The organism is Streptomyces sp. NPDC026522, assembly GCF_055567555.1.
Genome location: NZ_JBVHQF010000002.1, coordinates 555,708 through 668,861 on the forward strand (window position 1 = coordinate 555,708; position 113,154 = coordinate 668,861).

The following is a 113,154-nucleotide window of genomic DNA, read 5'->3' on the forward strand; positions in this document are numbered from 1 at the left end:
CCGGATGTGCGGCATGGAGGGCAGGGTGTCGCCGGTGTGGCGGACCTCTACGCCCTGGTTGAAGCGCGGGGCGGACAGCAGCAGCGCCGAGACGAACTGCGAGGAGTTGGAGGCGTCGATCTCGACCGTGCCGCCCTCCAGGGCCCCGCCGCCCTGCACGGTCAGGGGCAGCGCGCCCCGGCCGTCGTCGTCGATCCGGGCGCCGAGGACGCGCAGGGCGTTGATGACCTCGCCCAGCGGGCGCTCGTAGGAACGCGGGTCGCCGTCGAAGCGGATGTCGCCGGAGGCCAGGGTCGCGACGGGCGGCAGGAAGCGCATGACCGTGCCCGCGTTGCCGACGTCGACGGTGGCCGGGCCGTGCAGGGCCGCCGGGATGACCCGCCAGGCCTCCCCGCCCGCGCCCCCGCCGGCCGAGCTGGAGGAGACGGTCTCCTCGATGCCGACGCCCATCGCGCGCAGCGCGTCCGACATCAGCTGGGAGTCGCGAGAACGCAGCGGACGGCGCACCCAGCCCGGCTCGGAGGCCAGCGCGGCGAGGACCAGGGCCCGGTTGGTGACCGACTTGGAGCCCGGCACGGTGACGGTGGCGTGGACGGCGCCGTCCGCGAGCGGGGCGGGCCAGAGGGCGTGGGGCGCGGGGGTCTCGGTCATGGCCTCCACTTTAGTGGCTCCGCCGGTGCCGGGATCGTGCCCGGGGCCCGTTCGGGGCCCTGCCGCGGGGGCGCCACCGGCGCCGTCTCAGCAGGCGGGAAGCAGCCGGGAAGCCGGGCCTTCCCGGAGGCCGGGGAGCCCAGCCGTGTCAGAGGCCGAGAAGCCAGCGCGTCCCGCCGGTCAGCGCGCACAGCGCGACGGCGTGGAAGAACAGCAGCCACACCACCGGGTGGACGTGGGTGAGCCGCCCCAGCTGGTCCGCGTCGGAGTCCGGGGCGCCGCCGTGCCGGCGTTTGGCCTGGAGCTCGAACACCGGCCGGACCCCGCCCAGCAGCAGGAACCACACCACCCCGTACGCGAACACCGCCTGCACCTCGGCCGGCGCCAGCCAGGAGACCAGGACGAAGAGCCCGCCGGTCAGCACCACCGTCAGCAGCCCGTACGCGTTGCGGATCATCACCAGCAGCGCGAGCAGCAGCGCGGTCGCCGCCCACAGCAGCAGCGTGATCCGGTGCGCCGAGAGGAGGGCGGCCCCGCCGAGGCCGAGCAGCGAGGGCGCCGTGTACCCGGCGGCGGCGGTCAGCACCATGCCGAGCCCGCTGGGCTTGCCCCGGCTGACGGTGACGCCGCTGGTGTCGGAGTGCAGCCGGATGCCGTCGAGCCGGCGCCCGGTCAGCAGCGCCAGCAGCCCGTGGCCGCCCTCGTGCGCGATGGTGATCGCGTTCCGGGACAGCCGCCACACGGGCCGGGGCGCCACGGCGGCCAGCGCGGCGAGCCCCGTCGCGACCACCAGCCACCACACGGGCTGGGTCTGTATGCCGCTCAGCCGGTCCCACAGACCGGCCGTCGTCGTGCTGTCCATGGAGTGGCGGACTCCTTGCGGTAGGGGGAGCGGGCCATGGCAGTGTGTCAGCCATGTGCGGAAGGTATGCAGCGGGCCGGGCGCCCGAGGAACTGGCGCGGATCTTCGGCGTCGAGCGGTGGGAGCCCGAGGAGACCCTGGCCCCCGACTTCAACGTGGCGCCGACGAAAGAGGTCCACGTCGTCCTCGACCGTCCTGTGAAGGACGCGCAGAGCCGCCGTCCGGTTCGGCAGCTGCGCGTGCTGCGGTGGGGGCTCGTCCCCTCCTGGGCGAGCGGTCCGGAGGGCGCGGCCCGGATGATCAACGCCAGGGCCGAGACGGTCGCCGAGAAGCCCTCCTTCCGGCGCCCCTTCGCGCAGCGCCGCTGCATCATCCCCGCCGACGGCTACTTCGAGTGGGTCACCGCCCACGACGAGCGGCAGCTGGAGGTCGAAGGGAAGAAGAAGCGGGCGCGCAAGCAGCCGTACTTCGTGCTCCCCGCCGACGGAACCGCCTTCGCCATGGCGGGCATATACGAGTTCTGGCGCGACCGGACGCTGCCCGACGAGCACCCGAACGCCTGGTGGGCGACCTGCTCGGTCATCACCACCGAAGCCGAGACCGGGCCGCTGGCGGTGGCGCCCGAGGAGGGCCCCCGCTCGCTCGCCGACATCCACCCCCGGATGCCGCTGATGCTGACCCCCGACAAGTGGGACCCCTGGCTGGACCCGGCCCGCACGGACGCCGACGAGCTGCGGGGGCTGCTGGCGCCGCCGCCCGGCGGGCTGATGCGGGCCTACCCGGTCTCCGCCGCCGTGAGCAACGTGCGCAACAACGGGCCGGAGCTGCTGACCGAGCTCGCCGCGCCGGAAGAAGCCACGCTCTTCTGAGCCCGGTCCCGGCGACGGCATGATCGGCCCATGACCACGCGTACGGAAAGCGTCGACACCCCGGCGGGCGAGGCCCGTATCACCTGGCACCCCGCCCGCACGGCCCGGCTCGTGCTCGCCGTCGGCCACGGCGCCGGCGGCGGGATCGAGGCCCGCGACCTCCAGGCGCTGGCCGCCGCGCTGCCGGCCGGCGGGGTGAGCGTGGCGCTGGTCGAACAGCCCTGGCGGGTCGCCGGGAAGCGGGTCGCCGCCGCGCCCAAGGTGCTGGACGAGGGCTGGCGCGCCCTGTGGCCCGCCCTGCTGGCGCCCGGGGTGCCGGTCGTCGCGGGCGGCCGCAGCGCCGGAGCCCGGGTGGCCTGCCGGACCGCCGCCGAGCTGGACGCGGCCGGGGTGCTGGCCCTGGCGTTCCCGCTGCACCCGCCGGGCCGCCCCGAGAAGTCCCGCGCCGACGAACTGCTGGGCGCCGGGCGGCCCACCCTGGTGGTCCAAGGCGGCCGCGACCCCTTCGGGCACCCCGGGGAGTTCCCGCCGCCCGGCCCGCACGCCCCGTACGAACTGGTCGCCGTGCCGCACGGCGACCACGGGTTCGCGGTGCCGAAGCGGGCGGACCTGACCCAGGCCGAGGCCCTCACCGTGATCACCGGGGCCGTGGCCGACTGGCTCGGCCGTCTCCCCCTCCGAGACCGGCCGGCTCCCGCTCCGGGACCGATCTGACGGATTCCCGGGTGATCCCGCTCACTCCCCGCCCGGCCGCCCTCACGGACCGTCCGGCGGGCCCGGAAACCCTTGTCCCGCCCGGGAATGCGCCGCCCGGGCCCGTCGTTAACCGGGTGTCGGTACGCACGGAACTTCGTCGGAGGAGAGGGAGCGCATGACCCAGGTCATCAGCCAGAACCGTCGGCAGGCCGCTGACCTGGAGTGGACGGTGCTGCCCGCACCCAAGCGCGGGACGCTTCGGGCGGCGGAGGCCCGGGAGGGTCGACTATTCTCCGATTCGAGCGGGTCCGCTTTCGGAGCCGCCACGCTGTCGGAGGAGGTGGGTCCTGTCGCTGGGACCGACGAAGGCCACGCGGAGGAGACGACCCCGGAGCGCAACGCGCGCTTCGAGCGGGACGCCCTCGGCTACCTCGACCAGATGTACTCCGCCGCGCTGCGCATGACGCGCAACCCGGCCGACGCCGAGGACCTGGTCCAGGAGACGTACGCGAAGGCGTACGCGTCCTTCCACCAGTTCCGCGAGGGCACCAACCTCAAGGCGTGGCTGTACCGCATCCTGACCAACACCTTCATCAACTCCTACCGCAAGAAGCAGCGCGAGCCCCAGCGCAGTGCGGCGGAGGAGATCGAGGACTGGCAGCTGGCGCGCGCCGAGTCGCACATGTCGACCGGGCTGCGCTCCGCCGAATCGCAGGCACTGGACCACCTGCCCGATTCGGACGTGAAGGAGGCGCTCCAGGCCATTCCGGAGGAGTTCCGCATCGCGGTCTATCTTGCCGACGTAGAGGGCTTTGCGTACAAGGAGATCGCGGACATCATGGGTACACCCATCGGTACGGTCATGTCCCGGCTGCACCGTGGCCGCCGTCAACTCCGCGGAATGCTGGAGGACTACGCCCGCGAGCGCGGGCTGGTCCCCGCCGGAGCGGGAGAGTCGAACGACCTGAAAGGCTCGGGCTCATGAGCTGCGGAGAGCCGCACGAGACGGAGTGCGCCGAGGTCCTGGACCACCTTTACGAGTTCCTGGACCACGAGATGCCCGACAGCGACTGCACGAAGTTCGAGACCCACTTCGGCGAGTGCAATCCCTGTCTTGAGAAGTACGGTCTGGAGCAGGCCGTCAAGAAGCTGGTCAAGCGGTGCTGCGGGTCGGACGACGTGCCGAGCGACCTGCGCTCGAAGGTCATGGGACGGATCGAGCTGATCCGTTCGGGACAGGCCGTGCCCGACCACGACGTCACCGCGGATCCCGCCTCAGGCTGAACCGCCGGCAACCGCCCCCGGAATTCCACTTCGTTCACTCGAAGGTGCTAATCCGGGGGCGTCCGTATGCCCCGAAGCCGAAATGCGGCCCGCCGGCCCGCGGGCCCCGCCTATTCTCCCCTTCCGGTACCGGTCGGATTCGCGCCCGGCCCGGACCGGTGCAGGGAGGAGGGTGCCGTGCGGGTACTTCCGCCGAGGGCGCGCGCCTTCATCCTGTGCGCCGTCCTCGCCGCCTGCGGGTGCGTCGCCCCCGCCCTCACAGAATCCGGTACGCCGTGGCCGGCCGTGGCCCTGCTCTGCGTCCTGTGCCTCGGCTGCCAACTCCTGGCGGGCTGCCGGCTGCCGGGGGGCCGGGTGCCCGGGGGCACGGGCGCCTTCTTCCCGGTCGTGCTGGCCGCCGTGTTCCTCCTGCCGCCCGCGGCCGCCGCGCTCGTGGCGCTGCCCGGCGGGCTCGCCGCTCCGGTGGTGCAGCGGCCGGTACGGGTGCGCCGGGCCTGGCACGCCGCCCAGCAGGCGACCGCCGCCTGGGCCGCCGGGCAGGTGTACCGGCTGCTCGGCGGGCCGGCCGCGCTCGGCGGCGCCGGGACCGGCGCCGGGTCCTCCGCCCGGGTGGCGGACTTCCCGTACGCGGTGCTGCCCGCGCTCGTTGCCGCCGTCGCCTTCTGCCTGGTGCTCACCGCCCTCGACGGGGGCATCCTGGCCGCCGCCGAACACCGTCCCGCGGCCACGGCCTGGCGCGGACTGCTGACCGTCTCCCTCGCCCCTTACTGCGTGCACGGGCTGGCCGGGCTGATGATGGCCGTGATGTGGCGCAGCCCCTACGGGGTGCCGGCCGCGCTGCTGGTGCTGCTGCCGATGTACATCTCCTGCTGGGCCTTCGCCCAGTACACCCGCGAGCGCACCGCCCACCAGGCCACGATCCGGGCGCTGGTGCAGGCCGTCGACATCAAGGACCGCTACACGCGGGGGCACAGCGAACGCGTCGGGCAGGCCTCCGCGATGATCGCCCGCGAGCTGGGCATGCCCGATGACCGGATGGAGGTCGTCCGGATCGCCGGGATCCTGCACGACGTCGGCAAGCTCGGCGTCCCCACCCGGCTGCTGCGCAAGGCCGGGCCGCTGACCCCCGAGGAGCGGCGGGTCATCGAACTGCACCCCGAGTACGGGCACGAGATGGTGCGCGGCATCGGTTTCCTGGGCGAGGCCCGGGCCGCGATCCTGCACCACCACGAGCGGGTCGACGGCTCCGGGTACCCGTACGGACTGGCCGGCGAGCAGATCCCGGTGCTGGCCCGGGTGGTGGCGGTGGCCGACTCCTTCGACGCGATGACCTCCACCCGCTCCTACAGCCGGGCCCGGCCGGTCCCCGTCGCCCTGGCGGAGCTGGAGCGCTGCGCGGGGGCGCACTTCGACCCGGTCATGGTGCGGGCCCTGGTCGACGCCATCGGGCGGCACGGCTGGCACCCGGTGGTGACGTCCGACGACGACGTACGGGCTCCGGCCCCGCGCGCCGGGACCCCCGCCCCGGCTCCGGCCGCTCAGCAGCCGGCGCTGCCCGCGCTCCCGGGCCAGGGCCGCCGGGACGGCCCCGCGGGCGGCGCCGGAGCCCGCCCCGGCAGCGGCCGGGGCGCCGGGGGCGGGGCGTGAGGGCCGGCGCCGCCCTGGCCGTACGGGCCGCCGCCGCCCTGCTCACCCTCGTGGCGCTCGGCCACACGCTGTGGAACGGGGTCGTGGAAGGCGGCACCGCCCTCGCCTTCGGCGTCCTCATCGGCATCGGCGAGCTGGCCCGCAGCGACCACCGCGACGCCACCGGGCCCGTCCCGGCGGAGGAGCGCCGCCCCGCGCCGCTGGGCCTGGCCGGGGCCCTCGCCTACGCGCTGCTCGGCGGGGCCGCCGGGCACCCCACGCACCACGGGGTGCTCCAGGTCGTCGCCGTCGTCGTCGCCGCGGCCCTGGCCGGGATCGTCCCGCACATCGCCCGCGGGCGCGGGCCCGCCTTCGACCACGTGGCCCGGCGGGTGCTGACCGTGGCCTTCGCCGCCGTCTGCTTCCAGCCGCTGCACCATGCCGGCCGGCTGGCGGGCCGGGCCGACCAGGGCCCGTACCTCGTGCTGTTCCTCGTACTGCTGCTCGGCCTCACCGCCCTGTGCGACGCCGTGCTGGCCGCCGCGCTGGCCGGGGCCCGCACCGGCCGCTCCTACGGCCGCCTGCTCCGCGACGAGCTGCGCGCGCCGGCCGGGATCGGCTCGGCGATCTGCGCCACCGGCCTGGTGATGGCGCTGGCCACGGCCGTCGCCGGGCTGTGGGCGCTGCCCGTGTTCAGCGTGCCGCTGCTGCTCACGCAGATGTCCTTCCACCGGATCGCCGCCGTCCGCACCACCTACCGCCAGACCATCACCTCCCTCGCCCGGGCCACCGAGATCGCCGGTTGCACCCGCCCCGGGCACTCCCGCCGGGTGGCCGCCCTGAGCTGCGCCGTCGGGCAGGAGCTCGGGCTCTCGGAGCGGGAGCTCACGGTGCTGGAGTACGCGGCCCTGATGCACGACATCGGCCAGCTCTCGCTGGTCGACCCCGTTCCGGCCGGGGCGACGGCCCGGCTGCCCTCCGCCGAGGCCCGCCGGATCGCGGGGCTCGGCGGGGAGGTGGCCCGGCAGACCGGGGTGCCGGCGGAGGTCGCCGTCGTGGTGGAGCGCCAGGCCGACCCGTACCGGGAGCAGCCCGTCGCCGCGCGGATCGTGCGCGCGGTGAACGCGTACGACGACCTGTGCGGCGGCGAAGGTCACCCGGGCGGCTCACTGGCCGCCCTGGAACGGCTGCGCCTGGGTACCGGGCACGACTTCCAGCCCGAGGTCGTGGAGTGCCTGGCGAGGGTTCTGGCCAGGGACGGACGGGCCGGAGTCGGCCCGCTCCCACCTGGGTAACCCATGGGTAATGAGCGGCCGTCCGAGTGGGCATGGTTGGATGCGAGTAAGAGTGTCCGCAAGGCTGCACCGTTGTCCCCCAGCTACCGCTGGGAGGTGCCCCCAGGCAGGCGGGAATTGTGAGGATCTTCGGGAAGGTACGGCATCGGCCCTCCGCCTCGTGGCGGCAGGCCACCGACCGCGCGTTCACGCTGATCGGCGACGGGCGGTACGAGGACGCGGGCGCGCTCCTGACCAGAGCGGCAGACCTGGAACCCTGGCTGTCCGAGTCCTGGTTCAACCTGGCCCTGCTGCACAAGTTCCGCCACGACTGGGAGCAGGCACGGGCCGCCGGGCTGCGCGCCGTGGCCCTGCTGGACCGCGAGACCGGCGCCCCGGACTGGTGGAACGTGGGGATCGCCGCGACCGCGCTCCAGGACTGGCCGCTGGCCCGGCGGGCCTGGCAGGCGTACGGCCTCAAGGTCCCCGGCGACCCGCACGGGGCCGCGGCGGGCGCCGAGCCCGTCGGCATGGAGCTGGGCAGCGCCGCCGTCCGGCTCTCGCCGGAGGGCGAGGCCGAGGTGGTGTGGGGCCGCAGGCTCGATCCGGCCCGGATAGAGGTCCTCTCGATCCCGCTGCCCTCCTCCGGGCGGCGCTGGGGCGAGGTGGTGCTGCACGACGGCGTCCCGCACGGCGAGCGGATCACCGCGGCCGGGCCCTCGTACCCGGTCTTCGACGAGATCGAGCTGTGGGCGCCCTCGCCGGTGCCGACCTGGGTGGTCCTGCTGGAGGCGGCCACCGAGGCCGACCGGGACGCGCTGGAGCAGCTGGCCTCGGACGCGGGCTTCGCCGCCGAGGACTGGTCCTCGTCGGTGCGCCTGCTGTGCCGGACCTGCTCGGAGAGCGCGATGCCGAGCGACGAGGGCGACGGCGAGCACCTGGACCCGCACGACCACAGCGAGCCCGGCCACCCCGGCCCGCTGGGGCACCGCACGGCCGGCTCGGGTTCCTTGTGGGTGCCCGAGCGGGAATGCGGGATCGCGGCGCCGGCCGGTCTGGTGCGCGGACTCCTGGACGGGTGGGTGGCGGACAGCCCCGACAGCCGCGAGTGGCGCGATCTCGAAGAGGTCTGCTGAGCGGGGGCCGTAGGCTGTACCGGTCACATCGGTGACTCGGAGACTTACGGAAGGCGTACGGCGGACATGGCCCAGCAGGAGAACCAGGTTGTCCCGGTCGACGACGAAGGCTACGTCGTGGACACCGAGGACTGTGAGGCACGCGAGCTCGCCCACCGTGAGCGCGGCACCTCCCGCCCGATCACGGTGGTCGGCAACCCGGTCCTGCACCGGGAGTGCAAGGACGTCACGGAGTTCGGCGACGAACTGGCGCAGCTGATCGACGACATGTTCGCCAGCCAGAAGACCGCCGAGGGCGTCGGGCTGGCCGCGAACCAGATCGGCGTCGACGCCAAGGTCTTCGTCTACGACTGCCCGGACGACGAGGGCCGGCGCCACACCGGCGTCGTCGTCAACCCGAAGCTCGTGGAGCTGCCGGCCGAGGCGCGCGTCCTGGACGACTCCAACGAGGGCTGCCTGTCGGTGCCGACCGCCTACGCGGCGCTGGCCCGCCCGGACTACGCCGAGGTCACGGGCCAGGACGCGCAGGGCAACCCGATCAAGGTGCGGGGCACCGGCTACTTCGCCCGCTGCCTCCAGCACGAGACGGACCACCTCTACGGGTACCTGTACATCGACCGGCTCTCGAAGCGGGACCGCAAGGACGCGCTGCGGCAGATGGCCGAGGGCACCCCGCGCTACGAGACCGTCCCGAACGAGTAGCCGCCGCAAGAGATATGGGGAAGGCCCCGCACCGGGCAGGTGCGGGGCCTTCCCGTTGCCGGGCCCGGCTCAGAAGTCCTCGTCGAGGTCGACCGTGCCCTCGACGGCGACCTGGTAGGCCGACGGGCGGCGCTCGAAGAAGTTCGTCAGCTCCTGGACGCCCTGGAGCTCCATGAAGGAGAAGGGGTTCTGCGAGCCGTACACGGGCGGGAAGCCGAGGCGGACCAGGCGCTGGTCCGCGACGCACTCCAGGTACTCGCGCATCGACTCGGTGTTCATGCCCGGTAGGCCGTCACCGCACAGGTCGCGGCCGAACTGCAGCTCCGCCTCCACGGCCTCCTTGAGCATGTCGGTGACCTGCTGCTGGAGGGCGTCGTCGAAGAGCTCCGGCTCCTCCTTGCGGACCGTGTCCACGACCTCGAAGGCGAAGTTCATGTGCATCGTCTCGTCGCGGAAGACCCAGTTCGTACCCGTCGCCAGACCGTGCAGCAGACCCCGCGAGCGGAACCAGTAGACGTACGCGAACGCGCCGTAGAAGAACAGGCCCTCGATGCAGGCGGCGAAGCAGATCAGGTTCAGCAGGAAGCGGCGGCGGTCGGCCTGCGTCTCCAGCCGCTCGATCTTCTCGACCGAATCCATCCACTTGAAGCAGAACTGCGCCTTCTCGCGGATCGACGGGATCTCCTCGACCGCGTCGAACGCCGCCGCCCGGTCGTCCGGGTCGGGCAGGTAGGTGTCGAGCAGCGTCAGGTAGAACTGGACGTGCACGGCCTCCTCGAACAGCTGGCGCGACAGGTACAGGCGCGCCTCCGGGGAGTTGATGTGCTTGTACAGGGTCAGCACGAGGTTGTTCGAGACGATCGAGTCGCCCGTCGCGAAGAACGCGACCAGCCGGCCGATCATGTGCTGCTCGCCCGGCGTCAGCTTCGCGAGGTCGGCGACGTCCGAGTGGAGGTCGACCTCCTCGACCGTCCACGTGTTCTTGATCGCGTCGCGGTAGCGCTCGTAGAAGTCCGGGTAGCGCATCGGGCGCAGGGTCAGCTCGAAGCCCGGGTCGAGCAGGTTCTTGTCGGTGTTGGAGCTCATTACTGGCAGGCCTCGCAGGACTCGGGGTTTTCCAGGGAGCAGGCCAGCGCGTCGGCGTCGACGGCCTGCGGGAGGGTCGTGGCGGCGGCCGGGGCGGCGGCGCCGGACGCGGCGCGGGCGATCTTCGTCGCCGGGCGGGAGCGCAGGTAGTACGTGGTCTTGAGGCCCTGCTTCCAGGCGTACGCGTACATCGAGGACAGCTTCCCGATGGTCGGCGTCTCCAGGAACAGGTTCAGCGACTGCGACTGGTCCAGGAACGGCGTACGGGCCGCCGCCATGTCGATCAGGCCGCGCTGCGGGATCTCCCACGCCGTGCGGTACAGCTCGCGCACCTCGGCCGGGATCCAGCCGAAGCCCTGCACCGAGCCGCTGGCCTCGCGCAGCGCCTCGCGGGTCTGCGCGTCCCACACGCCGAGCTTCTTCAGCTCGGCCACCAGGTACGCGTTGACCTGGAGGAACTCACCGCTCAGCGTCTCGCGCTTGAAGAGGTTCGAGACCTGCGGCTCGATGCACTCGTACACGCCCGCGATCGAGGCGATCGTCGCCGTCGGGGCGATGGCGAGCAGCAGCGAGTTGCGCATGCCGGTCTTCGCGACCCGGGCGCGCAGCGCGTCCCAGCGTTCCGGCCAGTTCAGCTCGACGTCGTAGTGGTCCGGGTGCAGGACACCGCGGGCCGTACGGGTCTGCTCCCAGGCGGGGAGCGGGCCGCTGCGCTCGGCGAGGTCGCAGGAGGCCTCGTACGCGGCCAGCATGATCCGCTCGGAGAGCTTCGTGGACAGGGCCTTCGCCTCGGGGGAGTCGAAGGGCAGCTTCAGCTGGAAGAAGACGTCCTGGAGGCCCATCGCGCCCAGACCCACCGGACGCCAGCGGGCGTTGGAGCGGCCGGCCTGCTCGGTCGGGTAGAAATTGATGTCCACGACGCGGTCGAGGAAGGTGACGGCGGTGCGGACGGTCTCGTCCAGCCGCTCCCAGTCGATCTCCCCGTCCACCACGAAGGCGCCCAGGTTGACCGAGCCGAGGTTGCAGACCGCGGTCTCGCCGTCGTTGGTGACCTCGATGATCTCGGTGCACAGGTTGGAGGAGTGGACGACCGTGCCGGGTTCGGCGGTCTGGTTCGCCGTCCGGTTGGAGGCGTCCTTGAAGGTCATCCAGCCCTGGCCGGTCTGCGCGAGGGTGCGCATCATCCGGCCGTACAGGTCGCGGGCGGGCATGGTCTTGCGGGCCAGGCCGGCCGCTTCGGCCTTGCGGTAGGCGGCGTCGAAGTCGTCGCCCCACAGGTCGACCAGTTCGGGCACGTCGGCGGGGGAGAACAGCGACCACTCGGCGTCGGCGTTCACCCGGCGCATGAACTCGTCCGGCACCCAGTGGGCCAGGTTCAGGTTGTGCGTACGGCGCTGGTCCTCACCGGTGTTGTCGCGCAGTTCGAGGAACTCCTCGATGTCCGCGTGCCAGGTCTCCAGGTAGACCGCGGCGGCACCCTTGCGGCGGCCGCCCTGGTTGACGGCGGCGACGGAGGCGTCGAGGGTCTTGAGGAACGGGACGATGCCGTTGGAGTGGCCGTTGGTGCCGCGGATCAGCGAACCGCGGGCGCGGATGCGGGAGTACGACAGGCCGATGCCGCCGGCGTGCTTGGACAGCCGGGCGACCTGGTGGTAGCGGTCGTAGATCGAGTCGAGCTCGTCCAGCGGGGAGTCCAGCAGGTAGCAGGAGGACATCTGCGGGTGCCGGGTGCCGGAGTTGAAGAGGGTGGGGGAGGACGGCAGGTAGTCCAGGCGGCTCATCAGCCGGTACAGCGAGGCCACTTCCTCGACGGCGCCCACGCTGTCGTCCGCCGCGAGGCCGCAGGCCACGCGGAGCATGAAGTACTGCGGGGTCTCGATCACCTGACGGGTGATGGGGTGGCGCAGCAGGTAGCGGCTGTGCAGGGTGCGCAGGCCGAAGAAGCCGAAGCGGTCGTCCGCGCCCTCGACGAGCGCGTGTTCGACCAGCGCGTCGAGGCGGCTCGCGTGCGCGGCGACGAACTCGGCCGTGCGGTCGGCGATCAGGCCCTCGCGGTGGCCGACCGCGACGGACGCGGCGAAGGAGGTCGCGCCCTGGCCCGCGGCCTCGTCGCGCACGGCCAGCGTCAGCAGGCGCGCGGCCAGCCGGGAGTACGCCGGGTCCTCGGAGATCAGTCCGGCGGCGGCCTCGGTGGCCAGCGAGCGCAGTTCGGCCTCGTCCGCGGCGGCGCTGCGGCCGCGCAGGGCGGCGGCGGCGACCCGGCCGGGGTCGGTGTCGGGGAGGTCCGCCGTCAGCTCGGTGAGGGTGCGCAGCAGCGCGGCCCCATGGCCCCCGCCGGTGGTTGCGCTGTCGGACGGGTCGGACTCGGCGCGCGGTGCGGCGGGCGCGATGGTCACGGGGGAGCTCTCCCTCACTCGGCTCCGGGGCACCTTCGGTGCGGGGCGCGAGCGGGCGCGCGCGGGCGCGTCCCCGGCTCCGGGCACGCTTGCGCCGCGCTGCGTCCACCGGCCCAACCGCGAGGCCCGGACGTGGCTGTACCCGGTTCGGTCGAGCCGGGCTCGCTGTCGGCAGGTCCTCGGACTTGCGCATGCACCAATGGGCACAGTTCATACCGTTGCGGGACAGTTCCGGATTCGCACCGGATTCCCCTGCGGCGACAGCGAGCACGAGCATACATGTGGGGGCCCCCTCCTGGGCGACCCCCTAGATGTTGTGTCGCGCCCCGACTACAGCGCGAGACCGTACGTGAGCAAAGGGAGGTCGGGGACGGGCTCCCAGTCCCGCTCCGGGGTGCGGACGAAGCCCAGGCGCTCGTAGATCCGGTGCGCGCCGAGCATGTCCGGCGTGGTCGACAGCACGAGTCGCCGTACGCCCTCCAGGGCCCGGGCGTGGTCGATGCAGGCCCGGACCAGTGCCTCGCCGGCGCCCCGGCCGCGGCCCTCGCGGGCGACCGCCAGCATCCGGAACTCGGCCTCGTCCGGGCCGGCGATGTCGCAGAACGGACTGCCCGGAGCGGCGAAGGTCACACCGCCCACCACGCGCCCGTCGCCGAGCGCGGCGACGAACACCTCGGCGGCCGCGGCCCGTCCGGCCACGTCCCGGAGCCTGGCGAGGTACGGATCGTCCTCGCCGTAGGTGAGCAGCCCGTCCCCGAGGTAGGCCGCGGCGGTGATGTCACCGAGCGCTTCGTACTCCGAGGGCAGGGCCCGTCTGATGGTGATGTCCATGGACCGAGTGTGCCCCGGGGGCAGCGCAAGGGCCGCCGCGTTTTCCCGGGGGAGACGCGGCGGCCCGTGGCGGTTCAGCAGCAGCGGAAGCCCTCGCGCGGGTCGGCTTCGCGGGCGTCCGTGCGGGCCCGCTCGAAGGCGCGCCGGGTGAGGACCGGGGCGTCCGGGTCGTGGGAGCGGGCGTGGGCCGTGTAGCGGTCGTACGCGGCCTCGCCGGTGAACTCCCGTACGTAGTGCGCGGCCTTGGCCAGCGCCGCCCGGACGCCGCTCACGCCACCGGCTCCTTGACCTTGCCGCCGCCGGAGTCGAGCCCGGCCGCGGCCAGCTCCGCCCGCTCCTCGGGGGTCGCGATCAGACCCGCCGGGGCGACGATCTTCGACTCGGTCCAGGGGACTTCGGTGAGGGAGACGTCCTGCGGCGCGCGGACCGCCTTGACGCAGGTCCGGGCGGCGTCCACCAGGACGATGACGATCAGCAGGGCGAACAGCACCGACAGGACGCCGTCCACCGTGGCGTTGGTGACCACGGTGTGCATCTGCGCGAGGTCCTTCGCCGGCTTGATGACCTTTCCGGCGTCGATGCCGTCCTGGTACAGGTCGCGCTGCGCGAAGAAGCCGATCTTCGGGTTGTCGGAGAAGACCTTCTGGTAGCTGGCGGTGAGGGTCACCGCCACGTCCCAGGCCAGTGGGACGCCGGTCACCCATGCCCACTTGAGCCGGCCGGACTTGACCAGCAGCGTGGTGCAGACCGCCAGGGCGACCGCCGCGAGCAGCTGGTTCGCGATGCCGAACAGCGGGAACAGCTGGTTGATGCCGCCCAGCGGGTCCTCGACGCCCACCCAGAGGAAGTAGCCCCAGCCGCCGACGACCACGGCGCTGGCGATCCACACACCGGGCTTCCAGCTGACGTCCTTGAAGGACTTGTGCAGGTTTCCGAGGGTGTCCTGGAGCATGAAGCGGCCGACGCGGGTGCCGGCGTCGACCGTCGTCAGGATGAACAGGGCCTCGAACATGATGGCGAAGTGGTACCAGAAGGCCTTCATCCCGGCCCCGCCGATGACGGAGGAGAAGATCTGCGACATTCCGAGTGCGAAGGTCGGCGCACCGCCCGTACGGGACAGCAGGGTGGTTTCCTCGACGTCCTTCGCGGCCTGGGCGAGGGCGTCGGGGGAGATGGCGAAGCCGAAGTGGGTCACCGCCTGGGAGGCGGTCTCGACGGTGGCGCCGACCACCCCGGCGGGGGAGTTGACCGCGAAGAACAGGCCCGGCTCGATGATGCAGGCGGCGATCACGGCCATGACGGCGACGAAGGACTCGGTGAGCATCGCGCCGTAGCCGATGACCCGGACCTGGGTCTCCTTCTGGATCATCTTCGGGGTGGTGCCCGAGGAGACCAGCGCGTGGAACCCGGACAGCGCACCGCACGCGATGGTGATGAAGACGAACGGGAACATCGAGCCGGCGAAGACCGGGCCGTCCCCGCGCGAGGCGAAGTCGGTGACGGAGGGCATCTTCAGCACGGGCATCGCGATGACCACGCCGACCGCCAGCAGCGCGATGGTGCCGACCTTCATGAAGGTGGAGAGGTAGTCGCGCGGGGCGAGCAGCATCCACACCGGCAGCACGGAGGCCACGAAACCGTAGGCGACCATCCAGATGACCAGCGTCTGCTTGTCCAGGGTGAAGACGTCGGCGAAGGAGGAGTCGGCGACCCAGCCGCCCGCGACGATGGCGAGGAGCAGCAGGGCGACACCGATCAGCGAGACCTCGGTGATCCGTCCCGGCCGCAGGACGCGCAGGTAGAAGCCCATGAACAGGGCGATCGGGATGGTCATGCCGATGGAGAAGACGCCCCAGGGGGAGTCTGCCAGCGCGTTGACGATGACCAGGGCCAGCACCGCCAGCAGGATGATCATGATGACGAACACGGCGACCAGCGCCGCCGCCCCGCCGACCGGGCCGATCTCGTCACGGGCCATCTGGCCCAGCGAACGGCCGTTGCGGCGGGTGGAGAAGAACAGCGTCACCATGTCCTGGACGGCGCCCGCGAAGATCACGCCCGCCACGATCCAGATGGTCCCCGGCAGGTAGCCCATCTGCGAGGCGAGCACCGGGCCGACCAGCGGGCCCGCGCCGGCGACGGCGGCGAAGTGGTGGCCGAAGAGCACCCGGCGGTCGGTGGGGTGGAAGTCGACACCGTTGTCGAGGCGTTCGGCGGGGGTGGCCCGGGTCTTGTCCACCTTCAGGACGCGGTCCGCGATGAAGCGGGCGTAGAAGCGGTAGCCGATGGCGTACGAGCCCAGCGCTGCGGCGAGCAGCCAGGCGGCCGAGATCTCCTCACCGCGCGAGAGGGCCAGCACGCCCCAGCCGATGGCCCCGATCAGGGCCACGAGCACCCACACGGCGACCGACTTCGGCGAGAGCCCCCCTGACGAGGCTCCCGCCGTCTCCCGTGTCGTGCCCGTTGCTTCCGGTTCCGGCATGATCCTCGTCCCCTCGTTGATCACTGCTGAGCGCAGGGAATCTACGGGGACCCGACCGGTGGACGTAAGCCCCCGTCCGTATAGCGGTACGAGCGTCCACCGAGGGTCGTTCAGGAGTCAATGAGGTATCAGGGGGCGGGCCGCCGAAGGCGGGCAACAAACTTGTAACGGTCGCCGCGATACACCGAACGTACCCATTCGACCGGCTCGCCGTCGGCGTCCAGCGAATGCCGGGAGAGCATCAGCATCGGCAGGCCGACGTCCGTGCCGAGCAGTCCGGCCTCGCGCGGGGTGGCCAGCGAGGTCTCGATCGTCTCCTCGGCCTCGGCCAGGCGCACGTCGTACACCTCGGCGAGGGCCGTGTAGAGGGAGGTGTACTTGGCCAGCGAACGGCGCAGCGCGGGGAAGCGCTTGGCCGAGAGGTGGGTGGTCTCGATGGCCATCGGCTCGCCGCTCGCCAGGCGCAGCCGTTCGATGCGCAGGACGCGCCCGCCGGTGGAGATCTTGAGGAGCCCGGCGAGGGTGTCGTCGGCCGTCACGTAGCCGATGTCCAGGAGCTGGGAGGTCGGTTCCAGGCCCTGGGCGCGCATGTCCTCCGTGTAGGAGGAGAGTTGCAGCGGCTGGGAGACCTTGGGCTTGGCGACGAAGGTGCCCTTGCCCTGGATGCGTTCGAGCCGGCCCTCGACCACGAGCTCCTGCAGGGCCTGGCGGACGGTGGTCCGCGAGGTGTCGAACTCGGCCGCGAGCGTGCGCTCGGGCGGCACGGGGGTGCCGGGCGGCATGGTATCGGTCATGTCGAGCAAGTGCCGCTTGAGTCGGTAGTACTTGGGAACCCGGGCCGTGCGAGTGGCCGCCCCGCCTTCCGGCTCCGTGGTCGCCCCTTCGGTGGCCATCGCCGCCCGCCTTCCCGACTCCAGTTTCGCTGCCGTCACCGGCTCCTCCGATATGTGCGGTCACATCGTGACACGGGTGGGAGGACAGGCCTCCTTCCTCCCCCAGGTGTCGGTCCGGTAACGGACCGATCACCCGCTCATTAGACCCTTGACACCCCTAAAGGTCTAGGCCAAGCTCCGGTTACTGGTCTACACCAATATGGATCGGATCCCGGCCCCACGCTCAGTACTTCGCGTATGTCACCGCGGCGGGCAAGGGACGTGCATGAAGGCATCCCTGAGGAGGGTGGCGTGAAGCGCAAGCTCATCGCGGCGGTTGGAGTCGCGGGCATGGTGATCGGCCTGGCGGCCTGCGGTGGCTCGGACGGCAAGGGCGGGGACACGGCCGACAAGGCGTCCGGGGCCAAGGAGCTGACGGTCTGGCTGACGGTCGATGCCCAGAAGAACTGGCCCGAGCTGGTCAAGGCGGCCGACGACGCGATCGTCGCGAAGCACCCCGGCCTCACCATCAAGCACGAGTACTACGGCTGGCCGGACAAGAACGCCAAGCTGGACGCCGTCCTCGCCACCGACAAGGCCCCCGACGTGGTCGAGATGGGCAACTCCGAGATGATCGGCTACATGTCGACCGGAGCCTTCTCCGAGGTCGACCCGTCGAAGTTCGACAACTCCGCCGCCTGGCTGGACGCGCTGAAGCAGTCGGTCACCTACGACGGCAAGACCTACGGCGTCCCCTACTACGCCGGTGGCCGGGTCGGCACCTGGCGCAAGGACCTGGCCGCCGAGGTCGGCGTCACCGCCGCCCCGAAGAGCTGGGCCGACCTGACCTCCGCCCTGGACAAGATCCAGGCCGCGAAGGGCGACAAGTTCAGCGCCCTCTACCAGCCTTCCCCCGACTGGTACGCCGCGATGTCCTTCGTCTACGACGCGGGCGGCGCCATCGCCAAGAAGGACGGCTCCACCTGGAAGGGCTCCCTGTCCTCCCCCGAGTCGGTCAAGGGGCTCAAGCAGTACAAGGAGCTCCTCGACAAGTACATGCACGCGGACAAGACGAAGGACGAGTCCGACCGCCCGGTCGTCTTCGGCCAGGGCAACGCCGCCGCCATGTTCGCCGCCGCGTGGGAGGGCGCCGACGCGGCCGACCCCAAGAGCGACAAGGTCGGCGGGCTGAAGGACAAGGTCGAGAACTTCGTGATGCCCGGCCCGAACGGCAAGAACCTCCCGGTCTTCCTCGGCGGTTCGGACCTGGCGGTCCCGTCCAAGTCCAAGGCCAAGGACATCGCGTCCGAGTGGATCAACGCCTTCACCGGATCCCAGGGTCAGAAGGGCCTGATCGGCAAGGGCAACCTGCCGAACAACAAGACGGACCTCGGCCCGCTCAAGGCCGACCCCAAGACGGAGGTGCCGGCCACCGCGGCCGAGTCCTCCTGGTTCGTCCCGACCGCCCCCGGCTGGGGCCAGGTCGAGAAGGGCAAGGTCCTCCAGACCATGCTCCAGGACATCGGCACCGGCAAGAAGTCGGTCGAGGACGCGGCCAAGGCCGCCGACGTCGAGATCGACAAGGTCATCAACACCAAGTGACCTGAAGTGAGGGGCCCCGCCGGACCGGCGGGGCCCCGCTGCCCGTCAAGAGAGGGACCCCCGAGGAGCACGCGATGAGTGCCGCACAGACAACCACCGCCGATCTGCCGCCGGCCCGGCGGCAGGATTCCACCGGACCCGGGACGGGCAAGACCTCCGCGCCGCGACAGCGGGGCCGCAAGGGTCCCGGCGCGACCCCCTGGCTGCTGCTGGCCCCCTGCCTGGTGATCATCGTCCTCGTCATGGGGTACCCGCTGTTCCGGCTGGTGTCCCTCTCCTTCCAGAGCTTCGGCAAGTCCGAGCTCTGGGGCTTCAAGGACGCGGAGTTCATCGGGTTCGACAACTTCACCAAGGTCCTCGGCGACGGCGTGTTCTGGTCCGTCGTGCTGCGCACCATCGTCTTCGCGGCCGGCGCGGTCGTCCTGACCATGGTCATCGGCATGCTCGTAGCCCTGCTGCTCCAGAAGGTCTCCAGCTGGGTCAAGGCGCTCATCAGCGTCGCGCTGGTCGCGAGCTGGGGCATGCCCATCATCGTCGCCACCGCCATCTTCAAGTGGATATTCGACGCCGATTACGGCGTCCTCAACTACCTGATGAGCCGGCTCCCCGGCGTCGACATGATCGGCCACAACTGGTTCGCCGGCGGTCCGCAGGGCCTCGCCGTGATCATGCTGCTCGTGGTCTGGGGCGCGGTGCCCTTCGTCGTCATCACCCTCAGCGCGGGCCTGACCCAGGTGCCCAAGGAGCTGGAGGAGGCGGCGCGCCTGGACGGCGCGGGCGCCTGGGGCGTGTTCCGGCACGTCACCCTCCCCATCCTCAAGCCGATCATCGTGATGCTGACGACCCTCTCGGTCATCTGGGACATGGGTGTCTTCCCGCAGGTGTTCGTGATGCGCAACGGCAACCCCGAGGCCGAGTTCCAACTACTGACCACCTACTCGTACAAGCAGGCGTTCGTGGTCAACGACTACTCGGGCGGCTCCGCGATCGCCCTGGTGACCGTCCTGCTCCTGCTCGCGGTGGTCGCCGTCTACATGCGCCAGATGCTCAAGATCGGAGAGGTGGAGTGACCTCGACCACCGCGACCCCCAGCGCCCCCCGCTCCAAGCAGCGCAACAAGTCCCGGCTCGGCTGGAACCTCATCGGCCTGCTGGTCTTCGTCACCGCCGGGTTCCCGGTCTACTGGATGCTGAACACGGCGTTCAAACCCGCCAAGGACGCGATCGATCCGCACCCGCACTTCTTCCCGACCACCTTCACGCTGAGCAACTTCAAGCGGGCGCTGGAGATCTCCGACTTCTGGGGACCGGTCGGGCGCAGCCTGATCGTGTCGCTGACCGTGGTCGTCATCGGCATCGTCGTGGGCATGCTGGCCGCCCTCGCCATCTCCCGGTTCGCCTTCCGCGGCCGCAAGATCGTGATCGTCGGCATCCTCGCCGTCCAGATGATCCCGCTCGTCGCGATGATCATCCCGGTCTTCCTGCTCCTCAACGACCTCGGCCAGTACGACAAGCTCAGCGGCCTGATCATCACCTACCTGACCTTCATCCTGCCCTTCACCGTCTGGACGTTGCGCGGCTTCATCGTCAACATCCCCAAGGAGCTCGAAGAAGCGGCCATGGTCGACGGCTGTACGCCGACCGGCGCCTTCCTCCGCGTCGTCTTCCCGCTGCTCGCCCCGGGCATGGTCGCCACGTCCGTCTACGGCTTCATCCAGGCGTGGAACGAGTACCTGTACGCCCTGATGTTGATGAGCCAGCAGAACCAGACGGCCACCGTCTGGCTCGGCAACTTCACCACCCTGCACGGCACCGAGTTCGCCCCGATGATGGCCGGCTCCACCATGATGGCGCTCCCCATCGTGATCCTCTTCCTGATCGTCCAGCGCAAGATGGCCGCTGGCCTCACCGCCGGCGCCGTGAAGGGATAACGGCCCATGACTGTCCTCGCGCACCAGACGGACACGCTCACCCGCGATGCCCTCGCGGTCCTCCAGCCCGGCTTCGAGGGCACCACCGCCCCCGCCTGGCTGTTGCGCCGGCTCGGCGAAGGCCTGCACTCCGTCGGCCTCTTCGGCCGCAACATCACCTCCCCCGACCAGCTCGGGCGGCTCACCGCGCAGCTGCGCGCCGAGCGGGACGACGTCCTGGTCGCCATCGACGAGGAAGGCGGCGACGTCACCCGCCTGGAGGTCCGCGACGGCTCCTCCTTCCCGGGCAACCTGGCCCTGGGCTCCGTCGACGACACCGGCCTGACCCGGGACGTCGCCCGCGAGCTCGGCCGCCGGCTCGCCGCCTGCGGGGTCAACCTCAACTGGGCGCCGTCCGCCGACGTCAACTCCAACCCCGACAACCCGGTCATCGGCGTACGGTCCTTCGGCGCCGACCCGCACCTCGCCGCCCGGCACACCGCCGCCTGCGTCGAGGGCCTCCAGGCCGCCGGGGTCGCGGCCTGCACGAAGCACTTCCCCGGCCACGGCGACACCAACGTCGACTCGCACCTCGCCCTGCCGCGCATCGACGCCGACCTGGACACCCTGACGGCACGTGAACTCGTCCCGTTCAAGGCCGCCGTCGAAGCCGGCACCAAGGCCGTCATGAGCGCGCACATCGTGGTCCCCGCCCTAGACCCCACCCGCCCGGCCACGCTCAGCCCGCACATCCTGACCGGCCTGCTGCGCAAGGAACTCGGCTACGAGGGCCTCATCGTCACCGACGGCATGGAGATGAACGCCATCGCGGGGACGTACGGCATCGAGCGGGGCTCCGTGCTCGCCATCGCCGCCGGCGCCGACGCGATCTGCGTGGGCGGCGGACTCGCCGACGAGGGAGTCGTCCTGCGGCTCAGGGACGCGCTGGTCGTCGCCGTACGCGAGGGCGCGCTGTCCGAGGAGCGGCTGGCCGACGCCGCCGCCCGGGTCCGCGACCTGGCCGAATGGACCCGCGCGAAGCGGGCCGCCGCGATGCCGGGCGCGCCGGAGGGGAGCGCGCCCGGCATCGGCCTGACGGCGGCCCGCCGGGCCCTGGTGCTGACCGGCCGGGCGAGCGCCGTCGGCGCCCCGTACGTGGCCACGTTCGCCCCGCAGGCCAACATCGCGGTGGGAGACGAGACCCCGTGGGGCGTGGCCGCCGAGCTCGCTGCGCTGGTCCCCGGCACCGCGGCGGGCGTCTACCCCGAGGGGGCCGGCGCGGCGCAGGTGCTGGCCGCCGCGGGGGACCGCACGGTCGTCGCGGTGGTCCGGGACGCGCACCGCCACCCCTGGATGACCGAGGCGCTGGACGCGCTGGTCGCGGCCCGGCCGGACACCGTGGTGGTGGAGATGGGGCTGCCCCGGGCCGAGCCGCGCGGGGCCCTGCACATCGCGACCCACGGTGCCTCACGGGTGTGCGGCCGGGCGGCCGCGGAGGTCATCGCGGGCGCGTAGCACCCCGTACGCACGAAGGCCGGGCCCCGTGGAGGGGGCCCGGCCTTCTTGCCGGTGCTACAGGCCCTGCCAGGCGGGCTTGGCGGCGTAGGTCTGGCGGAAGTAGTCGGCCAGCTTCAGCTTCGAGGCGGCGGCCTCGTCCACGACCACGGTCGCGTGCCGGTGCAGCTGCAGCGCGGAGGCCGGGACGAGGGCCGATACCGGTCCCTCGACGGTCTGGGCGACGGCCTCCGCCTTTCCTTCGCCGGTGGCGAGCAGGACCAGGTGGCGGGCGTCGAGGATGGTGCCGATGCCCTGGGTGATGACGTGGTGCGGGACCTGGTCTATGTCGCCGTCGAAGAAGCGGGCGTTGTCGACGCGGGTCTGCTGGGTCAGCGTCTTGATCCGGGTGCGCGAGGCGAGCGAGGAGCAGGGCTCGTTGAAGCCGATGTGCCCGTCCGTACCGATGCCGAGCAGCTGGAGGTCCACGCCGCCGGCCTCGGCGAGGGCGCGGTCGTAGGCCTCGCAGGCGGCCACGATGTCATCGGCGGAGCCGTCGGGGCCCATGAAGGAGGCCTCGGTCAGCCCGAGGGGTTCGACCACCTCGCGCAGGACGACGGCGCGGTAGGACTCCGGGTGCCCGGCCGGCAGGCCGACGTACTCGTCCAGCTGGCAGATGCGGGCCCCGGAGACGTCGGCCTCGCCGGCCCGGACCTTGGCGGCGAGCGCCTCGTAGACGGGCAGCGGGGTGGAGCCGGTCGCCACCCCGAGCAGGGCGTCGGCCTTGCGGCGGACCAGGGCGGCCATGGCCTCCGCGATGAGCTCGCCGCCTGCCTTGGCGTTGGGGACGATGACAACTTCCACGCGGGGCCTGCCGATCTGGAGAGGGTGGTGTGGTATAGACCAATCTAACAGAACCGGGCCCGGGTCCGGCGGGCCTTTCGCCCTCTCTTCCATGGTGATCCGATTCCTGCCGGGTGGCCTCCCGGCGGCCCTACATCAGCGCGAGCTGGAGGCCGCCCGTCGCGTCGAGGTGCTTGCCCGTCATCCAGCGGGAGTCCGGCGAGGCCAGGAAGGCGACGATGTCCGCGACCTCCTGCGCCGTGCCGGTGCGGCCGAAGACCGAGCGGGCCGAGACGTGCGCCCGGGCCGCCGGATCCGCCAGCCAGCCCGCGTTGAGGTCGGTCTCGATGATGCCCGGGCCCACCGAGTTCACCGTGATGCCGCGGGGTGCGAGCGCGGCGGCCAGTGACACGGTCAGGGCGTTCGCGGCCCCCTTGGCCGTGATCGTCGCCAGGATCGCCGGCAGCGCGATGTCCGGCGTGCCCGTCACGTTCACGATCCGGCCGCCGTCCCGCAGCCGGGCCAGTCCGTGCTTGATCACGAAGAACGGCGCCTTCGCGTTGAGCGCGTGCGCGCGGTCGTAGGCCTCCTCGTCCGTCTCCTCGATGCCCCCGAAGGCGGCCGCCCCCGCGTTGTTGACCAGGATGTCCAGCTCCGGACCGGCCGCCGGGTGGGCGTCGTACGCGGCCCAGAGCGCCCGCGCGTCGCCCGGGACCCCGAGTTCCGCGCCGATCGCGAAGGCCCGGCCGCCCTCCGCCTCGATCGCGTCCACCGTCTCCGCCGCCGCCGCCGCGTCGTGGCCGTAGTGCACCGCGACCAGGGCCCCGTCCCGTGCCAGCCGCTGTGAAACGGCCCGGCCGATGCCCCGGCTGCCGCCCGTGACCAGTGCCGTCTTCGCCTTGAGCACGCCCATGACGCGCCCCCCTTCGCAATCTCTAGTGGTCGATACAGAAAGGACCGTATCAGATTCACTAGCGGCCGCTATAGAATGAGGGCATGGTGACCGGACAGCGCGGCAGGCCCCGATCCTTCGACCGCGACACCGCCCTGGACACGGCCATGCGGGTCTTCTGGGAGCGGGGCTACGAGGCGACCTCGATCGCCGATCTGACGCGGGAACTGGGCATCGGCGCCCCCAGCCTCTACGCGGCCTTCGGCGACAAGCGCACGCTCTTCGACGAGGCGGTCTCCGCGTACGGCGACCGGTACGGCGGCTTCGCGGCCGTCGCCCTCGCCGAGGAGCCCACCGCGGGCGCGGCCGTACGGCGGATCCTGCGCGAGGCCGCCGACATCTACACCGACCCGGCCCACCCCAAGGGCTGCATGGTCATCAGCGCGGCCGTCAACACCACCGCGGACGCGGTGGCCGAGGCCCTGCGGGAGCGGCGCAACGCCAACCTGGTGATGTTCGAGCGCCGGATCGAGGCGGACGTCGCCACCGGTGCACTGCCCGTCGACACGGACGCAGGGGCGCTGGCCCGCTACGTCGGGGCGGTGCTCCAGGGAATGTCCCAGCAAGCGCGTGACGGGGCCGGCCAGGAGGAGCTGGAAGCGATCGCGGAGACGGCGATGCGGGCCTGGCCGCGCTAGGCGACCCGTAGGAGCCCTTGTCTTCATTTCCTCTGGGCCACGGTGCAGGACGGGACCCTCAACCCGTCCGGCACCGTAGCCCGGAGTACTTACGGCCGGCGGGTGTGCGGTTCCCGGCGGCCGGTGGGAGGTGGCCTGCGCGGTCAGGGCAGAGCGCGCGGCAACCTCTATCCGTCCTCCTGTGCGGGGAGGGCGGAAGCTTAAACCATTGTGGACTAGACCAATCTGTCCTGTCCATCCAAGGACAGGGGTTGTAATCCCGTCACTTCCTCCAACAGTACGCGGCGCGGGGGCCTCCTGGATACTCCTGGGTATTCGCCGTGGGGAAAGTCATGGACGTACCCGGGGTACGCTCGGCGCGTGCCCTCCATGAACGACCTCGTACGCCAGCACACCGCTCTCAGTGAAACCGACCTGGAGTGGCTGCACCTGCTGGTCTCGGAGTGGCAGCTGCTCTCCGACCTGTCCTTCGCGGACCTCGTGCTCTGGGTTCCCACCCTGGACGGCACCCGGTACGTCTCGGTCGCGCAGATGCGTCCGAACACCGGCCCCACCTCGTACCAGGACGACATGGTCGGCCACCTGGTCCCGCGCGGCCGCCGTCCGCTCCTCGACGCGGCGCTCGACGAGGGCCGGATCGTCCGCGAGGGCGACCCGGAGTGGCGCGAGGAGGTCCCGGTACGCGTCGAGTCGATCCCCGTCCGGCGCGAGGGCCGGGTACTCGGAGTGATCGCGCGCAACACCAACCTGCTCACCGTGCGTACACCGAGCCGGCTGGAGCTCACCTACCTCCAGTCCGCCTCCGACCTGGCCCAGATGATCGCGGCGGGCTCCTTCCCCTTCCCCGGCCAGCAGGTCGACATGGACGCCTCCCCGCGCGTCGGGGACGGCCTGATCCGGCTCGACGCCGAGGGCGTGGTGACGTACGCGTCCCCGAACGCGCTCTCCGCCTACCACCGCCTCGGGCTCGCCTCCGACCTGGTCGGCCAGCACCTCGGCACCACCACCGCCGAACTGGCCCCCTCGCGGGGCCCGGTGGACGAGGCACTGGTGAAGCTGGCCAGCGGCTGGGCGCCGCGCGAGACGGAGATCGAGGGCAACGGCGGGGTCATCCAGCTGCGCGCCATCCCGCTCAAGCCCAAGGGCACCCGCATCGGTTCGCTGGTGCTCTGCCGGGACGTCACCGAACTGCGCCGTCGCGAGCGGGAACTGATCACCAAGGACGCGACCATCCGGGAGATCCACCACCGGGTGAAGAACAACCTCCAGACGGTGGCCGCGCTGCTGCGCCTCCAGTCCCGCCGGATGGATTCCGCGCAGGGGCGCGAGGCGCTGAACGAGGCCGTGCGGCGCGTCGGTTCGATCGCGATCGTGCACGAGACGCTCTCTCAGAACCTGGACGAGCGCGTGGAGTTCGACGAGATCGCCGACCGGGTCATCGCGATGGTCGCCGAGATCTCGCCCGGCAAGGTCGCGTGCCGGCGCACCGGCCGGTTCGGAATCCTGGACGCGGAGGTCGCCACCCCGCTCTCGATGGTGCTGACCGAGATCCTCCAGAACGCCCTGGAGCACGCCTTCACCCAGGGGGAGGGCGGCACGGTCGAGGTGTCCGCCACCCGCTCCGGCACGGGCCGGGCCGACGCGCGGCTGCTGATCAAGGTGCTGGACGACGGATGCGGTCTGCCCGAGGGCTTCGACCCGCAGCGGGCCGGCAACCTCGGGCTCCAGATCGTCCGCACCCTGGTCGAGGGAGAGCTCGGCGGCACGTTCGACATGGTCCGGGCCGAGCCGCACGGCACCCGGGTCGTCCTCGACATCCCGGCCAGCCCGCAGAAGTAGGGCGACCGGCGGTAACGCAGCGCAGCGACGGGTTTCTCACCCAGCGTGACGAAGGCCCGGCCTTGCGGCGCCGCGCGGGGCCCGCACAGCACTGAGCCCCGGACCGATGGTTCCCGGTCCGGGGCTCAAGAGCACGGTGCTGAGCGCTTCTCAGGGTTCTACGCGCTGCGGCTCGAGGCTCGAAAGTCGATGTCAGGCGCTGGCGTTGCGCGCCCGGTTGCGAGCGGCGCGGCGCTTCATGGCGCGGCGCTCGTCCTCGCTGAGACCGCCCCAGACGCCGGAGTCCTGACCGGACTCGAGCGCCCACTGCAGGCACTGCTCCATGACGGGGCAGCGGCGGCAGACGGCCTTGGCTTCCTCGATCTGCAGCAGCGCAGGACCGGTGTTGCCGATGGGGAAGAAGAGCTCCGGGTCTTCCTCGCGGCAAACGGCGTTGTGACGCCAGTCCATGGCTGCTCCATCTCCTTGTATTGCGGGCAGGTTGCTTGTGAATGTGAACGCTTTCACGAATCCCCCCGTGAGGGAAGGGCTGACCCCCGGAAGACGACCGGGGGAGTCCGAAGATTCGTGGTGGGGTTCTGGCGGTCTGTGTGGGTGCCGGGTTGTGCGGGCTGTCCCGATCGCCATGTAGAGATTCGCAAACCTCGGACGGGGATACAACCCCTTCCGGAAAGTTTTTTTGGATTCGTCGGTGTCGACTAGGTCACAGCCCTAGTTCCTGGGGGTGTACCGGCGTGTAAACGTTCGAGTGAAAGGACTTTGGCCCCTTCTACTCACACAATCACACGCAGTGCACGGCGAACGCCTGTGAACCGAACGCTGGTGCGCAGTCCCAGGTGGTCCCCGTCCATCTGGAACGGGAGCGGAACCTTCGAATGCAAGGTGAAGTCGGTCAGATCGTGCAGAGTCACCGCGTGCTTGCCCTGCGGACCGCGCTCAGGAGTCGAGGTCAGGAGCTGTGTGGCGTACTTGGCGACCGCCGGAGTTGACAAACGGTTCAGGGCCAGTACGTCAAGTGCGGTGTCGAAGGACGCGTCCGGGGACGCGTACAGCGGACGGTTGCCCAGGTACGTCCAGGGCGAGGTGTTGCAGACTATCGACAGCACCAGGTCCTTCACGGGATCCGCGCCGGGCCGCTCCAGGGTGACCGTCCCGTGCCGCCGGTTGGGTTCGTCGAGGAACTGGCGCACCAGCTGCCGTACGTAGAGGGCGTGCGTCGAACGCTTGCCGCGCTCGCGCTGCTGCTCGACCCGGCCCACCACCCCCGCGTCGAAACCGAAGCCCGCGCAGAACGTGAACCAGCGCGCCGGAACCGACTCGTCCTCCGTGCCGGGAGTCCCGGCCGCCAGCCCCAGGCCCACCGTGCGCTCGCGCTGCTCCCGCAGTGCGTCCAGCAGGGCGCCGGTCGCCTCGACCGCGTCGTTGGGCAGGCCGAGCGCGCGGGCGAACACGTTCGTCGACCCGCCCGGAACCACCGCCAGTCTCGGCAGCCGGTCCGGGTCGGGGCCGTCGTGCAGCAGCCCGTTGACCACTTCGTTGACCGTGCCGTCGCCGCCCAGGGCCACCACGAGGTCCAGCCCCTCGTGGGCCGCCCGGCGTCCCAGGTCGCGGGCGTGGCCCCGGTACTCGGTGGTCACCGCCTCCAGCTTCATCTCGCTGGCCAGCGCGTGGGTGAGGACGTCACGCGTACGCGCGCTCGTGGTCGTCGCTGCTGGGTTGGCCACGAGGAGTGCACGCATGAACGCCAGCCTACCCACCGGCTCGCAGGTGGCCCGTAACTGCCTGCCCCCTCCCGCCTCGGGTGCCGTCCGCCGCGGCCCCGGGCGGGGCGCGGCTACCCTGCTGGAGTGAGTGAGAAGCCGACCCCCCATGCCCCTGCCGCCGCCGCGGCCCCCGGCGGCGCGCCCGCCGCGCTGCCCGGCCGGCTGACCGTCGCCGCCGTACTCTGCGCGCTCCAGGGCCTGGCCCTGGCCGGCCTCGGCGGTTACCTGCTGTACCTCGGAGCCGCCGGACACGTCGACTCCGCGCAGCAGGCCGAGACCGGCGGTCTGACCCTGCTCGCGCTCGCCGCGCTCCCGCTGATCGCGGCGCGCGGGCTGCGCCTGGGCCGCCGGTGGAGCCGGGGTCCGGCGCTGATCACCCAACTGATGGCGCTGCCGGTGGCGTGGACGCTGTGGAGCGCCGGCGGGGCGCTGACCGCCGCCGCGGTGGCCCTGGCGGCGGCCGCGCTGGCGGTCGTGGTCCTGCTGGTGAACCCGACGGCGACCGCGGCCCTGGGCATCGGGCCTGCGGCTTAGGCGCTCACTCCTCGACGAGGAGCTTCTCTCGCAGCTGGGCCAGGGTGCGGGCCAGCAGCCGGGAGACGTGCATCTGGGAGATGCCGACCTCCTGCGCGATCTGCGACTGCGTCATGTTGCCGAAGAAACGGAGCAGCAGGATCCGCTTCTCCCGTGGCGGCAGTCCCTCCAGCAGCGGCTTGAGGGACTCGCGGTACTCGACCCCCTCCAGCGCCTCGTCCTCCGAGCCCAGGGTGTCCGCGACCGCCGGCGACTCGTCGTCCGTGTCGGGGACGTCCAGCGAGAGCGTGCTGTAAGCATTGGCCGATTCCAGCCCCTCCAACACCTCTTCCTCGGAGATCCCGAGCCGCTCGGCCAGTTCGTGGACCGTGGGGGACCGGCCGTGCTGCTGGGAGAGTTCCGCCGTGGCCGTGGTCAGCGAGAGCCGCAGCTCCTGCAGGCGCCGGGGCACCCGTACCGCCCAGCCCTTGTCGCGGAAGTGCCGCTTGATCTCACCGACGACCGTGGGCGTGGCGTACGTCGAGAACTCCACGCCCCGGTCCGGGTCGAACCGGTCCACCGACTTGATCAGGCCGATCGTCGCGACCTGCGTCAGGTCGTCGAGCGGCTCGCCGCGGTTGCGGAACCGCCGGGCCAGGTGCTCGACCAGCGGCAGGTGCATCCGGACCAGGCGGTTGCGCAGCTCGGCCCGCTCCGGCGAACCGTCGGGCAGCTCCCGCAATTCGAAGAACAGGGCCCGCGCGCCGCTGCGGTCGCGCGGATCCGGCAGTGCCGGAGCCGCCTGCGCCACGGCCGCGGGTGGCTGTGAGGATTGTGGTTCGTCGTGCTGGTTCTCGCTCATAGGGCCCGCCCGTCGCTCCGCCGAGTCCAAAAAGCCGTCTTCCGCATCCGCGTCAGCCGGGTGCGGCCGGGCGTGCTGCTGCTCCGGGATGCCGCCGTCGACCTCATGCCGTACCCGGGGCCGATCCCCGCCCCGCACCGGGATCTCCCCGCCGCTCACGCCGGGCCTGGCCCCGCGCCGCGCTGTTTGTAAAGGCTGATGCACACGGTGCGGTTCTCCTCGACCGTCGCCTCGACCTTGCCGGCCAGGGCCGACAGGACCGTCCACGCGAACGTGTCGCGCTCGGGCGCGCGGCCGTCCGTGGTCGGCGCGGAGACGGTGACCTCCAGCGAATCGTCGATCAGCCGGAACACGCAGCTGAGGACGGAGCCGGGCACGGCCTGCTGGAGCAGGATCGCGCAGGCCTCGTCGACCGCGATGCGGAGGTCCTCGATCTCGTCGAGGGTGAAGTCCAACCGTGCCGCGAGACCGGCCGTGGCCGTGCGCAGCACCGACAGGTAGGCACCCGCAGCCGGCAGCCGGACTTCGACGAAGTCCTGGGTCGCGGGCTCGCCTGCGATCTGGGACACCCTCACCTCCAAGGTGGTACGAGCTCTGTTCGCCGGTGACGCTACCGCGATCCGGGCGATCGTGTCGCGGCACCCCTCGTGGCACCCGCCGTGAGCGCCCGGGCCACCCGCCGCTGCTGCGGACGGTGACCGATGGTAAACCCATGGGTACGCACAGTGGCTAGGGGTCTGCGGGCCCAATTCGGGGGAACCGGCGGAGGGTTGACCTACCCCGCCTCAGACGATCGAACCGTCGACAAAACACCACCGCCACGTCTCGCCCGGTTCGAAGCTGCGCATCACCGGATGGCCGGTGTCGCGGTGGTGCGCCGTGGCGTGCCGGTAGGGCGAGGAGTCGCAGCAGGCCACGTATCCGCACCCCAGGCACATCCGCAGTTGCACCGGATGGCTGCCGAGTGCCAGACATTCCGGGCAGGTCAGGGCAAGCGGGACGGGCTCGGGGCGCGGCAGTTCGGCAACGTGGGTGCACTCGCTCATGATGGCCAGCGTACTGACGTGCGGGCGCACTGGACGGTTGATACCGAGGAGGATCGATCTTCGATGGAGGTATTGCAGCTGGTGGCCCTGGTGGCGGGCAGCGCGGTGGTCGCCGGGGTGGCCCGCCGCACACCGGTTCCCGCGCCGCTGCTGCTCGTCGCCGTCGGTCTGATCGCCGCGTACGTCCCGGGCGTGCCGTCGTACGCCCTCGACCCCCACATCGTGCTGCCCCTGCTGCTGCCGCCGCTGCTGTACACGGCCTCGATGGAGAGCTCGTACCTCGACCTGCGCGCCAACGTACGCCCGGTCGCGCTGCTGTCCGTGGGGTACGTTCTCTTCGCGACCGTGGCCGTGGGGTACGCGGCCTACCTGCTGGTGCCGGGCCTATCGCTGCCCGTGGCGCTGGTGCTGGGCGCGGTGATCGCGCCGCCGGACGCGGTGGCGGCGACCGCGATCGCCCGCAAGCTCGGGCTGCCGAACCGGATCACGACCATCCTCCAGGGCGAGTCGCTGGTCAACGACGCCACCGCGATCACCGCCTACAAGGTGGCGCTGGCCGCGGCCGTCGGCGTCGGCGCGGGCTGGGCGGGCGGCATCGCGGAGTTCCTGCTCGCGTCGGTGGGCGGCGTCGGGGTCGGGCTGGTGCTGATGGTGCCGATCCACCTGCTGCGCAGGCGGCTGCGGGAGCCGCTGCTGCAGAACACCCTGTCGCTGCTGATCCCCTTCGTGGCGTACGCGGCCGCCGAACGGGTGCACGCCTCGGGCGTGCTGGCCGTCGTCGTGGTCGCCCTGTACCTCGGGCACCACAACTGGCAGGTCGACTTCGCGACCCGGCTCCAGGAGGCCGCGGTGTGGAAGGTGATCTCCTTCGTGCTGGAGTCGGTGGTCTTCGCACTGATCGGGCTCCAGCTGCCCGTGGTGCTCAAGGGGCTGGCGGAGTACGAGGGCCCGCAGGCGGCCTGGTACGCGCTGGCGGTGTTCCTGGCCGTGGTGGTCGCCCGCTTCGTGTGGGTGTTCCCGGCGACGTTCGTGCCCAGGATCCTGTCCGAGCGGATCCGCAGGCGGGAACCCGAGACGAACTGGAAGGCGCCGGTCGTCGTGGGCTGGGCCGGGATGCGCGGGGTCGTCTCGCTGGCCGTCGCGTTCTCCGTGCCGATCAGCGTGCCGCACCGCAACCTGATCCTGTTCCTCACCTTCACGACGGTCATCGCGACGCTGGTGGTGCAGGGGCTGACCCTGCCGCCGCTGATCCGGCTGCTGCGGCTGCCGCCGCGCGACCTCCAGGCGGAGACGCTGGCGGAGGCCCAGGCGCAGAGCGAGGCCTCGCGGGCGGCGGAGGACCGGCTGAACGAACTGCTGGCGGAACCGCGCAACGCCCTGCCGGGGCCGCTCGCGGACCGGCTGCGGACGGTGCTGGAGCGGAGGCGCAACGCCGTGTGGGAGCGGCTCGGCGAGGTCAATCCGGTGACGGGGGAGTCGGCGGACGACATCTACCGGAGGCTGGCCGGAGAGATGATCGAGGCCGAGCGGGAGGTGTTCGTGACGCTGCGTGACCGTCGGCGGATCGACGACGAGATGCTGCGGGCCCTGCTGCGCCGGCTGGACCTGGAGGAGGCCGCGGCCTACCGGGAGGAGCCGGCCTGAGCCCCGCAGGCCGGTTCGGGGGCGCCGGTCACGACGGCGGCGAGGGTGGTGCCGTGCGGGAAGGCGCCCGACGCCGTCAGCTCCGTCAGGGCCCAGAGCAGTTTCGCCACGTAGACCCGCTCGACCGGGACGCGGTGGCGGGCCTCGAACCCGGCGGCGAAGGCCTCCAGCTCGGCGGGGACCCGGGCGTAGCCGCCGTGGTGGAACCCCTCGGCCAGCGTCCAGTGGCCCGCCGGGTCGCCGAAGGCCGCCCGCTGGAGGGAACGTATCTCCGCGTCCAGGAACCCGCCCGCCAGCACCGGGACGCCCACCGCCCGCTGACCGGGACCGAGCCCGGCCGCCAGGCCGGCCAGGGTGCCCCCGGTACCGCAGGCGACGGCCACGACGTCGGCCGCCCCGCGCAGCTCACGGCCCAGCTCGGCGCAGCCGTGCAGGGCGAGGGCGTTGCTGCCGCCCTCCGGGATCACGTACGCGTCGGCGGCGCCGGCCGCGGCGAGCAGCCCGGCCAGCACGTCCGGCTCGGCCTTGCGGCGGTACTCGGAGCGGGAGACGAAGTGCAGCCGCATCCCGTCGGCGGCGCAGCGGGCCAGCGAGGCGTTCAGCGGCCGCCCGGCCAGCTCGTCCCCGCGCACCACCCCGACGGTCCCCATCCCGAGCAGCCGCCCGGCCGCGGCGGTGGCCCGCAGGTGGTTGGAGTACGCCCCGCCGAAGGTCACCAGCCCGGCGTACCCACCGGCCACGGCGGCCCGCAGATTGGGCGCGAGCTTGCGCCACTTGTTCCCGGGCAGCGCGGGGTGCACGAGGTCGTCCCGCTTGAGCAGCAACCGCACCCCGCACCGCTCGAACGCGTCGTCACGCACCTCCTGCACCGGCGACGCCGGCCGCCCCCGCAGCACCCCGTCAAGGTCACCTGAACGATCCACCCGTCCATTGTCAGCCCGCCACCGCCCACCGGGGCATCGGCCCGCTCGTCCCGGGGGCGCGCGCGTCAGGTCAGACGGAGGTCGATGTACGGGACGGTGGCGCCCGGGAGGAGGTAGCGGTCGGTTTCGGTGAAGCCGTGGGAGAGGGCGAAGCGCAGGCCGCCGGGGTTGGCTGCCAGGACCACCGTCTCGATGGCGGCCGGGGTGAGGGCGCGGGCCTGGGCGAGGCCGTGGGCGTAGAGGGCGGTGCCCAGGCCCCGGCGGCGGTGGGCGGGGAGGATGCGGGCTATCACGGTGGCGGCCGACCCGTTGTCGGGCCTCGGCGGGCGGACGGTCATGCAGCCGACCAGGGTGTCGCCGACGTACGCGACGTCCAGCAGGTGCCGTCCGGACCGCTCGCGTACTTGTTCCGGCGTCAGCGCGTCGGGCGGAACGATGACGTTGTGGACGTGGCGCCAGTCCCGGAGGGCGGCCTCGCCGGCCGCCCGTTCGATGCGGAGTTCGGACATCGGGCCAGCCTAAGTCGGCGGCTACTTCAGGCGGTCGGCCACGCGGTCGCGGAACCAGTCCATCGTGAAGCCCTTCGGATCGATCTTGCCGGGCTGCCATTCCAGGTGGCCGATCACCGAGCGCTCGCACCAGCCGTGGACCCGGCACACCGCGGCCGCCGCCTTGGCCATCGCGTCCAGCTGGACCTGGGGCCACGGGTCGTCGCCGCTGCCGAGGTTCTCGCACTCGAAGCCGTAGAAGCAGCGGTTGCCGTCGGTGTCCGCGTGGTGGTCGGGCGGGAGGCGCTTCTCCGCGATCACCGCGGCCAGGACGTCCGAGTCGCCCGCGCCCGCGTGGTTGGCGCGGCCGTAACCGACCAGGTGGACGCGGCCGTCCTTGGTGATCACGCCGTGGCACAGGGGGCCCGGCAGCTCCTCGTCGCCGTCGCGGCAGAGCGAGACGGTGTACGCGGTACCGTGCGTGACGGTGTGGTGGATCATCACCCCGTGCACCGGGCCCCAGGGTCCCTTGTGGTTGCGGTTGTGGGTGCGCCAGGATCCGACCTCCACCACGGTCAGGCCCTCGTCCCGCAGCGCCTCGATGAACCGGTCCGCGGACATGGGTGCGGACATGGCCGCCTCCTTAAACGGTGCGCGGCGTCACCTTGCGTGCTCGCCTCGTCACTTACTGGTGTAATGGAGGCGATTCTTCCGGGCTAGTGCGTTCGTACGGCGAGCGAGCGGATCCGGCCATCCGGCTCCCGAGCCGCACCGCCACGGGCGGCCCATGAGAGTGCCCATCCCACGCACGGAGTAGTCCCACCCTTTTGTGTAATGGTCTCACTACGGACCGTCCTGAAAGCTGTACCCGCAGATCCATGGAGTGATCGAAAGGGAAATACATGTCGGTCCAGGCAGGTTCCGAGTCCGAAGCCCAGGCGCAGACTCCCCAGCGGAGTCTCGGCACCTCGGCCGCGCGGAACTTGGCAACCACGACCAAGTCCGCGCCGCAGATGCAGGAGATCACCTCGCGGTGGCTGCTGAAGATGCTCCCGTGGGTGTCGGTGCAGGGCGGCACGTACCGCGTCAACCGCCGGCTGAGCTACTCCGTCGGCAACGGCATCGTGGAATTCATCAAGACCGGGACCCAGGTCCAGGTCATCCCCGCCGAGCTCGGTGAGCTCCCGCTCCTGCGCGACTACGAGGACATCGACGTCCTCACCGAACTCGCCGCCCGCTGCCAGCAGATCGACTTCGAACCCGGCCAGGAGCTGACCTCCTTCGGCAGCTCCTCCGACAAGGTCTTCCTCCTCGCCCACGGCCGCATCGAGCAGGTCGGCCCCGGCCCCTACGGCGAGGACGCGGTGCTGCGCACCGTCGCCGACGGCGCCTTCTTCGGCGAGGACGCCCTCGTCGACGAGGAGGCGATCTGGGAGTACACCGCCCGCGCGGTCACCTCCGGAACCGCCCTCGTCCTCACCCGCCAGGACTTCCAGCTCCTCGCCGACCGGGTCGACTCCCTGCGCGCGCACGTCGACACGCAGCGCGCGCTGCCGGCCCAGCGCACCAACAAGTACGGCGAAGCCGCGATCGAGCTGTCCTCCGGCCACCAGGGCGAAGCCGTACTGCCCGGCACCTTCGTGGACTACGAGGCGCGCCCGCGCGAGTACGAACTCTCCATCGCACAAACGGTTCTCCGGGTCCACACGCGCGTCGCCGACCTGTACAACCAGCCGATGAACCAGACCGAGCAGCAGTTGCGGCTCACGGTCGAGGCGCTGCGCGAGCGCCAAGAGCACGAGATGGTCAACAACCCCGACTTCGGCCTGCTCCACAACGCCGACTACGACCAGCGCATCCAGCCGCACGACGGCGCACCCAGCCCCGACGACATGGACCAGCTGCTCAGCATGCGGCGCGGCTCGAAGCTCTTCCTGGCCCACCCCAAGGCCATCGCGGCCTTCGGGCGCGAGTGCAACAAGCGGGGCCTCTACCCCGAGTCGATCGACGTCGGCGGCCACCGCGTGCCGTCCTGGCGGGGCGTGCCGATCTTCCCGTGCAGCAAGATCCCGATCAGTGACGCCCGTACGACCTCGATCCTGTGCATGCGTACCGGCGAGGACGAGTCCGGCGTGATCGGCCTGCACCAGCCGGGCATCCCGGACGAGATCGAGCCGAGCATGTCGGTGCGCTTCATGGGCATCAGCGAGCAGGCGATCATCTCCTACCTCGTTACCGCCTACTTCTCCGCCGCGGTCCTGGTGCCGGACGCGCTCGGCATCCTGGAGAACGTCGAGATCGGCCGCTGGCGCTGAGCCGGCCGGCTCGGAGCGGCGGGGCACACGATGGCGACGGCTGAGGCGATCACCACGGGCGAGGGCCAGGAAGCGGCGGCCCTGCTCGAACGGACAAGAGAAACGGTCAACCCGCGACTGCGCCGGACGGTCGAGAGCCTGCCCGGTGCCATGCGGCGCGTGGCGATGTACCACTTCGGCTGGCAGCACGCGGACGGCACGCCCGCCGAGGGCAACGCGGGCAAGGCCATCCGCCCCGCCCTGGTCCTCGCGGCGACCCGGGCCCTGCGCGGACAGGGCGGCGGCGGGGGTGAGGCGGGCGGCGAGAAGGAGGACGGCGCCGTGCGCGCGGCGGTGGCCGTCGAGCTGGCGCACAACTTCACCCTCCTGCACGACGACGTCATCGACAAGGACGTCAGGCGGCGCGGCCGCGCCACGGCCTGGACCGTCTTCGGCATACCGGACGCGATCATCACGGGTGACGCCATGATGGCGCTCGCGCTGAAACAGTTCGCGGAGGATCCGCACCCCGCCTCGGCGGCGGCCGCCGCCCGGCTCGCGGCCTGCGTCATCGAGCTGTGCGCCGGGCAACAGGCGGACTGCGCCTTCGAGCAGCGGCCGGACGTCTCCCTCGACGAGTGCCTGACGATGGCCACGGCCAAGACCGGCGCCCTGCTGGGCTGCGCCTGCGCCCTGGGCGCCCTGTACGCGGGGGCCGGTCCGGACGAGGCCGACGCGATGGACGCCTTCGGCAGGGAGGCGGGACTGGCCTTCCAGCTGATCGACGACCTGATCGGCATCTGGGGGGACCCGGGCCACACCGGGAAGCCCGCCGGGGCCGACCTGATCGCCCGCAAGAAGTCCCTCCCGGTCGTGGCCGCCCTCACCTCGGGCACCGCGGCCGGGGCGGAGCTCGCCGAGCTGTACGCCGGCCCCATGACCGGGGACGACGTGCGCAGGGCGGCCGACGCGGTGGACCGGGCCGGCGGCCGTGACTGGGCCCAGGCGCACGCGGCGGACCGGATGGGCCGGGCGGTGCAGCAGCTGTCGCGGGCCGTACCGGACCTCGGGGCGGCGGGAGGTCTGCTGGCCCTGGCGGAATTCGTCACGCGCCGCACGAGGTGATCCAGCGAGACGTGGGGGACGGGCCTGTTCCGGCACCGCATGGTGCCGGAACAGGCCTGTCCGGGTACGGAGCCCAACCCTAGGATCACTCACGGTTGTTGGAACGTGAGCGAGGGACGGTTGCCGTGGTGCTGGAGATACGTAGGGCGGATCAGTCGGACCGGGACGCTGTCGCCCGGCTGCTGGACGAGGCGTTCCGCGACGACCCGGTGAGCAGCTGGGTCTTCCCCGACCCGGAGCACCGGGCGGCGGTGCACGGGAAGTTCCTCGGCGTGTTCGTGGACGTGGCGCTCGCGGAGGGCCGGATCGACTACGCGGCCGACGGTTCGGCGGCCGCCCTGTGGCTGCGGATCCCGGCCGGGGAGCCGGAGGGGGAGGACGAGGTCCCGGCGAAGATGCGCGCGGTGGCCGACCCGGACAACGAACGCTGCGAACTGGTCGGCCGGCTGACGGGCGAGGTGCACCCCACCGCCGAGGAGCACGAGTACCTGCTGATGATCGCGGTGGCGCCGGGGCGGCAGGGCGAGGGGCTGGGTACGGAGCTGATGCGGCCGGTGCTGGACCGGTGCGACCGCGAGGGCGTACCGGCGTACCTGGAGGCGAGCAGCGAGCGCAGCAAGGCGCTGTACGAGCGGCTCGGATGGGAATTCACGGGCTCGGCGGTGCGGCTGCCGGACGGGCCGCTGATGTGGCCGATGTGGCGCAAGCCGCAGCCGTGAGGGCTCCCGGCCCGCCGGATGCGCCGAACCGGCCTACCGTGGAGGTATGGCCGGTAGCGAGCAGCAGCGCGCGGGTGCGGCGGACGCCCCGCCGGCCGGGCACGACCTGGAGCCGTGCCCGGTCTGCGGGCGCCCCGTCGAGCGGGTGATCGTCGGGCGGCGCAAGTCCCTGGGGATCTTCGTACCGGAGTGGGGCCCGGGGCCGTGCCGCTACCCGGACTGCCCCCGGTACACCCCTTAGGCCGCCGACCGGCGCGTCAGCTCTTGGTGCCCAGGCCCGAGGCGGCCAGGCCGTTCGCCCAGAGCTGGTTCACCCGGGAGCGCTCGGTGGAGTTCGGGTAGGGATTGGTGCACGAGGTGCCCGGACCGCCGCCGGACATCAGCTCGCTGCACGGGCCGGAGTAGTGGTCCGGCAGGCCCAGCACGTGGCCGGTCTCGTGCGCGGTCACCCGGGTGGAGTCGTACTGCTGGTTCTGCGCGTAGTCGAGGAAGATGTAGCCGCGGCCGTGCCCGTCGGTGCTCGCGTACGAACCCCGCGAGTCGTTGCCCTCGTAGTACGAGAAGTTCCCGCCCGAGGACACCTCCTGGAGCTTGACGTTGGACACCGAACCGTTCCAGATCTGGGTGGAACGGGATATCACGGTGCGGAAGCTCGGCGCGTTGCGGGTGTTGTAGGTGACGGTCACGGTCTGGATGCCCGGGTTCGCGGCGCGCTGCTCCGCCACCGAGCGCTGGACGGCCTCGAAGAAGGCCCGGTTGGCGGCCTGGTTCTCCTGCGAGCGCTCGTACGCGGCGTAGCTCGCGGTGTTGCCGGCCGGGGCGGGGGCGGCGCTGGCGGAGGGCGCGACGCCGGCCAGGGCGGCGGCCAGTACGAGACCGAGGGTGGCGGCCGGAACGGCCGTGCGGGAGTGGCGCATGTGGGGGAGCTCCTACTCATCCGGTGTGGGGGGTGGGTCGTTCGAACCGGAGTCTGCGGGAGCGCCGGGGGCCGGCGGATGATGTCAGCCACCGATAACACCGGGCTATCGGTGGGTTTTCGGCAGGCCAACTTCCGTGAAATTGGCGGGATTCGGGGGGATACCGGTGGCTGGTGCGGCTGACCGGGGCCGACCTACCCTCTGGGTCATGGAGCTTGAGGTGAGGCACCTGCGCGCACTGTGCGCCATCGCCGACGCCGGCAGCCTGCACAAGGCCGCGCGGCAGCTCGGCGTGAGCCAGCCCTCCCTGACCACGCAGCTCCGCCGGATCGAACGGGCCCTGGAGGGCGAGCTGTTCCTGCGCGAACGCACCGGCTGCCGGCCCACGCCGTTCGGGCACACCGTACTGGGCCGGGCCCGTCCGCTGCTGGCCGAGATGGCCGCCCTGGTCGCCGACGCCCGCGCGGTGGCCCGCGGGCCGCGCCTGCGGATCGGCTCCACGGCCAGCCGGGCGCTGCCCGGCTGGCTGCGCAGGCTGCACCGGCGTTCGCCGGAGACGGAGACCTCGCTGCTGGTCGACGTGTCGGCCAACGCCCTGCTGCGGATGCTGGACGCGGGACGGCTGGACGTGGCGTTCGTGCACGAGGTCGAGGGGTGCCCGCTGAGGGTGCCGCCCGGGCTGGAGGTACGCGTACTGATGGAGCGGGAGCCCCAGTTCGTGTCCATGTCCCGGGACCATCCCGCCGCGCGGCGGCCGGTGGTGGAGTTACGGGAACTGGCCACCGACCGCTGGACGGTCGACCCGTCGGTGGACGGCGAGTGGGACGGCCTGCGGCGGGCCTTCGCCGACGCCGGGGTGGACCCGCCGGTGCTGCACGCCGACTACCACACCGCCGCCTCGCTGATCGTCTCCGGTGAGGCCGTCGCCCCCTGCCAGCCCACCTCCGGCCCCCGCGAGGACATGGCGATCCGGCCGCTCTCGGGCGACCCGCTCGCCGTACGGCTGCTGCTGGCGAGCCGGCCGGGCGCGCACGCCGAGGTGTACGAGGACCTGCGCGCCGCCTATCGCGAAGCCGCCCTGCGCACCCCGCCCTACCGGGCGTGGCTGCACCACCACGCGAGCCCGCTGCTGGCCGCGTAGGGCCTGTCCGGCCCCCGCTCCCCCCCCCCAACCCACCGGACTCCGTCCGGTCCTCGGGCTGCCCGCTCGAACCCCCTGGCCCGCCGCACCGGCGTGTCCGTCGCTTGACTTCACCGATCCGCGATATATCGTGTTCTCAGAAGACGCGATATGTTGCGAGCGTCGAGCCCCGTGCGCCCACGAGGAGGATCAGACCCATGACCGAGCAGATGACGTGGTCCGTCGCCGAACCGCAGAAGCTCACCTTCGAGCAGCCGGTGACGGAACTCCGCGTCCGCCTCGTCGGCGGCACCGTGAACGTCGTCGCCGCCGCCGACGCGGGCCCCGCCCGCCTGGAAGTGGCCGAGGTCAACGGGCCGCCGCTGCACGTCGTACAGGACGGCGGGACCCTCACCCTCTCCTACGAAGACCTCCCCTGGAACGGTTCCCAGGGCTTCAAGAAGTGGTTCGAGGGCAAGCCCTGGAAGGCCTGGTCCGGCTCCGCCGACGGCCGCAAGGCGTGGGAGCGCAGCGCCACCGTCACCCTCACGGTCCCCGCCGCCACCCTCGTCCAGCTGGCCACCGTCAGCGCGGCCGTCTTCGTCTCCGGCATCAGCGGCGCCACCGACGTCAACGGCGTCAGCGGCGACGCGACCCTGGTCGGGCTCTCCGGCAAGGTGAAGGCCCACACCGTGTCCGGCAGCGTCGAGGCCCAGTCCGTGAACGGCGAGCTCTCCTTCCACTCCGTCTCCGGCGGCCTGACCGTCGTCGACGGCGCGGGCGGCAGCGTACGGGCCGACTCGGTCAGCGGCGACATGCTCATCGACCTCGTGCTCGACCCGGCCGACGTGCGGCCCGTCGACATCTCCCTGAACTCCGTCTCCGGACAGGTCGCGATCCGCCTGCCGCACCCCGCCGACGCCCGCGTGGAGGCCAACACCGCCACCGGAGGCGTCTCCAACGCCTTCGAGGACCTGCGGGTCACCGGCCAGTGGGCCGCCAAGCGGATCACCGGCACCCTCGGCGCCGGCACCGGGACGCTGCGCGCCACCACCGTCTCCGGCGCCATCGCCCTGCTGCGCCGCCCGGCGGCCGACAGCCCCGACGCCGCCGCCCCGCTCGCGCTCGACAAGAAGGTGCTCTGACATGCCGCCCGTCTTCGCCCACGGACGCCTCCGCCTCTACCTCCTCAAGCTGCTGGACGAGGCCCCGCGCCACGGCTACGAGGTGATCCGCCTGCTGGAGGAGCGGTTCCAGGGGCTGTACGCCCCCTCCGCGGGCACGGTGTACCCGCGGCTGGCCAAGCTGGAGGCGGAGGGGCTCGTCACCCACGCCACCGAGGGCGGGCGCAAGGTGTACTCGATCACCGAGGCGGGCCGCGCCGAACTGGCCGACCGGGGCGGTGAGCTCGCCGACCTGGAGCTGGAGATCCGCGACTCGGTGTCCGAACTGGCCGCCGAGATCCGTGACGACGTCCGGGGCGCCGCGGGGGACCTGCGGCGCGAGATGCGGGCCGCGGCCGCCTCGGCGTCGGCCACCCAGGTCGAGGACGAGGGCTGGAAGGCGGCGAAGGAGGAGCTCCGCAAGGCCAAGGCGGAGTGGAAGGAGCAGGCGCGGCGGGCGAAGGACGAGAGCCGCCGGGCGCGCGAGGAGGCGCAGCAGGCCCGGCGCCAGGCCAAGGAGGCGCAGGAGCGGGCGCGCGAGGAGGTCCAGCGCATCGCGAGCCAGCTGCAGGAGCAGTTCGCGAAGTCGGGCGGGGTGCTGGGCAGCCTGGCCGGGGCGTGGCTGGGCCACGGGGGTGGCGGCGGTGACGGTACGAGTACGGGTACGCAGGCGGGTGCGCCGGCGGCGGGGGCGGGGGCGGCCTGGGCCGAGGACCTGACGCCGTCGGCCGATCCGGTGCGGGACCTGGACCGGCTGCTGGACCGCTTCCGCGATGACGTCCGGGACGCGGCGCGGGACCACGGGGTGTCGCCGGCGCAGCTGGCCGAGGCGCGGGCGCACCTGGCCGCGGCGGCCACCCGCCTGACGGCGGCGCTCCGCCCGGAGCGGGCGTGACCCCGGCGGGGTCGCCGTCCGGCCGGGGCCGCCAGCCTGCGAGGGCGGGCGTCGGCCCGGTGGGTGTGCCCCCTCGCTGCGCTCGGGGCTTCCTGGGGCTCCGCCCCAGACCCCGCGCCTCAAACGCCGGCGGGGCTGAAAGGCGGGGCTGCGCCCTGGCCTCCGCTTCACGGTCGGCGGGGCTGAGAGGCGGGGCTCCGCCCCAGGCTCCCGCTTCACGGTCGGCGGGGCTGAGAGGCGGGGCCCCGCCCCAGGCTCCCGCCTCAAGGCCGGCGGGGCTGAAAGGCGGGGCTGCGCCCCAGGCCCGGGGCTGAGAGGCGGGGCTCCGCCCCAGGCCTGGCGCCTCGAACGCCGGCTGGCCTGAACGGCGGGCTGCGCCCTGGCCTCCGCTTCACGGTCGGCGGGGCTGAGAGGCGGGGCTGCGCCCCAGGCTCCCGCCTCAAGGCCGGCGGGGGGCTGGGGGAGCGGGGCGAAGCCCCGGGCTGGGTTCTAGACCGTGAGGACGATCTTGCCGAAGAGGTCGCCCGAGGCGAGTTTTTCGAAGCCTTCGCGGGCGCGGTCCAGCGGGAGGACCTCGTCGATCACCGGGCGGACGCCGGTGGCCGCGCAGAACGCCAGCAGGTCCTCCAGCTCGTCCTTCGAGCCCATCGTGGAGCCGACCACCTTCAGCTCCAGGAAGAAGATCCGCGTCAGCTCCGCGTGCGCCGGCCGGTCGCCGCTCGTCGCGCCCGAGATGACCAGCGTGCCGCCCGGGCGCAGGGACTTCACCGAGTGCGACCACGTGGCCGCGCCCACCGTCTCGATGACGGCGTCCACCCGCTGCGGCAGCCGCGCCCCCGGCTCGTACGCCTCGGCCGCGCCCAGCTCCACCGCTCGCTTGCGCTTGGCCTCGTCCCGGCTGGTGGCGAAGACCCGCAGGCCGGCCGCCTTGCCGAGGACGATCGCGGCGGTGGCGACGCCGCCGCCCGCGCCCTGGACGAGGACCGAGTCCCCCGGCCGCACCCCGGCGTTGGTGAACAGCATCCGGTAGGCCGTCAGCCACGCCGTCGGCAGGCAGGCGGCCTCCTCGAAGGACAGCTCGGCGGGCTTGCGCAGCACGTTCCACGCGGGGACGGTCACCTGCTCGGCGAAGGTCCCCTGGTAGCGCTCGGTCAGGATCGACCGCGGCTCGTCCGGGCCGACCCCGTGGCCGCTCTGGCCGATCACGGAGTGCAGGACGACCTCGTTGCCGTCCTGGTCGACGCCGGCGGCGTCACAGCCGAGGATCATCGGGAGTTTGTCCTCGCCCAGGCCCACCCCGCGCAGCGACCACAGGTCGTGGTGGTTCAGGGAGGCGGCCTTGACGTTGACGGTCACCCAGCCGGGGCGGCCCCCGGGAGCCGGGCGCTCGCCCAGTTCAAGGCCGTTCAGCGGCTGGTCGCGGTCGATTCGGGCGGCATAGGCAGCGAACATGCCGCGACGCTACCGCCCGGTAGCGCGCGAGGCCACCCCTGGCCGGAGCCGGCGGGTGAGGTCTTCGTCGCAGTGGCCGCAGGACGTCACCGCCAGATCCGGGAACCGGACGGGGGAGTTTCGGCGTCTGGAACGGGCCACCCGTCGCAGCAGTGCGGAAGGAGTGGTTCGCTCCTCAACTGCCACCCGTACCAGTCGGTTTGACTGTCCATGAGGGGAAAGCGGAATGTCAGGAGTGGTCGCGATCGGGGGTAACATTCTCGCCATGCGGCGCGCTCGCCATGAGCCTGTCATCTGCGCCGCGGCTTCTCTTCGTGTGGCCGGTGCGTCGCTTTCCCGTGCGCCCGGACCCCACGACAGGCGCGGCGACCCCTCCCGGTTCGGGGGCCAGGAGGGTGCGTCCGCGGCCCGCCGTCCCTCCTGCGCGCGGCAAACGGAAGGGCCCGGCCGGATGGATCATCCGGCCGGGCCCCTGCCCGTACGTCACACGTGTGGCCGAAGCGGCGGTCAGGCCAGGCGGGCCACGCCGTCCGTCTTCGCCGCGGCGGCGACCGCGGCCGCGACGGCCTCGGCGACGCGCTCGTCGAACGGCGACGGGATCACGTAGTCGGCGGCGAGCTCGTCACCCACGACGCCCGCGATGGCGTCGGCGGCGGCGATCTTCATGCCTTCGGTGATCCGGGTCGCACGCACCTTGAGGGCGCCCGCGAAGATGCCCGGGAACGCCAGGACGTTGTTGATCTGGTTCGGGAAGTCCGACCGGCCGGTGGCCACGACCGCCGCGTACTTGTGCGCGACGTCCGGGTGGACCTCCGGGTTCGGGTTGGCCATGGCGAACACGAAGCAGTCCTTCGCCATGGTCGCCACCGCCTCCTCGGGGACCGTGCCGCCGGAGACGCCGATGAAGACGTCCGCACCGGCCAGGGCCGCTTCCAGGGGGCCGGTCTGGCCGGTCTTGTTCGTCAGGCCCGCGATCTCGGCCTTGACGTCCGTCAGGTCGGTGCGGTCCGCCGAGACGACGCCCTTGCGGTCGGTGACGCACACGTCGCCGATGCCCGCGTCCACCAGGATCTTGGCGATGGCGATGCCCGCGGCGCCCGCGCCCGAGATCACGGCGCGCAGGTCGCCGAGGGTGCGGCCGGTGAGCTTCGCCGCGTTGCGCAGGGCGGCCAGCGTCACGATGGCCGTGCCGTGCTGGTCGTCGTGGAAGATCGGGATGTCCAGGGCTTCCTGGAGCCGGCGCTCGATCTCGAAGCAGCGGGGGGCGGAGATGTCCTCCAGGTTCACCCCGCCGAAGGACGGCGCGAGACGGATGACCGTATCGATGATCTCGTCCGTGTCTTTGGTGGCGAGCGCGATCGGGACCGCGTCCACTCCACCGAACTGCTTGAACAGGATGGCCTTGCCCTCCATCACCGGGAGGGAGGCCTCGGGACCGATGTCCCCGAGGCCGAGCACGGCCGTGCCGTCGGTGACGACGGCGACCACGTTGGACTTCCACGTGTACTCGTTGACGAGTTCCGGATTCTCCGCGATGGCGCTGCAGACCTTCGCCACGCCAGGCGTGTACGCGAGGGACAGGTCGTCCTTGTCGCGGACCGGCACGGTGGCCTGCACGGCCATCTTGCCGCCCCGGTGCAGTGCGAACACCGCGTCGGGGTTGTTGTCCGTCACGCTGTCGCTGCGAGGATTGACGATCTCCGCTGCCACTTGTTTGACCCCTTAAGTCTTTGATCGTTGAGGGTGGCCACTCCTGGTTAAGGGGTGGGCGGGCACCGCGTCCGTCTCCGCATCGACGGGTTCGGCCCGCCTCCGCGGAGGGGAGGTTTCGTACGCGCGGGCGCGCCGCACACGCGCCCTGAGCCCCGGATGAGGGGTGTAAGGATCTGTTCTACCTGAAAAACGGCCGCCCGGACGAGTCGATTGCCTCACGTTCGCAGGCTTCTTGCCCCGGTTTTGCCGAAAAGTCCGGACGTTGCTGTCCGATAGGCGAGACCAACAGTAAAAACTGCGGCGAAAGTGCCTGGTGGCAGTGCATAGTGCGGCCGCGTCGCCCCTTGGCCGCAGTCCTGTTGGGAACCCCGGGTGGCCCGTTATCCGATTTTGACCTGACGACCACCCTGAATGTCGCAGTCCGAATGGCAAGATGCCGTAATCACACAGGTCGCTGCACTCGATGGTGCGTGCCCGACCGTTCTCGGATGCTTTTTTCCCCACTGCCGGAGGAACCAGCTCATGACCGCAAGCACCACCCGTCGTACGACCGCCGCACGGTCCCGGATCGCCGCGGTCGGCGCGATCGCGGTCGCCGGCGCCCTGATCCTCACCGGCTGTGGCGACCAGACCAAGAGCGGCTCCGGTGACAGCGCCTCCACGGGGACCAAGTCCAGCAGCGCCCCGCTCTTCTCGGCCCTGCCGAAGAAGATCCAGGACGCCGGTGTCATCAAGATCGGCACCGACTCGGCGTACGCCCCGATGGAATTCGTCGAGAACGGCAAGATCGTCGGCGTCGACCCCGACATCGCGGACGCGCTCGCCAAGCAGCTCGGGGTGAAGGTCCAGTTCACCGCGGGCACCTTCGACGGCCTGATCACCTCGATCTACACCGGCCGCGAGGACGCGATCATGTCCTCCATCACGGACAACAAGCAGCGCCAGGAGGGCCTGGACGACAAGGGTCAGAAGATCGGAAAGGGCATCGACTTCGTCGACTACTTCTCCTCCGGTCTCTCGCTCCTGGTCAAGAAGGGCAACCCCGAGGGCGTCAAGAGCCTGGACGACCTGTGCGGCAAGACCGTCGCCGTCCAGCGCGGAACGACGTACGAGGACGAGTTCAAGAAGCAGGCCGAGAAGTGCGGTGACAAGAAGCTCACCATCCAGGCCTTCGACACCGACGCCGAGGCGCAGACCCGCGTCAAGGCCGGCGGCGCCGTCGCCGACCTGAACGACTACCCGGTCGCCGCGTACACCGTGAAGACCTCCGGCGGCGGCAACGACTTCGAGATCGCCGGCCAGCAGACGGGCGTCGGCCTCTTCGGCATCGGCGTCAGCAAGGACAACACGCAGCTGCGCGACGCCCTCAAGCAGGCGCTGGACGCCGCCATCAAGGACGGCTCCTACGCCAAGGCCCTGGAGAAGTGGAACGTGCAGGACAGTGCCGTCAAGTCCGCCACGGTCAACGCCGGTCAGTAATTCCGCGCTCCACGCTCCACTGAAGGGCAGTCATTGTGACTGACAAGATCGACAAGGGTCCGGCCGCAACCCCGCCGGCCGGACCCGGCGCCTCGGGAACCCCGTACGAGGCGATCAAGGCAATCCCGGTACGCCACTACGGCCGCTGGATCAGCGGCGTCATCGTCGTCGCGCTCCTGGCCTGGCTCGTCTACGCCTTCTCCCAGGGCAACGTCATCTGGGCGACGGTCGGCGACAAGCTGTTCGACCCGGCCGTCCTGAGCGGCCTGTGGAACACGGTGCTCATCAGCGTCGCCGCCATGGCGCTGGGCCTCGTGCTCGGCATCGTCTTCGCGGTGATGCGCCTCTCGAACAACCCGGTGACCAGCGCCGTCTCCTGGCTCTACATCTGGTTCTTCCGCGGTACCCCGGTGTACGTCCAGCTGCTGGTGTGGTTCAACCTGTCGCTGATCTTCGAGTACATCAACCTCGGGCCGATCTACAAGAACTACACCGTCGCCGTCATGACCCCGTTCATGGTCGCCCTGCTGGGGCTGGGCCTGAACGAGGGCGCCTACATGGCGGAGATCGTCCGGGCCGGCATCCAGTCCGTCGACGAGGGACAGACCGAGGCCGCGCACGCGCTCGGCATGCCCCAGACGAAGACCATGCGCCGGATCGTGCTGCCGCAGGCGATGCGGGTGATCATCCCGCCGACCGGCAACGAGTTCATCAACATGCTGAAAACCTCCTCACTGGTTTCGGCCGTGCAGTACACGGAACTCCTACGGGCCTCGTCGAACATCGGCAACACCGCCGGTGCCATCATGGAGATGCTGTTCGTGGCATCCATCTGGTACCTGGCCCTGACCAGTGTGTTCAGCGTCGGCCAGTACTACCTGGAGCGCCGCTTCGCCCGAGGTTCCACGCGGAGCCTGCCGCCGACGCCGTTCCAGCGCCTGCGTGCCAACCTCAACATGTTCCGCCGTACGGAGGTCGCGCGATGACCGCCCAGCCGATGGTCAAGGCAGAAGGCGTCCACAAGTCGTACGGCGCCGCCCACATCCTCCGGGGCATCGACCTCGAAGTCGCCCCGCGCGAGGTCTTCTGCCTGGTCGGTCCGTCCGGCTCCGGCAAGTCGACCTTCCTGCGGTGCATCAACCACCTGGAGCGCATCAACTCCGGGCGGCTCTCGGTGGACGGGCAGCTGGTGGGCTACCGCCAGAAGGGCGACAAGCTCTACGAGCTGAAGGACAGCGAGGTCGCGGCGCAGCGCCGCGAGATCGGCATGGTCTTCCAGCGCTTCAACCTGTTCCCGCACATGACGGCCATCGAGAACGTCATGGAGGCCCCCGTCCAGGTCAAGGGCGAGAGCAAGGCGGTGGCGCGCGAGCGCGCCGTCAAGCTGCTCGACCGCGTCGGCCTCGGCGACAAGGGCGGGAACTACCCCTCGCAGCTCTCCGGCGGCCAGCAGCAGCGCGTGGCGATCGCCCGCGCGCTGGCCATGGAGCCCAAGCTGATGCTCTTCGACGAGCCCACCTCGGCGCTCGACCCGGAGCTCGTCGGCGACGTCCTGGACGTCATGCGGGACCTGGCCGAGTCGGGCATGACCATGATCGTGGTGACCCACGAGATGGGCTTCGCCCGCGAGGTCGGCGACAACCTCGTCTTCATGGACGGCGGTGTGGTGGTCGAGTCCGGCCACCCGCGCGAGGTCCTGGGCAACCCGCAGCACGACCGGACGAAGGCGTTCCTGTCCAAGGTGCTGTAGTGCTGTAGTGCCGTAGCCGCCTCCGGGCGCGCTGCGAAAGGGGCGGTACGGATTCCCGTACCGCCCCTTTCGCGTTGCCGGGCGGCAGAGCGGGAACCCTCGGCGGTCGCGGTCCGTAATACTTCCCGTACCGCACGCGAGACCGAGCCGGCCGGTGTTCCTCGCCGCGCTCACCAGCCCCTGTCGTCGTAATACCCTTGTAGCTGTCTCAGGCGTTACAGGGATCTCCATCCGCAGCCGTTAGGACTACAAGTGGAACTGGCCCATTACTCGGACTACGCCGTGCGCCTGGTCAACACCGAGGAGCCGGCCCGCAACAAGGACTCCCTCACCTCCGTGGACGCCGTACGCGCGCTCTTCGGCCCCGGGGTACAGGCCGCACGCCGGGTCACCGACGCCGACGTCACCCGCTTCCGCAACGTCCGCGGCCGGCTGCGCGCCGTCTTCGAGGCCGCCGACGGCGGCGACCACGTACTGGCCGTCGACCTGCTGAACTCGCTGCTCATGGAGTTCCCGGTCAGCCCCCAGGTGACCGGCCACGACTCGCTCGGCGAGGACGGCCGCCCGCACTGGCACATCCACCTCGCCGACCACCCCTCGAACGCCTCCGCCGGGTACGCCGCCCTCGCCTCGTTCGGGCTGGCCTTCCACCTCACCGAGCACGGCCCCGACCGCCTCGGCCTGTGCCAGGCGCCGCCGTGCCGCAACGCCTACCTCGACACGTCCACCAACCGGTCCCGGCGCTACTGCTCCGACCGCTGCGCCACCCGGGCGAACGTGGCGGCCTACCGGGCCCGCAAGCGGCTGGAGGCGGAGGAGTCCGCGCGCAGCGGGCGCAGCGCCGAAACCGCCCAGGCCAGCCGCGCCCTCAGCGAGCGCTGACCGGCGGGCAGCGGCCGCAGCCGCAGCACGGCCGTCGCCAGGACCAGCTCCTCGGGCACCGCCCCGTAGTCGGTGCTGTCGCCGGTCGTGTTGTACGGGTTGTCGCCGAGCACCCACCAGCCGCCCGGCCGCCGCTCCACGGCCCGCTTCACCACCAGCAGGTCCTGCTGGAAGGGATGGCGCAGCACCACCACGGCCCCCGGCCGCACGGCCGCCCCGTAGCGGACCAGCAACCGGTCCCCGTGCTGCAGGGTCGGGACCATCGAGGGCCCCGACACCTCGGCCAGCCCGAACTGCGTGCCCGGGCGCGTCTTCTCCACCATGTACGACCTCCTCGTCCCTCCCGCATGCTGCCGCACGCCCCCGTACGTTCGCTCACCGCCGCCGCCGCGAGGCTGGACTTTTGTCCGAAGCCCACGGGGCCGCCCGCGAATTCCGCTGTCCAAGCGAGTAATCTCGCCCTTGAGAAGACGATCACGAGGAGGACAAACTCCATGCTTTCCCGCCTCTTCGCCCCCAAGGCGAAGGTCTCCGCCCACTGTGACCTGCCGTGCGGCGTGTACGACCCGGCCCAGGCCCGCATCGAGGCCGAGTCCGTCAAGGCCGTTCAGGAGAAGTACCAGGCCAACGACGACGCCGACTTCCGCGCGCGCGCCATCACCATCAAGGAGCAGCGCGCCGAGCTGGCCAAGCACCACGTCTCGGTGCTGTGGAGCGACTACTTCAAGCCGCCGCACTTCGAGAAGTACCCGCAGCTGCACACGCTGGTCAACGACACCCTGAAGGCCCTCTCGGCCGCCAAGGCGTCGAACGACCCGGCGACCGGCCAGAAGGCCCTCGAACTCATCGCCGAGATCGACCGCATCTTCTGGGAGACCAAGGCCGCCTGATCCTGGGCGCCCGGGGGATCTCCCTGCGCTGCCGGCCAGAGCGCAGCTGCCAACGGCCCGACCGCTCCGAGCGGCCGGGCCGTTGGGCTCTGCCGGGACCGTTCGGATCCGTCGGGCACGGGCCCGGACCGTGAGCCTGCTGCCGCGTGGGGAAACGATTTCGGGCATTTTGGATCACACGCAACCGGCCCCGCCCCTACCCTGTCGGTGACGAGCTGCACGGAGAGGGGCAAGGCTGCTATGTCTACGGACGCTACCCCGGACCCGCTGGTGTTCGGTCAGAGACTCCAGATCCTCCGTGCCAGGCGCGGCCTCACCCAAGACCAGCTCGGCGGCCTCGTGGGGCGTTCCGGCTCATGGGTCAGGGCCCTTGAATCCGGCCGCTTGAAGACGCCGAAGCTGGAGGTGATCCTCCGCTTCGCCGAGGTGCTCCGCATCCGGGAGCTGGCCGACCTCACGGGGGACCAGTCCACGCGCGCCAACCTGTTCGCCGGCCCGGGCCACCCCCGGTTCGCCGCTGTCCGTGAAGCCCTCAACGCACTCCAGCTCGGCACCAGCCGCGAAGCGCCGAGTCCTGCGCACCTCACCGCCCGCCTGGCCCGAGCGTGGTCGGCCCGGCACTCCGCGCCTCGCCACCGAGACGTGATCGGCGCGCTCCTTCCCGACCTGATCTACGACGCGCAGGCAGCCGTACGGCAGTCCGTGACGGTCGCGGACCGCAAGGCTGCCCAGGCCCGCCTGGCGGAGGTCTACTTCCTCGCGCAGTTCTTCTGCGCCTATCAGCCCGACGCGCCGCTCGTCTGGCGGGTCGCCGAGCGCGGCATGATGGCCGCGCAGGACTCCGAGGACCCGCACGCGATCGGCCTCGCCGCCTGGTTGACCACCCAGGCCCACCGCGAAAGCACCCACCTGGACGCCGCGGACGCCGTCACCCTGGAGACCCTCCGGTACCTGGAGCCGCTCCTGCCGGACGCCGACGTCGACGTGCGTGCCGTGGCCGGCGCGCTTACGGTCGAAGCCGGGCTCACGGCAGCCCGACGCGGCGAGACCGGCACGGCGTGGCGGTACTGGGACGAAGCGCGCCACCTGGCCGAGACGCTGCCCGGCTCGTACTTCCACCCGGTCACCTCGTTCTCCCGCGCGGTCATGGGCGCGCACGCGGTCACCGTCGCGGTGGAGCTGCACGCGGGCCGGGAGTCGACACGGCAGGCGGCTCGTGCGGAGGCCGAGGCCATTCCCTCGCGGCCCCGCCGGGCCCGGCACCGGATCGAGCAGGCCCGCGCCTATCACCTGGACGGCCAGCCCGACGTCGCCCTGGCGACGCTGGCACAGGCCAACGAGGCGGCCCCCGAAACCGTCCAGTACAACGGCCACGCGCGCCGCATCCTCCTTGAGGAGCTGGAGGCCAAGGGCGCCCAGCGGCGGCGGCGGGCCTCCGAACTCGCGGCGCGGCTCGGGTTGCTGACGGCCTGAAAGGCGACCGCACGATCTGTGCGGTTCCCGGTCGCCGACGCCCCTACCGTCGTCTCACCATCCGGTGACGAGGCAGGGAGGGCGCCTTGAGCGTGCGCACGATGGCGGAGTGGCTGGCCGGGAGCGGTGGGCGGCCCGGAGAGGTGTACGGCGCGTGGCGGGAGCGGGGGGTGGCCGTACTGGCCGTCGGGAGCCGCTTCGACGTCGTCCGGCTCCCCGAACCGCTCGTCAGAGCCGCCGTCGAAACCGTCGGCCTCGGCCACAGCCACACCGACTTCGCGATCGGGGAACGCCTCGACGGGCCCGTCATCCACGACGGCCACGGCCGGAACCACTACGCGCTCGTCCCGCCCGGCACGGTCCACGAGTGGCGCTCCTGCGCCCCGGGCGTCGAGTGGCTCGGCCGGGGGACACACGTCGGCATCCCGGCCCCCGACCTGTTCGCGTTCGACCCGGCGCACCCGGTCTACTGGGCGGCCGTCGGGCCGATGCCGGGCTACTGCGATCCGTCGTCCGTGGCGCTCCTCGTACGCGTCGGCGCGGCGCGGCTCGCAGAGGCCGAAGCGGCGGTCGTCAGCGCCCAGGAGGCGCGGTGACGCCCGCCGCCGAGGACCCGTTGACGCCGGCGGCCGCGCAGTCCGACGCACATCCCGACGGCGCGTGCACCCGGGCACACATGCGCTGCGCCGGCTGCGGACAGCCCGCCCCCGTCGCCGTCAGGTACGGCGGCCCCGTGGCCGACTGCCGCCGTTGCTGCTACGCCTGGGCCGTCCACCACGACCCCGAGCTGTGCTGGCTCCGCAGCAACTTCTTCGACGGCCGGCCGGACGCGGAGGCGCTCGTCGCCGTCCGGGTACGTGAGGCGGCGCCCCTGCTCATCGCTGCGCGCGCCGCCCTCGGCGACATCGTCGGCATCCGCTGACCGCATGTCGGCCCGGGGCGCGCCGGGCCGTCTCCTACTCGTCGTCGTCCTCGGCGTCGTCCAGGCGCGCCAGCCAGGTCGCCAGGCGTTCCACCGGGACCTCGAAGTCCGGGTTCAGGTCGACGAAGGTGCGCAGCTGCTCGGCGAGCCACTCGAAGGTGACCTCCTCCTCGCCGCGCCGCTTCTCCAGCTCCTCGATGCCGCGATCGGTGAAGTACAAGTCCGGCTCCGTGTGACGTGGTGGTGTGATGGGGATGTTTCCCGCCAGGATAATCCGCGTATCACAGACACCTCCCGTCCTCCCCGTCCCTGGCACTAGCCTGGACCGTCCAGAGCTGAGGGGGCCAGGGCATGCCGGACGGGCGCACGGGCGGCTCCGCGCGCGCCTTCGAGCTTCTGGAACCCCTCGTCAAGGCGGCCACCGTGCGCGTCCACGCGCCCGCGGACGGGTATGGAACCCCCGGGACCGGTCCGACGTGGGGGAGCGGTTTCTTCATCGCCCCCGGCTGGGTCCTCACGTGCGCGCACGTGGTCGGTGAAGGGGGTGCTGCGGTGCGTCTGGTGGGCCGGGAGGTCGGCATCACCTTCTCCGTCGCCGGCTCCCCCGCCGAGGCGGGCGCCACCGGGACGGTCGCCGGGCGCGTGGAGTGCGTCCTGCCCGAGCGGCTGGAAGAGCGCCGGCCCGCCCCGCGCGCCCTGTGGGACCTGCCCGACCTCGCGCTGGTCCGGGTCCTCGCCCCCATCTCGCACGCCTGCGTCTGGCTGACCGACCGGGCCCGGCCCCGGCTCGACGAGGCCGCGTACTTCGGCGTCAGCGAGGACCTCGGCGTACGGGAGATCACCGGCCGGACCACCCGGCTGCGCGGCACCGCCGCGAACGGCGCGGCGATCCGCCTCGGCGACGACGACGAGATCGAACCCGGCATGTCCGGCGGCCCGCTCGTGGACCTGGCCCGCGGCGAGGTCATCGGGATCGTCAAGGCCCGCCGGCAGTCGGGCGGCGGCGGCATCGCCGTCTCCGTGGCGCAGCTGCGGACCCTGCCCACGGGCCCGACCGGGCAGGTCGGCCTGTACCGGCGGGTGATGCAGGGCCACGACCTGTACCACTACGACCAGCACGTCAGCGATCTCGACAGCCGCCGGACCTGGACGGACGTGCACGACGAGCTGCCCTCGGAGGACGACGACGCCGCCGGCGGACCCGAGCGCCCCACCCGGCTCAGCCGGCTGACCCGGCTCACCCCCGGCGAACGCACCACCCTGTGCGGGCTGCTCGCCGAACTGCCGCCGCCCGGCTCCTCCGAAGCCGTCCGGGCCCTCGCCGAAGCGGCCCGGGGGGAAGAGCCCGACACCGGCTTACCGGCCCCGCTGACCTGGCGCGACGGGCTGGGCCTGCTGCACGATCCGCCGTCCGCGGGCGGCGAGGCCGCCGCGATGCTCCGCTACGCCACCGACGTCAGCGTCGCCGACCACCGCGAGCCGCCCTCGCCCGGCGCGGACGAGGAACTGTGGGACTGGGTGCGGGTGACCGCGGCCCGGCTCTGGCGGCCGCTGCGGCGCGATCTGGGCGAGCGCTACGAGCGGGGCCTCGCCGAACGCGAACGGCGCCGGCGCGCCCTCGCCGGGCAGCTGGCGCACGGCCCCTTCCGGCCCGTCGCCGGGGCGGCCCCCGGACCGTCGGTGCTGCTGGAGACCTGGGCCCACGTATGGGAGGACGTCTACGACTGGCGGGTCTCCGTCCTGGCCGGCCCGGCCCGCCCGGGGGACGCCACGCCCGTGGCCTCCGGCAACCGGGTCACCCTGGCGGCCCTGCCCGAGGCGGTCCGGGCGCCGCTCGCCGAAGGGTTCCGGCGGTGCGACACCCACGAGGCGGCCGCCCTGCTGGAAGTGGTCGTGGCCGAGGAGCTGTTCGGGCTGCCGGTGGACGAGTGGACGGTGTCGGGCGGGGTCCCGGTGGGCGTCCAGCGCCCCGTCGTCCTGCGCTACCCGGGCGGCGACCCGCCCGCGGAGGCCGCCGAGCGGTGGGCGCGGGTACAAGCGGGCCCGCTGCTGGACCGGCGCGCCGACTGCTCGCGGGGGCGCAAGTGGCGCCCCGCGCCCGACTGGCTGGCCGGTCAGGTCGACCACACGGTGCCGGTGCTGTGCCGGGACCCGGGCGCGGACCCGACGCGCGGCGTCCTGCACGAGGCCCGGGACGCCGGGTACGGGGTGGTGGTGTGCCGGCGGCCCCCGGCCGACCCCAGGGCCTCCTGCGAGCCCTTCCACCGCGGCCTGCGCGAGGAACTGGCCGAGGCCGGGAGGGGAGCGGTACTGCCGGCCCGGCTCCAGACGCTGCGCGGGCGGGCGTACGGGGCCGACCCGGACGCGTACTGGGCGGTGGGGACGGCGCTGGTGTGGCAGGACGCGCAGCGGCCGCTCCCGGAGGACGAACCGCTGCAGGGGGACCTGTGAGGGGCCGGCGGCCGGACACCGCCGGATCGACGGGAGGGGCGCGCACATGACCGAGGAGTGGCTCATCTACCGGGGCGTCGGCGAGCCCCACGACGGGATCGACGCCCTGCCGGACCCGCCGCCCTGGCGGGACTTCGACGGCGGCCCCGCCGAGGACGGCCCGGCGGCCGCGGGCCCGGCCGACGGGAACGTGGCCCGCCGCCTCGGGGCGCACCGGCAGGCCGCCGAGCTGCACCGCCCCGAGCCCGAGGAACTGGAGGCCATCAATGCCGCGCTGTACCTGCGGCGGCCGCTGCTGGTGACCGGCTACCCCGGGACCGGCAAGTCCACCCTCGCGCACGCCGTCGCCCACGAACTGAAGCTCGGCCGCGTCCTGCGCTGGCCCGTCGTATCGCGCACCGTGCTCCAGGAGGGGCTCTACCGCTACGACGCCATCGCCCGGCTCCAGGACGTACAGATCGCCGCGAGCGGCGGGACCGCCGCCGCCGGGGTGCCCGGGATCGGCAAGTACATCCGGCTGGGACCGCTGGGAACGGCGCTGCTGCCCACCACCCGCCCCCGGGTGCTGCTCATCGACGAACTCGACAAGAGCGACATAGACCTGCCCAACGACCTCCTCAACGTACTGGAGGAGGGCGAGTTCACCCTCCCCGAGCTGGAACGGGTCGCGGACTCCGAACCCGAGGTGCGGGTCCTCACCGACGACGGCACCAAAGTGACCGTCCGCGACGGGCGGATCCGCTGCCGGGCCTTCCCCTTCATCATCCTGACCAGCAACGGCGAGCGGGACTTCCCGGCCGCGCTGCTCAGGCGGTGCATCCAGCTCAAGCTCGGCCAGCCCGGCGAGAAACGGCTCGCCACCATGGTCCGGGCGCACCTGGGGGAGGAGGCCGCCCAGCTGGGCGCCGAGCTGATCCGCGAGTTCCTCACCCGCTCGCAGTCCGAACTGGTCGCCGCCGACCAGCTGCTCAACGCCATCTACCTGACCCACTACGCCGCCCCGCCCACCCGGGAGGACCTCGCCGACCTGCTCATCCAGCGCCTCGACCGGCCCAGGTGAGCCCGGTGCCCGCCGCCGAGCCGATCCGGGACCTCGCCGCGCTGCTGCGGGGCGCGGGGCTCGACCCGTCCGCCGAGGAGCTCGCCGACGCGCTGTGGCTCGCCGGGCGGACCGGCGCGCCGGCCGGGGCGCCGGGCGCCGGGGACGGACCGGTCCGGGAGCCGGAGCCGGGGCCCGGGCGGCCGGCGGGCGGCGGCGCGCAGCCCCCGCGCGCGGACGGGCCCGTACGGGAGGAACCCGAACCGGATGAGCCGGTACGGCTGTACGCCGCCAGGACGGGCGGGCCGGCCGACGCCGACGCGGACCTCCCGCCCGGCGACGGGGTCCCGGTCCGGGTGCCCGGCGCGGCGGCGCTGCCCCGGATCCTGGAGATCCAGCGGGCCCTGCGCGCCCTCCAGCGGCACCGGCCGCCCGGACCGCCCACCCGGACCGTGCTCGACGAGGGCGCCACCGCCGAGGCCAGCGCCCGCGCGCTCGGCCTGGTCATCCCGGTGTTCCGGCCCGAGAGCCGGCGCGAGGCGACCGTCCGGCTCGTCATGGACGCGTCCCCGTCGATGGCGGTGTGGCACGACATGTTCGAGGAACTGCGGTCCGTGTGCGAGCGGCTCGGGGCCTTCCGCGACGTCCAGGTCTACTACCTGCACCGGCTGGCGGACGGCACCGCCGCCGTCGGCCGGGGGCCGCGCCCCACCGCCGCGCTCCGCTCCGGTGACCAGCTGCGCGACCCCACGGGCCGGGCGCTGACCATGGTGGTCTCCGACTGCGCCGGGCCCGTGTGGCGCGAGGGCCGGGCGCAGCGGCTGCTGTACCGGTGGGCCGAGTGCACCCCCTGCGCGGTGGTGCAGCCGCTGCCGCAGCGGCTGTGGAGCCGCAGCTGGCTGCCGACCGAGCGGGGGCTGCTGTCCCGCACCGAAGGCGGCGCACGCAAGCTGGAGTTCCGCGCGGACCGGCCGGCCCGCAGCGGGCGGCCCACCGGGGGGCTGACCGTGCCCGTGCTCCCGCCGAACGCCGGCGCGCTCGGCGCCTGGGCCCGCCTCGTCGCCGGACTGGGAACCGGCCCGGTACCGGCCGAGGTCGGGCGGGTCCTGGCCCGCCACCCCGCCGGGCCCGAACCGCCGCCCCGGGCCGCCCGGCCGCCGCGCGAGCTGGTGCGCCGGTTCCGCTCCTCGGCCGCGCCCGGCGCGGTGCGGCTCGCCCTGTACCTCGCGGCGGCCCCCCTCACGCTGCCCGTGATGCGGCTCGTCCAGCGCACGATGCTGCCCGACTCGGAGCCCTCGGACCTCGCCGAGGTGCTGCTCAGCGGGCTGCTGCGGCGCGCGCCGGACGCCGGGTGGTACGAGTTCGCCCCCGGGGTGCAGGACGTGCTGCTCGGCCCGCTCGGCCGGGACGAGGCGGCGCTGGTGCTCAAGCACTGCTCCGAGTACGTCCGTGCCCACTTCGGGCGGGGCGTACGGAACTTCCCCGCGCTCGCCGTCTCCCAGCTGACCGGCGCACCCCAGGAGCCCGACGGCGAACGGGTGCCCGCCGGGCGGCTCCCGCAGGCCTTCGCCCAGGTCTCGGCGAAGGTCGTACGCCGCTACCTGCCCGGGCCGCCGCCCGACGGGCCGGAGACCGAGCCGCCGCCCGCCGCGCCCGCCCGCGAGTGGGCCGTGCGCACGGCCCGGGCGCGGATCGCCGAGGGCGGCCGGCGCGGCCTGTACGAGGCCGTGGCCCTGCTGCGCCGGGCGGTGACGGCGCCGCCCGGCCCCGCCGACCCGGCGGAGCAGGCCGAGACCGAACTCGCGGGCGCGCTGCTGCGGTTGTGGGCGCTCCAGCGGGACCCGGAGCTGCTCACGGAGGCGGAGCGGGCGGTGGCGGGCCTGGGGACCCCGCCGGCCCGGGCCGCCCGGGGCCGGGTGCTGTACGAGCGGGCCCTGGCCGGGGAGGTACCGGACGCGGAGCTGCTGGCGGCGGCCGAGCGGGAGTTCGCGGCGGTCGGCGCCGCGCCCGGCCTCGACCGGGAGCTGCGGCTCGACTGCGTCGTACGGCGGACCCGGGCCCTGGTCCGGCTGGGCGAGCTGCGCGGCGACCCCGGGCCGCTGCTGGAGGCGCGGGCCGCGCTGGAGGCCGCCGGGGAGGGCGAGCCCGCCGTCGTCGGCCCGGTCCTCGGGCGGGTCCTGCTCGCCCTGCTGCCCCACACCGCGGACCCGGCGGAACGCGCCGCCCTGGCCGCCCTGGCCGCCGACCGGCTCGGCGCGGACCCGGATGCGGGCGCGGAGGAGCGGGCCCGGGCCCGGGTGGAGCGGGCCGCGGCGCTGCGGTACCTGCCCGCCCGGCTGGAGGAGGCGGCCGCAGAGCTGGCCCTAGCCCTGGAGGAGGCCGAGGGGGCCGCCGGGGAGCCGCAGCTGCGGCCGGCGGCGCTGGTCTGCCTGGCCCGGGTGCACCGGGCGCGGTACGCGCGGGACGCCGACCCGGCGGCCCTGGACGACGCGGCCGCCGCGTACGAGCGGGCCCGCAGGCTGGTCTCCCGGGACGGCGACGCCTACGGGGAGCTGCTGCCCGAGTGGGGCGACGTCCTCCTGGACCGGGCGGCGGCCGCCGGCGCCGACGGGCGGCGGTACGCGTCCACCGCCGTACGGGTGCTGCGCGAGAGCCGGGCGGCGGTCCCGCAGGCGGACCCCCGCTCGGCCCGGCGGCTGCTGCGGCTGGCGGCGGGGCTGCGGCTGCGGCACTCCTACGAGGGGGACCTGGTGGACCTGCGGGAGGCCGAACACCTGCTGGAGCTGGCCGCCCGGCAGAGCCGCAGCCCGCTGGAGCAGGCGCGGGCCTGGCGGGAGCACGGGGACGTGCAGCAGGAGATCCACGCCCACACGCGGGGCGCGGACCGGCTCGACCGGGCCGCCGACTCCTACCGCCGGGCCTGGCGCGCGGCCCTGGCCGCGGGGGGCGAGGACCTGGAGCGGGTGGCGGTGGAACTGGCCGCGCGGGTGCAGGAGCTGCGCGGCGAGGTACTGGAGCGGCTGGACCGGCCGAGGGGCGCGCTGGAGGCATACCGGGCGGCGCTGGAACTGTGGCTGCGGGCGGGCGGCGCGCAGGCTCGCGCGGCCGCGGTGGGGGAGCGGATCCGGGCACTGGAGGCGGGCCCGTGACCGGCAGCCGCAACCGCCCCCGCCCGTACCGGCCGTTTCCGGCGGGCACGGGAAGGGAAAGGGCAGTTGACCATTCGGGCAAGAGGGGGACGGGCAACACATGGTGACTCGGGATCAGCAAGTGCCGAAGGCCGGGCGGGAGTGCGGCGGGCGGTTGCCGGACCTGTCCGGACTGGATCTGGCCGAGCTGCGCGGAATCGGGCACCCGGTACTCGCCGAGGTGATCGAAGGCCTGGTCGAGCGGGTCACGCACCCCGCGGAGATCCTCAACGCCTTCGACTCAGGGGTGATGTGAACGACCGGAGTTGACCATTTTCCGCCGTTAGTCCGGCTCGTCCGCCGGGCAGGGATGGACCGTCCGCCGGGCTACCTCCCGGGGAGGCGGCGGGGGAGGGAGGCACAGGCCGATGACCCGAGCGATCACGAGCGACGCCGTGCTGCCCGCGCACCGGCCGCCTCCGGCCGGAGCGGACACCGCCGATCCGCACCCGAGCCACGCGCCCGCGCACCGGGCCCCGGCCGGAGCGGACACCGCCGATCCGCACCCGGGCCACGCGCCCGCGCACCGGGCCCCGGCCGGAACGGACACCGCCGATCCGCACCTGCGGCACGCACCCTGGCCCTACGCCCGGCTCGACGTGGCCGCGCTGCGCGCCGCCGGCCACCGCGCCTCCCCCGTCCGGCAGTTCGTACTGAAGACGCACAGCCGGTGCAACCTGGCCTGCACCTACTGCTACGTCTACGAAATGGCCGACCAGTCCTGGCGCGAGCGCCCCGCCGTGATGTCCGCCGCCACCGTCCGCCGGGCCGCCGGCCGGATCGCCGAACACGCCGCCGCCCACCGGCTGACCCGGGTCGACCTCGTCCTGCACGGCGGCGAGCCGCTGCTGACCGGCCCCGCCGCGCTCGCCGCGCCCGTCGAGGCGGTACGGGCCGCCGTCGCCCCCGGCACCCGGGTCACCGCGACCGTCCAGACCAACGCCACCCTGCTCACCCCGGGCCGGCTCGGCGCGCTGGCCGCCGCCGGGATCCGGGTCGGCGTCAGCCTCGACGGCGGGCTGCCCGCGCACAACACCCGCCGAGCCGACCACGCGGGGCGCCCCGGCTTCGGGGCCGCGGCGCGCGGGTTGCGGCTGCTCGCCCGCAACCCCGAGAGCTACGCGGGCGTGCTCTGCGTCGTCGACCTCGCCCAGGACCCCGTCGAGGTGTACGAGTCGCTGCTCGGGTTCGCCCCGCCCGCCATCGGCCTGCTGCTGCCCCTGGCCAACTGGAGCGCCCCGCCGCCCGGCCACGGCGGCGCGCACCCGACCCCGTACGCCGACTGGCTGCTCGCCGTCTTCGAACGCTGGTGGCACGACGGCGCGCGGCGCACCCGGATACGGATCTTCGAGGAGGTCATCGCCCTGCTGCTCGGGCTGCCCACCGCCACCGAAACCCTGGGACTGGCTCCCGCCACCACCGCCGTCGTCGAGACCGACGGCAGCATCGAACAGGCCGATTCGCTGAAATCCGCCTACGAGGGCGCCGCCGCCACCGGCCTCCACATCGACACCGACGGCTTCGACCGGCTGCTGGACCACCCCGGCTTCGCCGCCCGCCAGCTCGGGCGGGACGCACTCGCCCCCGCCTGCCGCGCCTGCGAACTCGTCGCGGTCTGCGGCGGCGGCCACTACCCGCACCGCTACCGCGCCGGCGAAGGGTTCCGCCGGCCCTCCGTGTACTGCGCCGACCTCCAGGCCCTCATCCGGCACATCGCGCGGGCCCTGCACGCGGCCGCGAGCACCGGGACGGCCGCCTCATGAGCGAAGCCCCGCCGGTCCCCGCCCCGTTCGCCGTCAGCTCCCCGACCCTGCGCGCCCTCGCCTCCACCGAACCCTCCCCGGAAGGCACCAGGCTCGTACGCGACGTACGCCGCTCCAAACGGCTGCTCCTGCTGCGCGCCCTGCTCGACCGGGCCCCCGGCGCCGAGACCGCCGAGCACTGGGCGCTGCTGGAGGAAGCCGAACGCCGCGACCCCGGCGCGGTGCGGGACGTCCTGCACTACCCCGCCACCGGGGTGTGGGCCGAGGAGACCCTGCGCCGGCTGCACGCGCCGGACGGGCCCCCCGCCGACCTCGGGCACCTCGGGGCGCTCGCCGCCGCCGCCGCGCTGCGCGCCGGGATCACCTTCAAGGTCACCCTGCGCCCCGCGGGCGGCCGGCTGGTCCTGCCCACCCTCGGACTGCTGCGGCCCGACCGGCCCGGCCTCCTCACCGTCACCGAGCGGACCTGGGCCACCGCCCCCGACCGGCTGCCGCTGCACGCCCTGCCCGGCGGCCGTACCGCCCTCGACGACCTCGACCCCTACCGGGCCCCCGCCGCCGACGAGCCCGCCCAGGTGCGCCCCGCCCGGCGGCTCACCCCCAAGGGGCACAAGCGCTGGGACACCCAGTGGTCCGGCGCCCTGACCCTGCTGCGGCGCTACGACTCCGCCCGCGCGGACGAGATCGGCCGCCTGCTGCGCACGGTCGTCCCGCTGGCCGGCGGCTCCCGCTCCAGCGGCGCGACCCTGCCCGCGGCTGCCGGCTCCGTCCTCGCCCGGGCACAGGCCCCGCCCGCCCTGGCCGCCACCCTCGTCCACGAGGTCCAGCACGGCAAGCTCACCGCCCTCGCCGACGTACTGACCCTGCACACCGCCGACCGCACGCCCCGCCACTGGGCCCCCTGGCGCAGCGACCCCCGGCCGCTCGACGGGCTGCTGCACGGCGCGTACGCCCACCTGGCCCTCGCCGGCTACTGGCAGCGCGCCGCCCTCTACGGGGCGCGCGGCGCGTGGGCCCGGCACGCCCGGCTGCGCGCCCAGGTGGCGGCCGTCCTGCCCGCCATCCGCGCCCACCCGCAACTCACCTCCGCCGGAGCGGAGTTCGCCGAGGCGATGGCCGCCGCCGAGCGGGCCATGGACGAACTCCCGCCGCCCGGCGACCAGCACGCCACCGCCCGCCGGGCCCTGGAACGCGACCGCCGCGCCTGGTGCGAGAAGCACCCCGAACTCGCCGGGTCCGCCGGTTGCTGAGGGGTCCTGACGGACCGTCCGTTGCGGTACCTTTCAATCCCGTCCACCGCCCGGTTCCAGGGAGACGGCCGCATGACCACCGGTATTCGGCAGGACCGTGACGGAGCGGCGCAGCCGCCGCAGCGCTTCGTCATCAGCTTCGCGGGGTTCAACCGGCCCTGGGCCGTGTGGATCGCGCACCGCCTGGAGGAGCACGGCCACCGGGTCGCCCTCCAGCGCTGGGACCCGCAGACCAGCCCCGGCATCACCGAAGCCCTCGACGACCTGGCCCGGGCCGGCGGGAAGGTCCTCGTCGTCCTCAGCGAGCGCTACTTCTCCGCCGGCACCCACACCGAGGAGGAGTGGAACGCGGCCCTGCGCACCGTCACCGAACACCACCCCGACCGGTTCGCCGCCGTCTGCCTCACCGACGCCCCGCTGCCGAGCGCCGTCGCCGCCCTGGAGAAGACCGACCTGTGGGGGCTGGACGCCTACGAGGCCGAGTACCGGGTGCTGCGCCGGCTGGAGCTGCCCACCGACCGCATCGGCATCGAGAGCGGCCGCCGCGGGCCCCGCTTCCCCAACGACCCGCCCGAGATCTGGGGCCGGGTACCGCGCCGCAACCCGCGCTTCACCGGCCGCAACGACGTCATCGGCCGGCTGCGCGCCGCCCTCACCGAGGCACCGCCCGGCGCGTCCACCGTGACGCTGCTCGGCCTGTCCGGGGTGGGCAAGACGCAGGTCGCCACCGAGTACGCCTACCGTTTCGCCTCCGAGTACGACGTGGTGTGGTGGGTCCCGGCCGAGGACCGGCCCACCCTGCGCGAGCGGCTCGCTGACCTGGCCCCCGCGCTCGGCCTGCCGCGCGGCGCAGGGAGCTACGGCGAGCAGATCCGGGCCGTGCTCGAAGCGCTGCGGCGCGGGAACCCGTACTACCGCTGGCTGCTGGTGTTCGACGGCTGCGACAACCCCGACGACCTCACCGACCTGCTGCCCGCCGGCGCCGGCGACGTGATCATCACCTCCCGCAACCGGGAGTGGGCCGCCCGCCACACCAGCCTCGTCGAAGTCCCGCTGTACGCGCGCCCCGAGTCCGTGACCTTCATCCGCCGCCGCGCCCAGCGGCTGACCGGGGCCGAGGCCGACCAGCTCGCCGAGGCACTGGAGGACTACCCGCTCGCCCTCGACCAGACCGCCGGCTGGCTCGCCGACTCCCCGATCGGCGTCGGCGAGTACCTGCACCTGCTGCAGAGCCGGCTCGACTCGCACGAGGCCGTCACCCTCTCCGACGACTATCCGCTGCCTTTCCCCACCGCGCTCGCGATACTCCTCAACAACGTACGGGAGAACTTCCCCGACGCCCTCGCGCTGCTGCGGCTGTTCGTCTTCTTCGCCCCCGGCCGGGTCCCGCTGCGGCTGCTGAGCGAGTTCCCCGCGGACGACGTGCCCGAGCAGCTGGCCGGGCTGATCAACGACCAGATCCGCTGGAACGCCGCCCTCAACAAACTCGTCCAGTTCTCCGTCGTCCGGCTGGAGTACTCCGACCTGGCGGTCGAGGAGGGCGGCGGCCTGGAGACCGTGCAGCTGCACCGCATGGTCCACAACATCGTCCGCGGCAACCTCGGCGACGACGAGTCCGAGGAGCTGTCCCGCGTCGTCCGCCAGGTCCTCGCCGCCGCCGACCCCGGCCGGCCCTCCGACTCCCGGCTCTGGCCCCGCTACGCCGAACTCATCCCGCACCTGGAACCCGCCGGGGTGCTGCGCAGCTCCAACCCGCGCATCCAGAACTTCCTGCTGCACTGCCTGCGCTACCTGATGCTGGCCGGGGAGTACCGCACCTGCCTGCGGCTGGCCGAGGAGACCGACGGCATCTGGCGGGCCATGCTCGGCGAGGACCACGACCAGGTCCGCGAGCTCAGCTACCACCACGGCGGCGCCCTGCGGATGCTCGGGCACTTCCGCCAGGCGGAGACCCTCGCCAGGGCGCGGGCGGAGCGGCTGGTGGCCGAACGCGGTCCGCGCGACCTCGAATCCCTGCGCGCCACCAGCTCGTACGCGGGAGTACTGCTCAGCACCGCCAAGTTCGAGCAGGCCCGCGAACTGCTCGAACACGCCTTCACCAGCTACCGCGAGCTGCTCGGGGAGGACGACTCCACCACCCTCAACGCGCAGAACAACGTGGCCGTCGCGCTGCGCCTGCTCGGGCGCTACCAGGAGGCCTACGACACCGACCTCGACACCCTGCGGCGCCGCGAACGGGTGCTGCGGGTACGGCACATCGCCACGCTGTCCTCCGGGATCGGCTGCGCGATGGGCCTGCGTCTGATGGGCCGCTACCGGGAGGCGCTGGCCCGCCAGGAACAAGGCCTCAAGATCAACGCCCAGGTCCTCGGCGCCAACCACCCGCAGACCCTGCGCGCCGAACACAACCTGGGCCTGTGCCTGCGCCGCTCCGGGGACATCCCCGGTGCGGGGGCCCGGCTGCGCAGCGTACTGGAGCGCTCGACGCGGGTGTTCGGGGCGGAATTCCCCTGGACGCTGATGGTCGCCTCCGACTACGCGACCTACCTGCGCGAGTACGGCGACGTGGACGAGGCCCGACGCATCTCGGAGGACGTCGTACGCGGCTACCAGTCGCAGCTGGGCCTGGCCCACCCGTACAGCATCGGCACGGTGGGCAACCTCGGGCTGGTGCTGCGGGCGCAGGGCGAGCGGGTGGAGGCGCTGAGCCTGGCGGAGCAGGCGCTGGTGGGGATGCGGGGGGCGCTGGGCGACCGGCACCCGTGGACGCTGGGCTGCGCGCTGAACGCCACCGGACACCGGAACATCACCGGACGGCTGGAGGACGCGGTGGAACTGAGCCGGGAGACGCTGCGGGGGGCGGAGCAGGTGCTGGGGCCGGACCACCCGATGACGCTGAGCGCGCAGATCGCGCTGGCCGCGGACCTGAGGGCGGTGCGGGAGGACGCGGAGGCGGCGAAGCACGAAGACGCGGGCCTCAAGGCGCTGACGCGCACCCTGGGCCCGCAACACGTCCACACGGTCTCGGCCCGCCAACAGACCCGCCCGTACTGGGACTTCGAACCCCAACCGTAGCCCGGTGCCCGGCGGAGCCGGGTTTCCTGGGGCTCCGCCCCAGACCCCGCGCCTCGGACGCCGGCGAGGTTGGATTTGGCCGCGCCTCGGACGCCGGCGAGGTTGGATTTGGCCGGCGTCGCCGGAAGTAGCCCGAGGTGGCCGGAAGGCCCGGCCCCCGATCGGGGGCCGGGCCTTCCGGGTGGTGCGGGTCGGCGGGGCGGTTAGGCCTCGAAGACCTCGTTCAGGAGGAGCTGCTGCTCCGCCTGGTGGCGCTTCGCCGAGCCCACCGCCGGCGACGACCCGTGCGGCCGCGAGATGCGCCGCAGGCGCTCGCCCGCCGGGATGTCCGCGCCGACCGCCAGGTCGAGGTGGTCGATCAGGTTCAGCGCGATGAACGGCCACGCACCCTGGTTCGCCGGCTCCTCCTGCGCCCAGATGTACTTCGCCGCGTTCGGGAACTTCGCGATCTCCGCCTGGAGCTCCGCACCCGGCAGCGGGTACAGCCGCTCGATGCGGATGATCGCCGTGTCCGTGATGCCGCGCTTCTCCCGCTCGGCCTCCAGGTCGTAGTAGACCTTGCCCGCGCAGAAGACGACCTTGCGGACCGCGTTCGGGTCCACCGTGCTGTCGCCGATGACCGGACGGAACGAACCCGTCGTGAACTCCTCCGCCTTCGACGCCGCCGCCTTCAGACGCAGCATCGACTTCGGCGTGAAGACGATCAGCGGCTTGTGGTGCGGGTTGTGGACCTGCCAGCGCAGCAGGTGGAAGTAGTTCGACGGCAGGGTCGGCATCGCAACCGTCATGTTGTCCTGCGCGCACATCTGCAGGAAGCGCTCGGGACGTGCGGACGAGTGGTCCGGGCCCTGGCCCTCGTAGCCGTGCGGCAGGAGCAGCGTGACGCCGGAGGTCTGGCCCCACTTCTGCTCGGCCGAGGAGATGAACTCGTCCACGACGGTCTGCGCGCCGTTGACGAAGTCACCGAACTGGGCCTCCCAGAGGACGAGCGCGTCCGGACGGGCCAGCGAGTAGCCGTACTCGAAGCCCATGGCCGCGTACTCGGAGAGCAGCGAGTCGTAGACGTTGTAGCGGGCCTGGTCGTCGGACAGGTACTGCAGCGGGGTGTAGTCCTCGCCCGTCTCCCGGTCGATGAGGACCGCGTGCCGCTGGCCGAACGTGCCGCGGCGGGAGTCCTGGCCCGACAGCCGGACCGGGGTGCCCTCCATCAGCAGGGAACCGAAGGCGAGGGTCTCGCCCATGCCCCAGTCGATGGTGCCCTCGTCGATCATCGCAGCGCGGCGCTGGAGCTGCGGCAGCAGACGCGGGTGGACGGTGACGTTCTCCGGGATGTTGACCTGAGCCTCGGCGATCCGCTTGACGACCTCCTGGGAGACCGCGGTGTTCACGGGCACCGGGAACTGCGCCTGCTCGGCCGGGGCCGGGGTGCCGATCGCGGGCTGCGTGGCGGCCTCGCGGACCTCCGCGAAGACCTTCTCCAGCTGGCCCTGGAAGTCCTGGAGCGCCTGCTCGGCCTCTTCCAGCGTGATGTCGCCGCGACCGATGAGGGACTCGGTGTACAGCTTGCGCACCGAGCGCTTCTTGTCGATCAGGTCGTACATCAGCGGCTGCGTGAACGCCGGGTTGTCGGACTCGTTGTGGCCGCGGCGCCGGTAGCAGATGAGGTCGATGACCACGTCCTTGTTGAACGCCTGGCGGAACTCGAAGGCGAGCCGCGCGACGCGGACCACGGCCTCCGGGTCGTCGCCGTTCACGTGGAAGATCGGCGCCTCGATCATGCGGGCCACGTCGGTCGCGTACATGGACGAACGCGAGGACTCCGGGGCGGCGGTGAAGCCGACCTGGTTGTTGATGACCACGTGGACGGTACCGCCGGTGCGGTAGCCGCGCAGCTGCGACATGTTCAGCGTCTCGGCGACGACGCCCTGGCCGGCGAAGGCCGCGTCGCCGTGCAGCGCCAGGGGCAGGACCGTGAAGTCCGTGCCGCCCTTGTTGATGACGTCCTGCTTGGCGCGGGCGACGCCCTCCAGGACCGGGTCGACCGCCTCCAGGTGCGAGGGGTTCGCGACGAGCGAGACCTTGATCTGCTCCCCGTCCAGGCCCGTGAAGGTGCCCTCGGCGCCCAGGTGGTACTTGACGTCGCCGGAGCCGTGCATCGACTTCGGGTCGAGGTTGCCCTCGAACTCGCGGAAGATCTGCGCGTAGGACTTGCCGACGATGTTCGCGAGGACGTTCAGGCGGCCGCGGTGGGCCATGCCGATGACGACCTCTTCGAGGCGGGCCTCGGCGGCCGAGTCGATGACGGCGTCCAGCAGCGGGATGACGGACTCGCCGCCCTCCAGGGAGAACCGCTTCTGGCCGACGTACTTCGTCTGCAGGAACGTCTCGAAGGCCTCCGCCGCGTTCAGCCGGCGCAGGATGCGCAGCTGCTCCTCGCGCTCCGGCTTGGAGTGCGGGCGCTCGATGCGGTCCTGGATCCACTTGCGCTGCTTGGGGTCCTGGATGTGCATGAACTCGACGCCGGTGGTGCGGCAGTACGAGTCGCGCAGCACACCGAGGATGTCGCGCAGCTTCATCATCGACTTGCCGGAGAAGCCGCCGACCGCGAACTCGCGCTCCAGGTCCCACAGGGTGAGGCCGTGCTCGGTGATGTCGAGGTCGGGGTGCTTGCGCTGCTTGTACTCCAGCGGGTCGGTGTCGGCCATGACGTGGCCGCGGACCCGGTAGGAGTGGATCAGCTCGAAGACGCGCGCGGCCTTGGTGACGTCGTCGTCGTGGGAGGCGTCGATGTCCCGGAGCCAGCGGACCGGCTCGTACGGGATGCGCAGCGCCTCGAAGACGTCGTCGTAGAAGCCGTTCTCGCCGAGCAGCAGGTTCGCGACGATGCGCAGGAACTCGCCGGAGGCCGCGCCCTGGATGACCCGGTGGTCGTAGGTCGAGGTCAGGGTCATGACCTTGGAGATGCCCAGCTTGTTCAGGGTGTCCTGCGAGGTGCCCTGGAACTCGGCGGGGTAGTCCATCGAGCCGACGCCCATGATGACCGACTGACCGGGCATCAGACGCGGCACGGAGTGGACGGTGCCCAGGCCGCCGGGGTTGGTCAGCGAGACGGTGACGCCCGTGAAGTCGTCCATCGTCAGCTTGCCGACGCGGGCGCGGCGGACGATGTCCTCGTACGCCTGCCAGAACTCGAAGAAGTTGAGGGTCTCGGCCTTCTTGATGCCCGCGACGACGAGCTGCCGGTCACCGTTGGCCTTCACCAGGTCGATCGCCAGGCCGAAGTTCACGTGCTCCGGCTTGACCAGGGTCGGCTTGCCGTCCTTCTCCGCGAAGGAGTAGTTCATCGACGGCATGGCCTTGATGGCCTGCACCATCGCGTAGCCGATCAGGTGCGTGAAGGAGATCTTCCCGCCCCGGGCGCGCTTGAGGTGGTTGTTGATGACGATGCGGTTGTCGAACAGCAGCTTCACCGGGACGGCGCGGACGGACGTGGCCGTCGGGACGTCCAGCGAGGCGTTCATGTTCTTGGCTACGGCGGCGGCCGGACCGCGGAGCGTCACCAGCTCGGGCCCGGCGGGGGCCTCGGCGGTGGGCGCGGACTTCTGCGGGGCAACCGGAGCGGCCTGAGGGGCGGGCGCGGCCGGTGCGGCGGCCGGGGCCTGGGAGGTGACAGTCACAGCAGGGGCACCAGAGGGGGTGGCAGGAGCAGGGGCAGGAGCTGACACGGGCGCGGCGGCGGCAGAGGCTCCGTTGGAGCCGGTGTCCGCCACGGGAGGTGCGGCGCTCGCCGCCCCCGTGGCGGCTGCGACGCTGGCCCGCGGAACCTCGGCGGTGACGGTGGCGGCGGCCTGTGCGGAGGCGCCGTCCGTCGTCGTGGACTTCTCGGGACCATCCGCCTTCACGGGAGCGGCAGCGCCCCCCGGCTTGTAGTCGGCGAAGAAGTCCCACCAGGCCCGGTCGACCGAATTGGGGTCCTGGAGGTACTGCTGGTAGATCTCGTCGACGAGCCACTCGTTGGCACCGAAGCCTGAGGCAGGGGTCTTCCCGCCCTCTGCTGCTTCGGTCGTGGTGCTCGGGTTACTGGGGGACTGTGGCGACACGGCGGCAACCGCCCTCTTCCGCTTCACAAGGTATGGACAGCGGGAATAAAGGCTACGCCTCCCGGAGGGGGTGATGCAGGCCGGGCGGGACTTACGTCGCGCAGGTCACATCGAACGGCGGGTTTCACCGCCGGGAATGGCGGGAAACAAGCGTGGTTCGGGTAGGGGGCACCCAGGTTGCGGCCCCCTTGGCTACGCACCCCTTACGACCCCTGCCGGGTGTGGCCGAGATCATTTCCTTTCCCACTCGAACCCTACGTCAACGCGGCGCCCGCGAGCTTCCCGGAAGCGTGACGAGGATGCGGCAGCCCCGTGACGATTCGGCCACGCGGATGTCCCCTCCGTGCAGGCCCACGGCCCAGCGGGCGATCGCCAGGCCCAGCCCGGTACCGCCGTCACCACCGCCCGCGCTGCCCCGGTTGAAGCGCTCGAAGACCCTGTGGCGTTCCTCTTCCGGGATTCCAGGGCCTTCGTCCCGGACCTCGACCACCAGGCTGCCGGGGGTGTCACCGGCCCGGGCGCGGACCGTGACCCGGCCGTGCGGCGGGCTGTGCTTGACCGCGTTGTCGATCAGGTTCGCCACCACCTGGTGCAGCCGCTCCGCGTCCGCGTACGCCGTCAGGCCGGACGGGTGCACGTCCAGGTGGAGGTGGACGTCGTTGCGGGTGTGGCCGCCCGACCCGGTGGCCAGCCCCGGCCGCCCCGCCGCCGCCAGCCCCGACTCCTTGAGCACCCCCGACAGGTACGGCCACACCTCGAAGCGGCGTGCCCGCAGCGGCACCACACCGTTGTCCAGCCGGGACAGGTCCAGCAGGGTCTCCACGAGCCGGCCCAGCCGCTCGGTCTGCTTGAGCGCGGTCCGCATGGTTTCCGGATCGGCCTGCGAGACCCCGTCCACCACGTTCTCCAGCACCGCGCGCAGCGCCGCGATCGGCGTGCGCAGCTCGTGCGAGACGTTGGCGACGAGCTCCTTGCGGTGCCGGTCCACCGCCTCCAGGTCGTCCGCCATCACATTGATCGTCGAGGCCAGGTCGCCCAGCTCGTCGCGGCGCCCCGCCCCGCGCACCCGGCGCGTGTAGTCGCCGCGGGAGATCGCCCCGGCCACTCTCGTCATGTCGTCCAGCGGCGCCGTCAGGCTGTGCGCCACGAACTGCGTGATCAGCATCGAGGCGATCACCGAGAACACGGTGATGAACCGCAGCTCCGTATCCGTGCGCAGGGCCACCATCAGCAGCCCCGTCGTGATGAACACGGACACCACGACGAGCGAGCCCAGCTTCGTCTTGATCGAGAACGGCGAGAACGGGCGCAGCCCCCCGGCCCGCTCACCGGCGCCACCGGTACGGCCCGCGCCGCGCCCCCGGCCGGGACGGGCGCCGCTCACGGCTGGGCCGGGGTCTCCAGGGCGTACCCGACGCCGTGGACCGTACGGATCCGCTCGGCGCCGATCTTCCGGCGCAGCGCCTTGATGTGGCTGTCGACCGTACGGGTCCCCGACGCGTCCGCCCAGTCCCACACCTCGGCCAGCAGCTGCTCCCGCGAGAGCACCGCGCGCGGCGTCCCGGCCAGGCACACCAACAGGTCGAACTCGGTCGGCGTCAGGTGCACGTCCTCCGCCTGCACCCGCACCCGGCGCTGCGCGTGGTCGATCTCCAGGTCCCCCAGCCGCAGCGTGGCCCCGCGCGGGGCGGTCGCCGCCTGAGTGGCCCGCTCCACCCGGCGCAGCAGGACGTGCACCCGCGCGGCCAGCTCCCGCATCGAGAACGGCTTCGTCATGTAGTCGTCGGCGCCGACCCCGAGCCCGACCAGCATGTCCGTCTCGTCGTCGCGGGCGGTCAGCATCAGCACCGGCACCGGCCGCTGCGCCTGGACGCGGCGGCAGACCTCCAGCCCGTCGAAGCCGGGCAGCATGACGTCCAGCACCAGCAGCTCGGGCAGCCAGCTCTCGGCCGCGGCGACCGCGGCCGGACCGTCGTACGCCGTCTGCACCTGGAACCCCTCGGCGCGCAGCCGGGCCGAAATGGCGTCGGCGATGGTGCGGTCGTCCTCGACCACGAGCACGCGCCGCTGGGCACCTGGAGTGGCCGCGGCGCCGCCGTGGGTGGTGTGTGTCTGTTCCATGTCCCGCCCCTGAAGATCCCGCGTGATGGGGTGCAGCGTAGAGGAGGCACCGGCCCGCGGCCATGTGGGGTTCGGACGGACCGCCGCGGGCGTCCGGAACCCGCTCAGGAGGAGTCGGGCGGATCACGGCCGGGCCCGGCCGTGATCCGCTAGCCCTCGAACGGCGGCAGCGCGTCCAGCAGCTTCGTCAACTCCGCTGGCACCGAACCGTCGTTGGTGACCACCTTGAGCGGGCCCCGCACGAAGGTGTACGTGAACCCGTCGAAGACCGTTCCGCCGGTCTTGGCGGGCCGGGGCAGGTGCGCGAAGTCCGCCGCCTCGACCGCCGAGCGAAGCCTGCCGAGCTGGGCCGGCGAGAGCCGGCCCGCGCCCTCCGGTTCGGCGCGCGCGCCCCGGCGGGTCCACGCGCCGTCGGACGCGACGGCCAGGGTGTGCGTCCGGCCGGCGAAGCCGCCGCTGCGGGTGACCGTGACCAGGCTCCCGGCGGCGGCGGGCGGTGGGGAGGGCGCCCCCGGCTCGGGCGCGGGGGACGGGGGGTCCTGCGGCGCGGGCGGACTCCCGCCGGGCGTCGCCTCCGCGGTGAAGGTGACCAGAGCGTGGTCAGGCCGGGCCAGGCCGCATCCGCTCAGGACCACCGCGCCCAGCAGCGCCGCCGCCATCGCCCGGAACGCTCGCACAACCCACCTCCGCTGGAACGGGGGCCGACCCGAACCCCGAGTATGGAGTCCGCACCACTCGCACGGAAGCACCCGGAGGCCGACATCAGCCGCACAGCCCTGTGGCGCGGGCTGCCGCCGCTCCTCGCCGTCGTCCTCGGCCTCTGGGGCCTGGAACGCGGTCCCGGCGGCGGCAGCATGTGGCGCGACGAATCCGTCACCGTCCAGGTGGCGCACCGCCCGCTCGCCGCCCTCGCGGAGCTCCTCGGGCGGGTCGACGCCGTCCACGGCCTGTACTACCTGCTGCTGCACGGGGTCTACGCCCTCTGGGACGGCGGCCTGTGGGCGCTGCGCCTGCCCTCCGTCGCCGCCACCGCGCTGGCCGCCGCCGGAGTGGCCGCGGTGGCGCACCGGCTCGCGGGGACCCGGGCCGCGGTGCTCGCCGGAAGCGCCTACGCCCTGCTGCCGCCGGTGCAGATGTACGCCCAGGAGGGGCGCTCGTACGCCCTCGTCGCCTGCGCCGTGGTCTGGGCCACGTACCTGATGCTGGCCGAGCGGTGGGCGGCGTACGCCGCGGTGCTGCTGGCCGGCTGCTGCCTGCACGAGTTCGCGGTACTGGCCCTGCTCGCGCACGGCTGCGCCGCCTGGCGCTCGCGCGGCTGGCGGTGGAGCGCCGCGGCCGTCGTCGCCGCACTGGCCCCGCTGGCCTTCGTCAGCGCCCGGCAGGCGCAGCAGCAGCTCGGCTGGCTCGGCCGGCCGGGCTGGCAGGACTGGACGGCCTACGGGGTGCTCGCGCTCGCGGTGCTGCTGCTCGCCCGCGGCCTGCGCGACGCGCCGCACGCCCTGCGGGTCGCCGTACCGCTCGCGCTGCTGCCGCCCGGGCTGCTGCTGGCCGTATCCCTGGTCCACCCCTGGTACGTCGACCGCTACGTGCTCTACGCGCTGGCCGGGCTCGCGCTGCTGATCGGACTGCGGCTCGCGCGGGCCGAGGGGGTGCGGGCGCGCGCGGTGGGGCCGTGGGTACTGGCCGGGGCGCTGCTGGCGCCGTGGGCGTGGTGGTCGGGGTGGCTGCGGACCCCCGACAGCCGCAAGGACGACGTCCTGGCGGTGGCCGCCGCCGTCCGCGAGCGGGCCCGGCCCGGGGACGCCGTGCTGTTCATGCCGGCGCGGCGGCGCGAGTGGCTGCTGTCCTCACCGGGGACGTACGCACCCCTGTACGACCTCGCCCTGGCCCGGACCCCGGTGGCCTCGCACAGCCTGTGGGGGACCGAGCTGCCCGCCGGGGAGATACGGGCGCGGCTGGCCGGGACACCGCGGGTGCTGGCGCTGCTCGACCCGCCGGGGCAGCCGCTGGACCCGTACCCGGCCGAGGCCGCGAAGCGGGAGGCGCTCGCAGCCGGCTTCCGGCTGTGCTCGGTGACGGACGTACGCGGCGCGCGGATCGCGGTGTACGGCCGGGCGGCGGCCGACTGCGGCTGAAGGTGCCGCCCGGGCGCGGTGGTTGGATGGGCCGGTCGACCCTGCCGGAGGACCCGTATGAACGACCACGAACGCCCCTTCGGCCCCCTGATCGGGGCCGAGCAGCTCGCCGCCCGCCTCGCCGAGCCCGGCGTGGTGGTCTTCGACGCCTCCGTCGGCGCACTGCGCGGCGCGGGCAGGCGGATCCCGGGGGCCCGCCCCTTCGACCTCGACGGGGCGCTGTCGGACCACGGCGCACCCCTCCCGCACACCATGCCCGCCGCCGCGCCGTTCCAGGAGGCGGTGCGCGCCCTCGGGCTCGACGACCGGGACACCGTGGTCGTCTACGACGGCGCCGGGATCTACTCCAGCGCCCGGGCCTGGTGGATGCTGCGCGCGATGGGCTTCGACCGGGCCGCCGTGCTGGACGGCGGGCTGCCCGCCTGGAGCGCCGCCGGACTGCCGCTGGAGGACACCGCCCCGGCGTACGGGAGCCCGCGCGGCTCCTTCACCGCCCGGCCGCGCCCCGGGCTGTTCGTGGACGCCGACACGGTGGCCGCGGCCCTGGCGGATCCGGCCGCCGCGGTGCTCGACGCCCGCACCCGGGAGCGGTTCGCGGGCACCGCCCCGGAGCCGCGGCCGGGGCTGCGCGGCGGCCACATGCCGGGCGCGGCCGGCCTCCCCTTCACGGAACTCCAGACCCCGGACGGCCTGATGCGGCTGCCGGGAGAGCTGCGGGAGGCGTTCCGGGCGGTGGCCGGGGACCGCGAGCGGCTCTACTTCAGCTGCGGCTCCGGGGTGACGGCCTGCGTCCTCGCACTGGGCGCCGAGCTGGCCGGCTACCGGCAGACCGCCGTCTACGACGGCTCGTGGAGCGAATGGGGCCTGCCCGGCTCCTCCCCGGACCGCCCGGTGGTGACGGGCGACTGACGGCTCCCGCAGCTTCTTGGCCCCCACCTGCGCCGACTCCGGCCGGTCGGCCGGGTCCTGCGCCAGCAGGGCGCGCAGCTGCCAGGCGTCGGCGTTCCGGCGCTCGTACGACACGGAGGTCGCCCACCACCCGGCCGGCAGACCCCTGCCGGACCCGCCGGAACCCTCACCCGCAGGGTGGCCCTGCGACCGCGGCGCAGGCTCCGACCGCGGCTGCGGCACCGAGGCCGGCGCCGCACCGCCCGCGCCTGAGCGCGATGAGCCCGCCTACCGCCCGCTGCAACCCGAAGAGGGAGAGGCCGTCGCACACCGGCCGGGCCGGCCGCCGCTCCGCCGGTGTTCGCCCCGGGCGAACTCAGGTTGGGGAACATCGGCGGGCTCCGGGACATTGAGTCGGCATAGCTCAACTTCACTGCCGGAGGGAAGATCATGGCTTCGACGTCCGTAACGCTCACCCTGCCCGTGCTGCCGCTCGATGACGAGGTCGTGCTGCCCGGAATGGTGGTACCGCTGGACCTGTCCGACGCCGAGGTGCGCGGAGCCGTGGAGGCCGCCCAGGCCGCCGCGGGCAGCGGGAAGCCGCGGGTGCTGCTCGTACCGCGGGTCGACGGGAAGTACGCCGGGACCGGGGTGCTCGGGACCGTCGAGCAGGTGGGACGGCTCTCCGACGGCGACCCCGGGGCGCTGATCCGCGGCCGCGGCCGCGTCCGCATCGGCGCCGGGACCACCGGCCCCGGGGCCGCGCTGTGGGTGGAGGGGGAAACCGTCGACGAGCAGGTGCCCGACCCGCTGCCCGGGGCCGTCGCCGAACTCGTCAAGGAGTACAAGGCCCTCGCCACCAGCTGGCTCAAGAAGCGCGGGGCCTGGCAGGTCGTGGACCGGGTCCAGCAGATCGAAGGGGTCTCGGCGCTCGCCGACAACTCCGGGTACTCGCCGTTCCTGACCGTGGCCCAGAAGGTCGAGCTGCTGGAGACGGCCGACCCCGTCGCCCGGCTCAAGCTCGCCATCAAGGCGCTCAGCGACCACCTCGCCGAACAGGACGTCGCCGAATCCATCGCCAAGGACGTCCAGGACGGCGTCGACAAGCAGCAGCGCGAGTTCCTGCTCCGCCGCCAGCTGGAGGCCGTCCGCAAGGAACTGCGCGAACTGAACGGCGAGAAGGAGGGCGAGGAGTCCGACGACTACCGGGCCCGCGTCGAGGCCGCCGACCTGCCCGAGAAGGTACGGGAGGCGGCGCTCAAGGAAGTCGAGAAGCTGGAGCGCTCCAGCGACCAGTCGCCCGAGGGCTCCTGGATCCGCACCTGGCTCGACACCGTGCTGGAACTGCCCTGGAACGAGCGCACCGAGGACGAGTACGACATCCGCGGCGCCCGCGCGGTGCTCGACGCCGAACACGCCGGGCTCAGCGACGTCAAGGACCGGATCACCGAGTACCTCGCCGTGCGCAAGCGGCGCTCCGAGCGCGGCATGGGCGTCATCGGCGGCCGCCGCGGCGGCGCCGTACTGGCCCTGGTCGGACCGCCCGGCGTCGGAAAGACCTCCCTCGGGGAATCGGTCGCGCACGCCATGGGCCGCAAGTTCGTCCGGGTCGCGCTGGGCGGCGTACGGGACGAGGCCGAGATCCGCGGCCACCGGCGGACGTACGTCGGCGCGCTGCCCGGCCGGATCGTGCGCGCCATCAAGGAGGCCGGGTCCATGAACCCGGTCGTGCTGCTGGACGAGATCGACAAGGTCGGCTCCGACTTCCGCGGGGACCCGGCCGCCGCCCTGCTGGAGGTGCTGGACCCGGCGCAGAACCACACCTTCCGGGACCACTACCTGGAGGTGGAGCTGGACCTGAGCGACGTGGTGTTCCTGGCCACGGCGAACGTGCTCGAAGCGATCCCCGAGGCGCTCGCCGACCGGATGGAGCTCGTCCGGCTCGACGGCTACACCGAGGACGAGAAGATCGTCATCGCCCGCGACCACCTGCTGCCGCGCCAGCTGGAGCGGGCCGGCCTCGCGGCCGACGAGGTGGTCCTGGAAGAGGGGGCGCTGCGCAAGCTGGCGGGGGAGTACACCCGGGAAGCGGGCGTGCGCACCCTGGAGCGGTCCCTGGCGCGGCTGCTGCGCAAGGTCGCCTCGCAGCACGAGCTGGACGAGCGGGACCTGCCCTTCACCATCGGCGCCGACGACCTGCGGGCGCTCATCGGGCGGCCGCACCACGTCCCGGAGTCCGCGCAGGACCCGGCCGAGCGGCGCACCGCCGTACCGGGCGTGGCCACCGGCCTCGCCGTGACGGGAGCGGGCGGCGACGTGCTGTTCGTGGAGGCGTCGCTGGCCGATCCGGAGACCGGGGCGGCCGGGCTGACGCTGACCGGGCAGCTGGGTGACGTGATGAAGGAGTCGGCGCAGATCGCGCTCAGCTTCCTGCGCTCGCACGGCGCGGAGCTGGAGCTGCCGGTCGCCGACCTCAAGGACCGGGGCGTGCACATCCACTTCCCGGCGGGAGCGGTGCCGAAGGACGGCCCGAGTGCGGGCATCACGATGACGACCGCGCTGGCCTCGCTGCTGTCGGGGCGGCAGGTGCGGACGGACGTGGCCATGACCGGTGAAGTCTCGCTGACCGGGCGGGTCCTGCCGATCGGCGGGGTCAAGCAGAAGCTGCTCGCCGCGCACCGGGCGGGGCTGACCACGGTGATCATCCCGAAGCGGAACGAAGCGGACCTGGACGATGTGCCGGCGGAGGTGCTGGAGGGGCTGGAGGTGCACCCGGTGACGGATGTGCGGCAGGTCCTGGAGCTGGCCCTCGCGGAGGCGGAGGTGGCCGCCGTGACGGCTGCCGCCTGAGGTTCGGGGCGACGGGGGCGTCCTGCCCGGCGGGGCCGAGGAACCCGGCTGCGCCGGGCACCGGGCTCCGCCCGGACCTGCGCCTCAAGCGCCGGCGGGGCCGGAGGCGGCGGGGTTGAGGTGGCGGGGCTGCGCCGCAAGCGCCGGCGGGCCTGACGACACCCCCGCGGGGCTGGAAGTGTGGGGGCGCTGCGAAATAATGGGTGTACGCAGCGTGAGAACACCACCGACGGGAGCCGGACGTGCACGGGAGAGAAGACCAGGAGTTCCTTGCCCTGGAGCGGGAGCTGTCCGTCTTCCTCCGGCGCGCCCGCGCCTCCTCCGGGGAGATGGCCCGGGCTCTCCACCCCGAGCTGGAGCCGGCCGCGTACGGGCTGCTCGTCCGGCTGGAGGCCGCCGGGCGGCAGCGGGCCACCGAGCTCGCCGGCTACTTCGGCGTCGGCAAGGCCACCATGAGCCGCCAGCTGCGCGCCCTGGAACTGCTCGGCCTGGTCGCCCGGGAGCCGGACCCCGCCGACGGCCGGGCCTTCCTCGTCGGGCTCACCGAAGAGGGCCGGGCCCGGTTCCTGCGGGTCCGGGGCGCCCGGCGCGAGCAGTACATGCGGAAGCTGGCCGACTGGGACCGGGGCGAGGTCGCCGAACTGGCCCGGCTGCTGCACCAGCTCAACCAGGGCGCCGAATAGCGGGCCCCGCCGCCCGTTCAGCCGCTCAGAGTTCCGCGTACACCGCCGACGCGTCGTCGTGGCGCTTGTAGCGGGCCGACGGGCGGGCCGGGTCGGACTCGACCGCCCGGACCCGGCCGATCAGGCCCTCGGCGCCCTCCTTCCGCAGCACCGCCATGCAGGCCGCCCAGTCGCCTTCCCGGAACGTGTCGGTCCACCGGCTGGCCCCGTCCGTGAGCGCGGCCACCGCCCGCACCTGCGTCCTCGGCGTCCGCCCGGTCACCGCCCGGGCCGCCACCGCCGGGTCAGCGGCCGCCGTGAAGAAGCCGCCCTCCGCGTTGCGCAGCGCGTCCGCCGTGGCCGCCGAGCGCAGCGCCGCCCGCGGGACCCGGTCCAGCCGGTCGTCCAGGACGGCCGTGACCTCGCCCCCGGGCGCCTGGAGGAGCAGGACGGAGTCCGACAGCACCAGGTGCTCCACGTGGGTCTCGTCCCAGCGGGCCATCACCACCGTCGCCTGCGGGGTGCGCACGTGAGAAAGGTCACAGTCGCCGCCGTGCGCTCCGGCCGTCGCCTCGATGGCCTCCGCGAGGATCCGCTCCAGCGGCATGTCCTGCCGCGAGCCCGACAGTTCGGTCAACCGGCCGCCGAGCCGGGCCGCGAACCACGGCACCCCGTGCACGCACCCGTCGTCGCCGCGCGGCGGCGTGACTCCGTCCAGAACCACCACAACTCCGCCGCCCACCGCGGGTATCGCAGCTGACACCCAGTCCTCGTTGGGGCGTTCCGGGCTGCCGGCCACCGAGGCCAAGTCGATGCGCATGCGGACATTCTGCCCCGCGCCGCTGCCGCGGTCCCAACCCCGCGCCAGAGCAGGTCCGTACCAAACCGGGAGGGGTGGGACGGCCCCGCAGGCGGCACCGGGGTCACGAGGGCGGGGCATCTTGCCAAAGCGCGCCGCGAACTTTCAACCGCCGGTCCACGGAGGGCACCTGGCGCGCGCCGCCCGAGTTGGTCGGCCACTCCTCCGTGATGTTCACTCCTTCGAGTGGCGGGGTGGGCGATGTGCGGCTCTGTTCCCATCGCACTGCGAAGGTCTGAGGCGGTACGAGGGGGCAGGAGGCGTTTACTTGTTGACCGGCCGTTACCTCGGCCACACGAGTAGACGAGCACGAGCACACGTACAGGATTGCGAGCACCGGTGCAGAAGAAGCGGTCTCGGAAGAACGGCACCGCCAGCGCAGACGGACCCGCCATCGCAGGACGTCGCGTCCGCGTGCGCAGCAGGCTGGTGGTCGGCGTGGCCGTCGCGGGCCTCACCGTCCTCGCGGCAGGCGCTCCCGCCGTCGTCTCCGCAACCAGAGAACTGAGCGACTCCCAGCGACTGGTCACCCTCGCCGAACAGGCGCAGGCGAGCCTCACCCTGGCGCACCTGCTCGGCGACGAGCGGGACGCCGTGGTCGAGTACGCCGCCAAGGGCCGTCCCAGCGGCGCCAAGACCCCCGTGCAGGAACGTGTCGCGGGTACCGACCGGCAGCTGTCCGAGGTCCAGGCCGACGCGGACGAGCAACTCGCGGGCGTCCTCGGGCGGATCCGGCCCGTACGCACCGAGGCCGTCGACGGCAAGGGCAGCCCCCTCGCCGCGTACCAGGCCTACACCGCCGTCATCGCGGAACTCCTCGCGCCGGGCGACCGGCTCGCCGAACTGACCCCGCCGCGCGCCGAGGCCGCCCTGGCCACCACCCGCCCGCTGGCCCCCCTCGGCCAGGCCGTCGAACAGGCCTCGGCGACCCGCGGGCTGCTGCTCGCCGCGCTGGCCGTCCCCCGCGCCGAGCAGTCCGCCGGCTCGGCCGCCGCCGACGAACTCACCGCTGCCGCCCAGCGCTCCCGGGTACGGGAACAGGCCGCCCTGGACGACTTCGCCCGGGCCGCGCGGCCCGACGTACGGCAGACGCTGACCGCCACCGTCACCGGTCCCGAGGTCAAGACGGCCGACGACTACCTCAAGCGCCTCACCGAGCGGCCGACGCTGTCCGCGAACGACCGCAAGGCCGACGCCGGTTCCGTCGGCTCCGCCCTCACCGCCCGGATCGACCGGATGCGCTCGGTGGAGTCCACCCTGGCGAGCCGGCGCTCCACCGCGCTCGCCACCCTGCGCGACGACGACGTCCAGCGGCTGGAACTGCTCGTCGCCTTCCTCGGCGTGCTGTTCCTGTTCGTCGTGGGCGTCTCCACGGCCGTCGCCCGCTCCCTGACCCGGCCGCTGTCGGTGCTGCGCCGGGGCGCGGAACGGCTGGCGACGCCGGAGGGCTCGGTGGAGCCGGTCCGGTTCACCGGCCGCAACGACGAGTTCGCCCAGGTCGTGGGCCACCTGAACGCGGTGCGGGACCAGACCGTCGCCCTGCACACCAAGATCGCCGGACTCGATGCCGACCGGCGCCGCCTCATCGGCCGCAACGAGGCGCTGTCCTCGGGCCGGGGCGCGCTGGAGACGGAGCTCAAGGAGGTCCGCGCCCGGCTGGAGGCGGAACTCGCGCAGCTCCGGGCCGGGCTGGAGGAGCACCGGCGCATCATGTCGACGACCTCCGTCTCCCTGTCGCTGCGGACCCTCGGCCTGGTGGAGCGGCAGCTGGCGGTCATCGAGGAACTGGAGTCCAAGGAGCAGGACCCCGAGCGGCTCGCGACCCTGTTCAAGCTGGACCACCTGGCGACGGTGATGCGCCGCCACAACGAGAACCTGCTCGTGCTGGCCGGGCAGGAGCACGGCCACGGGCAGGCGCTGCCGGTGCCGCTGGTCGACGTCATGCGGGCGGCGGTCAGCGAGATCGAGCGCTACGAGCGGGTCGACCTGGCGGCGCTGCCGTCGTACACGCAGGTCGCCGGGCACGCCGCCGACGACATCTCGCACCTCCTCGCCGAACTCCTGGAGAACGCGACGACGTTCTCGCCGCCGGACGCCAAGGTGAAGGTCTCGGGCCGGCTGCTGGACTCCGGCGAAGTGGTGCTGTCCGTGCTGGACCAGGGCATCGGCGTCACCGCCGACCGGCTGGAGTCGCTGAACGCCCGGCTGGCCGCGCCGGAGGCCTACGACGAGGAGCCCGAGGCGGAACACGGGCTCGGGCTCGGCCTGTACGTGGCCGGCCGCCTGGCCGCCCGGCACGGGGTCACCGCGGAGCTGCGGGCCGGCCGGCACGGCGGGACGGAGGCCCTGGTGGTCGTCCCGGCCGCGCTGCTGCCGACCGCGCCGCCCAGCTCGCCCGTGCACGCGCTGGCCACGCCGGGGCTGCCGGAGTTCCGGCTGCCCGGGGTGATCGCCGAGGCGAACGAGAACACGCTGCCCCCGCGCATGCCTGCGGCCGCCGAACCGGCCGAGGGCGCCGCCGTCACCGGCCGGGACGCCGCACCCGAGGTGCCCGCGGGCGCCGGCGCGGAACCGGCCCCGGGCCGCGGAGCGCAGGAGTTCCCGGCCGCGGAGTCCGACGGCCCGGCCGACGGGTCCCTCCCGGACACCGGCCAGGAGGTGCGGGCCGCCGCCCAGCAGGGGCCGGCGGCCGGGGGCGCGGCCGACGCGGGCCGGGCCGAGCCCGCCGAGGAGCTGCTGGCCCGGGTCGTGCCCGAGGCCGTCGAAGGGGCCTTCGGTGCTCCCGCCGGGCAGCTGCCCCCCGCCGAGCAGGTGTTCACGGCGGCGGCCCCCGCCGCCGGGGCGCCGGGCGGGGCGGGTCCCGAGGAGGACCTCCTCGCGCGGGTCGTGCCCGCGCCGGACCCGGCGGCCTTCGGGGTGCCGGAGCCCGCCCGGGAAGGCGCCGAGCCGCTGTCCGAGACCGCGCCCGGGGCCGTCGTACAACAGGAAACGGCGTCCGGGCCCGCGCGGCCCGACGCCGCACCGGCGGAGCCCGATCCGCACGGCCGGGCCACCGCCGAGGACAACTGGCTCCCGCGCCAGGGCAACCACGGCCACCCCGAGGAAGCCGTCACCGGCAAGGGCCTGCCCAAGCGGACCCGGCGCCCCGCGGCCCCGGGCGCGCCGGCCGGCCGGACCGCCGACGCGCGGCCCGAACCGCGCCGGGTGGACGCCGACGAGCTGCGCCGCCGGCTCGGCGGCTTCTACCAGGGCTCCCAGGACGGGCGGCGCGTCGCGGCCGCCGAACTCGCCCGGAACCAGGGGCCGGACCGGGACCACGACCAGGACCCGGACCACGACCAGGGCCCGGACCGGGGCCAGGGCCGGGACCAAGGGCAGACCGACCGGGGGGACACCGCACAGGAGGCACGCACATGACCGCGCCCAGTACGTACGGACTGAGCACCCAGGCCCGCAACCTGCAATGGCTGCTGACCGACCTGGTCGAGGAGGTGCCGGGCGTCAACTCCGTCGCCGTCGTCTCCTCGGACGGGCTGCTGCTGCTCTCCTCGGAGCCGGTGGGCCCGGCGGATACGGACCGGCCCAAGGGCCCCCGGGGGGCCTCGGCCGACCTCGCCACCATCGTCTCCGGGCTCGGCAGCCTCACCAGCGGCGCAGCCGAGCTCATGGAGTTCGGCACCGTGAAGCAGACCATGGTGGCGATGGAGCACGGCTCCGTGTTCGTCATGGTCATCAGTGACGGCTCGCTGCTGGGCGTGCACGCCACCCCCGACTGCGACATGAGCGTCGTCGCCTACCACATGGCCCTGTTCGTGGGCCGGGCCGGGCACGTCCTGACCCCCGAAGTCCGCAGCGAGCTGCGCCAGTCGATGGAGAACACCCCGTGAGGAGTCCGGCCTCCGACCGGCTGCCCATACGCGGCGCCGACCGCCGCCCCGCCCGGGTCCGGCCCTACTCCCTCACCGGTGGCCGGACCCGCTTCGCGCAGGTCCTGCTGGTGGAGACCTTCGTCGCCGCCCTCGACACCGGACCGGCCGAGAAGGCCGACCGGATGCCGGAGATGCCGGCCATCGTCGAGGTGTGCCGCCGCATGCGCACGATCGCCGAGATAGCCGCGCTGCTGAAACTGCCGCTCGGCGTGGTCCGCGTCCTGGTCAGCGACCTCGCCGACCAGGGACGGGTCCGCGTCTACGGCACGGGACACGGCACCGGCCGTCCCGACCGCGCGCTGCTGGAAAGGGTGCTCAGTGGCCTTCGCCGTCTCTGATCCGGACCTGGCCGCGGCCGAGCCCGTCCAGCCGTGGCAGTACGACCGTTCGCGCGCCCCCGTCGCCGTGAAGGTGCTGGTCGCGGGCGGCTTCGGCGTCGGCAAGACCACCTTCGTGTCGTCCGTCTCCGAGATCACCCCGCTGCGCACCGAGGCGGTGATGACCCAGGCCGGTGCGGCCACCGACGACCTGTCCGCGACCCCGGACAAGGGCACCACCACCGTCGCCATGGACTTCGGCCGGGTCACGCTCGCGGACGACCTCGTCCTGTACGTGTACGGGACCCCGGGCCAGGAGCGGTTCTGGTTCATGTGGGACGACCTGGTGCGGGGCGCGATCGGCGGGCTGGTGCTCGCCGACACGCGCCGGCTGCGCGACTGCTTCCCGGCCCTGGACTACTTCGAGAGCTGTGGGCTGCCGTACGCGGTCGCGGTCAACCACTTCGAGGGCTCGCCGGAGTACGAGGAGGCGGACGTGCGCGAGGCGCTCGGCATCCCGGCGCGGGTCCCCGTCGTGACCATGGACGCACGGCGCCGGGATTCGGTCGTCGAGTCCCTGCTCACCCTGGTCTCGCACGCCCTGGACGTCACCCCCGAATAGCGCGAAGCGCAGCACCCCGCAGCACCGTCGACCCCGAATCGAGAACGTGAGATGCGCAAGATACTCGTCGTGGGGGCCGGCCAGTCCGGTCTCCAGCTCGCCCTCGGACTCCAGTCGAAGGGGTACGAGGTCACCCTCATGTCCAACCGGACGGCGGATGAGATCCGCACCGGGCGGGTCATGTCCACGCAGTGCATGTTCGACACGGCGCTCCAGCACGAGCGTGACCTCCAGCTGGCCTTCTGGGAGCGGCAGGCCCCGAAGATCGAGGGCGTCGGCGTCTCGGTCGCCGGCCCCGACGGCGGGCGCGCCGTCGACTGGCTCGGCCGGCTGAAGGGCTTCGCCCAGTCCGTCGACCAGCGCGTGAAGATGGCGGGCTGGACCGACACGTTCGTGCAGCGGGGCGGCCAGCTGGTCGTCCACGGCGCGTCCGTCGCCGACCTGGACTTCTTCTCCCGCACCTACGACCTGGTGCTCGTCGCCGCCGGCAAGGGCGAACTGGTGTCGATGTTCGGCCGGGACGCGGCGCGCTCCCCGTTCGACGCGCCGCAGCGCGCGCTGGCGGTCTCGTACGTGCACGGGCTCGGGCCGCGCCCCGAGCACCCGGACACCGAGGCGGTGCGCTGCAACCTGGTGCCGGGCGTCGGCGAGCTGTTCGTCATGCCGACCCTGACCACCTCGGGGCGGGCGGACATCCTGTTCTGGGAGGGCCTGCCGGGCGGTCCGGTGGACGCCTTCAAGGGGATCAAGGACCCCTCGGAGCACCTGGCGCTGACCCTGGAACTGATGGAGAAGTTCACGCCCTGGGAGTACGCGCGGGCCACCAAGGTGGACCTGACGGACGCGGGCGCCACCCTCGCCGGCCGGTACGCGCCCGTCGTCCGCAACCCGATCGGACGGCTGCCGAGCGGTGGCCTGGTGCTGGGCGTCGCCGACGTGGTCGTGGCGAACGACCCGATCACCGGGCAGGGTTCGAACTCCGCCGCGAAGTGCGCGGCCTCGTACCTCTCGTCGATCCTCATGCACGGCGACAAGCCGTTCGACGAGGCGTGGATGAAGGCGACCTTCGACAAGTACTGGTTCACGACGGGCAAGCCGGTGACCCAGTGGACGAACGCGATGCTGGGCGTGCCGCCGGAGCACGTGCTGAACCTGATCGGGGCGGCCGGGGAGCTGGCGCCGGTGGCGGATCGATTCGCCAACGGCTTCGACAACCCGGCCGACTTCGACGCGTACTTCTACGACCCCGAGGACGCGGCGGACTACCTGGCGGAGGTCGCGGCTCCGGTGTCGGCGTCGGGCCCGGCCCCGGAGTAGCCCGTGTCGTCCCCCGCCGTGGCCGAATCGGGCAGCGGCGGGAGGGTGAACGAGGCGAGCGGGATCCCGGCGGGGTCGGGGCGGACGGCGCCCAGCACCGGGTTCGCGGCGATCGGCGACACCTTGACGGTGCTTCCCGGGCGGGGCGCCTGGATGACCTTGCCGTCGCCGATGTACAGGGCGACGTGGGTGGCGGTGGGGAAGTACACCACCAGGTCCCCGGGGCGCAGCCGGTCCAGCGGCACCTTCGGCAGCTGCGCCCACTGCTCCTGGCTGGTACGGGGGATGGCGCGCCCGGCGTGCTCCCAGGCCCGGGAGGTGAGCCCGGAGCAGTCGAAGGAGGCCGGACCCTCGGCGCCCCAGACGTACGGCTTGCCGATCTGGGCCGCCGCGTAGGCGAGGGCCGCGCCGCCCGCGGCGGTGGGGGTGGCGGTGGGTACGGAGACTGCGGGGGCGGCGGCCCGGCCGGCGGGGGCTGAGGGGACGCCGGGGGCGGAGGGGGCGCCGGGGGCGCCCGCCCGGCCGAGGCGGCCCGAATCGAGCAGCTCCCGTTGCGCTTCGGCGGTGACCGCCGTCTCGCGGGCGTCCAGCCGGGCGAGCTGGTCGGCGGTCAGGGAGGCCAGGAGCCGCTCGACCTCCTTGAGCCGGCCGGTGACCTCCTCCTTGTGCCGCTTCCGCTCGGCGGTCAGGTTCCGCTGGGCGTCCGCGGCCTTGCGGGCGGCGCCGGCGAGGGTCCCGGCCCGCTGCTCGCCGTGTTCGAGGCGGGCGAGGAGGCCGGCGGTGCGGGCGCCCTGGAGGGTGGTGAGCCGGCGCTGGTCGGAGGCGTGCCGGAGGTCGCCGGACAGCAGCATCCGCAGGTAGGGGGAGAGCCCGCCGCGCGAGCCCTGGTACTGCTCCCGGGCCAGCCGCCCGGCGCGGGCCCGCGCGGTGCTGAGGGCGGTGCGGGCCGTGCCGAGCTCGGTGGTGAGCCGGCGCTCCTCGGCCTGGCGGGCCTTGAGGGCGACTTCGGTGGCGTTGTAGGCCTCGGAGGCCTGCTCCGCCTTCTGGTACAGGTCCTGGAGGCGGGTCAGCAGCACCCCGACGGACTCGGTGGCGGCCGGCCGGCCGGCGGGGGGCGGCGCGGCGGCCGGCCCGGCGGCCCCGGGCCGGGGGGCCGCGGCGGGTTCCGTCGCGGGGAGGGGTTCGGCGCGGGCGGTGGCGGGCGGACCGGCGGCCGCGAGCAGGACGGCGGCGGCGATGCAGACGGTGTGGACAAGGCGTGGTCGGTTTGTCATGTAATCACCTCCGGGGTGGCCGATGCTGCCACGTCCGGTATGACGAATGGCCCAGCGAAGACGGCGGGGTGAGGCGGCGTCACCTGTTCGGCGGGTTCGCGGCGGTGGGATCCGGCCGCCACCGCGGCTCGCGATCGCCGCGTATTCCGACCGTTTGTGGCGACTCTTCGGCGCACTGTGACATAAGCGGACATAGTGTTCCGGGGCTTGCTACGTTCGCCCCATGACCGCTCTGACGGCGAAGGTGACGGAGCCCGCCCCGCCCCCGCCTCCCGACGCCCGGACCCCCAAGGGCCGGGGCATCGAGCTGACCCTGCTGACCGGGGCGGTCCTGATCTCCGTACTCGGCCACCTCTACGTCGGCCTCGCCGCCACCGGCCACCTCCCCGACGCCGTCACCCGCCGCACCGCGGGGCTCGCCGCCGCCGCCCTGATCGCGCACCTCGCCGTGCGGCTGCGCGCCCCGTACGCCGACCCGCTCGTACTGCCGATCGCCGTCCTGCTCAACGGACTCGGCCTCGTCCTGATCGAGCGGCTCGACCTCGCCACCCCCGGCCACCCCACCGCCGACGAGCAACTGCGCTGGTCGGGCCTCGGGCTGGGGCTGTTCGTGCTGGTCGTCGCCGTGCTGCGGGACCACCGCGTGCTCCAGCGGTACGCGTACCTCTCCGTCGCCGCAGCGCTCGCGCTGATGCTCGTCCCCGTCTTCTTCCCGGCCGTCAACGGCGCCCACATCTGGATCCGGTTCGCCGGGTACTCCTTCCAGCCGGGGGAGTTCGCCAAGATCCTGCTCGCCGTCTTCTTCGCCGCCTACCTCGCCGCGAACCGCACCGCCCTGGCCCTCACCGGGCGCCGGCTGCTGTGGAAACTGCGCCTGCTGCCCGGCCGGGTCCTCGGCCCGATCCTCACGATCTGGCTGCTCAGCGTCGGCGTACTGGTCCTGGAACGGGACCTCGGCACGTCCCTGCTCTTCTTCGGCCTGTTCGTGATCATGCTGTTCACCGCCACCGGGCGGATCGGCTGGATCGCGATCGGACTGCTGCTCGCGGCCCTCGGCGCGTACGCCGTGGGGACGTTCGAACCGCACGTGCACAGCCGGGTCGAGGACTGGCTGAATCCTTTCGCCTCCATCGCACGGGGCGACGGCCCCGGCCAGCTCGCCCAGTCCCTCTTCGCCTTCGGCGCCGGCGGCCTGCTCGGCGCCGGCCTCGGCCACGGCCAGTCCTTCCTGATCGGCTTCGCCGCCAAGTCCGACTTCGTCCTGGCCACCGCCGGAGAGGAACTCGGGCTCGTCGGCCTGACCGCGATCCTGCTGCTCTACGGGCTCCTCGTGGACCGGGGCTTCCGCGCCGCACTCGCGCTGCGCGACCCCTTCGGGCGCCTCCTCGCCACCGGGCTCGCCTCGATCCTCGCCCTCCAGGTGTTCGTCATCGCCGGCGGCGTCACCGGACTGATCCCGCTCACCGGCATGGCCATGCCGTTCCTGGCGCAGGGCGGCTCGTCCGTCGTCACCAACTGGATCATCGTCGCCCTGCTGATCCGGCTCGGGGACAGCGCCCGCAGGCCGGTGCCGGCCGGAGAGGCGGGTCCCGGGTGATCCGCTACATCCGCTGGTGCGCGTACTTCTGCGCGCTCCTGCTCGCCGCCCTGCTGGTCAACACGGGCCGGGTGCAGGTCTGGGAGGCCGCCGCCTACGGCGCGAACCCGGCCAACAAACGCGCCGCCGTCGAGCGGTACGCGAAGCCCCGCGGGGACATCCTGGTCGACGGCAGGCCCGTCACCGGATCCCGCGACAGCGGCCAACTTCTGCGCTACGAGCGCACCTACGCCAACGGCCCGCTCTACGCGCCCGTCACCGGGTTCTCCTCCCAGACGTACGGGACCAGCTTCGTGGAACGGGCCGAGGACGCCGTCCTCGCGGGCACCGACCCGGGCCTGTCCGCCTTCCCGCTCTGGTACGACCTCGCGCGCGGCCACCCGCCCGGCGGGAACGCGGTGACGACGATCCGGGCCGCGGTGCAGCGCGCCGCGTACACGGGGCTGGCCGGCAAGCGGGGCGCGGTCGCGGCCCTGGAGCCGGCCACCGGGCGGATCCTCGCCCTGGTCAGCAGTCCCTCTTACGATCCGGCGGAGCTCTCGGGGACCGGCGCGCGGGTCAAGGACGCGTGGACGCGGCTCAACGCGGACCCCGCCAAGCCGATGCTCAACCGGGCGCTGCGCGAGACGTACCCGCCCGGCTCCACCTTCAAGATCGTGACGGCGGCGGCCGCGCTCGACGCCGGGGTGGTCAAGGACGTGGACGCCCCGACCCGGACCCCCGACCCGTACCCGCTCCCGGGAACCAGCACCCTGCTGCCGAACGAGGCCACCGGCTGCGAGGACGCCTCGATGGCCGAGGCGGTGCAGTGGTCCTGCAACACGGTGATGGCCAAGATCGGCGTACAGGTGGGCCTGGCCCGCATGGTCGACGCGGCGCGGCGCTTCGGATTCAACGACGACGGGCTGCGCGTGCCGTCCTGGGTGTCGCCGTCGGCCTTCGACACCGACATGAGCCCCGACCAGCTGGCGCTTTCCTCGATCGGGCAGTTCAACACCAAGGCCACCCCGCTCCAGATGGCGATGGTGGCGGCGGCGGTCGCCAATGGCGGGGAGCTGAAACGCCCGTACCTGGTGGAGCGGACGACCCAGGACGACGGGAGTCAGGTGCGCCGCGGCGAACAGCGGACGCTGGGACGGGCGATGAGCCTCGCGACGGCGCTGCGCGTGCAGGACCTCATGGTCAAGGTGGTGGAGAACGGTACGGGACGCAACGCGGCCGTCCCGGGCGCGGTGGTCGGCGGCAAGACCGGCACCGCGCAGCACGGCGTCGGCAACGCGGGTACGCCGTACGCCTGGTTCATCGCCTGGGCCCGGGGGCGGGACGCGCCGCTGCCGGCGGTCGCCGTCGCGGTGGTCGTCGAGGACGGGGCGGCGGAGCGCGGCGACATCAGCGGCAACAGCGCGGCGGCCCCGATCGCGCGCGCGGTGATGGCGGCGGCGCTGGCGGCGAAGCCGCCGGCACCGTGAGCCGGGTGCCGGGGCACTCGGGCACTCGGGCACTCGGGCGCTCAGATGCTCAGGCGCTCAGGCGCTCAGGCGCTGGGGCCGGCGCTCCGCGCGCCTTCCTCGATCGCGGCCCGGACCTCCGCCACCCGGTCGCGTTCCTCGGCTGCGAACCGCTCCCGGTCCAGCGCCTCGGCGATCTCCTCGTCCTCGCTCATCAGCAGGTCCAGGTTGGAGTTGCCCATCTCGAAGACGCCCATCTCCAGGTACGCCCGCTGAAGCCGGTCGCCCCACAGTCCGATGTCCTTCACGCAGGGCACGATCCGGCTGAACAGCAGCCTGCGGAACAGGTGCAGGAACTCCGACTGCTCGCTGAACTCCTCGGCCTCCTTCCTCGGGATGCCGAAGTTCTCCAGCACCTCCACCCCGCGCAGCCGGTCCCGCATCAGGTAGCAGCCCTCGATCACGAACTCCTCGCGCTCGCGCAGCTCGGCGTCCGTCAGCTGCTTGTAGTAGTCCCGCAGCGCCATCCGGCCGAACGCCACGTGCCGGGCTTCGTCGTGCATCACGTACGCCAGGATCTGCTTGGGCAGCGGCTTGTCGGTCGTGTCGCGGATCATCCCGAAGGCCGCCAGTGCCAGCCCCTCGATCAGCACCTGCATGCCCAGGTACGGCATGTCCCAGCGGGAGTCGCGCAAGGTGTCGCCGAGGAGCCCCTGGAGGCTGTCGTTGATCGGATAGAGCATCCCGACCTTCTCGTGCAGGAAGCGCCCGAAGACCTCCGCGTGCCGGGCCTCGTCCATGGTCTGGGTGGCCGAGTAGAACTTCGCGTCCAGGTCCGGCACCGATTCCACGATGCGCGCCGCGCACACCATGGCGCCCTGCTCCCCGTGCAGGAACTGGCTGAAGTTCCATGCCGCGTAATGGCGGCGCAGCTCGCCCTTGTCCTTGTCGGTGAGCTTGGCCCAGTAGCGGGTGCCGTAGAGCGTCAGCACCTCGTCGGGGGTGCCGAGCGGATCGTACGGGTCCACCTCCAGGTCCCACGCGATGCGCTTGGCGCCGTCCCACTGCTTGTCCTTGCCCTTCTGGTACAGGGCGAGCAGCCGCTCCCGGCCCCCGTCGTACTCCCAGCTGAAGCGGGCGGCGCCGGAAGCCGGAACCTGCCAGACGCCCTCGCCCGGGTCCTTGGTGTAGAGCTCGTGCGTCGACACTGACGCCCCCTTGCCTCGGGTACTCGCCTACAGGAGTGGACAGTTGGCCACCGCTCGCAGCGTCACACGTTGGTAGACGCGGGGTCAACAACTCGCGCCAGGGGGATTGACGGTCTTGCTGACAGGCAGTCTCATAAGCGGTGACCGCCGGTAACTCGACGAGCGAGGTGTCCGAAGCCATGACGACCGTGACCGATCGAGCAGCGCCGAGGGACGCCCTCGGCCTCCTCAAGGACCGCGAGGAGACGGCCGAGCGGCTGCTCGAATCTTCGGCCAAGCACTCCTTCGACCCCGACCGGGAACTCGACTGGGACGCCCCGCCGATCGACGGCAAGTACTACTGGCCGCCCGAACTGCTCTCGCTCTACGACACGCCGTTGTGGAAGAAGATGGGCGAGGAGCAGCGCATCGACCTCTCCCGCCACGAGGCGGCCGCGCTCGGCTCCCTCGGCATCTGGTTCGAGATCATCCTGATGCAGCTGCTCGTCCGGCACATCTACGACAAGTCGCTGGTCAGCAACCACGTCCGCTACGCGCTCACCGAAATCGCCGACGAATGCCGGCACTCCATGATGTTCGCCCGCATGATCCGCAAGGCGGACACCCCCGCCTACCCGGTCTCGCGCACCCACCACAACCTCGCCCGCGTCCTCAAGACGGTCTCCACCACCCCCGGCTCCTTCGCCTGCACCCTCCTCGGCGAGGAGATCCTCGACTGGATGCAGCGCCTGACCTTCCCGGACGAGCGCATCCAGCCGCTGGTGCGCGGGGTCACCCGCATCCACGTCATCGAAGAGGCCCGGCACGTCCGTTACGCCCGCGAGGAACTGCGCCGCCAGATGCTGACCGCCCCGCGCTGGGAGCAGGAACTCACCCGGATCAGCTGCGGCGAGGCCGCCCGCGTCTTCTCGCTGGCCTTCGTCAACCCGCAGGTCTACGAGAACATCGGCCTGGACCGGCGCGAAGCCGTCGCGCAGGTCAAGGCCAGCGGCCACCGGCGGGAGGTCATGCAGACCGGCGCCAAGCGGCTGACGGACTTCCTCGACGACATCGGCGTGCTGCGCGGCGTCGGCCGCAGGCTGTGGCGGAGCTCGGGACTCCTCGCCTGAGCGGCCGCCCGCGGGGTTACCCTGCGGGCATGACGACCGTACGGGCGTACCGCAGGCTGAGCGTCGAGGAGCGGCGGGCCCAACTCCTCGACGCGGCCCTGTCGCTGTTCGCGCACCGGGCACCGGAGGAGGTCTCCCTCGACGACGTCGCCGAGGCCGCCGGGGTCTCGCGCCCGCTGGTCTACCGCTACTTCCCGGGCGGCAAGCAGCAGCTGTACGAGGCGGCCCTGCGCTCGGCGGCGGAGCTGCTGGAGCAGTGCTTCGCGCAGCCCCAGGCCGGTCCGCTGACCCAGCGGCTGTCCCGGGCCCTGGACCGCTACCTGACCTTCGTGGACGAGCACGACACCGGCTTCGCGGCGCTGCTCCAGGGCGGCAGCGTCGTGGAGACCTCCCGTACGACGGCGACGGTGGACGGCATCCGCCGCGCCGCGGCCGAACAGATCCTCCTCCACCTGGCCGTCCCGGACCCGGGTCCGCGGCTGCGGATGATGGTGCGGACCTGGATCACGGCGGTGGAAGGGGCCTCGCTGATCTGGATCGACGAGGGGAAGCAGCCGGAGGTCGGCTCGCTGCGGGACTGGCTGGTGGACCAGTTCATCGCCCTCCTGACCGCGACGGCCGCCACCGACCCGGAAACGGCCGCGGCGGCGCGGGCGGCGCTGGCCCTGGAATCGGCGGAGGGCCCGGTCGGGGTGCTGGCCCGGCGGGTGATCCCGGTGGTCTCCGAGGCGGCGCACCTGCTGTGACACTGGAGGGGTGAGAAGCGAAGTCACCCCCTTCGAGGGCGGCCCGATGGACGGCCGGTCCCTGCCGGTCCTGGTGGGCCCGACCGGCCACCCGCCGAAGTGGTACGAGATCCCGGTCCCGGACCCGGGGGGCGCGGCCCCGACGGTCCTGCTGTACGAACGGGTCCCGGCGGGCCAGACGAAACGCCTGGGGCTCCAGAAGGGCTGGAAGTACGCGTTCCGCCCGGAGGGCACCCGCCCGCGGGTGCGCTGGCCGTGGCCCTGGCCGGGTCGTTAGGCGGGCCGGTCCGGGTCGCCCGTGCCGCCGGGCGGGTCGGTTTCGCCTCAAGCGCCGGAGGGGCCGGTGCCCTGGCCGGGTCGTTGGGCGTCTCCCGCTGGGGTTGCCCGTGCCGCCGGGCGGGTCGGTTTCGCCTCAAGCGCCGGCGGGACTGGGGGGTGGGGCCCCGGCCCGGTGGATGGGAACGTGAACCGTGTCGCCCCCGGGCCACATAGTGATGCCCGTCGGTGCCCGTTCACCGACCCGCCCGGGCGAGGCCTGACGGCCTGCCCAGCCCTACCAGACCTACGGAGCGGCCCTGCCCCGGCGGCCCTGGCCACCATGCCGGGCCGGGGAGGCGGTCTTACCCCCGGCGGCGCCGGGCAACTTGCCGGGCCGCGAGGCGGACTTGGCCTCCGGAGGGCCGGAGAGCGTGCCGGGCCGGGGGATAGAGGTGGCCTCCCCCGCCCAGGCGCAGCCAACCCAGCCCGCCGGCGTTTGAGGCGCCCGGCGAAGCCGGGACCGCTTCGCGCAACGGCGCGCCAGCCGAACCCGGCCCCCGCACCGCCCGGTCAGGGCTAGGGCAACCGCAGTACCGCCTCCGCCCCGCCACCCTCCGCCTGGCGGAACTCCAGCCGCGCCCCGATCACCCCCGCCTGGCCGGCCGCGATGGTCAGCCCCAGGCCGTGCCCCTTCCCGGCCCGGGACCCCGCCCCCGCGCTGCGGAACCGCTGCGGCCCCTGCTCCAGCAGGTACTCCGGGAACCCGTCCCCGTGATCGCGTACCGTCACCACCGGCCCGTCCACCGTCAGGACGACCGGCTCCCGCCCGTGCCCGTGGGCGTTCGCCACCAGGTTCCCGAGCACCCGCTCCAGCCGCCGCCGGTCCGTCTCCACCAGCGCGTCCCGCACCACGACCACCTCCGTCGGCGTCCCCGTCGCCCGCACCACCCGCCGGGCCAGCCGCGCCAGCTGGTGCAGGTCCGTCTCCACCACCTCCCGGCCCGAGTCCAGCCGGGAGATCTCCAGCAGGTCCTCCGTCAGCTCCCGCATCGTCCGCACCCGCTCCCGTACCAGCTCCGTCGCCCGCCCCTCCGGCAGCAGCTCCGAAGCGGCCTGCAACCCGGTCAGCGGTGTCCGCAGCTCATGCGCGACGTCCGCCGTGAACCGCTGTTCGCGCTCCAGCTTCCCCTGGAGGGTGGCCGCCATCGTGTCCAGCGCGCCCGCCACCGTCGCGACCTCGTCCTGGTGCCGCGAGGGGTCCTTCGTCCGCGGGTCGCCCACCCGCGCGTCGAGGTCCCCCTGGGAGATCCGCCGGGCGACCGTCGCCGTCTGGTGCAGCCGCCGCGTCACCCGCGTCACCGCGAACGCGCCCACCAGCAGCGTGCCGCCGATCGCCAGCAGCGAGGAGCCGATGATCGCGTGGTCCAGCCCGCTGATCGTGCGGGCCGCCTGGCTGTAGTCCACCGCCGTGGCCAGGGCCCGGCCGTCCGCCGGGCCGGCCGCCCACATGACCTGCCGCCCGCGGAAGTCGGCCACGACCGTACCCCGCCGTCCGCCCAGCGCCAGCTTCCGCAGCGGCCCCGGCAGGCCCGCCGGATCGAGCGCCGAGCGCGGCGGCAGCGCCTCGCCCGCCTCGTACGACCGCGTCGCGTCGGCCAGCTTCTCCAGGGCCCGGTCGCGCGCGTTGTCCACCGTCTGCCGGGTGACCTCCACGTGCACGAGCGCGCCCAGCGCCGCCGCCAGCGAACAGCACATGACCACGATGAAGCACGCCGCCTTCCAGGTGAGCGTGGCGGTCCACGCGGGCAGCCGGGCCCTCATGGCGTCCGCGGGCGCGCCGGCGCCCGTACGATCTGCTCGCGCGTCGCCAGCATGCTCCGCTGCTTCTCGTCCCACGACCAGGTGCTGATCAGTTCGTACCCGGCATGCCCGCTCGGCACGTGCACGACCACGTTCTCCCCGGCCAGCTCGACGCCGATGACGGTCTCGGTGGTCGCCATGATCCGGTTGAGCCGCCCGTCGGGGTCGGCCGTGTAGGCGCGTACGGACATCACGCTGCCGGGCAGTTCGATCCCGACGACGACCTCGTCCTTCCCGTTCCCCGTGAGGTCCCGGTAGTACGGGGCGAGCACCGGGCACTTCTCCGAGGTCTCCGTCCCGCAGGCCCGGATCGCGTCGGCGGTCTCCTTCGGCATGCCGTCCGCACCGGTCACGGCGCCGAGGTGGGCGCGCAGCTCCGCCTGGACCAGGGCCACCGCGTCCACCTCGTGCACGTTCTGGTCGTGCACCAGCGGCAGACCCTGTACGTACACCGGCGGCACGCCCCCGGGCGGTGCGGGCGGTACGTCGGCCCCCTTGCGCCACGGCCACAGGCGTACGGGTCCGCGCGCCGTCGGGGTCGGCCCGGCGGCGGCCAGCCCGCCCGGGTCGCCGCACGCCGACAGCAGCGGCATCAGGCAGGCCGACACGAGCAGCCCGGTACCCGCGCGGAAGAGGAGCGTGCGCACAGCGGTGGGCCTCCTCTAAGCGGTGCCGGGGTGACGGGCGGTTTCCCGCCAACCTTAGGCCGACCCGGTCCGGTTCCGCCCGCACACCTGGGCGACGCCCCGGCGACGGGGGAGCGACGCGCGGGTGCCGTGGAGGTGGCCGGGCGCGCGGCGTCAGGCGCCCGTACGGCCGCGCCGCAGCATCGCGAAGCCCAGCCCGGCGGCGCCGACGGCCGCGATCCCGCCGCCCGCGCCGAGCAGCAACGCCCCGTGGCCGGCCGGAGCCTGCCCGTCCGGCCCGGGGGCGGTGGCCCCGGCCCAGGACGAGAGCCGGCCGTCGGCCGTGGTCCGCGTACCGGCGGCCGGGGCGGCCGGCATCCCTTCGGCGAGCGCGGCGGCGACGGGCACGGCGAGCAGAGCGCCGGCGCACGCGGTCACGGCGGCGGCACGAACGAGGGTGCGGCGACTGACGGTGGTCACGGAAGTCCTCTGCGGTGGGGCTCGGCCTGGGACGTCCCACCGTAGGGGCGCGCCGTTGCGGTAGGGCGATGGCCTTGTAACGGTGAGCCGACGGCGTTCCCTCGGAGTCGTCACACCTCGCGCCGTCCGGGGGATTGCCGGGCGGCGCACCGCCTGCTCCCATGGACGCCGGGGGTGAGGGTGATGAGCGGACTGATGGTGCTGCCGAGCGGTCGGCCCGGCCGCGGCCGGCTGTTCGTCAACCTGCCGGACGGCCGGGCGGTGGCCTGGTACGACCGGCGGACCAACCGGGTCAGCCTGCTGGAGGAGGCCCGCCGGGAGGCGGTGCTGGCGGTCCTGCGCCCGTACCTGAGCGGTGAGGTGGCCGTCGGCCCGCCGCCGGTGCCCACGCCCGTCGAGCGGCTCCGGCTGGCCCTTCCCCCGGACCGGGACCTGGCGCCGAACCGCCCGGGTGAACCGCTGCTGGGGGAGTTGGTCCACGGCGCGCCGGGCACCCGGGCCCGGCACCGGCTGCGCCGCGAGATCGGGGCCCTGGAGGCGGTGGGGGCGGAGCTGGAGGCCCTCGAAGCGCTGGACTGGCGGGTCCTGCACGCCGTGCCGCTGCCGGGCGGCGGGCTGATCGACCACCTGCTGATCGGGCCGGCCGGGGTGTTCTGCGTGGCCACGGTGGCGGGGCGGCGCCAACGGGTCCAGGCGGGGGACCTGCTGCTCACGGTGGGCCGCGCCGGCCCGCGCCCCGACGTGCGCCGCATCCGCCGCGCGGCGGCCCACGCCGCCCGCGCCCTGCGGGCTCCGGCGACCCCGGTGCTGACGGTGGCCGACGCCTCGACCGTCGAGGTGGCCCCGACCCTGCGCGACGTCCGCGTCCTCCAACCGGCCACGGCGGCCCCCTTCTTCACGACGGCCACCCCCACCCTCAAACCCCCGGACACCGAAGCCCTCTTCGCCCTGGCCCGCGACACCCACACCTGGCTGACCTCCCCACCCACCGGACCCCGGCCCCCCAGCCCTGCCGGCGCTTGAGGCAACCGGCCCCGCCCGACGGCACGGGCAGCCGCGCGGCCCCCGCTCCCCGCCCGGCCCGGGCAGCAGGCGGCACGGGCATCCGGTACGGGACCTCCTCACCGCCCGGCCGGGGCACCGTCACGCCGAGCGCCGCTTGCGCCCCGCCGCGGCCTTCTTCCCCGACGCCGACGCCGTCTTCTTCGCGGCCGCCGAAGTGGACTTGGTCCCGCTCGACTTCCCCCCGCCCGACCCCGTCTTCTTCGCGGATGCCGACCCCGCGCCCGACCCCGCCGCCGACCTCGACCCCGCCGCCGACGTGGACTTCCGCCCGGCCGCCGCCGTCTTCTTCGCCGCCCCCGTCCCGGAGGCCGCCGTGGACTTCTTCCCGCCCACCGCCTTCGGTGCGGCCGCCGTCTTCCGCCGGATCGGCGTCACCTCCCCCTCCGCCGCCACCCCCTCGGCCCCGCCGCCGCCCTCGCCCCGCGAGGCCTTCGCCGCCTGCACGCTCCGCTCCAGCGCCGCCATCAGGTCGATCACCTGACCCCCGGCCGGTTCCGTCACGGCCTCCGCGGGCTCGTACGCCCCACCCGCCTTCGCCGCGATCATCTCCTCCACGGCCTCGCGGTAGTCGTCGTGCAGCGAGTCGATGTCCACTTCCCCCAGCGTCGCCATCAGCGCGTCCGCCAGGTCCAGTTCGGCATCCCGCACCGTCACCGACGTCTCCGGCGCGACCCCCTCGGGCCGCCGGATCTCGTCCGGCCAGAGCAGTCCGTGCATCGCGATGACGTCGTCCACGACCCGCAGCATCCCCAGCCGCTCCCGCCCCCGCAGCGCGAACTTGGCGATCGCCACCTTCCGGCTCCGCTTGAGCGCCTCCCGCAGCAGCGTGTACGGCTTGGCCGCCGTCGCCCCGTTCGCCGCGAGGTAGTACGCCGCGTCCATCTGGAGCGGATCGATCTCCTCGGCCGGTACGAAGGACACGATCTCGATCGTCTTCGCCGTGGCGATCGGCAGCTGCGCCAAGTCCTCGTCCGTGATCGGGATGATCGAGCCGTCCGCCTCCTCGTACCCCTTGCCGATCTCGGCCGCCGGCACCTCCTCGCCGTCCAGCTCGCACACCTTGCGGTACCGGACCCGTCCGCCGTCGGTCACGTGGATCTGGCGGAAGGAGATCGAATGGCTCTCGGTGGCGTTCACGAGCTTGATCGGGATGCTGACCAAGCCGAAGGAAATCGCCCCGTTCCAGATGGATCGCACAGTTCCTCCCGTTTCATGGCAATCTCATCGTATGACGCCGATCACCGTGGTGGAGGGGCGGCGCATCGCGCTCAGCAACCTGGACAAGGTCATCTATCCGGAGACCGGCTTCACCAAGGGCGAGGTGCTGCACTACTACGCCACCGTCGCGCAGCCCCTGCTGGCCCACGTCCACAACCGGCCGGTGTCGTTCCTGCGCTACCCCGACGGCCCCGATGGGCAGCTCTTCTTCACCAAGAACCCGCCGCCCGGTACCCCCGACTGGGTGAGGACCAGCCCCGTCCCGCGCTCGGAGGACCCGTCCGCCGAACAGGTGGTCATCGCCGACATGCCCACCCTCATGTGGGCCGCCAACCTCGTCGTGGAGTTCCACGTCCACCAGTGGACGGCGGGCAGCCCCGCCGTCGCCGACCGGCTGATCCTCGACCTCGACCCCGGGCCGCCCGCCACCGTCGTGGAGTGCTGCGCCGCCGCCCTGTGGCTGCGCGACCGGCTGGCCGCCGACGGCCTGCACGCCTACCCCAAGACCTCCGGCGCCAAGGGCCTCCACCTGTCCGCGCCGCTGGAGCCCACCGCGTCGGCGCGGGTGTCCGCGTACGCGAAGAAGCTCGCCCAGGAGGCCGAACGGGAACTCCCCGAGCTCGTCGTGCACCGGATGGCCAAGGCGCTGCGGCCCGGCAAGGTCTTCGTCGACCACAGTCAGAACGCCGCCGCCAAGACCACCGCCGCCCCCTACACGCTGCGCGCCCGGGCCCGCCAGACCGTCTCCGCGCCCGTCTCGTGGGCAGAGGTGGCCGCCTGCGCGAACCCCGCCGACCTGGTGTTCCTCGCCGACGACATCGCGCCCCGGCTGGCCCGCTCCGGCGACCTCTTCGCCCCGCTCACCGACCCGGGGCGGGCGGGGGCGCTGCCATGAGCAGGGTCCAGGTCGCGCTCGCCGCCACCGTACGGACCCTCCCGCGGGCGGCGGGCCTGGCGTACGAGCCGAAGTTCGACGGTCACCGGCTCGTCATCCTGCGCACCGCGGACGGAGTGGTGCTCCAGGCCCGCTCCGGCCGGATCGTGACCGGCGCGTTCCCCGATCTGGCCCTGGCCGCGCAGCTGCTCCCCGCCGGGACCGTGCTCGACGGCGAGGTCGTGGTCTGGCACGACGGCCGGACCGACTTCGCCCTCGTACAGCGGCGGGCGGCGGCCACGGCGGCCCGCGCACCGGTGCTCGCGCAGAGCCTGCCGGCCTCGTACGCGGCGTTCGACGTCCTGGAGCTGGCCGGGGTCGACGTGCGCGGCCGCCCGTACGAACGGCGCCGGGCGCTCCTGGTGGACCTGCTGCTCCCGCTCGGGCCGCCCCTCCAGCCGGTGCCGATGACGACCGACCCGGAGCTCGCCGAGACCTGGTACGAGACGCTGCCCGCCAGCGGCATCGAGGGCCTGGTCGTCAAGCGGCTGGACCAGCCCTACCCGGCGGGCCGGCGCGCCTGGCAGAAGCTGCGGCACACCGACGTACGGGACGCGGCGGTGATCGGCTACACCGGCACGCCGCGCCGGCCGGCGGCGCTGGTGCTGGTCGTGCCGGGTGACGACGAGGCCCCGCTGGTGTCGAGCCCGCTCTCGGCGCCGCTGCGCAGGGAGCTGTCCCAGACGCTGGCCGCCCGTCCGGGCGGGGCCCCGGCCGGGGCGGGCGCGGTGGCGACCGTCACGGCCATCGGGCTCGGGGAAGTGGCCTACCGGCCGCTCGACCCGCCCCTTGCGGCGGAGGTCAGGCACACCTCGCTGCGCCATCCGCCGCCGGAGGTGCTGCGCCTGCGAACGGACCTCTGACGAGTGGCGTCGGAGGCCCGTTCGGCGGTCCCGGTGGCGTCAGCTGTGGTCCGTCCCCCCGTGCGGCGGGGCGACCGGCGGCTCCGGCGGGGTCGGCGGGGCGGCCGGCGGGGGCTCGGTGACCTCGGAGGACGGGCGCTCGCCGGCGTGCGGGTGCGAGTGCTGGTACCCGGATTCGCGGGCCGCACGGACGTCGTCCGGGTGGGTGGAGGTGGTGGACCCGAAGTTGCCGAAGCCCTGCATCTCGTGCGGGCGCAGGCCGCTCTCGGGGAACTCCACGGCGTCCCGCTCCTCGCGCACCTCGTACACCGCGCCGCCGTCGGGCAGGTGCGGCTGGCTCTCCGGAGCGGGCGGCGGCGGCTCCTTGGCGCGCACCCGCTGGCCCAGCTTGAAGGCGGCGAGGAGGAACGCGACGATGACCAGGCCGACGAAGATGAACCAAACGGCATTGTGCGCGTCTTCCAACGCGATCGTGTTCATACGTACTATTTTCCCGCATTCGGTACGTATTCACCCGATCTGTTCGCCCAACGCGGGGACGCAGCCGGGCACGGTCCGGAAGCCGCCCACGAGCCCACGAGGGCTCCTGCGCCCGCCCGCCGGAGCCCTCCCGCGAAGCCACTACCCCCGCACCGGCCCCTCGGAGTCCCGCAGCCCCCCGCCGTCCCGGCCGCCCAGCACCCCGAGGATCTCCGCGCAGATGGCCAGGGCCGTCTCCGGCGGGGTCCGCGCCCCGAGATCGAGGCCGATCGGCCCGTGCACCCGGGCCAGCTCGGCCTCCGTCACCCCGGCCGCCAGCAGCCCCTCGCGGCGCCGGGTGGTGGTCCGCCGGGAGCCGAGCGCACCGACGTACGGGATGCCCAGCGCGAGCGCGGTGCGCAGGGCCGGCACGTCGAACTCCGGGTCATGGCTGAGGAGCACCAGGCAGGCGGCGTCCCGGTGGGCGGCCAGCACCTTCTCCGCCTCGGCCGCCGACCCGACCGTCACCGCGTCCCACTCCAGCAGCTCGGCCTGCCGCGCGATGAGCTCCGCGAGCTCACCGGCCCCGCCGATCACCACCTGCGGCGCGGACGGGTACGCCTCCACCAGCACCAGCCCCGAGCCCCCGTACAGGGCGTCCCGCCCCGGCCGCCGCGTGCGCAGCAGCTCACCCGCCCGCCGCGCGGCGTCGTCGGCCGGGGCGTCGGCGGCCCGTACGACCTCGCTCACCGCCCGGTCCGCGGCCTCGTTCAGCCGGGTCACCAGCGCCACCCCGTGCCCCGCGCCGAGCAGCTCCCACCACTCCGCCGGGACCGTCGCCAACGGCTGGAGCAGCACCTCCGCCTGGCCGCCACAGGTCAGCTTCGCCTGCGTCGCCTCCCCGGCGCCGACGGAGACCTCGCACACCCGCGCGGTGTCCGCGGGCCCCATCGCGCGCGCCTCCGCGACGAGTTCGGCGTCGAACACCCCCCGGTACAGCGCCCCCACGCATTCCCCCCGGGCGTCCACGAGCACCGAGCCCGCCGGGTCCCGCGGCCCGAACCCCTGCTCGGTGACGGGCCGGGCCAGGTACCCGTCCCGCCCCTCGGCCACCCACTGCCGCGCCGTCTGCACCAGCTCACGCATCGCGTCCGCCCCATCCTCGTCGTCAGAGCCCACCGCAAAGCACCTGGTCAGCGGCGCCGCGGCGGTTTCCCGTCAACCTACGCACACCGCCTACGCCTACCCATCCCCCAAAACCCACAGACCCGGCGCCTCCGCCTTCGTACTTCGTACGAGTTGCGCGACGGCGCCGCGGGGCGTTGGTTCGAAGGGTGCTGTTCACCGACCGCGACGACGCCGGCCGCCGCCTGGCCGAGGCCCTGCGCCCCTACGGACCCCGCCACCCGGTGGTGCTCGGCCTGCCCCGGGGCGGGGTCCCGGTGGCGTTCCACGTGGCCCGGGCGCTCGACGCCCCGCTCGACGTGATCGTCGTACGCAAGCTGGGCGTGCCGGGCCACCGCGAGCTGGCGTTCGGCGCCCTCGGTGAAGGCGGCGTACGGGTGATCAACGAGGATGTCGTCCGCCGCGCCCGGCTCCGCCCCGAGGACATGGCGGCGGTCGAAGACGCGGAGCGGGCCGCGCTCACCGCCCAGGCCCACCGCTTCCGCGCGGGCCGCCCCCGGCTGCCCGTCGCGGGCCGCACGGCGATCCTGGTCGACGACGGCATCGCCACCGGCGCCACGGCGGCCGCCGCCTGCGAGGTCGTCCGCGCCCAGGGCGCGACCCACGTCGTCATGGCCGCCCCGGTGGCCCCACCGGACGCCGCCGCCCGCCTCTCCACCTCGGCGGACGCCCTGGTCTGCCTCTCCACCCCACCGGCCTTCTCCTCGGTGGGCCAGTGGTACGCGGACTTCTCCCAAACCCCGGACACCCAGGTCATCACCCTCCTGACCCCACCCCCGCCGTAGCCAACGCCCTTTCCCAGGACCGACACTGGCCGACGCGGCAAACCCCCTGACCCACAAGTGGACCGGGCAACAGGTCACATGGGGCCCTGACCGCACATACGCGAAGACCCCGTCCTCAGCGCTGGCGCTGATGGCGGGGTCTTTGGGCACTCCTTGCGAAGTGCCCCCGGCAGGATTCGAACCTGCGCACACGGCTCCGGAGGCCGTTGCTCTATCCCCTGAGCTACGGGGGCGTGTCGTTCGCGTTGCGGCGACGGGTTGAACCCTACCAGCTCGCGGGCGGTGATCAGAAACGGTTTGGCGGGGGCGGGAGGGGCGGGTCGCCCGGAGGGGGTGGAAGTGGGGAAAACCCGGACGCGGAGGCTTAGGCGGACCTACTCTCGAGTTGTGCCAGGCGCCTCGGGCCGGGTGCTTGTTGTCGACGACAACAAGGTCATCCGGCAGCTGATCAAGGTCAATCTCGAGCTGGAGGGCTTCGAGGTCGTGACCGCGAACGATGGTGCCGAGTGCCTGGACATCGTCCACCGCGTGTGTCCCGACGTGATCACCCTCGATGTGGTCATGCCCCGGCTGGACGGGTTCGGGACCGCCGCGCGGCTGCGGGCCGATCCGCGGACGCGGGACGTGCCGCTCGCCATGGTCAGCGCCTGTACGCAGCACGAGATGGAGGCCGGGGTCACCGCCGGGGTCGACGCCTTCCTCGCGAAGCCGTTCGAGCCCGCCGAGCTGGTCCGGGTCGTACGGCGGCTGGTCGAGCGCCGCGACCGGCGCGAGCGGGAAGGGGCCCCCGCCGGGACCGGGCGGGGGTAGAGGGGTGTCCGCCGGCAGCGCTGTTCACATGGCGAAACCCTTCACATGACGCGGGAGGTTCTCCCCTAGGCTGGTCCCGTGACCCCCGCCGACCTCTCCCGTACCGTCGCGCGCGCCGTGCGCGGCGCCGTCGAGGACGGGGAGCTGCCCGCCGGGGCGGAGCCGCCGCAGCGGGTGGTCGTCGACCGGACCCGGCCCGGCGGGGTGGGGGAGTACGCCACCGCCGTCGCCTTCCCCCTCGCCAAGAGCGCCGGACGGGCCCCCGCGGACGTCGCCCGCGTGCTCGCCCGCCGGCTGGCGCAGGCGCCCGGGATCGAGAAGGTCGAGGTCACCGGCGCCGGGTTCCTGAACTTCGTCATGGGACGGCCGTCCGCCGAAGCCCTCGTACGGGACGTGCGCACCCGCGGCCCCCGGTACGGGTGCCCCCCGCAGGCCGTCACGGTCACGGCCGCCGGGACCCGGGCCGATGTCGTGCGGGAGGCCGTCCGGCGGCTCGGCGGGGACCCCGACCAGGGCGTACCGCGGATCGCCCCCGTGCCCGAGAAGGAAGGGGACGTCTTCGCCGGCTACGGCGCCGACGCCGCCCGCTGGGCCATGCTCGCCGTCCCGGCGCACGAGACCCCCTCCTTCTCCGGTCGGCTCCTCGTCCAGGACGAGTCGAGCGAGTTCTTCCGGGTGCGCTACGGATACGCCCGCACCCGGGCCCTGCTGCGCAACGCCGCCCGCCTCGGCTTCCAGCCGGAGCCGGGGGCCGTCGACGGCGCAGGCGCCGACGCGCTGCTGCGCGCCCTCGCCGACCACCCCCTCGCCCTCGAAGCCGCCGCCCACCACCGCGCGCCCGAGCGGCTCGTGCGCCAGCTCGTCCGGATGGCCGACGCCCTGCTCGACTTCCAGTACGACGTGCTCCCCAAGGGAGACGAGAAACCCTCGGCCGCCCACCGCGCCCGGCTGGCCCTCGCCGAAGCCGCCGGGACGGTGCTGGCCGGCGGCCTGTCCCTGCTCGGCATAGCTGCCCCCGAACGCCTGTGACCTGCGAAGAGAGATTCCGATGAGCCGTTCCGCGCACCCCGCCGGGCCCCGCCACGCCGACGTCCTGCCCGAGGGCCACTACGCGCCGCCGCCCGCCGACCTCAACGTCCTCGACGAGAAGGTCTGGTCGCGCACCGTCACCCGCAACGCCGACGGCGTCGTGACCGTGGGCGGGATCGAAGTCACCGAGCTGGCCGCGGAGTTCGGCACCCCCGCCTACTTCCTCGACGAAGAGGACTTCCGCGAGCGCTGCCGCGCCTGGGCGCACGCCTTCGGCGCCGACGCCGACGTGTTCTACGCGGGCAAGGCGTTCCTCTCCAAGGCCGTCGTGAAGTGGCTGCGGGAAGAAGGGCTCAACCTCGACGTGTGCTCCGGGGGCGAGCTCACCACCGCGCTCGCCGCCGGGATGCCCGCCGAGCGGATCGCGTTCCACGGCAACAACAAGTCCGTCGCGGAGATCACCCGCGCCGTCGAGGCCCGGGTCGGACGCATCGTGCTCGACTCCTTCCAGGAGATCGCCCGCGTCGCGCACATCGCCGCCGGCCTGGGCGTGCGCCAGCCGGTGCAGATCCGCGTCACCGTCGGCGTCGAAGCGCACACGCACGAGTTCATCGCCACGGCGCACGAGGACCAGAAGTTCGGCATCGCGGTGGCCGACGGGTCCGCCGCCGAGGCCGTCCGCCGGGCGCTCGGGCACGACTCGCTGGAGCTCCTCGGCGTCCACTCCCACATCGGTTCGCAGATCTTCGACATGGCCGGTTTCGAGGTGTCCGCGAAGCGGGTCGTGCGGCTGCTCGCCGCCGTCCGCGACGAGCACGGCGTCGAGCTGCCCGAGATCGACCTCGGCGGCGGCCTCGGCATCGCCTACACCTCCGCCGACGACCCCCGCGAGCCGCACGAGATCGCCAAGGCCCTGCACGAGATCGTGGCGCGGGAGTGCGAGGCGGCGGGGCTGCGCGCCCCCAGGATCTCCGTCGAGCCCGGCCGCGCGATCGTCGGCCCGACCGCCTTCACCCTGTACGAGGTCGGCACCATCAAGCCGCTGGAGGGGCTGCGGACGTACGTCAGCGTCGACGGCGGGATGTCGGACAACATCCGCACCGCCCTCTACGACGCCGAGTACGCGGTGACGCTCGTCTCCCGCGTCTCGGACGCCGAGCCGATGCTGGTGCGCGTCGTCGGCAAGCACTGCGAGAGCGGCGACATCGTGGTCAAGGACGCCTTCCTCCCGGCGGACCTCGCCCCCGGCGACCTGATCGCGGTCCCGGCCACCGGCGCGTACTGCCGCTCGATGGCCAGCAACTACAACCACGCGCTGCGCCCGCCCGTGGTCGCCGTGCGCGACGGACAGGCCCGGGTGATCGTCCGGCGCGAGACGGAGGAAGATCTCCTGCGTCTCGACCTCGGATGACGGCGCTATTTCTGGCGCGGGCCCCCGGGCCCCCAAAATGGACGTCTCACTCAATGGACCGAGGATGGAAACTACTGTCCATTGCGTGAGACTGGTCAGACCTGGCACGCAAACCGCGTGCCGGGTGGCGATGAAAGATCGAAAGGCGTAGGTCGAATGATGCGTACGCGTCCGCTGAAGGTGGCGCTGCTGGGCTGTGGTGTGGTCGGCTCAGAGGTGGCGCGCATCATGACGACGCACGCCGCAGACCTGACGGCCAGGATCGGCGCGCCCGTCGAACTGGCCGGCGTCGCCGTGCGCCGCCCCTCCAAGGTCCGCGAGGGCATCGACCCCGCCCTGATCACCACCGATGCGACCGCCCTGCTCAAACGCGGCGACATCGACATCGCCATCGAGGTCATCGGCGGCATCGAGCCGGCCCGCGGCCTGATCACCACCGCTTTCGAGCACGGCATCTCCGTCGTCTCCGCGAACAAGGCGCTGCTCGCCCAGGACGGCGCCGCGCTGCACGCCGCGGCGGACGAGGCCGGGCTGGACCTGTACTACGAGGCCGCCGTGGCCGGCGCGATCCCGCTGGTCCGCCCGATGCGCGAGTCCCTCGCGGGCGACAAGATCAACCGGGTCATGGGCATCGTCAACGGCACGACCAACTTCATCCTGGACAAGATGGACTCGACGGGCGCCGGCTACCAGGAGGCGCTGGACGAGGCCACCGCCCTCGGTTACGCCGAGGCCGACCCCACCGCCGACGTCGAGGGCTACGACGCCGCAGCCAAGGCCGCGATCCTGGCCGGTATCGCCTTCCACACCCGGGTCCGGCTGGACGACGTCTACCGCGAGGGCATGACCGAGGTCAGCGCCGCCGACTTCGCCTCCGCCAAGCGCATGGGCTGCACCATCAAGCTCCTCGCCATCCTGGAGCGGGCCGCCGACGGCCAGTCGGTGACCGCGCGCGTGCACCCGGCGATGATCCCGCTCAGCCACCCGCTGGCGTCGGTCCGCGAGGCGTACAACGCGGTCTTCGTGGAGGCCGAGGCCGCCGGGCGGCTGATGTTCTACGGCCCCGGCGCGGGCGGCTCGCCGACCGCCTCCGCGGTCCTCGGCGACCTCGTCGCCGTCTGCCGCAACAAGCTCGCCGAGGCAACGGGGCCCGGCGAGTCGGCGTACACCCAGCTGCCGGTCAGCCCCATGGGGGACGTCGTCACGCGCTACCACATCAGCCTCGATGTGGCCGACAAGCCGGGCGTCCTCGCCCAGGTCGCGACGACCTTCGCGGAGCACGGAGTGTCCATCGACACGGTCCGCCAGCAGGGAAAGGACGGCGAGGCCTCCCTCGTCGTCGTCACTCACCGGGCTCCCGACGCCGCCCTCTCCGGGACCGTCGAGGCGCTGCGGAAGCTGGACACCGTGCGCGGTGTCGCCAGCATCATGCGTGTTGAAGGGGAGTAAGGACCCATGAGCAGCAATCGCACCCACCAGTGGCGCGGCATCATCGAGGAGTACCGGGACCGCCTGCCGGTGACGGACGCGACGCCCGTGGTCACGCTCCGCGAGGGCGGCACTCCCCTCGTACCGGCCCAGGTGCTCTCCGAGCGCACGGGCTGTGAGGTCCACCTGAAGGTCGAGGGCGCGAACCCCACCGGGTCCTTCAAGGACCGCGGCATGACGATGGCGATCACCAAGGCCAAGGAGGAGGGCGCCAAGGCGGTCATCTGCGCCTCCACGGGCAACACCTCCGCCTCCGCCGCCGCGTACGCGGTGCGCGCCGGGATGGTCTCGGCCGTCCTCGTGCCCCGCGGCAAGATCGCGCTCGGCAAGATGGGCCAGGCCCTGGTGCACGGCGCCAAGATCCTCCAGGTGGACGGCAACTTCGACGACTGCCTGGACCTGGCCCGCGCGCTCTCCGACAACTACCCGGTGGCCCTGGTCAATTCCGTCAACCCGGTCCGGATCGAGGGCCAGAAGACGGCCGCGTTCGAGATCGTCGACGCGCTGGGCGACGCCCCGGACATCCACGTGCTGCCGGTCGGCAACGCGGGCAACATCACCGCGTACTGGAAGGGCTTCAAGGAGTACAAGGCCGACGGCCTGGCCTCCCGTACGCCCCGCGTGTGGGGCTTCCAGGCGTCCGGTTCCGCGCCCATCGTGCGCGGCGAGGTCGTCAAGGAGCCGCACACCATCGCGACGGCGATCCGCATCGGCAACCCGGCCTCCTGGGAGTTCGCCCTCGCGGCGCGCGAGGAGTCCGGCGGCTTCATCGACGAGGTGACGGACCGACAGATCCTGGCCGCGTACCGGCTGTTGGCCGCGCAGGAGGGCGTGTTCGTGGAGCCCGCCTCCGCCGCGTCGGTGGCCGGACTGCTCAAGGCCGCCGAGGCCGGCCTGGTCGACCCCGGCCAGACGATCGTGTGCACGGTCACCGGCAACGGCCTCAAGGACCCCGACTGGGCGGTCGCCGGCGCCCCGCAGCCGGTCACCGTCCCGGTGGACGCCGAGGCCGCGGCCGTCCGGCTCGGCCTGATCTGACCCGGAGCCCGCCCCGCGCGGGCTCCACGCCGTGTCGCCGGATTCCGGGAACCCCGGAATCCGGCAACTCGGTCCGTACGGCACGAAAAGTCCGGCAGGAACCGACAGGAACCGACTGGAACCGACGGAAGTCCGCGACACGCATCGTGCGCCTCCTGTGCGCCCTATGTCGCGAGGGAACCTTCCTTCGATAGGCTGTACTTACATCCGCCACCGCGCATATGACCGCGGTGCTGCCCCGAGGGCCTTCGGGTGTCGTACGTTCTCCAGTACATTCGCAGCGAAGATCCCGCCAAGCACCAGATCTCGCACAGTCACAAGGAGTGTCATCGACCGATGGCAGGTCCAGCGTTCCGCGCCGCCGCAGTACGAGTGCGCGTCCCCGCCAGCAGTGCCAACCTCGGCCCCGGCTTCGATGCCCTCGGCCTGGCCCTGGGGCTCTACGACGACGTGGTCGTCCGGGTCGCCGACTCCGGCCTGAACATCGACATCGCCGGTGAGGGCGCCGAAAACCTCCCGCGCGACGAGAGCCACCTCCTCGTACGCTCCATGCGCACCGCCTTCGACCTGCTGGGCGGGCAGCCGCGCGGCCTGGAGGTCGTCTGCGCCAACCGCATCCCGCACGGTCGCGGGCTCGGCTCCTCCTCCGCCGCGATCTGCGCCGGCATCGTCGCCGCCCGCGCGGTGACCATAGGCGCGGAGGCCAGGCTCGACGACGCGGCGTTGCTGGAACTCGCCACCGAGATCGAGGGGCACCCCGACAACGTCGCCGCGTGCCTGCTCGGCGGTTTCACCCTCGCCTGGATGGACGGCGGCAGCGCCAAGGCGATCCGGATGGACCCCGCCGATTCCATCGTTCCGGTGGTCTTCGTGCCTTCCAAGCCGGTCCTCACGGAGACGGCGCGCGGCCTGCTGCCGCGCACCGTCCCGCATGTGGACGCGGCCGTCAACGCGGGTCGCGCGGCCCTGCTCGTCGAAGCCCTGACCAGGCGTCCCGAGTTGCTGCTGCCCGCCACCGAGGACCGGCTCCACCAGGAGTACAGGTCTCCGGCGATGCCCGAGAGCGTGGCTCTCGTGGCCCGGCTGCGGGCGGACGGGATCCCCGCGGTCATCTCCGGCGCGGGCCCCACGGTCCTCGCGCTGGTCGACAACGGTGCGGCCGACAAGGTCGCGCAGCTCGCGGGCGAGGGGTGGGCGGCCAACCGGCTGGCCCTCGACGTCCCGGGCGCGAGCGTTCTTCCGCTGGGCACCCAGGGCGGCTAGGCCCACGGGCCCGGCCGGCCAGGGTGCCGGTGCGGCGGCTGGGCAGGCCGACCGCGCGGAAGGCGTGATTGCCGGTGATTGAGAGGGGGAATGTCTGTTGGATCCGGTAGTGTTAATCTCAAGTGCGCATCCGAAGCCGCCATGGCTCGGTGCTCAGTGTCCCCATTCGGGACCACCTTTCTTCCGGGAGCCTCCCCGACTGCTCTGATCGCTTCCAGCAGTTTCGAGCACGCTCCGGAATCGGCGTGACATTCCCACGCTTCCAGCTCGGGGGCTTCTCGCCGGAACCAGCACGCACGTTTCTCTCCGCCGTATTTCTACCGGCGGACCACCGCCCCGGCTGCAGTCCACGCCCCATCAGGTCACGGACTGTCGTCGGACAGCACAACCGGTCGCCGAGCCAGACAGGCCGACGTCCGCTCCAGGGAAGGACCCTTCGTGAGCGACACCACCGATCTGATGGGCGCTGCCGACACCAACGTCGACACCAGTGCCCCCGCCGCGGGTGCCGCGGCTGCCACTGCCGGACGGCGGCGCCGCTCCGGCACCGGCCTTGACGGCATGGTCCTGGCCGAGCTCCAGCAGGTCGCGTCGGGCCTCGGTATCAGGGGCACCGCGCGGATGCGCAAGAGCCAGCTGATCGAGGTCATCAAGGAGGCGCAGGCGGGCGGAAGCGCCCCCAAGGCCGCCGCCTCCGCCGCGGACACCGCCGAGGCCAAGCCGAAGCGCCGCGCCACCAGCAAGGCCCGCACGGGTGAGGCCGCCGCCGAGGCGCCCGCCGAGAAGCCTGCCGCGCAGGCTCAGATCGAGATCCCCGGCCAGCCGGCCAGCGACGACGCCCCGGTCGGCGAGCGCCGCCGCCGTCGGGCCACCGCCCCCTCCGGCAGCCCGGAGTCCACGGCGCCCGTCGCCGTCCAGGTCGAGCAGAAGACCGACACCGCCCCCGCCGCCCAGACCGAGGTCAAGGTGGAGGCCGCGACCGCCGTCTCCGCGCAGGGCCAGGGGCAGACGCAGCTCCAGGAGGCCGGCGAGGGCCGCGGCCGCCGGGACCGCCGCGACCGTGACCGGGGCGAGCGCGGCGAGCGCCAGCGCGACCGCCGCGAGCGCGGTGCCAAGACCGACGAGCAGGGCCAGGGCGGCCAGGCCCAGGGCGGCCAGGCCCAGGGCCAGGGTGGTCAGGGCGGCCGTCAGGACCGGCAGGACCGCGGCGACCGTCAGCAGCAGGGCGGCCGCGGCCAGGGTCAGCAGGGCCAGCAGGGCCGTCAGGACAACGGTCCGCAGGACGACTTCGACTCCGAGGACGGCCGGCGCGGCCGGCGCGGCCGCTACCGCGACCGCCGTGGCCGTCGCGGGCGCGACGAGTTCGCCCCGAGCGAGCCGCAGGTCGCCGACGACGACGTCCTGATCCCCGTCGCGGGCATCCTCGACATCCTCGACAACTACGCGTTCATCCGGACCTCCGGCTACCTGCCCGGCCCGAACGACGTGTACGTCTCGCTCGCCCAGGTCCGCAAGGCGGGGCTGCGCAAGGGCGACCACACCACCGGCGCGGTGCGCCAGCCCAAGGACGGCGAGCGCCGCGAGAAGTTCAACGCCCTCGTGCGCCTGGACTCGGTGAACGGCATGGCGCCCGAATCGGGCCGCGGCCGCCCGGAGTTCCAGAAGCTGACCCCCCTGTACCCGCAGGACCGGCTCCGTCTGGAGACCGACCCGGGCGTGCTGACCACCCGGATCATCGACCTCGTGTCGCCGATCGGCAAGGGCCAGCGCGGTCTGATCGTGGCCCCGCCGAAGACCGGCAAGACCATGATCATGCAGGCGATCGCGAACGCGATCACCACGAACAACCCCGAGTGCCACCTGATGGTCGTCCTGGTCGACGAGCGTCCGGAAGAGGTCACCGATATGCAGCGGTCGGTCAAGGGCGAGGTCATCTCCTCGACCTTCGACCGTCCGGCCGAGGACCACACCACCGTCGCCGAGCTGGCCATCGAGCGCGCCAAGCGGCTCGTCGAGCTGGGTCACGACGTGGTCGTCCTGCTGGACTCCATCACCCGCCTGGGCCGCGCGTACAACCTCGCCGCCCCCGCCTCCGGCCGCATCCTGTCCGGTGGTGTCGACTCGACCGCGCTGTACCCGCCGAAGCGCTTCTTCGGTGCCGCGCGCAACATCGAGGACGGCGGCTCGCTGACCATCCTGGCCACCGCGCTGGTCGACACCGGCTCGCGCATGGACGAGGTGATCTTCGAGGAGTTCAAGGGCACCGGCAACATGGAGCTCAAGCTCGACCGCAAGCTCGCCGACAAGCGCATCTTCCCGGCCGTCGACGTCGACCCGTCGGGCACGCGCAAGGAGGAGATCCTCCTCAACGCGGAGGAGCTCGCCATCGTCTGGAAGCTGCGCCGGGTGCTGCACGCGCTCGACTCGCAGCAGGCGATCGAGCTGCTCCTCGACAAGATGAAGCAGACGAAGTCGAACGCCGAGTTCCTGATGCAGATCGCCAAGACGACCCCGGCGGGCAAGAACGACGACTGACCGTCGCCGTAGCCGGACCGTCTTACGGGACCGCCCCCGTCGCAGCCGCGACGGGGGCGGTCCCGTTGCGTGCGCGTGCTGCGACCTTCGCCACACCGCCGCCCGGCCGGCGGGCGCCCCCGCCATCCCTTTCGTCCGCGTTCGGCGTACGGGCGGTAAGCGCGGCGTCACACCCCGTCGCCCCCGCGCCGGGCCGTCCGCGCACCGCGTTCGGCGCCCGGCCGGGCCCGTGGAACCCTGGTAGGCGTTCCTCCGTCTGTGTCAGAGAACAGCGGGGGTCGCAGACAGGCCGGACGGGTCGCGGAAGCGGGCCGGGGACCGAGGAGAGCATGAGCGAGGACACGAGGGGCCGCGGCCGCCGCGCCGCGGGCAGCCGGCGCCGAAGGAAAGCGCCGAAGCGCCGCAAGGGCCTCACCGTCGTCGCGTGGACGGCCGCCGGCGTGGTGGTGCTGGGCGGCGCGGGCGTGGGCTACTTCTACTTCAAGTTCAACGGGAACCTGAAGACGGTCGACATCGACGCGGCGCTCGGCAAGGACCGCCCCCAGAACGTGGACAACGGCTCGATGGACATCCTCGTCCTCGGCTCGGACTCCCGCGGCGGGGCGAACGCCGAGTACGGCCGGGACGACGGCGGGTCCGCCCGCTCCGACACGGCGATGATCGTCCACCTCTACGAGGGCCACCACAAGGCCAGCGTCATCTCGATCCCGCGCGACACCATGGTCAACCGCCCCGCCTGCCAGACGGCGAACGGGAAGACCGACCGGGGCAGCTCGCGCTCCCAGTTCAACGAGTCGTTCACCATCGGCGGGGCCGCCTGCGCGGTCAAGACCGTCGAGAAGATGTCGGGGATCCGCATGGACCACTACATCGAGGTCGACTTCACGGGCTTCAAGAAGATCATCGACAACCTCGGCGGTGTCGAGGTGACCACCACCAAGCCGATCAAGGACGGTTCCAGCCACCTCGATCTGCCCGCGGGCCCCAACAAGCTGAACGGCGAACAGGCCCTCGGTCTCGTCCGTACCCGCAAGAGCGTCGGCGACGGCAGCGACCTCGGCCGAATACAGCTCCAGCAGGCCTTCATGAAGGCGCTGATCAAGCAGGTCAAGGGGATCGGCGTGTTCGACAACCCCAAGCGGCTGCTCGACCTCGCCGACACCGGAACCAAGGCGCTCACCACCGACAAGCAGCTCGGCGACGTGAAGTCGCTCCTGGGCTTCGCCCAGAGCCTGCGCGGCATCGACTCCCAGGGCCTCCAGATGATCACCATGCCGGTGACCGAGGACGCCCTCGACCACGACCGGGTCGCCCCGCTCGCCAAGGAATCCAAGATGGTCTGGGACGCCCTGCTCGCGGACCAGCCGATCCCCGCCGACGCGACGGCCGCCTCCATGGGTGACAAGGGCTCCGCCGGCGGCATCGTCCAGTCGCAGTAGGACCGGAAAAGCCTGGTCGCGGGGGTTTCCCTGCCGGGTGGAATAGATGCCCACCCCCTCCCGTTGAGGAGGGTGTCCTCAGAATTTTGACAGGCGGCCCGGTCCTGGCAGACTGGTCTGTCGGCCCCGGTTCACGCAGCGCGCAATTCGGCCCCTGCGACCCGGCGCCCTCCCGAATCTAGGAGACACCTTGAAGCGCGATGTTCACCCCGAGTACGTCGAGACCCAGGTCAGCTGCACCTGTGGCGCGTCGTTCACCACCCGTAGCACCCTGACCGACGGCACCATCCGTGCCGAGGTCTGCTCCGAGTGCCACCCGTTCTACACGGGCAAGCAGAAGATCCTCGACACCGGTGGCCGTGTGGCCCGCTTCGAGGCCCGCT

100 protein-coding genes, 1 tRNA gene, 1 pseudogene and 1 riboswitch (2 of these 103 running past the window's edge) are annotated in these 113,154 nt (G+C 73.0%); of the genes and pseudogenes, 65 read left to right on the forward strand and 37 right to left on the reverse strand.

The features are described 5' to 3' along the window. Together aroA and ACZ4M3_RS07160 are read right to left on the reverse strand one after the other, a co-directional pair. A protein-coding gene (gene aroA, locus ACZ4M3_RS07155) for a 3-phosphoshikimate 1-carboxyvinyltransferase (protein WP_467730601.1) crosses the window boundary here: on the reverse strand, positions 1-651 show its start. Its footprint begins 702 nt before the window's first position; only the first 651 of its 1,353 coding nucleotides appear in the window; it begins with the start codon at positions 649-651; its stop codon lies beyond the left edge, outside the window. 148 nt (positions 652-799) lie between these two features. Next, positions 800-1,513, reverse strand: coding sequence for a M50 family metallopeptidase (locus ACZ4M3_RS07160; protein WP_467730602.1), 714 nt, complete (start codon positions 1,511-1,513; stop codon positions 800-802). Between the two features lie 53 nt (positions 1,514-1,566). On the opposite strand from ACZ4M3_RS07160, the gene ACZ4M3_RS07165 reads away from it, so the two are divergent. The 8 genes from ACZ4M3_RS07165 to def all read left to right on the forward strand — a co-directional run bounded on the left by ACZ4M3_RS07165 (position 1,567) and on the right by def (position 9,100). Further along, positions 1,567-2,382: an SOS response-associated peptidase gene (locus ACZ4M3_RS07165; protein WP_467730603.1), complete on the forward strand. Its 816-nt coding sequence runs from the start codon at positions 1,567-1,569 to the stop codon at positions 2,380-2,382. Between the two features lie 30 nt (positions 2,383-2,412). Further along, on the forward strand, positions 2,413-3,096 hold the full coding sequence (locus ACZ4M3_RS07170; protein WP_467730604.1) for an alpha/beta hydrolase family protein: 684 nt from the start codon (positions 2,413-2,415) through the stop codon (positions 3,094-3,096). Between the two features lie 322 nt (positions 3,097-3,418). After that, entirely contained in the window at positions 3,419-4,063 is a 645-nt protein-coding gene (locus ACZ4M3_RS07175; protein ID WP_008741505.1) for a sigma-70 family RNA polymerase sigma factor, read from the forward strand. Next, positions 4,060-4,362 carry a mycothiol system anti-sigma-R factor gene (rsrA, locus tag ACZ4M3_RS07180; protein WP_453353283.1) on the forward strand — a complete coding sequence of 101 codons (303 nt, stop codon included), beginning with the start codon at positions 4,060-4,062 and terminating at the stop codon, positions 4,360-4,362. Before ACZ4M3_RS07175 ends, rsrA begins: the two co-directional genes overlap by 4 nt. A gap of 177 nt (positions 4,363-4,539) precedes the next feature. Beyond that, positions 4,540-6,009, forward strand: coding sequence for an HD-GYP domain-containing protein (locus ACZ4M3_RS07185; protein WP_467730605.1), 1,470 nt, complete (start codon positions 4,540-4,542; stop codon positions 6,007-6,009). Next, the gene (locus ACZ4M3_RS07190) at positions 6,006-7,283 is read left to right on the forward strand and encodes an HD-GYP domain-containing protein (RefSeq protein WP_467730606.1); all 1,278 of its coding nucleotides are present in this window, start codon (positions 6,006-6,008) and stop codon (positions 7,281-7,283) included. Before ACZ4M3_RS07185 ends, ACZ4M3_RS07190 begins: the two co-directional genes overlap by 4 nt. Positions 7,284-7,402: 119 nt before the next feature. Continuing rightward, positions 7,403-8,398: a tetratricopeptide repeat protein gene (locus ACZ4M3_RS07195; protein ID WP_453357033.1), complete on the forward strand. Its 996-nt coding sequence runs from the start codon at positions 7,403-7,405 to the stop codon at positions 8,396-8,398. A 66-nt stretch (positions 8,399-8,464) separates the two neighbouring features. Further along, positions 8,465-9,100 (forward strand): peptide deformylase, encoded by a 636-nt coding sequence (gene def, locus ACZ4M3_RS07200; RefSeq protein ID WP_467730607.1) that lies wholly within the window; start codon positions 8,465-8,467, stop codon positions 9,098-9,100. A 69-nt stretch (positions 9,101-9,169) separates the two neighbouring features. On the opposite strand, the gene ACZ4M3_RS07205 is transcribed toward def, so the two are convergent. The 6 genes from ACZ4M3_RS07205 to ACZ4M3_RS07230 form a co-directional block, all read right to left on the reverse strand. Next, positions 9,170-10,186 (reverse strand): ribonucleotide-diphosphate reductase subunit beta, encoded by a 1,017-nt coding sequence (locus tag ACZ4M3_RS07205; protein ID WP_467730608.1) that lies wholly within the window; start codon positions 10,184-10,186, stop codon positions 9,170-9,172. Then, entirely contained in the window at positions 10,186-12,582 is a 2,397-nt protein-coding gene (locus ACZ4M3_RS07210; RefSeq protein WP_467730609.1) for a ribonucleoside-diphosphate reductase subunit alpha, read from the reverse strand. The genes ACZ4M3_RS07205 and ACZ4M3_RS07210 overlap by 1 nt, the downstream gene beginning before the upstream one ends. Positions 12,583-12,735: 153 nt before the next feature. After that, a riboswitch (cobalamin riboswitch) is annotated at positions 12,736-12,859 on the reverse strand. A gap of 53 nt (positions 12,860-12,912) precedes the next feature. Next, on the reverse strand, positions 12,913-13,413 hold the full coding sequence (locus tag ACZ4M3_RS07215; protein WP_467730610.1) for a GNAT family N-acetyltransferase: 501 nt from the start codon (positions 13,411-13,413) through the stop codon (positions 12,913-12,915). 74 nt (positions 13,414-13,487) lie between these two features. Further along, positions 13,488-13,685, reverse strand: a complete 198-nt coding sequence (locus ACZ4M3_RS07220) for a CstA-like transporter-associated (seleno)protein (protein ID WP_467730611.1) — start codon at positions 13,683-13,685, stop codon at positions 13,488-13,490. After that, on the reverse strand, positions 13,682-15,895 hold the full coding sequence (locus ACZ4M3_RS07225; protein WP_467730612.1) for a carbon starvation CstA family protein: 2,214 nt from the start codon (positions 15,893-15,895) through the stop codon (positions 13,682-13,684). Before ACZ4M3_RS07225 ends, ACZ4M3_RS07220 begins: the two co-directional genes overlap by 4 nt. Before the next feature lie 128 nt (positions 15,896-16,023). Then, a complete protein-coding gene (locus ACZ4M3_RS07230) occupies positions 16,024-16,788 on the reverse strand; it encodes a GntR family transcriptional regulator (RefSeq protein ID WP_467730829.1) in 765 nt (254 codons plus the stop codon). A 291-nt stretch (positions 16,789-17,079) separates the two neighbouring features. Between ACZ4M3_RS07230 and ACZ4M3_RS07235 the strand changes: the two genes are divergently transcribed. From ACZ4M3_RS07235 to ACZ4M3_RS07250, 4 genes are all read left to right on the forward strand, one after another. Further along, positions 17,080-18,369 carry an extracellular solute-binding protein gene (locus tag ACZ4M3_RS07235; protein ID WP_467730613.1) on the forward strand — a complete coding sequence of 430 codons (1,290 nt, stop codon included), beginning with the start codon at positions 17,080-17,082 and terminating at the stop codon, positions 18,367-18,369. A 74-nt stretch (positions 18,370-18,443) separates the two neighbouring features. After that, entirely contained in the window at positions 18,444-19,439 is a 996-nt protein-coding gene (locus ACZ4M3_RS07240; RefSeq protein ID WP_467730614.1) for a carbohydrate ABC transporter permease, read from the forward strand. Next, on the forward strand, positions 19,436-20,299 hold the full coding sequence (locus ACZ4M3_RS07245) for a carbohydrate ABC transporter permease (protein WP_467730615.1): 864 nt from the start codon (positions 19,436-19,438) through the stop codon (positions 20,297-20,299). Before ACZ4M3_RS07240 ends, ACZ4M3_RS07245 begins: the two co-directional genes overlap by 4 nt. 6 nt (positions 20,300-20,305) lie before the next feature. Beyond that, a complete protein-coding gene (locus ACZ4M3_RS07250) occupies positions 20,306-21,793 on the forward strand; it encodes a glycoside hydrolase family 3 protein (protein ID WP_467730616.1) in 1,488 nt (495 codons plus the stop codon). Between the two features lie 57 nt (positions 21,794-21,850). Here the strand turns inward: ACZ4M3_RS07250 and nagB are convergent, their stop codons facing one another. Both nagB and ACZ4M3_RS07260 read right to left on the reverse strand, forming a co-directional pair. Further along, positions 21,851-22,636 carry a glucosamine-6-phosphate deaminase gene (nagB, locus tag ACZ4M3_RS07255; protein WP_467730617.1) on the reverse strand — a complete coding sequence of 262 codons (786 nt, stop codon included), beginning with the start codon at positions 22,634-22,636 and terminating at the stop codon, positions 21,851-21,853. A 130-nt stretch (positions 22,637-22,766) separates the two neighbouring features. Then, on the reverse strand, positions 22,767-23,528 hold the full coding sequence (locus ACZ4M3_RS07260) for an SDR family oxidoreductase (RefSeq protein WP_467730618.1): 762 nt from the start codon (positions 23,526-23,528) through the stop codon (positions 22,767-22,769). A gap of 83 nt (positions 23,529-23,611) precedes the next feature. Here ACZ4M3_RS07260 and ACZ4M3_RS07265 point away from each other — a divergent pair, with 83 nt between their 5' ends. Together ACZ4M3_RS07265 and ACZ4M3_RS07270 are read left to right on the forward strand one after the other, a co-directional pair. After that, the gene (locus ACZ4M3_RS07265) at positions 23,612-24,205 is read left to right on the forward strand and encodes a TetR/AcrR family transcriptional regulator (protein WP_467730619.1); all 594 of its coding nucleotides are present in this window, start codon (positions 23,612-23,614) and stop codon (positions 24,203-24,205) included. 369 nt (positions 24,206-24,574) lie between these two features. Next, positions 24,575-26,044, forward strand: coding sequence for a sensor histidine kinase (locus ACZ4M3_RS07270; RefSeq protein ID WP_467730830.1), 1,470 nt, complete (start codon positions 24,575-24,577; stop codon positions 26,042-26,044). A 192-nt stretch (positions 26,045-26,236) separates the two neighbouring features. On the opposite strand, the gene ACZ4M3_RS07275 is transcribed toward ACZ4M3_RS07270, so the two are convergent. Together ACZ4M3_RS07275 and ACZ4M3_RS07280 are read right to left on the reverse strand one after the other, a co-directional pair. After that, positions 26,237-26,494: a WhiB family transcriptional regulator gene (locus ACZ4M3_RS07275; RefSeq protein ID WP_003953983.1), complete on the reverse strand. Its 258-nt coding sequence runs from the start codon at positions 26,492-26,494 to the stop codon at positions 26,237-26,239. Positions 26,495-26,817: 323 nt separating this feature from the next. Continuing rightward, complete coding sequence (locus tag ACZ4M3_RS07280) at positions 26,818-27,783, reverse strand: diacylglycerol/lipid kinase family protein (RefSeq protein WP_467730620.1); 966 nt, start codon at positions 27,781-27,783, stop codon at positions 26,818-26,820. A 108-nt stretch (positions 27,784-27,891) separates the two neighbouring features. Here ACZ4M3_RS07280 and ACZ4M3_RS07285 point away from each other — a divergent pair, with 108 nt between their 5' ends. Beyond that, the gene (locus ACZ4M3_RS07285; protein WP_467730621.1) at positions 27,892-28,341 is read left to right on the forward strand and encodes a hypothetical protein; all 450 of its coding nucleotides are present in this window, start codon (positions 27,892-27,894) and stop codon (positions 28,339-28,341) included. Positions 28,342-28,345: 4 nt separating this feature from the next. On the opposite strand, the gene ACZ4M3_RS07290 is transcribed toward ACZ4M3_RS07285, so the two are convergent. The 3 genes from ACZ4M3_RS07290 to ACZ4M3_RS07300 all read right to left on the reverse strand — a co-directional run bounded on the left by ACZ4M3_RS07290 (position 28,346) and on the right by ACZ4M3_RS07300 (position 30,228). After that, a complete protein-coding gene (locus ACZ4M3_RS07290) occupies positions 28,346-29,326 on the reverse strand; it encodes an RNA polymerase sigma factor SigF (RefSeq protein WP_467730831.1) in 981 nt (326 codons plus the stop codon). Positions 29,327-29,337: 11 nt separating this feature from the next. Continuing rightward, positions 29,338-29,751: an ATP-binding protein gene (locus ACZ4M3_RS07295; RefSeq protein ID WP_329198175.1), complete on the reverse strand. Its 414-nt coding sequence runs from the start codon at positions 29,749-29,751 to the stop codon at positions 29,338-29,340. 216 nt (positions 29,752-29,967) lie between these two features. Continuing rightward, positions 29,968-30,228 carry a UBP-type zinc finger domain-containing protein gene (locus tag ACZ4M3_RS07300; RefSeq protein ID WP_467730622.1) on the reverse strand — a complete coding sequence of 87 codons (261 nt, stop codon included), beginning with the start codon at positions 30,226-30,228 and terminating at the stop codon, positions 29,968-29,970. A gap of 63 nt (positions 30,229-30,291) precedes the next feature. On the opposite strand from ACZ4M3_RS07300, the gene ACZ4M3_RS07305 reads away from it, so the two are divergent. Beyond that, positions 30,292-31,872 carry a Na+/H+ antiporter gene (locus ACZ4M3_RS07305; protein ID WP_467730623.1) on the forward strand — a complete coding sequence of 527 codons (1,581 nt, stop codon included), beginning with the start codon at positions 30,292-30,294 and terminating at the stop codon, positions 31,870-31,872. Here the strand turns inward: ACZ4M3_RS07305 and ACZ4M3_RS07310 are convergent. From ACZ4M3_RS07310 to ACZ4M3_RS07320, 3 genes are all read right to left on the reverse strand, one after another. Further along, entirely contained in the window at positions 31,851-32,795 is a 945-nt protein-coding gene (locus ACZ4M3_RS07310; RefSeq protein WP_467730624.1) for a 1-aminocyclopropane-1-carboxylate deaminase/D-cysteine desulfhydrase, read from the reverse strand. The two genes, ACZ4M3_RS07305 and ACZ4M3_RS07310, sit on opposite strands and share 22 nt — an antisense overlap. Before the next feature lie 65 nt (positions 32,796-32,860). Continuing rightward, the gene (locus ACZ4M3_RS07315; protein WP_467730625.1) at positions 32,861-33,304 is read right to left on the reverse strand and encodes a GNAT family N-acetyltransferase; all 444 of its coding nucleotides are present in this window, start codon (positions 33,302-33,304) and stop codon (positions 32,861-32,863) included. A gap of 21 nt (positions 33,305-33,325) precedes the next feature. Further along, the gene (locus tag ACZ4M3_RS07320) at positions 33,326-33,916 is read right to left on the reverse strand and encodes an N-acetylmuramoyl-L-alanine amidase (RefSeq protein ID WP_467730626.1); all 591 of its coding nucleotides are present in this window, start codon (positions 33,914-33,916) and stop codon (positions 33,326-33,328) included. Between the two features lie 269 nt (positions 33,917-34,185). On the opposite strand from ACZ4M3_RS07320, the gene ACZ4M3_RS07325 reads away from it, so the two are divergent. The 4 genes from ACZ4M3_RS07325 to ACZ4M3_RS07340 all read left to right on the forward strand — a co-directional run bounded on the left by ACZ4M3_RS07325 (position 34,186) and on the right by ACZ4M3_RS07340 (position 37,662). After that, the gene (locus ACZ4M3_RS07325; protein ID WP_453354679.1) at positions 34,186-35,598 is read left to right on the forward strand and encodes a family 2B encapsulin nanocompartment shell protein; all 1,413 of its coding nucleotides are present in this window, start codon (positions 34,186-34,188) and stop codon (positions 35,596-35,598) included. A gap of 30 nt (positions 35,599-35,628) precedes the next feature. After that, positions 35,629-36,702: a family 2 encapsulin nanocompartment cargo protein polyprenyl transferase gene (locus ACZ4M3_RS07330; RefSeq protein WP_467730627.1), complete on the forward strand. Its 1,074-nt coding sequence runs from the start codon at positions 35,629-35,631 to the stop codon at positions 36,700-36,702. Between the two features lie 125 nt (positions 36,703-36,827). Then, on the forward strand, positions 36,828-37,421 hold the full coding sequence (locus tag ACZ4M3_RS07335; RefSeq protein WP_467730832.1) for a GNAT family N-acetyltransferase: 594 nt from the start codon (positions 36,828-36,830) through the stop codon (positions 37,419-37,421). Positions 37,422-37,467: 46 nt separating this feature from the next. Next, positions 37,468-37,662 carry a hypothetical protein gene (locus ACZ4M3_RS07340; protein WP_467730628.1) on the forward strand — a complete coding sequence of 65 codons (195 nt, stop codon included), beginning with the start codon at positions 37,468-37,470 and terminating at the stop codon, positions 37,660-37,662. 16 nt (positions 37,663-37,678) lie between these two features. Here ACZ4M3_RS07340 and snpA read toward each other — a convergent pair whose 3' ends face one another. After that, on the reverse strand, positions 37,679-38,338 hold the full coding sequence (snpA, locus tag ACZ4M3_RS07345) for a snapalysin (protein ID WP_467730629.1): 660 nt from the start codon (positions 38,336-38,338) through the stop codon (positions 37,679-37,681). A gap of 208 nt (positions 38,339-38,546) precedes the next feature. Here snpA and ACZ4M3_RS07350 point away from each other — a divergent pair, with 208 nt between their 5' ends. From ACZ4M3_RS07350 to ACZ4M3_RS07360, 3 genes are all read left to right on the forward strand, one after another. After that, complete coding sequence (locus ACZ4M3_RS07350; protein WP_467730630.1) at positions 38,547-39,479, forward strand: LysR family transcriptional regulator; 933 nt, start codon at positions 38,547-38,549, stop codon at positions 39,477-39,479. 197 nt (positions 39,480-39,676) lie between these two features. Further along, positions 39,677-40,603 (forward strand): DUF4097 family beta strand repeat-containing protein, encoded by a 927-nt coding sequence (locus ACZ4M3_RS07355; protein WP_467730631.1) that lies wholly within the window; start codon positions 39,677-39,679, stop codon positions 40,601-40,603. A 1-nt stretch (position 40,604) separates the two neighbouring features. Continuing rightward, a complete protein-coding gene (locus tag ACZ4M3_RS07360; protein WP_467730632.1) occupies positions 40,605-41,516 on the forward strand; it encodes a helix-turn-helix transcriptional regulator in 912 nt (303 codons plus the stop codon). Positions 41,517-42,005: 489 nt separating this feature from the next. Here ACZ4M3_RS07360 and ACZ4M3_RS07365 read toward each other — a convergent pair whose 3' ends face one another. Both ACZ4M3_RS07365 and ACZ4M3_RS07370 read right to left on the reverse strand, forming a co-directional pair. Next, entirely contained in the window at positions 42,006-42,968 is a 963-nt protein-coding gene (locus ACZ4M3_RS07365; RefSeq protein WP_467730633.1) for a zinc-binding dehydrogenase, read from the reverse strand. A 507-nt stretch (positions 42,969-43,475) separates the two neighbouring features. Next, positions 43,476-44,678 carry an NAD(P)-dependent malic enzyme gene (locus ACZ4M3_RS07370; protein ID WP_467730634.1) on the reverse strand — a complete coding sequence of 401 codons (1,203 nt, stop codon included), beginning with the start codon at positions 44,676-44,678 and terminating at the stop codon, positions 43,476-43,478. A 525-nt stretch (positions 44,679-45,203) separates the two neighbouring features. On the opposite strand from ACZ4M3_RS07370, the gene ACZ4M3_RS07375 reads away from it, so the two are divergent. From ACZ4M3_RS07375 to ACZ4M3_RS07390, 4 genes are all read left to right on the forward strand, one after another. Then, a complete protein-coding gene (locus tag ACZ4M3_RS07375) occupies positions 45,204-46,160 on the forward strand; it encodes an ABC transporter substrate-binding protein (RefSeq protein WP_467730635.1) in 957 nt (318 codons plus the stop codon). 35 nt (positions 46,161-46,195) lie between these two features. Further along, positions 46,196-47,146 carry an amino acid ABC transporter permease gene (locus ACZ4M3_RS07380; RefSeq protein ID WP_136215061.1) on the forward strand — a complete coding sequence of 317 codons (951 nt, stop codon included), beginning with the start codon at positions 46,196-46,198 and terminating at the stop codon, positions 47,144-47,146. Continuing rightward, positions 47,143-47,910 carry an amino acid ABC transporter ATP-binding protein gene (locus ACZ4M3_RS07385; protein WP_136215062.1) on the forward strand — a complete coding sequence of 256 codons (768 nt, stop codon included), beginning with the start codon at positions 47,143-47,145 and terminating at the stop codon, positions 47,908-47,910. The genes ACZ4M3_RS07380 and ACZ4M3_RS07385 overlap by 4 nt, the downstream gene beginning before the upstream one ends. Before the next feature lie 252 nt (positions 47,911-48,162). Next, positions 48,163-48,792, forward strand: a complete 630-nt coding sequence (locus ACZ4M3_RS07390; protein ID WP_467730636.1) for a CGNR zinc finger domain-containing protein — start codon at positions 48,163-48,165, stop codon at positions 48,790-48,792. Here ACZ4M3_RS07390 and sodX read toward each other — a convergent pair. After that, positions 48,696-49,115: a nickel-type superoxide dismutase maturation protease gene (gene sodX, locus ACZ4M3_RS07395; protein ID WP_467730637.1), complete on the reverse strand. Its 420-nt coding sequence runs from the start codon at positions 49,113-49,115 to the stop codon at positions 48,696-48,698. The genes ACZ4M3_RS07390 and sodX overlap by 97 nt on opposite strands. A 171-nt stretch (positions 49,116-49,286) precedes the next feature. Between sodX and sodN the strand changes: the two genes are divergently transcribed. From sodN to ACZ4M3_RS07415, 4 genes are all read left to right on the forward strand, one after another. Next, positions 49,287-49,682 carry a superoxide dismutase, Ni gene (sodN, locus tag ACZ4M3_RS07400; RefSeq protein ID WP_136215065.1) on the forward strand — a complete coding sequence of 132 codons (396 nt, stop codon included), beginning with the start codon at positions 49,287-49,289 and terminating at the stop codon, positions 49,680-49,682. A gap of 240 nt (positions 49,683-49,922) precedes the next feature. After that, positions 49,923-51,155 (forward strand): helix-turn-helix domain-containing protein, encoded by a 1,233-nt coding sequence (locus ACZ4M3_RS07405; protein ID WP_467730638.1) that lies wholly within the window; start codon positions 49,923-49,925, stop codon positions 51,153-51,155. Positions 51,156-51,241: 86 nt separating this feature from the next. After that, complete coding sequence (locus ACZ4M3_RS07410) at positions 51,242-51,751, forward strand: hypothetical protein (protein ID WP_467730639.1); 510 nt, start codon at positions 51,242-51,244, stop codon at positions 51,749-51,751. Then, the gene (locus tag ACZ4M3_RS07415) at positions 51,748-52,077 is read left to right on the forward strand and encodes a hypothetical protein (RefSeq protein ID WP_467730640.1); all 330 of its coding nucleotides are present in this window, start codon (positions 51,748-51,750) and stop codon (positions 52,075-52,077) included. The genes ACZ4M3_RS07410 and ACZ4M3_RS07415 overlap by 4 nt, the downstream gene beginning before the upstream one ends. Before the next feature lie 34 nt (positions 52,078-52,111). Here ACZ4M3_RS07415 and ACZ4M3_RS07420 read toward each other — a convergent pair whose 3' ends face one another. Next, positions 52,112-52,297: a DUF6104 family protein gene (locus ACZ4M3_RS07420; protein WP_361309586.1), complete on the reverse strand. Its 186-nt coding sequence runs from the start codon at positions 52,295-52,297 to the stop codon at positions 52,112-52,114. 131 nt (positions 52,298-52,428) lie between these two features. Here ACZ4M3_RS07420 and ACZ4M3_RS07425 point away from each other — a divergent pair, with 131 nt between their 5' ends. The 7 genes from ACZ4M3_RS07425 (at position 52,429) to fxsT (ending at position 64,843) form a co-directional block, all read left to right on the forward strand. Then, positions 52,429-54,528 carry a VMAP-C domain-containing protein gene (locus tag ACZ4M3_RS07425; protein WP_467730641.1) on the forward strand — a complete coding sequence of 700 codons (2,100 nt, stop codon included), beginning with the start codon at positions 52,429-52,431 and terminating at the stop codon, positions 54,526-54,528. Between the two features lie 46 nt (positions 54,529-54,574). After that, entirely contained in the window at positions 54,575-55,588 is a 1,014-nt protein-coding gene (locus ACZ4M3_RS07430) for an AAA family ATPase (RefSeq protein WP_467730642.1), read from the forward strand. Positions 55,589-55,593: 5 nt separating this feature from the next. Continuing rightward, complete coding sequence (locus tag ACZ4M3_RS07435) at positions 55,594-58,716, forward strand: SAV_2336 N-terminal domain-related protein (RefSeq protein ID WP_467730643.1); 3,123 nt, start codon at positions 55,594-55,596, stop codon at positions 58,714-58,716. 100 nt (positions 58,717-58,816) lie between these two features. Next, positions 58,817-59,011, forward strand: coding sequence for an FxSxx-COOH cyclophane-containing RiPP peptide (fxsA, locus tag ACZ4M3_RS07440; protein WP_467730644.1), 195 nt, complete (start codon positions 58,817-58,819; stop codon positions 59,009-59,011). Between the two features lie 112 nt (positions 59,012-59,123). Beyond that, positions 59,124-60,518, forward strand: coding sequence for an FxsB family cyclophane-forming radical SAM/SPASM peptide maturase (locus ACZ4M3_RS07445; protein ID WP_467730645.1), 1,395 nt, complete (start codon positions 59,124-59,126; stop codon positions 60,516-60,518). Beyond that, entirely contained in the window at positions 60,515-61,768 is a 1,254-nt protein-coding gene (locus tag ACZ4M3_RS07450; protein WP_467730646.1) for an aKG-HExxH-type peptide beta-hydroxylase, read from the forward strand. The genes ACZ4M3_RS07445 and ACZ4M3_RS07450 overlap by 4 nt, the downstream gene beginning before the upstream one ends. 72 nt (positions 61,769-61,840) lie before the next feature. Next, positions 61,841-64,843, forward strand: a complete 3,003-nt coding sequence (gene fxsT / locus ACZ4M3_RS07455) for an FxSxx-COOH system tetratricopeptide repeat protein (RefSeq protein WP_467730647.1) — start codon at positions 61,841-61,843, stop codon at positions 64,841-64,843. 203 nt (positions 64,844-65,046) lie between these two features. On the opposite strand, the gene ACZ4M3_RS07460 is transcribed toward fxsT, so the two are convergent. From ACZ4M3_RS07460 to ACZ4M3_RS07475, 4 genes are all read right to left on the reverse strand, one after another. Then, on the reverse strand, positions 65,047-68,943 hold the full coding sequence (locus ACZ4M3_RS07460) for a multifunctional oxoglutarate decarboxylase/oxoglutarate dehydrogenase thiamine pyrophosphate-binding subunit/dihydrolipoyllysine-residue succinyltransferase subunit (protein ID WP_467730648.1): 3,897 nt from the start codon (positions 68,941-68,943) through the stop codon (positions 65,047-65,049). Positions 68,944-69,202: 259 nt separating this feature from the next. Next, positions 69,203-70,255: a HAMP domain-containing sensor histidine kinase gene (locus ACZ4M3_RS07465; protein ID WP_467730833.1), complete on the reverse strand. Its 1,053-nt coding sequence runs from the start codon at positions 70,253-70,255 to the stop codon at positions 69,203-69,205. A gap of 68 nt (positions 70,256-70,323) precedes the next feature. Further along, positions 70,324-71,064, reverse strand: a complete 741-nt coding sequence (locus ACZ4M3_RS07470) for a response regulator transcription factor (RefSeq protein WP_467730649.1) — start codon at positions 71,062-71,064, stop codon at positions 70,324-70,326. Positions 71,065-71,213: 149 nt separating this feature from the next. After that, complete coding sequence (locus ACZ4M3_RS07475) at positions 71,214-71,741, reverse strand: hypothetical protein (RefSeq protein WP_467730650.1); 528 nt, start codon at positions 71,739-71,741, stop codon at positions 71,214-71,216. A gap of 42 nt (positions 71,742-71,783) precedes the next feature. Here ACZ4M3_RS07475 and ACZ4M3_RS07480 point away from each other — a divergent pair, with 42 nt between their 5' ends. The 4 genes from ACZ4M3_RS07480 (at position 71,784) to ACZ4M3_RS07495 (ending at position 77,620) form a co-directional block, all read left to right on the forward strand. After that, positions 71,784-73,199, forward strand: coding sequence for a glycosyltransferase family 39 protein (locus ACZ4M3_RS07480; protein WP_467730651.1), 1,416 nt, complete (start codon positions 71,784-71,786; stop codon positions 73,197-73,199). 57 nt (positions 73,200-73,256) lie between these two features. Continuing rightward, complete coding sequence (locus ACZ4M3_RS07485; protein ID WP_467730652.1) at positions 73,257-74,108, forward strand: sulfurtransferase; 852 nt, start codon at positions 73,257-73,259, stop codon at positions 74,106-74,108. 429 nt (positions 74,109-74,537) lie between these two features. After that, a complete protein-coding gene (lon, locus tag ACZ4M3_RS07490; protein WP_467730653.1) occupies positions 74,538-76,937 on the forward strand; it encodes an endopeptidase La in 2,400 nt (799 codons plus the stop codon). A gap of 242 nt (positions 76,938-77,179) precedes the next feature. Continuing rightward, positions 77,180-77,620, forward strand: a complete 441-nt coding sequence (locus tag ACZ4M3_RS07495; RefSeq protein ID WP_453356545.1) for a MarR family winged helix-turn-helix transcriptional regulator — start codon at positions 77,180-77,182, stop codon at positions 77,618-77,620. A 25-nt stretch (positions 77,621-77,645) separates the two neighbouring features. Here the strand turns inward: ACZ4M3_RS07495 and ACZ4M3_RS07500 are convergent, their stop codons facing one another. Further along, positions 77,646-78,419: a protein phosphatase 2C domain-containing protein gene (locus ACZ4M3_RS07500; protein WP_467730654.1), complete on the reverse strand. Its 774-nt coding sequence runs from the start codon at positions 78,417-78,419 to the stop codon at positions 77,646-77,648. Between the two features lie 453 nt (positions 78,420-78,872). Here ACZ4M3_RS07500 and ACZ4M3_RS07505 point away from each other — a divergent pair, with 453 nt between their 5' ends. From ACZ4M3_RS07505 to ACZ4M3_RS07525, 5 genes are read left to right on the forward strand one after another with little or no spacing between them, the layout of a single operon-like run. Further along, on the forward strand, positions 78,873-81,875 hold the full coding sequence (locus ACZ4M3_RS07505) for a sensor histidine kinase (protein WP_467730655.1): 3,003 nt from the start codon (positions 78,873-78,875) through the stop codon (positions 81,873-81,875). Beyond that, positions 81,872-82,345, forward strand: a complete 474-nt coding sequence (locus ACZ4M3_RS07510) for a roadblock/LC7 domain-containing protein (RefSeq protein ID WP_467730656.1) — start codon at positions 81,872-81,874, stop codon at positions 82,343-82,345. Before ACZ4M3_RS07505 ends, ACZ4M3_RS07510 begins: the two co-directional genes overlap by 4 nt. Then, positions 82,342-82,725, forward strand: coding sequence for a DUF742 domain-containing protein (locus ACZ4M3_RS07515; RefSeq protein WP_467730657.1), 384 nt, complete (start codon positions 82,342-82,344; stop codon positions 82,723-82,725). Before ACZ4M3_RS07510 ends, ACZ4M3_RS07515 begins: the two co-directional genes overlap by 4 nt. Further along, positions 82,706-83,326, forward strand: a complete 621-nt coding sequence (locus ACZ4M3_RS07520; RefSeq protein ID WP_467730658.1) for a GTP-binding protein — start codon at positions 82,706-82,708, stop codon at positions 83,324-83,326. The genes ACZ4M3_RS07515 and ACZ4M3_RS07520 overlap by 20 nt, the downstream gene beginning before the upstream one ends. A gap of 51 nt (positions 83,327-83,377) precedes the next feature. Continuing rightward, on the forward strand, positions 83,378-84,643 hold the full coding sequence (locus tag ACZ4M3_RS07525) for a styrene monooxygenase/indole monooxygenase family protein (protein ID WP_467730659.1): 1,266 nt from the start codon (positions 83,378-83,380) through the stop codon (positions 84,641-84,643). Here the strand turns inward: ACZ4M3_RS07525 and ACZ4M3_RS07530 are convergent. Continuing rightward, positions 84,589-85,917 (reverse strand): C40 family peptidase, encoded by a 1,329-nt coding sequence (locus ACZ4M3_RS07530; protein WP_467730660.1) that lies wholly within the window; start codon positions 85,915-85,917, stop codon positions 84,589-84,591. The genes ACZ4M3_RS07525 and ACZ4M3_RS07530 overlap by 55 nt on opposite strands. Positions 85,918-86,140: 223 nt before the next feature. On the opposite strand from ACZ4M3_RS07530, the gene ACZ4M3_RS07535 reads away from it, so the two are divergent. Together ACZ4M3_RS07535 and ACZ4M3_RS07540 are read left to right on the forward strand one after the other, a co-directional pair. Next, positions 86,141-87,514, forward strand: a complete 1,374-nt coding sequence (locus ACZ4M3_RS07535; RefSeq protein ID WP_467730661.1) for an FtsW/RodA/SpoVE family cell cycle protein — start codon at positions 86,141-86,143, stop codon at positions 87,512-87,514. Next, on the forward strand, positions 87,511-88,983 hold the full coding sequence (locus ACZ4M3_RS07540) for a penicillin-binding transpeptidase domain-containing protein (protein ID WP_467730662.1): 1,473 nt from the start codon (positions 87,511-87,513) through the stop codon (positions 88,981-88,983). The genes ACZ4M3_RS07535 and ACZ4M3_RS07540 overlap by 4 nt, the downstream gene beginning before the upstream one ends. Positions 88,984-89,048: 65 nt before the next feature. Here the strand turns inward: ACZ4M3_RS07540 and ACZ4M3_RS07545 are convergent, their stop codons facing one another. Beyond that, positions 89,049-90,170, reverse strand: coding sequence for a ferritin-like domain-containing protein (locus tag ACZ4M3_RS07545; protein WP_467730663.1), 1,122 nt, complete (start codon positions 90,168-90,170; stop codon positions 89,049-89,051). 179 nt (positions 90,171-90,349) lie between these two features. Here ACZ4M3_RS07545 and ACZ4M3_RS07550 point away from each other — a divergent pair, with 179 nt between their 5' ends. From ACZ4M3_RS07550 to ACZ4M3_RS07560, 3 genes are read left to right on the forward strand one after another with little or no spacing between them, the layout of a single operon-like run. Beyond that, positions 90,350-91,279: an AurF N-oxygenase family protein gene (locus tag ACZ4M3_RS07550; protein WP_453354918.1), complete on the forward strand. Its 930-nt coding sequence runs from the start codon at positions 90,350-90,352 to the stop codon at positions 91,277-91,279. 29 nt (positions 91,280-91,308) lie between these two features. Next, positions 91,309-92,025, forward strand: coding sequence for a TetR/AcrR family transcriptional regulator (locus ACZ4M3_RS07555; protein ID WP_467730664.1), 717 nt, complete (start codon positions 91,309-91,311; stop codon positions 92,023-92,025). Positions 92,026-92,035: 10 nt separating this feature from the next. Continuing rightward, positions 92,036-92,302: a hypothetical protein gene (locus tag ACZ4M3_RS07560; RefSeq protein WP_467730665.1), complete on the forward strand. Its 267-nt coding sequence runs from the start codon at positions 92,036-92,038 to the stop codon at positions 92,300-92,302. 557 nt (positions 92,303-92,859) lie between these two features. Here the strand turns inward: ACZ4M3_RS07560 and ACZ4M3_RS07565 are convergent. The 3 genes from ACZ4M3_RS07565 to ACZ4M3_RS07575 all read right to left on the reverse strand — a co-directional run bounded on the left by ACZ4M3_RS07565 (position 92,860) and on the right by ACZ4M3_RS07575 (position 95,249). After that, positions 92,860-94,104, reverse strand: coding sequence for a histidine kinase dimerization/phospho-acceptor domain-containing protein (locus ACZ4M3_RS07565; protein ID WP_467730666.1), 1,245 nt, complete (start codon positions 94,102-94,104; stop codon positions 92,860-92,862). Continuing rightward, on the reverse strand, positions 94,101-94,790 hold the full coding sequence (locus tag ACZ4M3_RS07570; RefSeq protein ID WP_467730667.1) for a hypothetical protein: 690 nt from the start codon (positions 94,788-94,790) through the stop codon (positions 94,101-94,103). The genes ACZ4M3_RS07565 and ACZ4M3_RS07570 overlap by 4 nt, the downstream gene beginning before the upstream one ends. A 153-nt stretch (positions 94,791-94,943) precedes the next feature. Then, on the reverse strand, positions 94,944-95,249 hold the full coding sequence (locus ACZ4M3_RS07575) for a hypothetical protein (protein ID WP_467730668.1): 306 nt from the start codon (positions 95,247-95,249) through the stop codon (positions 94,944-94,946). A gap of 183 nt (positions 95,250-95,432) precedes the next feature. Here ACZ4M3_RS07575 and ACZ4M3_RS07580 point away from each other — a divergent pair, with 183 nt between their 5' ends. Beyond that, a complete protein-coding gene (locus ACZ4M3_RS07580; RefSeq protein WP_467730669.1) occupies positions 95,433-96,272 on the forward strand; it encodes a nuclease-related domain-containing protein in 840 nt (279 codons plus the stop codon). Between the two features lie 120 nt (positions 96,273-96,392). Here the strand turns inward: ACZ4M3_RS07580 and ku are convergent, their stop codons facing one another. After that, complete coding sequence (ku, locus tag ACZ4M3_RS07585; protein ID WP_467730670.1) at positions 96,393-97,511, reverse strand: non-homologous end joining protein Ku; 1,119 nt, start codon at positions 97,509-97,511, stop codon at positions 96,393-96,395. Between the two features lie 31 nt (positions 97,512-97,542). On the opposite strand from ku, the gene ligD reads away from it, so the two are divergent. After that, positions 97,543-98,427, forward strand: coding sequence for a non-homologous end-joining DNA ligase (gene ligD / locus ACZ4M3_RS07590; protein WP_467730671.1), 885 nt, complete (start codon positions 97,543-97,545; stop codon positions 98,425-98,427). Then, the gene (locus ACZ4M3_RS07595; RefSeq protein ID WP_467730672.1) at positions 98,424-99,329 is read left to right on the forward strand and encodes an ATP-dependent DNA ligase; all 906 of its coding nucleotides are present in this window, start codon (positions 98,424-98,426) and stop codon (positions 99,327-99,329) included. Before ligD ends, ACZ4M3_RS07595 begins: the two co-directional genes overlap by 4 nt. Positions 99,330-99,368: 39 nt before the next feature. Here ACZ4M3_RS07595 and ACZ4M3_RS07600 read toward each other — a convergent pair whose 3' ends face one another. Then, positions 99,369-99,809 carry a DUF6479 family protein gene (locus ACZ4M3_RS07600; RefSeq protein WP_467730673.1) on the reverse strand — a complete coding sequence of 147 codons (441 nt, stop codon included), beginning with the start codon at positions 99,807-99,809 and terminating at the stop codon, positions 99,369-99,371. 141 nt (positions 99,810-99,950) lie between these two features. After that, a complete protein-coding gene (locus ACZ4M3_RS07605) occupies positions 99,951-100,934 on the reverse strand; it encodes an XdhC family protein (protein ID WP_467730674.1) in 984 nt (327 codons plus the stop codon). Between the two features lie 188 nt (positions 100,935-101,122). Here ACZ4M3_RS07605 and ACZ4M3_RS07610 point away from each other — a divergent pair. Then, positions 101,123-101,740, forward strand: a pseudogene (locus ACZ4M3_RS07610) (phosphoribosyltransferase); the annotation flags it as partial. 179 nt (positions 101,741-101,919) lie between these two features. Here the strand turns inward: ACZ4M3_RS07610 and ACZ4M3_RS07615 are convergent. Further along, positions 101,920-101,991 (reverse strand) — tRNA-Arg (locus tag ACZ4M3_RS07615). Positions 101,992-102,043: 52 nt separating this feature from the next. Between ACZ4M3_RS07615 and ACZ4M3_RS07620 the strand changes: the two genes are divergently transcribed. The 9 genes from ACZ4M3_RS07620 to rpmE form a co-directional block, all read left to right on the forward strand. After that, on the forward strand, positions 102,044-102,568 hold the full coding sequence (locus ACZ4M3_RS07620; RefSeq protein ID WP_467730834.1) for a response regulator: 525 nt from the start codon (positions 102,044-102,046) through the stop codon (positions 102,566-102,568). 78 nt (positions 102,569-102,646) lie between these two features. Beyond that, positions 102,647-103,597, forward strand: coding sequence for an ArgS-related anticodon-binding protein NrtL (gene nrtL, locus ACZ4M3_RS07625; protein WP_467730675.1), 951 nt, complete (start codon positions 102,647-102,649; stop codon positions 103,595-103,597). 19 nt (positions 103,598-103,616) lie between these two features. After that, positions 103,617-105,008 carry a diaminopimelate decarboxylase gene (gene lysA / locus ACZ4M3_RS07630; RefSeq protein WP_467730676.1) on the forward strand — a complete coding sequence of 464 codons (1,392 nt, stop codon included), beginning with the start codon at positions 103,617-103,619 and terminating at the stop codon, positions 105,006-105,008. 156 nt (positions 105,009-105,164) lie between these two features. After that, on the forward strand, positions 105,165-106,457 hold the full coding sequence (locus ACZ4M3_RS07635; RefSeq protein ID WP_467730677.1) for a homoserine dehydrogenase: 1,293 nt from the start codon (positions 105,165-105,167) through the stop codon (positions 106,455-106,457). A gap of 6 nt (positions 106,458-106,463) precedes the next feature. Continuing rightward, positions 106,464-107,534 (forward strand): threonine synthase, encoded by a 1,071-nt coding sequence (gene thrC / locus ACZ4M3_RS07640; RefSeq protein ID WP_467730678.1) that lies wholly within the window; start codon positions 106,464-106,466, stop codon positions 107,532-107,534. A gap of 336 nt (positions 107,535-107,870) precedes the next feature. After that, positions 107,871-108,797: a homoserine kinase gene (gene thrB / locus ACZ4M3_RS07645; RefSeq protein WP_467730679.1), complete on the forward strand. Its 927-nt coding sequence runs from the start codon at positions 107,871-107,873 to the stop codon at positions 108,795-108,797. A gap of 438 nt (positions 108,798-109,235) precedes the next feature. Beyond that, complete coding sequence (rho, locus tag ACZ4M3_RS07650; protein ID WP_467730680.1) at positions 109,236-111,332, forward strand: transcription termination factor Rho; 2,097 nt, start codon at positions 109,236-109,238, stop codon at positions 111,330-111,332. Positions 111,333-111,661: 329 nt separating this feature from the next. Beyond that, a complete protein-coding gene (locus ACZ4M3_RS07655) occupies positions 111,662-112,771 on the forward strand; it encodes an LCP family protein (protein WP_467730681.1) in 1,110 nt (369 codons plus the stop codon). Positions 112,772-112,961: 190 nt separating this feature from the next. Continuing rightward, positions 112,962-113,154, forward strand: the 5' portion of a protein-coding gene (gene rpmE / locus ACZ4M3_RS07660) for a 50S ribosomal protein L31 (RefSeq protein WP_136215107.1). The gene runs 26 nt beyond the window's last position; 193 of the gene's 219 nt are visible here — the first part of the coding sequence; the start codon lies at positions 112,962-112,964; its stop codon lies beyond the right edge, outside the window.

Excerpts from the sequence above, each read along its gene's own strand:
- ACZ4M3_RS07160 (WP_467730602.1), bottom strand. The coding sequence starts at position 1,513 with ATGGACAGCACGACGACGGCCGGTCTGTGGGACCGGCTGAGCGGCATA.
- ACZ4M3_RS07165 (WP_467730603.1), top strand. The coding sequence starts at position 1,567 with ATGTGCGGAAGGTATGCAGCGGGCCGGGCGCCCGAGGAACTGGCGCGG.
- ACZ4M3_RS07170 (WP_467730604.1), top strand. The coding sequence starts at position 2,413 with ATGACCACGCGTACGGAAAGCGTCGACACCCCGGCGGGCGAGGCCCGT.
- rsrA (WP_453353283.1), top strand. The coding sequence starts at position 4,060 with ATGAGCTGCGGAGAGCCGCACGAGACGGAGTGCGCCGAGGTCCTGGAC.
- def (WP_467730607.1), top strand. The coding sequence starts at position 8,465 with ATGGCCCAGCAGGAGAACCAGGTTGTCCCGGTCGACGACGAAGGCTAC.
- ACZ4M3_RS07205 (WP_467730608.1), bottom strand. The coding sequence starts at position 10,186 with ATGAGCTCCAACACCGACAAGAACCTGCTCGACCCGGGCTTCGAGCTG.
- ACZ4M3_RS07215 (WP_467730610.1), bottom strand. The coding sequence starts at position 13,413 with ATGGACATCACCATCAGACGGGCCCTGCCCTCGGAGTACGAAGCGCTC.
- ACZ4M3_RS07225 (WP_467730612.1), bottom strand. The coding sequence starts at position 15,895 with ATGCCGGAACCGGAAGCAACGGGCACGACACGGGAGACGGCGGGAGCC.
- ACZ4M3_RS07230 (WP_467730829.1), bottom strand. The coding sequence starts at position 16,788 with ATGGCCACCGAAGGGGCGACCACGGAGCCGGAAGGCGGGGCGGCCACT.
- ACZ4M3_RS07240 (WP_467730614.1), top strand. The coding sequence starts at position 18,444 with ATGAGTGCCGCACAGACAACCACCGCCGATCTGCCGCCGGCCCGGCGG.
- ACZ4M3_RS07250 (WP_467730616.1), top strand. The coding sequence starts at position 20,306 with ATGACTGTCCTCGCGCACCAGACGGACACGCTCACCCGCGATGCCCTC.
- ACZ4M3_RS07260 (WP_467730618.1), bottom strand. The coding sequence starts at position 23,528 with ATGGGCGTGCTCAAGGCGAAGACGGCACTGGTCACGGGCGGCAGCCGG.
- ACZ4M3_RS07265 (WP_467730619.1), top strand. The coding sequence starts at position 23,612 with ATGGTGACCGGACAGCGCGGCAGGCCCCGATCCTTCGACCGCGACACC.
- ACZ4M3_RS07270 (WP_467730830.1), top strand. The coding sequence starts at position 24,575 with ATGAACGACCTCGTACGCCAGCACACCGCTCTCAGTGAAACCGACCTG.
- ACZ4M3_RS07275 (WP_003953983.1), bottom strand. The coding sequence starts at position 26,494 with ATGGACTGGCGTCACAACGCCGTTTGCCGCGAGGAAGACCCGGAGCTC.
- ACZ4M3_RS07280 (WP_467730620.1), bottom strand. The coding sequence starts at position 27,783 with ATGCGTGCACTCCTCGTGGCCAACCCAGCAGCGACGACCACGAGCGCG.
- ACZ4M3_RS07300 (WP_467730622.1), bottom strand. The coding sequence starts at position 30,228 with ATGAGCGAGTGCACCCACGTTGCCGAACTGCCGCGCCCCGAGCCCGTC.
- ACZ4M3_RS07305 (WP_467730623.1), top strand. The coding sequence starts at position 30,292 with ATGGAGGTATTGCAGCTGGTGGCCCTGGTGGCGGGCAGCGCGGTGGTC.
- ACZ4M3_RS07315 (WP_467730625.1), bottom strand. The coding sequence starts at position 33,304 with ATGTCCGAACTCCGCATCGAACGGGCGGCCGGCGAGGCCGCCCTCCGG.
- ACZ4M3_RS07320 (WP_467730626.1), bottom strand. The coding sequence starts at position 33,916 with ATGTCCGCACCCATGTCCGCGGACCGGTTCATCGAGGCGCTGCGGGAC.
- ACZ4M3_RS07325 (WP_453354679.1), top strand. The coding sequence starts at position 34,186 with ATGTCGGTCCAGGCAGGTTCCGAGTCCGAAGCCCAGGCGCAGACTCCC.
- ACZ4M3_RS07330 (WP_467730627.1), top strand. The coding sequence starts at position 35,629 with ATGGCGACGGCTGAGGCGATCACCACGGGCGAGGGCCAGGAAGCGGCG.
- ACZ4M3_RS07340 (WP_467730628.1), top strand. The coding sequence starts at position 37,468 with ATGGCCGGTAGCGAGCAGCAGCGCGCGGGTGCGGCGGACGCCCCGCCG.
- snpA (WP_467730629.1), bottom strand. The coding sequence starts at position 38,338 with ATGCGCCACTCCCGCACGGCCGTTCCGGCCGCCACCCTCGGTCTCGTA.
- ACZ4M3_RS07350 (WP_467730630.1), top strand. The coding sequence starts at position 38,547 with ATGGAGCTTGAGGTGAGGCACCTGCGCGCACTGTGCGCCATCGCCGAC.
- ACZ4M3_RS07355 (WP_467730631.1), top strand. The coding sequence starts at position 39,677 with ATGACCGAGCAGATGACGTGGTCCGTCGCCGAACCGCAGAAGCTCACC.
- ACZ4M3_RS07360 (WP_467730632.1), top strand. The coding sequence starts at position 40,605 with ATGCCGCCCGTCTTCGCCCACGGACGCCTCCGCCTCTACCTCCTCAAG.
- ACZ4M3_RS07365 (WP_467730633.1), bottom strand. The coding sequence starts at position 42,968 with ATGTTCGCTGCCTATGCCGCCCGAATCGACCGCGACCAGCCGCTGAAC.
- ACZ4M3_RS07375 (WP_467730635.1), top strand. The coding sequence starts at position 45,204 with ATGACCGCAAGCACCACCCGTCGTACGACCGCCGCACGGTCCCGGATC.
- ACZ4M3_RS07385 (WP_136215062.1), top strand. The coding sequence starts at position 47,143 with ATGACCGCCCAGCCGATGGTCAAGGCAGAAGGCGTCCACAAGTCGTAC.
- sodX (WP_467730637.1), bottom strand. The coding sequence starts at position 49,115 with ATGGTGGAGAAGACGCGCCCGGGCACGCAGTTCGGGCTGGCCGAGGTG.
- sodN (WP_136215065.1), top strand. The coding sequence starts at position 49,287 with ATGCTTTCCCGCCTCTTCGCCCCCAAGGCGAAGGTCTCCGCCCACTGT.
- ACZ4M3_RS07405 (WP_467730638.1), top strand. The coding sequence starts at position 49,923 with ATGTCTACGGACGCTACCCCGGACCCGCTGGTGTTCGGTCAGAGACTC.
- ACZ4M3_RS07425 (WP_467730641.1), top strand. The coding sequence starts at position 52,429 with ATGCCGGACGGGCGCACGGGCGGCTCCGCGCGCGCCTTCGAGCTTCTG.
- ACZ4M3_RS07430 (WP_467730642.1), top strand. The coding sequence starts at position 54,575 with ATGACCGAGGAGTGGCTCATCTACCGGGGCGTCGGCGAGCCCCACGAC.
- fxsA (WP_467730644.1), top strand. The coding sequence starts at position 58,817 with ATGGTGACTCGGGATCAGCAAGTGCCGAAGGCCGGGCGGGAGTGCGGC.
- ACZ4M3_RS07445 (WP_467730645.1), top strand. The coding sequence starts at position 59,124 with ATGACCCGAGCGATCACGAGCGACGCCGTGCTGCCCGCGCACCGGCCG.
- ACZ4M3_RS07450 (WP_467730646.1), top strand. The coding sequence starts at position 60,515 with ATGAGCGAAGCCCCGCCGGTCCCCGCCCCGTTCGCCGTCAGCTCCCCG.
- fxsT (WP_467730647.1), top strand. The coding sequence starts at position 61,841 with ATGACCACCGGTATTCGGCAGGACCGTGACGGAGCGGCGCAGCCGCCG.
- ACZ4M3_RS07470 (WP_467730649.1), bottom strand. The coding sequence starts at position 71,064 with ATGGAACAGACACACACCACCCACGGCGGCGCCGCGGCCACTCCAGGT.
- ACZ4M3_RS07480 (WP_467730651.1), top strand. The coding sequence starts at position 71,784 with ATGGAGTCCGCACCACTCGCACGGAAGCACCCGGAGGCCGACATCAGC.
- ACZ4M3_RS07485 (WP_467730652.1), top strand. The coding sequence starts at position 73,257 with ATGAACGACCACGAACGCCCCTTCGGCCCCCTGATCGGGGCCGAGCAG.
- lon (WP_467730653.1), top strand. The coding sequence starts at position 74,538 with ATGGCTTCGACGTCCGTAACGCTCACCCTGCCCGTGCTGCCGCTCGAT.
- ACZ4M3_RS07500 (WP_467730654.1), bottom strand. The coding sequence starts at position 78,419 with ATGCGCATCGACTTGGCCTCGGTGGCCGGCAGCCCGGAACGCCCCAAC.
- ACZ4M3_RS07510 (WP_467730656.1), top strand. The coding sequence starts at position 81,872 with ATGACCGCGCCCAGTACGTACGGACTGAGCACCCAGGCCCGCAACCTG.
- ACZ4M3_RS07525 (WP_467730659.1), top strand. The coding sequence starts at position 83,378 with ATGCGCAAGATACTCGTCGTGGGGGCCGGCCAGTCCGGTCTCCAGCTC.
- ACZ4M3_RS07530 (WP_467730660.1), bottom strand. The coding sequence starts at position 85,917 with ATGACAAACCGACCACGCCTTGTCCACACCGTCTGCATCGCCGCCGCC.
- ACZ4M3_RS07535 (WP_467730661.1), top strand. The coding sequence starts at position 86,141 with ATGACCGCTCTGACGGCGAAGGTGACGGAGCCCGCCCCGCCCCCGCCT.
- ACZ4M3_RS07550 (WP_453354918.1), top strand. The coding sequence starts at position 90,350 with ATGACGACCGTGACCGATCGAGCAGCGCCGAGGGACGCCCTCGGCCTC.
- ACZ4M3_RS07555 (WP_467730664.1), top strand. The coding sequence starts at position 91,309 with ATGACGACCGTACGGGCGTACCGCAGGCTGAGCGTCGAGGAGCGGCGG.
- ACZ4M3_RS07565 (WP_467730666.1), bottom strand. The coding sequence starts at position 94,104 with ATGAGGGCCCGGCTGCCCGCGTGGACCGCCACGCTCACCTGGAAGGCG.
- ACZ4M3_RS07580 (WP_467730669.1), top strand. The coding sequence starts at position 95,433 with ATGAGCGGACTGATGGTGCTGCCGAGCGGTCGGCCCGGCCGCGGCCGG.
- ligD (WP_467730671.1), top strand. The coding sequence starts at position 97,543 with ATGACGCCGATCACCGTGGTGGAGGGGCGGCGCATCGCGCTCAGCAAC.
- ACZ4M3_RS07595 (WP_467730672.1), top strand. The coding sequence starts at position 98,424 with ATGAGCAGGGTCCAGGTCGCGCTCGCCGCCACCGTACGGACCCTCCCG.
- ACZ4M3_RS07600 (WP_467730673.1), bottom strand. The coding sequence starts at position 99,809 with ATGAACACGATCGCGTTGGAAGACGCGCACAATGCCGTTTGGTTCATC.
- ACZ4M3_RS07605 (WP_467730674.1), bottom strand. The coding sequence starts at position 100,934 with ATGCGTGAGCTGGTGCAGACGGCGCGGCAGTGGGTGGCCGAGGGGCGG.
- lysA (WP_467730676.1), top strand. The coding sequence starts at position 103,617 with ATGAGCCGTTCCGCGCACCCCGCCGGGCCCCGCCACGCCGACGTCCTG.
- ACZ4M3_RS07635 (WP_467730677.1), top strand. The coding sequence starts at position 105,165 with ATGATGCGTACGCGTCCGCTGAAGGTGGCGCTGCTGGGCTGTGGTGTG.
- thrC (WP_467730678.1), top strand. The coding sequence starts at position 106,464 with ATGAGCAGCAATCGCACCCACCAGTGGCGCGGCATCATCGAGGAGTAC.
- thrB (WP_467730679.1), top strand. The coding sequence starts at position 107,871 with ATGGCAGGTCCAGCGTTCCGCGCCGCCGCAGTACGAGTGCGCGTCCCC.
- ACZ4M3_RS07655 (WP_467730681.1), top strand. The coding sequence starts at position 111,662 with ATGAGCGAGGACACGAGGGGCCGCGGCCGCCGCGCCGCGGGCAGCCGG.